The sequence below is a fragment of the Acinetobacter sp. ANC 3832 genome (assembly GCF_002135415.1).
Classification (GTDB): domain Bacteria; phylum Pseudomonadota; class Gammaproteobacteria; order Pseudomonadales; family Moraxellaceae; genus Acinetobacter.
In genome coordinates this window covers 230687-346029 of sequence record NZ_NEGJ01000003.1, presented here as the reverse complement: position 1 = coordinate 346029, position 115343 = coordinate 230687, and the positions used below count along the sequence as shown (strand labels likewise).

At 36.7% G+C, this 115343-nt stretch carries 105 protein-coding genes, 2 tRNA genes and 5 pseudogenes (1 of these 112 cut by a window edge); 65 read left to right on the top strand and 47 right to left on the bottom strand.

Translation table 11 applies throughout. From position 1 onward, the window contains the following. From B9T35_RS06030 to B9T35_RS18550, 3 genes are all read left to right on the top strand, one after another. Window positions 1-492, top strand: partial view of a hypothetical protein gene (locus B9T35_RS06030; protein ID WP_086190206.1) — the 3' portion only. 189 nt of this gene lie to the left of the window's left edge; 492 of the gene's 681 nt are visible here — the last part of the coding sequence; the start codon falls outside the window, past its left edge; it ends in the stop codon at window positions 490-492. A 101-nt stretch (window positions 493-593) separates the two neighbouring features. After that, entirely contained in the window at window positions 594-968 is a 375-nt protein-coding gene (locus B9T35_RS06025) for a winged helix-turn-helix transcriptional regulator (RefSeq protein ID WP_086190205.1), read from the top strand. Between the two features lie 140 nt (window positions 969-1108). Next, window positions 1109-1594 (top strand): hypothetical protein, encoded by a 486-nt coding sequence (locus B9T35_RS18550; RefSeq protein WP_213033354.1) that lies wholly within the window; start codon window positions 1109-1111, stop codon window positions 1592-1594. Between the two features lie 185 nt (window positions 1595-1779). Here the strand turns inward: B9T35_RS18550 and prfH are convergent, their stop codons facing one another. Next, entirely contained in the window at window positions 1780-2268 is a 489-nt protein-coding gene (gene prfH, locus B9T35_RS06015; RefSeq protein WP_228147094.1) for a peptide chain release factor H, read from the bottom strand. Window positions 2269-2687: 419 nt separating this feature from the next. Here prfH and cgtA point away from each other — a divergent pair, with 419 nt between their 5' ends. Both cgtA and proB read left to right on the top strand, forming a co-directional pair. Further along, window positions 2688-3905 carry an Obg family GTPase CgtA gene (cgtA, locus tag B9T35_RS06010; RefSeq protein WP_086190204.1) on the top strand — a complete coding sequence of 406 codons (1218 nt, stop codon included), beginning with the start codon at window positions 2688-2690 and terminating at the stop codon, window positions 3903-3905. 27 nt (window positions 3906-3932) lie between these two features. Continuing rightward, window positions 3933-5066 carry a glutamate 5-kinase gene (gene proB, locus B9T35_RS06005; RefSeq protein ID WP_086190203.1) on the top strand — a complete coding sequence of 378 codons (1134 nt, stop codon included), beginning with the start codon at window positions 3933-3935 and terminating at the stop codon, window positions 5064-5066. A 75-nt stretch (window positions 5067-5141) separates the two neighbouring features. On the opposite strand, the gene B9T35_RS06000 is transcribed toward proB, so the two are convergent. Then, window positions 5142-5795, bottom strand: a complete 654-nt coding sequence (locus B9T35_RS06000) for an HAD-IB family hydrolase (RefSeq protein ID WP_086190202.1) — start codon at window positions 5793-5795, stop codon at window positions 5142-5144. Then, window positions 5762-6970, bottom strand: coding sequence for a DUF1615 domain-containing protein (locus B9T35_RS05995; protein ID WP_086190201.1), 1209 nt, complete (start codon window positions 6968-6970; stop codon window positions 5762-5764). Before B9T35_RS05995 ends, B9T35_RS06000 begins: the two co-directional genes overlap by 34 nt. An 83-nt stretch (window positions 6971-7053) precedes the next feature. On the opposite strand from B9T35_RS05995, the gene dusB reads away from it, so the two are divergent. Both dusB and B9T35_RS05985 read left to right on the top strand, forming a co-directional pair. Then, window positions 7054-8079: a tRNA dihydrouridine synthase DusB gene (gene dusB / locus B9T35_RS05990; RefSeq protein WP_086190200.1), complete on the top strand. Its 1026-nt coding sequence runs from the start codon at window positions 7054-7056 to the stop codon at window positions 8077-8079. A 33-nt stretch (window positions 8080-8112) separates the two neighbouring features. Beyond that, entirely contained in the window at window positions 8113-8637 is a 525-nt protein-coding gene (locus tag B9T35_RS05985) for a DinB family protein (RefSeq protein ID WP_086190199.1), read from the top strand. A 122-nt stretch (window positions 8638-8759) separates the two neighbouring features. On the opposite strand, the gene B9T35_RS05980 is transcribed toward B9T35_RS05985, so the two are convergent. The 8 genes from B9T35_RS05980 to B9T35_RS05945 form a co-directional block, all read right to left on the bottom strand. Next, window positions 8760-9797 carry an NAD(P)H-dependent flavin oxidoreductase gene (locus tag B9T35_RS05980; RefSeq protein ID WP_086190198.1) on the bottom strand — a complete coding sequence of 346 codons (1038 nt, stop codon included), beginning with the start codon at window positions 9795-9797 and terminating at the stop codon, window positions 8760-8762. Between the two features lie 155 nt (window positions 9798-9952). Continuing rightward, window positions 9953-11164, bottom strand: coding sequence for a YeeE/YedE family protein (locus B9T35_RS05975; protein WP_086190197.1), 1212 nt, complete (start codon window positions 11162-11164; stop codon window positions 9953-9955). A 225-nt stretch (window positions 11165-11389) separates the two neighbouring features. After that, window positions 11390-12091: a VIT1/CCC1 transporter family protein gene (locus tag B9T35_RS05970; RefSeq protein WP_086190196.1), complete on the bottom strand. Its 702-nt coding sequence runs from the start codon at window positions 12089-12091 to the stop codon at window positions 11390-11392. 160 nt (window positions 12092-12251) lie between these two features. Next, window positions 12252-12899 (bottom strand): DUF2238 domain-containing protein, encoded by a 648-nt coding sequence (locus B9T35_RS05965; protein WP_086190195.1) that lies wholly within the window; start codon window positions 12897-12899, stop codon window positions 12252-12254. Between the two features lie 142 nt (window positions 12900-13041). After that, window positions 13042-14430: an adenylosuccinate lyase gene (gene purB, locus B9T35_RS05960; protein WP_086190194.1), complete on the bottom strand. Its 1389-nt coding sequence runs from the start codon at window positions 14428-14430 to the stop codon at window positions 13042-13044. Between the two features lie 54 nt (window positions 14431-14484). After that, window positions 14485-15216: a high frequency lysogenization protein HflD gene (gene hflD / locus B9T35_RS05955; protein ID WP_086190193.1), complete on the bottom strand. Its 732-nt coding sequence runs from the start codon at window positions 15214-15216 to the stop codon at window positions 14485-14487. Between the two features lie 45 nt (window positions 15217-15261). Further along, a complete protein-coding gene (gene mnmA, locus B9T35_RS05950; RefSeq protein ID WP_086190326.1) occupies window positions 15262-16398 on the bottom strand; it encodes a tRNA 2-thiouridine(34) synthase MnmA in 1137 nt (378 codons plus the stop codon). 4 nt (window positions 16399-16402) lie between these two features. Further along, entirely contained in the window at window positions 16403-16888 is a 486-nt protein-coding gene (locus B9T35_RS05945; RefSeq protein ID WP_086190192.1) for an NUDIX hydrolase, read from the bottom strand. A gap of 414 nt (window positions 16889-17302) precedes the next feature. On the opposite strand from B9T35_RS05945, the gene B9T35_RS18625 reads away from it, so the two are divergent. Continuing rightward, entirely contained in the window at window positions 17303-17587 is a 285-nt protein-coding gene (locus B9T35_RS18625; RefSeq protein ID WP_228147087.1) for a hypothetical protein, read from the top strand. A 54-nt stretch (window positions 17588-17641) separates the two neighbouring features. On the opposite strand, the gene B9T35_RS05935 is transcribed toward B9T35_RS18625, so the two are convergent. From B9T35_RS05935 to B9T35_RS05920, 4 genes are all read right to left on the bottom strand, one after another. Continuing rightward, entirely contained in the window at window positions 17642-18181 is a 540-nt protein-coding gene (locus tag B9T35_RS05935; RefSeq protein ID WP_086190191.1) for a gamma carbonic anhydrase family protein, read from the bottom strand. Window positions 18182-18284: 103 nt separating this feature from the next. Beyond that, window positions 18285-19433 (bottom strand): D-alanyl-D-alanine carboxypeptidase PBP5/6, encoded by a 1149-nt coding sequence (gene dacC, locus B9T35_RS05930; protein WP_086190190.1) that lies wholly within the window; start codon window positions 19431-19433, stop codon window positions 18285-18287. A gap of 123 nt (window positions 19434-19556) precedes the next feature. Then, window positions 19557-19949, bottom strand: a complete 393-nt coding sequence (locus tag B9T35_RS05925; RefSeq protein WP_086190189.1) for an MCR_0457 family protein — start codon at window positions 19947-19949, stop codon at window positions 19557-19559. Between the two features lie 168 nt (window positions 19950-20117). Next, window positions 20118-20489 (bottom strand): MCR_0457 family protein, encoded by a 372-nt coding sequence (locus tag B9T35_RS05920; RefSeq protein ID WP_086190188.1) that lies wholly within the window; start codon window positions 20487-20489, stop codon window positions 20118-20120. Window positions 20490-20596: 107 nt separating this feature from the next. Between B9T35_RS05920 and surE the strand changes: the two genes are divergently transcribed. The 3 genes from surE to B9T35_RS05905 all read left to right on the top strand — a co-directional run bounded on the left by surE (window position 20597) and on the right by B9T35_RS05905 (window position 23350). Next, the gene (gene surE / locus B9T35_RS05915; RefSeq protein WP_086190187.1) at window positions 20597-21376 is read left to right on the top strand and encodes a 5'/3'-nucleotidase SurE; all 780 of its coding nucleotides are present in this window, start codon (window positions 20597-20599) and stop codon (window positions 21374-21376) included. A gap of 117 nt (window positions 21377-21493) precedes the next feature. Beyond that, window positions 21494-22321, top strand: a complete 828-nt coding sequence (locus tag B9T35_RS05910; RefSeq protein WP_086190186.1) for a peptidoglycan DD-metalloendopeptidase family protein — start codon at window positions 21494-21496, stop codon at window positions 22319-22321. A gap of 96 nt (window positions 22322-22417) precedes the next feature. Next, window positions 22418-23350, top strand: coding sequence for a LysR family transcriptional regulator (locus tag B9T35_RS05905; RefSeq protein WP_086190185.1), 933 nt, complete (start codon window positions 22418-22420; stop codon window positions 23348-23350). A gap of 67 nt (window positions 23351-23417) precedes the next feature. On the opposite strand, the gene B9T35_RS05900 is transcribed toward B9T35_RS05905, so the two are convergent. Next, complete coding sequence (locus B9T35_RS05900; protein ID WP_086190184.1) at window positions 23418-24629, bottom strand: aspartate aminotransferase family protein; 1212 nt, start codon at window positions 24627-24629, stop codon at window positions 23418-23420. A 160-nt stretch (window positions 24630-24789) separates the two neighbouring features. Between B9T35_RS05900 and grxD the strand changes: the two genes are divergently transcribed. Further along, a complete protein-coding gene (gene grxD, locus B9T35_RS05895) occupies window positions 24790-25131 on the top strand; it encodes a Grx4 family monothiol glutaredoxin (protein ID WP_086190183.1) in 342 nt (113 codons plus the stop codon). Between the two features lie 185 nt (window positions 25132-25316). Here the strand turns inward: grxD and B9T35_RS05890 are convergent, their stop codons facing one another. Then, window positions 25317-27965 carry a Lon protease family protein gene (locus B9T35_RS05890; protein ID WP_086190182.1) on the bottom strand — a complete coding sequence of 883 codons (2649 nt, stop codon included), beginning with the start codon at window positions 27963-27965 and terminating at the stop codon, window positions 25317-25319. Window positions 27966-28148: 183 nt separating this feature from the next. Between B9T35_RS05890 and B9T35_RS05885 the strand changes: the two genes are divergently transcribed. The 4 genes from B9T35_RS05885 to rpmE all read left to right on the top strand — a co-directional run bounded on the left by B9T35_RS05885 (window position 28149) and on the right by rpmE (window position 32385). Further along, window positions 28149-30326: an AmpG family muropeptide MFS transporter gene (locus tag B9T35_RS05885; RefSeq protein ID WP_086190181.1), complete on the top strand. Its 2178-nt coding sequence runs from the start codon at window positions 28149-28151 to the stop codon at window positions 30324-30326. A gap of 1 nt (window position 30327) precedes the next feature. After that, a complete protein-coding gene (gloA, locus tag B9T35_RS05880; RefSeq protein WP_086190180.1) occupies window positions 30328-30729 on the top strand; it encodes a lactoylglutathione lyase in 402 nt (133 codons plus the stop codon). Between the two features lie 203 nt (window positions 30730-30932). Then, window positions 30933-31934, top strand: coding sequence for a bile acid:sodium symporter family protein (locus B9T35_RS05875; RefSeq protein ID WP_086190179.1), 1002 nt, complete (start codon window positions 30933-30935; stop codon window positions 31932-31934). Window positions 31935-32157: 223 nt separating this feature from the next. Then, window positions 32158-32385, top strand: a complete 228-nt coding sequence (gene rpmE, locus B9T35_RS05870; protein WP_086190178.1) for a 50S ribosomal protein L31 — start codon at window positions 32158-32160, stop codon at window positions 32383-32385. A 77-nt stretch (window positions 32386-32462) separates the two neighbouring features. Here the strand turns inward: rpmE and B9T35_RS05865 are convergent, their stop codons facing one another. The 3 genes from B9T35_RS05865 to epmB are packed head-to-tail and all read right to left on the bottom strand — an operon-like array spanning window position 32463 to window position 37412. Beyond that, a complete protein-coding gene (locus tag B9T35_RS05865) occupies window positions 32463-34637 on the bottom strand; it encodes an EAL domain-containing protein (protein WP_086190177.1) in 2175 nt (724 codons plus the stop codon). Next, window positions 34619-36370: a GTPase gene (locus B9T35_RS05860; RefSeq protein WP_086190176.1), complete on the bottom strand. Its 1752-nt coding sequence runs from the start codon at window positions 36368-36370 to the stop codon at window positions 34619-34621. The genes B9T35_RS05865 and B9T35_RS05860 overlap by 19 nt, the downstream gene beginning before the upstream one ends. Window positions 36371-36395: 25 nt before the next feature. Beyond that, on the bottom strand, window positions 36396-37412 hold the full coding sequence (epmB, locus tag B9T35_RS05855; RefSeq protein ID WP_086190325.1) for an EF-P beta-lysylation protein EpmB: 1017 nt from the start codon (window positions 37410-37412) through the stop codon (window positions 36396-36398). Window positions 37413-37794: 382 nt separating this feature from the next. Between epmB and efp the strand changes: the two genes are divergently transcribed. From efp to B9T35_RS05815, 8 genes and pseudogenes are all read left to right on the top strand, one after another. Further along, window positions 37795-38364, top strand: a complete 570-nt coding sequence (gene efp / locus B9T35_RS05850; RefSeq protein ID WP_086190175.1) for an elongation factor P — start codon at window positions 37795-37797, stop codon at window positions 38362-38364. 326 nt (window positions 38365-38690) lie between these two features. Further along, entirely contained in the window at window positions 38691-40784 is a 2094-nt protein-coding gene (locus B9T35_RS05845; RefSeq protein ID WP_086190174.1) for a carbon starvation CstA family protein, read from the top strand. After that, window positions 40781-41083: a YbdD/YjiX family protein gene (locus tag B9T35_RS05840; protein WP_086190173.1), complete on the top strand. Its 303-nt coding sequence runs from the start codon at window positions 40781-40783 to the stop codon at window positions 41081-41083. Before B9T35_RS05845 ends, B9T35_RS05840 begins: the two co-directional genes overlap by 4 nt. 340 nt (window positions 41084-41423) lie before the next feature. Further along, complete coding sequence (locus B9T35_RS05835) at window positions 41424-42353, top strand: AAA family ATPase (protein ID WP_416202423.1); 930 nt, start codon at window positions 41424-41426, stop codon at window positions 42351-42353. Window positions 42354-42365: 12 nt separating this feature from the next. Then, a complete protein-coding gene (locus B9T35_RS05830) occupies window positions 42366-43274 on the top strand; it encodes a DUF58 domain-containing protein (protein WP_086190171.1) in 909 nt (302 codons plus the stop codon). A gap of 4 nt (window positions 43275-43278) precedes the next feature. Further along, window positions 43279-45306, top strand: coding sequence for a transglutaminaseTgpA domain-containing protein (locus B9T35_RS05825; protein WP_086190324.1), 2028 nt, complete (start codon window positions 43279-43281; stop codon window positions 45304-45306). A gap of 21 nt (window positions 45307-45327) precedes the next feature. Further along, window positions 45328-45404: transfer RNA gene (locus tag B9T35_RS05820), tRNA-Val, on the top strand. 130 nt (window positions 45405-45534) lie between these two features. Beyond that, window positions 45535-46487 (top strand): annotated as a pseudogene (locus tag B9T35_RS05815) (IS5 family transposase). 248 nt (window positions 46488-46735) lie between these two features. On the opposite strand, the gene B9T35_RS05810 reads toward B9T35_RS05815, so the two are convergent. From B9T35_RS05810 to B9T35_RS05800, 3 genes are all read right to left on the bottom strand, one after another. Continuing rightward, window positions 46736-47383, bottom strand: coding sequence for a 3-oxoacid CoA-transferase subunit B (locus B9T35_RS05810; protein WP_086190170.1), 648 nt, complete (start codon window positions 47381-47383; stop codon window positions 46736-46738). A gap of 3 nt (window positions 47384-47386) precedes the next feature. Further along, window positions 47387-48091, bottom strand: coding sequence for a CoA transferase subunit A (locus tag B9T35_RS05805; protein ID WP_086190169.1), 705 nt, complete (start codon window positions 48089-48091; stop codon window positions 47387-47389). A gap of 207 nt (window positions 48092-48298) precedes the next feature. Beyond that, on the bottom strand, window positions 48299-49198 hold the full coding sequence (locus tag B9T35_RS05800) for a LysR family transcriptional regulator (protein WP_086190168.1): 900 nt from the start codon (window positions 49196-49198) through the stop codon (window positions 48299-48301). A gap of 615 nt (window positions 49199-49813) precedes the next feature. On the opposite strand from B9T35_RS05800, the gene B9T35_RS05795 reads away from it, so the two are divergent. The 6 genes from B9T35_RS05795 (at window position 49814) to B9T35_RS18620 (ending at window position 56400) form a co-directional block, all read left to right on the top strand. After that, window positions 49814-51238 carry a GntP family permease gene (locus B9T35_RS05795; RefSeq protein WP_086190167.1) on the top strand — a complete coding sequence of 475 codons (1425 nt, stop codon included), beginning with the start codon at window positions 49814-49816 and terminating at the stop codon, window positions 51236-51238. Between the two features lie 40 nt (window positions 51239-51278). Next, on the top strand, window positions 51279-52064 hold the full coding sequence (locus B9T35_RS05790; protein WP_086190166.1) for a 3-hydroxybutyrate dehydrogenase: 786 nt from the start codon (window positions 51279-51281) through the stop codon (window positions 52062-52064). A gap of 295 nt (window positions 52065-52359) precedes the next feature. Then, the gene (locus tag B9T35_RS05785; RefSeq protein ID WP_086190165.1) at window positions 52360-53316 is read left to right on the top strand and encodes a 3-hydroxyacyl-CoA dehydrogenase NAD-binding domain-containing protein; all 957 of its coding nucleotides are present in this window, start codon (window positions 52360-52362) and stop codon (window positions 53314-53316) included. A gap of 352 nt (window positions 53317-53668) precedes the next feature. Beyond that, window positions 53669-54988, top strand: coding sequence for an NCS2 family permease (locus B9T35_RS05780; protein ID WP_086190164.1), 1320 nt, complete (start codon window positions 53669-53671; stop codon window positions 54986-54988). A 90-nt stretch (window positions 54989-55078) separates the two neighbouring features. After that, on the top strand, window positions 55079-56080 hold the full coding sequence (locus B9T35_RS05775; RefSeq protein WP_086190163.1) for an adenosine deaminase: 1002 nt from the start codon (window positions 55079-55081) through the stop codon (window positions 56078-56080). Between the two features lie 119 nt (window positions 56081-56199). Beyond that, entirely contained in the window at window positions 56200-56400 is a 201-nt protein-coding gene (locus B9T35_RS18620; RefSeq protein ID WP_228147086.1) for a hypothetical protein, read from the top strand. A gap of 206 nt (window positions 56401-56606) precedes the next feature. Here the strand turns inward: B9T35_RS18620 and B9T35_RS05765 are convergent, their stop codons facing one another. Next, window positions 56607-57167: a cytochrome b gene (locus tag B9T35_RS05765; protein WP_086190162.1), complete on the bottom strand. Its 561-nt coding sequence runs from the start codon at window positions 57165-57167 to the stop codon at window positions 56607-56609. A gap of 234 nt (window positions 57168-57401) precedes the next feature. On the opposite strand from B9T35_RS05765, the gene B9T35_RS05760 reads away from it, so the two are divergent. Beyond that, window positions 57402-57785, top strand: a complete 384-nt coding sequence (locus B9T35_RS05760) for a hypothetical protein (RefSeq protein ID WP_086190161.1) — start codon at window positions 57402-57404, stop codon at window positions 57783-57785. Between the two features lie 75 nt (window positions 57786-57860). Further along, window positions 57861-58430: a ribonuclease HII gene (rnhB, locus tag B9T35_RS05755; RefSeq protein WP_086190160.1), complete on the top strand. Its 570-nt coding sequence runs from the start codon at window positions 57861-57863 to the stop codon at window positions 58428-58430. 107 nt (window positions 58431-58537) lie between these two features. Here rnhB and csrA read toward each other — a convergent pair whose 3' ends face one another. The 6 genes and pseudogenes from csrA to B9T35_RS05725 all read right to left on the bottom strand — a co-directional run bounded on the left by csrA (window position 58538) and on the right by B9T35_RS05725 (window position 64589). Beyond that, the gene (csrA, locus tag B9T35_RS05750) at window positions 58538-58792 is read right to left on the bottom strand and encodes a carbon storage regulator CsrA (RefSeq protein ID WP_086190159.1); all 255 of its coding nucleotides are present in this window, start codon (window positions 58790-58792) and stop codon (window positions 58538-58540) included. Window positions 58793-59034: 242 nt separating this feature from the next. Next, on the bottom strand, window positions 59035-60315 hold the full coding sequence (locus B9T35_RS05745) for an aspartate kinase (protein WP_086190158.1): 1281 nt from the start codon (window positions 60313-60315) through the stop codon (window positions 59035-59037). A 494-nt stretch (window positions 60316-60809) separates the two neighbouring features. Continuing rightward, window positions 60810-63503: an alanine--tRNA ligase gene (gene alaS, locus B9T35_RS05740; protein WP_171264225.1), complete on the bottom strand. Its 2694-nt coding sequence runs from the start codon at window positions 63501-63503 to the stop codon at window positions 60810-60812. 393 nt (window positions 63504-63896) lie between these two features. After that, window positions 63897-64055 (bottom strand): annotated as a pseudogene (locus B9T35_RS18820) (transposase); the annotation flags it as partial. A gap of 29 nt (window positions 64056-64084) precedes the next feature. Beyond that, entirely contained in the window at window positions 64085-64327 is a 243-nt protein-coding gene (locus tag B9T35_RS18815) for a transposase (RefSeq protein ID WP_086190155.1), read from the bottom strand. Continuing rightward, complete coding sequence (locus B9T35_RS05725; RefSeq protein ID WP_228147093.1) at window positions 64275-64589, bottom strand: transposase family protein; 315 nt, start codon at window positions 64587-64589, stop codon at window positions 64275-64277. Before B9T35_RS05725 ends, B9T35_RS18815 begins: the two co-directional genes overlap by 53 nt. 332 nt (window positions 64590-64921) lie before the next feature. On the opposite strand from B9T35_RS05725, the gene mdcA reads away from it, so the two are divergent. From mdcA to madM, 9 genes are read left to right on the top strand one after another with little or no spacing between them, the layout of a single operon-like run. Then, window positions 64922-66601 carry a malonate decarboxylase subunit alpha gene (gene mdcA, locus B9T35_RS05720; RefSeq protein ID WP_086190153.1) on the top strand — a complete coding sequence of 560 codons (1680 nt, stop codon included), beginning with the start codon at window positions 64922-64924 and terminating at the stop codon, window positions 66599-66601. After that, window positions 66601-67476: a triphosphoribosyl-dephospho-CoA synthase gene (locus B9T35_RS05715; RefSeq protein ID WP_086190152.1), complete on the top strand. Its 876-nt coding sequence runs from the start codon at window positions 66601-66603 to the stop codon at window positions 67474-67476. The genes mdcA and B9T35_RS05715 overlap by 1 nt, the downstream gene beginning before the upstream one ends. 11 nt (window positions 67477-67487) lie before the next feature. After that, a complete protein-coding gene (locus B9T35_RS05710; protein ID WP_086190151.1) occupies window positions 67488-67787 on the top strand; it encodes a malonate decarboxylase subunit delta in 300 nt (99 codons plus the stop codon). Continuing rightward, window positions 67780-68631: a biotin-independent malonate decarboxylase subunit beta gene (locus tag B9T35_RS05705; RefSeq protein WP_086190150.1), complete on the top strand. Its 852-nt coding sequence runs from the start codon at window positions 67780-67782 to the stop codon at window positions 68629-68631. The genes B9T35_RS05710 and B9T35_RS05705 overlap by 8 nt, the downstream gene beginning before the upstream one ends. Then, window positions 68628-69455, top strand: coding sequence for a biotin-independent malonate decarboxylase subunit gamma (gene mdcE / locus B9T35_RS05700; protein ID WP_086190149.1), 828 nt, complete (start codon window positions 68628-68630; stop codon window positions 69453-69455). The genes B9T35_RS05705 and mdcE overlap by 4 nt, the downstream gene beginning before the upstream one ends. Further along, the gene (locus tag B9T35_RS05695) at window positions 69455-70057 is read left to right on the top strand and encodes a malonate decarboxylase holo-ACP synthase (RefSeq protein ID WP_086190323.1); all 603 of its coding nucleotides are present in this window, start codon (window positions 69455-69457) and stop codon (window positions 70055-70057) included. The genes mdcE and B9T35_RS05695 overlap by 1 nt, the downstream gene beginning before the upstream one ends. Before the next feature lie 12 nt (window positions 70058-70069). Further along, on the top strand, window positions 70070-71008 hold the full coding sequence (mdcH, locus tag B9T35_RS05690) for a malonate decarboxylase subunit epsilon (protein WP_086190148.1): 939 nt from the start codon (window positions 70070-70072) through the stop codon (window positions 71006-71008). 45 nt (window positions 71009-71053) lie between these two features. Continuing rightward, window positions 71054-71461, top strand: coding sequence for a malonate transporter subunit MadL (madL, locus tag B9T35_RS05685; RefSeq protein ID WP_086190147.1), 408 nt, complete (start codon window positions 71054-71056; stop codon window positions 71459-71461). A 46-nt stretch (window positions 71462-71507) separates the two neighbouring features. After that, the gene (gene madM / locus B9T35_RS05680; RefSeq protein ID WP_086190146.1) at window positions 71508-72269 is read left to right on the top strand and encodes a malonate transporter subunit MadM; all 762 of its coding nucleotides are present in this window, start codon (window positions 71508-71510) and stop codon (window positions 72267-72269) included. A 65-nt stretch (window positions 72270-72334) separates the two neighbouring features. Here the strand turns inward: madM and B9T35_RS05675 are convergent, their stop codons facing one another. The 3 genes from B9T35_RS05675 to cysS form a co-directional block, all read right to left on the bottom strand. Next, a complete protein-coding gene (locus B9T35_RS05675; protein ID WP_086190145.1) occupies window positions 72335-73246 on the bottom strand; it encodes a LysR family transcriptional regulator in 912 nt (303 codons plus the stop codon). A gap of 525 nt (window positions 73247-73771) precedes the next feature. Next, window positions 73772-73847: transfer RNA gene (locus B9T35_RS05670), tRNA-Gly, on the bottom strand. Window positions 73848-73911: 64 nt separating this feature from the next. Beyond that, window positions 73912-75333, bottom strand: a complete 1422-nt coding sequence (cysS, locus tag B9T35_RS05665; protein ID WP_086190144.1) for a cysteine--tRNA ligase — start codon at window positions 75331-75333, stop codon at window positions 73912-73914. 213 nt (window positions 75334-75546) lie between these two features. Here cysS and B9T35_RS05660 point away from each other — a divergent pair, with 213 nt between their 5' ends. The 5 genes from B9T35_RS05660 to lptB are packed head-to-tail and all read left to right on the top strand — an operon-like array spanning window position 75547 to window position 78958. Next, window positions 75547-76524 carry a KpsF/GutQ family sugar-phosphate isomerase gene (locus B9T35_RS05660; protein WP_086190143.1) on the top strand — a complete coding sequence of 326 codons (978 nt, stop codon included), beginning with the start codon at window positions 75547-75549 and terminating at the stop codon, window positions 76522-76524. A gap of 3 nt (window positions 76525-76527) precedes the next feature. Further along, complete coding sequence (locus B9T35_RS05655; RefSeq protein ID WP_086190142.1) at window positions 76528-77067, top strand: KdsC family phosphatase; 540 nt, start codon at window positions 76528-76530, stop codon at window positions 77065-77067. A gap of 43 nt (window positions 77068-77110) precedes the next feature. Then, entirely contained in the window at window positions 77111-77656 is a 546-nt protein-coding gene (gene lptC, locus B9T35_RS05650) for an LPS export ABC transporter periplasmic protein LptC (RefSeq protein WP_086190141.1), read from the top strand. A gap of 25 nt (window positions 77657-77681) precedes the next feature. Next, window positions 77682-78209, top strand: coding sequence for a lipopolysaccharide transport periplasmic protein LptA (gene lptA, locus B9T35_RS05645; RefSeq protein ID WP_416202418.1), 528 nt, complete (start codon window positions 77682-77684; stop codon window positions 78207-78209). Then, complete coding sequence (gene lptB, locus B9T35_RS05640) at window positions 78209-78958, top strand: LPS export ABC transporter ATP-binding protein (protein WP_086190139.1); 750 nt, start codon at window positions 78209-78211, stop codon at window positions 78956-78958. Before lptA ends, lptB begins: the two co-directional genes overlap by 1 nt. A 157-nt stretch (window positions 78959-79115) precedes the next feature. Here lptB and B9T35_RS05635 read toward each other — a convergent pair. The 3 genes and pseudogenes from B9T35_RS05635 to B9T35_RS05625 form a co-directional block, all read right to left on the bottom strand. Continuing rightward, window positions 79116-79505, bottom strand: a pseudogene (locus B9T35_RS05635) (transposase); the annotation flags it as partial. Between the two features lie 11 nt (window positions 79506-79516). Next, window positions 79517-79891, bottom strand: coding sequence for a transposase family protein (locus B9T35_RS05630; protein WP_171264224.1), 375 nt, complete (start codon window positions 79889-79891; stop codon window positions 79517-79519). A 125-nt stretch (window positions 79892-80016) separates the two neighbouring features. Next, window positions 80017-81180 (bottom strand): annotated as a pseudogene (locus B9T35_RS05625) (IS3 family transposase). A gap of 208 nt (window positions 81181-81388) precedes the next feature. Between B9T35_RS05625 and B9T35_RS05620 the strand changes: the two are divergent. Continuing rightward, window positions 81389-81652, top strand: coding sequence for a response regulator transcription factor (locus B9T35_RS05620; protein WP_171264223.1), 264 nt, complete (start codon window positions 81389-81391; stop codon window positions 81650-81652). A gap of 16 nt (window positions 81653-81668) precedes the next feature. Here B9T35_RS05620 and fabR read toward each other — a convergent pair whose 3' ends face one another. Beyond that, on the bottom strand, window positions 81669-82289 hold the full coding sequence (gene fabR / locus B9T35_RS05615) for an HTH-type transcriptional repressor FabR (RefSeq protein WP_322853541.1): 621 nt from the start codon (window positions 82287-82289) through the stop codon (window positions 81669-81671). A gap of 216 nt (window positions 82290-82505) precedes the next feature. On the opposite strand from fabR, the gene B9T35_RS05610 reads away from it, so the two are divergent. The 5 genes and pseudogenes from B9T35_RS05610 to B9T35_RS05595 all read left to right on the top strand — a co-directional run bounded on the left by B9T35_RS05610 (window position 82506) and on the right by B9T35_RS05595 (window position 85908). Continuing rightward, window positions 82506-83573: a ferredoxin reductase gene (locus tag B9T35_RS05610; RefSeq protein WP_086190136.1), complete on the top strand. Its 1068-nt coding sequence runs from the start codon at window positions 82506-82508 to the stop codon at window positions 83571-83573. 12 nt (window positions 83574-83585) lie between these two features. Then, window positions 83586-84680 (top strand): fatty acid desaturase family protein, encoded by a 1095-nt coding sequence (locus tag B9T35_RS05605; RefSeq protein ID WP_086190135.1) that lies wholly within the window; start codon window positions 83586-83588, stop codon window positions 84678-84680. Between the two features lie 108 nt (window positions 84681-84788). Then, on the top strand, window positions 84789-84929 hold the full coding sequence (locus B9T35_RS18615) for a hypothetical protein (RefSeq protein ID WP_228147079.1): 141 nt from the start codon (window positions 84789-84791) through the stop codon (window positions 84927-84929). A 12-nt stretch (window positions 84930-84941) separates the two neighbouring features. Continuing rightward, window positions 84942-85421: pseudogene (locus B9T35_RS05600) on the top strand (SMI1/KNR4 family protein); the annotation flags it as partial. Window positions 85422-85626: 205 nt separating this feature from the next. After that, window positions 85627-85908, top strand: coding sequence for a hypothetical protein (locus B9T35_RS05595; protein WP_086190134.1), 282 nt, complete (start codon window positions 85627-85629; stop codon window positions 85906-85908). A 50-nt stretch (window positions 85909-85958) separates the two neighbouring features. On the opposite strand, the gene B9T35_RS05590 is transcribed toward B9T35_RS05595, so the two are convergent. From B9T35_RS05590 to B9T35_RS05580, 3 genes are all read right to left on the bottom strand, one after another. Next, window positions 85959-86732 (bottom strand): sulfite exporter TauE/SafE family protein, encoded by a 774-nt coding sequence (locus B9T35_RS05590; RefSeq protein ID WP_086190133.1) that lies wholly within the window; start codon window positions 86730-86732, stop codon window positions 85959-85961. Window positions 86733-86855: 123 nt separating this feature from the next. After that, a complete protein-coding gene (locus tag B9T35_RS05585) occupies window positions 86856-89075 on the bottom strand; it encodes a TonB-dependent receptor family protein (protein WP_086190132.1) in 2220 nt (739 codons plus the stop codon). 317 nt (window positions 89076-89392) lie between these two features. Then, entirely contained in the window at window positions 89393-90097 is a 705-nt protein-coding gene (locus B9T35_RS05580; RefSeq protein ID WP_086190131.1) for an SIMPL domain-containing protein, read from the bottom strand. Window positions 90098-90567: 470 nt separating this feature from the next. Between B9T35_RS05580 and B9T35_RS05575 the strand changes: the two genes are divergently transcribed. After that, a complete protein-coding gene (locus B9T35_RS05575) occupies window positions 90568-91941 on the top strand; it encodes a diaminobutyrate--2-oxoglutarate transaminase (RefSeq protein ID WP_086190130.1) in 1374 nt (457 codons plus the stop codon). Continuing rightward, window positions 91941-93473 (top strand): pyridoxal phosphate-dependent decarboxylase family protein, encoded by a 1533-nt coding sequence (locus B9T35_RS05570; protein WP_086190129.1) that lies wholly within the window; start codon window positions 91941-91943, stop codon window positions 93471-93473. The genes B9T35_RS05575 and B9T35_RS05570 overlap by 1 nt, the downstream gene beginning before the upstream one ends. Before the next feature lie 112 nt (window positions 93474-93585). Here B9T35_RS05570 and iaaH read toward each other — a convergent pair whose 3' ends face one another. Together iaaH and B9T35_RS05560 are read right to left on the bottom strand one after the other, a co-directional pair. Next, window positions 93586-95043, bottom strand: a complete 1458-nt coding sequence (gene iaaH / locus B9T35_RS05565) for an indoleacetamide hydrolase (RefSeq protein ID WP_086190128.1) — start codon at window positions 95041-95043, stop codon at window positions 93586-93588. Between the two features lie 68 nt (window positions 95044-95111). Continuing rightward, the gene (locus B9T35_RS05560; protein ID WP_086190127.1) at window positions 95112-95843 is read right to left on the bottom strand and encodes a response regulator transcription factor; all 732 of its coding nucleotides are present in this window, start codon (window positions 95841-95843) and stop codon (window positions 95112-95114) included. 1010 nt (window positions 95844-96853) lie between these two features. On the opposite strand from B9T35_RS05560, the gene B9T35_RS05550 reads away from it, so the two are divergent. The 5 genes from B9T35_RS05550 to sohB all read left to right on the top strand — a co-directional run bounded on the left by B9T35_RS05550 (window position 96854) and on the right by sohB (window position 102979). Continuing rightward, on the top strand, window positions 96854-97879 hold the full coding sequence (locus B9T35_RS05550; protein ID WP_086190125.1) for a substrate-binding domain-containing protein: 1026 nt from the start codon (window positions 96854-96856) through the stop codon (window positions 97877-97879). Between the two features lie 102 nt (window positions 97880-97981). After that, the gene (gene pstC / locus B9T35_RS05545) at window positions 97982-99361 is read left to right on the top strand and encodes a phosphate ABC transporter permease subunit PstC (RefSeq protein ID WP_086190124.1); all 1380 of its coding nucleotides are present in this window, start codon (window positions 97982-97984) and stop codon (window positions 99359-99361) included. Further along, window positions 99358-100752 (top strand): phosphate ABC transporter permease PstA, encoded by a 1395-nt coding sequence (pstA, locus tag B9T35_RS05540; protein ID WP_086190123.1) that lies wholly within the window; start codon window positions 99358-99360, stop codon window positions 100750-100752. The genes pstC and pstA overlap by 4 nt, the downstream gene beginning before the upstream one ends. A 13-nt stretch (window positions 100753-100765) precedes the next feature. Continuing rightward, entirely contained in the window at window positions 100766-101680 is a 915-nt protein-coding gene (pstB, locus tag B9T35_RS05535; protein WP_086190122.1) for a phosphate ABC transporter ATP-binding protein PstB, read from the top strand. Window positions 101681-102016: 336 nt separating this feature from the next. After that, complete coding sequence (sohB, locus tag B9T35_RS05530; RefSeq protein WP_086190121.1) at window positions 102017-102979, top strand: protease SohB; 963 nt, start codon at window positions 102017-102019, stop codon at window positions 102977-102979. A gap of 176 nt (window positions 102980-103155) precedes the next feature. Here sohB and B9T35_RS05525 read toward each other — a convergent pair whose 3' ends face one another. The 3 genes from B9T35_RS05525 to ahpF form a co-directional block, all read right to left on the bottom strand. Further along, entirely contained in the window at window positions 103156-103590 is a 435-nt protein-coding gene (locus tag B9T35_RS05525) for an Sbal_3080 family lipoprotein (protein WP_086190120.1), read from the bottom strand. Window positions 103591-104018: 428 nt separating this feature from the next. Next, window positions 104019-104363, bottom strand: a complete 345-nt coding sequence (locus B9T35_RS05520) for a hypothetical protein (protein WP_086190119.1) — start codon at window positions 104361-104363, stop codon at window positions 104019-104021. 184 nt (window positions 104364-104547) lie between these two features. Further along, complete coding sequence (gene ahpF, locus B9T35_RS05515) at window positions 104548-106113, bottom strand: alkyl hydroperoxide reductase subunit F (protein ID WP_086190118.1); 1566 nt, start codon at window positions 106111-106113, stop codon at window positions 104548-104550. Window positions 106114-106437: 324 nt separating this feature from the next. Between ahpF and B9T35_RS05510 the strand changes: the two genes are divergently transcribed. From B9T35_RS05510 to B9T35_RS05495, 4 genes are all read left to right on the top strand, one after another. Continuing rightward, window positions 106438-106845 (top strand): roadblock/LC7 domain-containing protein, encoded by a 408-nt coding sequence (locus B9T35_RS05510; protein ID WP_086190117.1) that lies wholly within the window; start codon window positions 106438-106440, stop codon window positions 106843-106845. Between the two features lie 420 nt (window positions 106846-107265). Then, window positions 107266-107622, top strand: a complete 357-nt coding sequence (locus B9T35_RS05505) for a hypothetical protein (protein ID WP_086190116.1) — start codon at window positions 107266-107268, stop codon at window positions 107620-107622. 115 nt (window positions 107623-107737) lie between these two features. Beyond that, on the top strand, window positions 107738-107956 hold the full coding sequence (locus B9T35_RS05500) for a DUF1653 domain-containing protein (RefSeq protein WP_086190115.1): 219 nt from the start codon (window positions 107738-107740) through the stop codon (window positions 107954-107956). A 159-nt stretch (window positions 107957-108115) separates the two neighbouring features. Then, window positions 108116-108709 (top strand): O-methyltransferase, encoded by a 594-nt coding sequence (locus B9T35_RS05495; RefSeq protein ID WP_086190114.1) that lies wholly within the window; start codon window positions 108116-108118, stop codon window positions 108707-108709. A 153-nt stretch (window positions 108710-108862) separates the two neighbouring features. Here B9T35_RS05495 and B9T35_RS05490 read toward each other — a convergent pair whose 3' ends face one another. Then, entirely contained in the window at window positions 108863-109069 is a 207-nt protein-coding gene (locus B9T35_RS05490; protein ID WP_086190113.1) for a KTSC domain-containing protein, read from the bottom strand. 401 nt (window positions 109070-109470) lie between these two features. On the opposite strand from B9T35_RS05490, the gene B9T35_RS05485 reads away from it, so the two are divergent. Then, entirely contained in the window at window positions 109471-110244 is a 774-nt protein-coding gene (locus B9T35_RS05485; protein ID WP_086190112.1) for a glucose 1-dehydrogenase, read from the top strand. Window positions 110245-110423: 179 nt separating this feature from the next. Here the strand turns inward: B9T35_RS05485 and ahpC are convergent, their stop codons facing one another. Continuing rightward, window positions 110424-110987 (bottom strand): alkyl hydroperoxide reductase subunit C, encoded by a 564-nt coding sequence (gene ahpC / locus B9T35_RS05480; RefSeq protein WP_010117510.1) that lies wholly within the window; start codon window positions 110985-110987, stop codon window positions 110424-110426. A 406-nt stretch (window positions 110988-111393) separates the two neighbouring features. Here ahpC and B9T35_RS05475 point away from each other — a divergent pair, with 406 nt between their 5' ends. Then, window positions 111394-115320, top strand: a complete 3927-nt coding sequence (locus B9T35_RS05475) for a DUF3418 domain-containing protein (RefSeq protein WP_416202422.1) — start codon at window positions 111394-111396, stop codon at window positions 115318-115320. Window positions 115321-115343 lie beyond the last annotated feature (23 nt).

Here is a 115343-nt window from a genome sequence, read left to right as displayed (position 1 = left end):
GCAAAAGGTGCATTATCGACTGAAATTGCAATTGATCGTGAGCTTAATTTACCGCTAAAAGGCAAGTATCTTGCAGATTTAAGTTTTGTAGTCACAACGCCCATCACGGTTCATATTGATTATTCAACGTACATTAATATCGATACAATCATGCCTTTAGAGACAACAACAGATTTGGTTTACCAAAATAAATTATTACCGAAATTCCCCTTAAAATTGAATATCCCAATTCATTTAAGTGTGCCTTTTCAATTAAAAAGAACCTATGAGCTTCCAATCAAAATTAACTTCAGTGGGCCAGTAGAACTAGGTTTCGATGAGCAAGTTCATTTGCCTCTTAAACATACTTTAAAACCGACTTTGAATATTAATGACCCGATGACAATGCGTAAAATTGCAACTTTTGATGCCACCATGTATAACCAAGAACGACAATCTTTAGCGGATTTAGAAATGAAAATTGATTTACCTGTACGAAATATTCGTCCTTAACCTGATTGATTTATGTACTGTTTTAAATGATTGTGCTATTTTAACTTACTTAATGTAAGTACATACCTGAAAGTAAGCGGATAGTGCTTTGGAGAAGATGAATGAGTACCTATGCAAGCAGTACATTACTCGGGCAGGTTTTATCTAGCGAATGTCCATCACGTGAAATATTGGAACACTTGACCAGTAAATGGTCGGTATTGGTTCTGCGTTGTTTAAGTGATGGTGTGCAGCGTTTTAGCGAGCTGAGAAGTCGCATTGATGGTGTGAGTGAAAAAATGCTTGCTCAAACGCTGAAGGTTTTGGAAAAAGATGGCTTTATTTTGCGGACAGTTTATCCACAAGTGCCACCAAAAGTGGAGTATCAGTTAACAATTTTAGGTGCTCAAGCCGCTGAAAAATTAAATTATTTAATTGGTTGGATTGAGCGAAGCTTACCTGAAATTATTGAAAATAAAGAAAGGGTGAGAAAGTAAATGGATTAACATATAAAGAATATGCGACTAGATTTAAAGTTTTTTAAATTAAGTAATTATATTTATTAATTGGATAATAATAAGCTTAAGAAAGTCTGAGAGTGAAATAGATCAAAGTATAAATTTTAAAAGGATAGTAGATGGGTAGTAGTGATCTAATAGGGGTTTTAGGTACTTTGATAGGAGCTTTTGTAGCTCTGCATATATTTAATCAGTGGAAAAAGCAAAAAGGTAGTGAAGTAATATCTATAGAATCTCGTGAGATATTCAACTTAATAGAAAAAATACCATCGAAATTAAATATAGTTTTAGAAGATATGATGGCAATGTCTATAGAGAATAAAGTGCCTAATGATTTTGATAAAGAACGATTTATTAACTTCCGAGAATTAAATATGGATATAGTTAAGAGGTTACAACTTATAAAATTTAAGAATAAACATAAAGATACTCTAGAAATGATACAAAATTTTCATGATTCATATATAAGCTTTGGAAGCTACTATCATCAATCTCACTCCATAAATTTAGATGAACTATTTAGTAGTAAGGGAAAGTACGAGAAAAATTTCAATAATCTAAAAAATGATATGTATGAATATTCTCTGTATAAAAGGACTCTCTAAAAAAGGATAAAGCAGAATGCTCTTATAATCCTTGTATGTGAAAGATAAAAATAATTTTTTGGTTCACTGAAGTTTTAATAAGTATGTATATTTATTAAGTAGTAAAATCAATAGCTAATTAAATAAAGTAAGCTGATGATTAATATTAGCTTACTTGTTGGTTGATTGAAGTAATGTGATTAATATTACTTCCTAAAACTTCGTACAGCATTTCCTCTTTCAACTAAAGCATGTTGCTGATGTTGTGACTGACGATTGTTAGCAGATTGACTATCTAATTGTTGCTGTAATTTTAAGGCAATTAATTCTTTTGCTAATCTTTTATTTGCATGTTGGCTACGTTCGGACATGACTTTGACGCTAATGCCAGAAGCAACATGTGTTGCGTGTACAGCAGAATCGGTTGTATTGACATGTTGACCACCTGCACCTGATGCACGGCAAGCTTGAAAGATAATTGTGCCATCATTGGGAAATTGCTTGGGTAGATCAAATTTGGTGATTCCAACAAACCAGTTTTTACGTTTATGATTCGGTCGAATTGGACTTTGAAATGTCCATTGAATAGTTCCAAGCCATGAACTGAGCCAAATTTCAGCATCATCTGAAATATTCAGTAAGAGTGATGAATAACCATATTGAGTTGCAAAAGCTTCAATCATTTCAAGTTCAATTTTTTTTTGATTTTGCTTCTTTTTGCATTTCTTGAAGCGTGTATTTAACAGCGAGTTCACATTCTGCGGGTCCAAGCGCAGCACTAATTTGGACGATAGACAATAGGATGTTCCTTTTTATTTAATTTAAAAATTATATGATATGTTGATAGAGAATGATTTAACCAAATATATCTAATGATAAAAAATTGTCTAAGTATTATTTTTCACCATATTGTTAAAATAATAACCTGAATGTTTAATAAAGAATAGCCTAAAAATAACTAAGCCTCATCCATAAAATACGTTTATAGGTCTGCGTTACTCATTAAAATCCAGTCAAAATAGGAAAATTCATGTATTGCTGAATAATACTATTCGAGAAATTTTTCAAAATATGGCAGAATATGCGGTTTTAAAGTATTTAGAGGATTGGCAGCATGCGCTTTGTTGATGAAGCAGTCATTACCGTAGAGGCTGGCGACGGTGGCAATGGCGTAGCCAGTTTTCGCCGTGAAAAATTCGTACCATTTGGTGGTCCAGATGGTGGTGACGGTGGTCGTGGTGGTATGGTTTATGTTCAAGCAGACGACGACACCAGTACACTTGTAGATTATCGTTATACCCGTAAGTTCCGCGCAGAACGCGGTAAAAATGGTCGTGGCGCAAACTGTGCAGGCCGTGGTGGTGAATCAATCATCTTAAAAGTTCCTGTAGGAACGACCATTGTAGATATTGAATCAGGTGACATTATTGGTGACTTGGTTGAAGATGGTCAAAAAATAATGGTTGCCTTGGGTGGCGATGGTGGTTTAGGGAATACCCACTTTAAAACATCAACAAATCGTTCACCGCGTAAATGTACACATGGTATTAAAGGTGAATATCGTGAAGTTCGTTTAGAGCTTAAAGTTCTTGCGGATGTTGGTTTGTTGGGTATGCCGAATGCAGGTAAATCGACCTTTATTCGTGCAGTATCAGCAGCAAAACCAAAAGTTGCAGATTATCCATTTACAACAATGGTTCCAAACCTTGGTGTTGTAGATGCGGATCGTCATCGTTCATTCGTGATGGCTGATATTCCAGGATTAATCGAAGGTGCATCTGAAGGTGCGGGTCTTGGTATTCGCTTCTTAAAACACTTGGCACGTACGCGTATTCTCTTACATATTGTTGATGTACAGCCGATTGATGGTTCAGATCCTGCATATAACGCGAAAGCAATTATGGAAGAATTGAAAAAATTCTCTCCAACATTGGCTCAACTACCAATCGTTCTTGTATTGAACAAACTTGATCAGTTGGATGATGATACTCAAGAAGAATGGTGTAATCATATTCTTCAAGAAATGCAATGGGATGGTCCTGTATTTAAAACTTCAGGTTTGCTTGAAGAAGGAACAAAACCAGTTGTGTATTATCTAATGGATCAAATTGAACAGCAACGTGAACTCGAAGCTGAAGATCCTGAATATGCAGCGAAAATGAAAGCATTCCGTGATCAGCTTGAAGCTGAAACACGTGAACAAACGCTTGCAGCGAAAGATGCTTATCGTGAATTACGTCGTCAACAACGTCTCGCAGGCTTGCTTGCTGAAGATGATGATGAAGAGGACGGTGAAGATGATGGCGAAATGGAAGTACATTACGTTCGATAAGACGTAAAAAATGGAACTGAGGACAAGATGATAGAAGTGGTAGATGGGCAACGTCAGCTCAAAGCTTGCAAAAGAATCGTTGTTAAAATCGGATCATCTTTACTCACAGCAAACGGGCAAGGTTTAGATATAGAGGCAATTTCGCATTGGGCGAAACAAATTGCTGATCTACACAATGCAGGACATGAGATTATTCTTGTGTCTTCGGGTGCTGTGGCTGAAGGTATGGTTCGAATGAAGCTTGATAGCCGACCCACCGATCTACCTAGTCTTCAGGCTTGTGCTGCCATTGGTCAAATGGGTTTAATTCATACATGGTCAAGTGTTTTAGAAAACCACAGCATTCAAACAGCTCAGGTTCTATTAACACATGACGATTTGGCGGATCGTCGTCGTTATCTTAATTCTTGTGATGCTTTGCAGAATTTGATTGATTGGAAAGTGATTCCAGTCATTAATGAAAATGACACGGTTTCAACAGATGAAATCCGTTTTGGTGATAACGATACACTTGCAGCGATGGTTGCGGGTCAAGTTCATGCTGATTTGTTGATTATTTTGACAGATCAGCAGGGCATGTTTGATTCTGATCCTCGTTCTAATCCGAATGCTAAACTATTCTCAACTGTGCGTGCTTTAGATGAAAGTCTATTTGATATGGCAGGTGGTGGTGGTAAGTTTGGTCGGGGTGGTATGTTGACCAAGGTGCGCGCTGCACGTTTAGCAGCTAAATCGGGTTGTCCTACACTCATTGCCAGTGGTGAAAGTGATCATGTTCTTGCACGTTTAATGCGTGGTGAGATGTTGGGAACGTTATTCATTACAGACAATGATCGGATTACAGCACATCAACAATGGTTAGCGGCTCATTTGCAAACAGCAGGACGTTTGGTTTTGGATGATGGTGCGGTAAAAGCCATTAAAGAAAATCATCGTAGTTTATTACCTGTTGGCGTGAAAGCTGTTGAAGGGCATTTTGAACGGGGTGATGTCGTTGAGTGTGTTGATCAGAGCGGTGGACGTATTGCAGTAGGGCGTGTTAATTTTAGCTCGCGTTCAGCTGAAATCGTAAAGGGTCTATCTTCTGATAAAGTTCATCAAGTTTTAGGTGAAGCACGTTCTTTAGAAATGATTCATCGCAATCATATGGCAATTTATTAATTCTCTTAATGCTTAAAACCTCGCTATGGCGAGGTTTTTTATTGCTTATTTCTTTGGAGTAATTGCTTTTAGCTTTTACTGTTCAGCAAATTTTTCCTCTTTTTCTAAAGACGGTAAAGTCTTACTTTCACCCACCATATAGCTGTAATTGGCAAGGCTGAGCATCTCTAAATCCTCTACACTGTTCCCATAAGCATAAATATTATGATATTGATGAATATCATAACTTTCTAAAATTCTTAGTCGCTTCTGCTCACTGCTGCAATCCGCTGTAGAATAACGCCCTGTAAAAAAACCGTCTTTTATTTCTGTTTCAGTACAAATTAAATTGACACCCAATAATTCACACACTTGTTCTAAATATAAATCAACAGAAGCGGAAACAATGACAATATCATCCCCGTTATGCTTATGTTTTAAAAATTGTTGATAAAGTGAGTGGTCTAATTGAGATAAAAGTCTAGGTGCATATTCTGCTGCCAATTCTAAAATTTCGTCTGCATTGGCATTAGCAAACATTGCATTGAATAGTTTTGGACGCATCGCATGAGCAGGGTAGATATTTAAATAATATGCTTGTATCCACGGCAAAATTTTAATGCTTTGTTTAACAATATGCCGTTTTGAAAGTGCATAAAAGATAAACCCTGTAAAACTGTCTTTTTTACATAAGGTTCCATCAAAATCAAATAAGGCTAGATTCGTATTCTTTTGGCACGTTGCATACATGTTTCATATCTTCCATTTACCCGACTAGCATACCAATTTGTGTTGTAATCACGACTGAGTTTAGGACCTGAAATAACAACTTCAGGCATAATTGCATAGAGTGGCTCTTTGCCTGTTTTGTTTTTATATAATTTGGTTACCGCAATATAGGTTTGGGTCTTTTCAAAATCTTTATCTTTTTCTTTCTTTAAATCACTGCGTAGTTGTCTAGGCGTGACCAAAATACCGTTACGTGTGAAAAGCGAAATCAAGGTTTTTTCTGTATCAGTAATGGCCGTTTTAGGATCACCATTCTTATCATAAGAAAGTAGATCACCATCTAGTGCTAAGTTTACATCACTTAATTTATCAACCATTTTTTGAAATGCAGCGTTACGACTGGAATAGATGCCAGAGTTAAAATCTGCAAAACGATAAATGGCTTTATCATAATCAGCAGGATACATCATTAAACGGTGAATACCATAATATAAACCACCAAATTGCGTATATAAATTATCACGTAATTCATTGGTACTCATGCTATTGCGTTTATGGTCTTTGGCATAGTTGATATGCACTTGCATTGAACCCAATGTTGTAATTGGATTCATCTTTTCGCCAATGTCTTGTCCAACCAGTTTGGCTGCACCAGTTAATGCACTGACATGATAGTGTTTTGACATATAGTCAAAAATTTCACGGTATAAAACATCTAAGTCTTTTTCCGTTCTGACCTTACGCATTTGTTTTAAATAGTTATCTTCAGGCGTCGGTTGATTTTTTAAAACTTGTTCAAAATATGATGCAATAGGTCCACCAATGGTGGTGCCTAATTTATCTTCGAACTTTTCATTTAAGCGCGTTGTGACTTCTTTAACTGCTTTTTCACCTAAACCTGGAACGACAGGATTTGCAACAAAGTTAGATTCTTGATCGACCACGGCAATAATCGTACAGATATTATCTTTGGTGGTTGGGATTTTTAACTCTTCTGAAATTGAATAAATATCTTTTGCCCAAGAGTCACGATCATTGACTCGGCTTGGAATCAATTTTCTGATTTGTTCATCCTTTAATTGAGGTTCATCATCCTGAGAAAACCAAGACCCATTCCCGCAGGCAACTAAGTTGAGTGATATTGCTAGCACACTGAGGGATTTAAGAAGGAAGCGATGTTGACTAGATTCTTTCATATCGATGAAAACAAACTCAGAAAAAGGTGAGCCGATTTGGCTGATGCAGTATACTATGTCGGTCGAAAAATGTATGAATATATATGTATATTGGTCCGTACCAACTGTCAAATAATTTAATCGTTGCTCCTATGGCGGGAGTCACTGATCGTCCATTTAGAACACTGTGCAAGTACTTTGGTGCGGGGCATGCAGTGAGTGAAATGATGACGTCAGATCAAACTTTAAGAATGAGTAAAAAAAGTTTGTATCGGGCAAATTTTGATGGTGAATTGGCACCCATTTCGGCACAAATTGCAGGCTCTGAACCCAGTGAACTTGCTGAGGCTGCGCGTTATCAAGTTGCAAATGGCGCACAGATTGTAGACATTAATATGGGATGTCCTGCAAAAAAAGTTTGTAATAAATTGGCAGGTTCAGCATTATTAAAAGATGAAGATTTAGTTGCCCGTATTTTAGATGCTGTAGTTAAAGCGGTTGATGTCCCTGTGACACTTAAAACCCGTTTAGGTTTTATGAATGGTCATGAAAATATTATGCGAGTCGCAAAGCGTGCAGAAGAGGCAGGGATTGCTGCTTTAGCATTGCATGGTCGTACACGTGAAGATATGTATTTAAATACCGCACGTTATAGTTTAATTAAAGAAGTAAAGCAGACCTTATCAATCCCTGTGATTGCCAATGGTGATATCGACAGTCCTGAAAAAGCAAAATATGTACTGGATTATACAGGTGCCGATGCGGTCATGATTGGTCGTGCAGCACAAGGCAGACCATGGATTTTTCGTGAAATTGCACATTATTTGGAAACAGGTGAGCATTTAATTGCACCCGATATTCAGGAAGTGAAAGATGTTTTACTTGGGCATTTGTCTGAGTTGTATCAATTTTATGGTGAATATTCAGGTTGTCGTATTGCGCGCAAGCATATTGCTTGGTATACCAAAGGTTTACGTTTTAGTAATGAATTTCGTCAAAGTATGTATAAAGTTGAAAGTACACTTGAACAAGCAAAAGTGGTAGAAGATTATTTTAATCATTTGCTTGATCAGGGTAGTGTAATGAGTGATGTGCAGGTTGAAGTTGTGAATTTATTGGAAACGAAATAAAGTAGATTTTAATAAAAAGAGGAGTTTGTGGGGATGACTAAAGAAAACTTACTGCTTCTCGCACATTATAATATTTGGGCAACAGATCGTCTGATTCAGCATTTAACAAATGTTTCAGATGATGATTTTCATAAAGATATAAGTCTATTTTTTAAAAGCATTTCAGGCACTTTAAATCATCTTTTACTGGGCGAGCATTATTTATGGTACTCACGTTTTAATGATGGGATATCACCTAGTATTGCATTAGATACAATCGTTCATCATGATAAAACTCAACTGTTAAATGAGCTTCAATCTAAGTCAAAACATTGGATTAATTTTATTCAAGATCTAGATGAATCTCGCTTAGTTAGTGATTTGAGTTATCAGCGTTCAAATGGTGAAGCATTGTGTTTACCTTTTACAGCAACACTGATGCATGTTTTTAATCATGGTACACATCATCGTGGGCAGATTACTGCAGCTTTAACTGCACTGGGATATGATTGTCCTGAATTAGATTTAGTCTATATGTTGGCAGAGCAAAATAGATTAAATAAGAAAAATGAATCATAAAAATATCTGATTTTTAAGTTAAAGATTTTGTAATAGTCATGATTAGACAGCTTGTATTGGTATTCATAACCTCTTTATTGAGTTGCTTAAGGCACAATAAAGAGGGATTATACATTGTTCAATCAATCCATTTCTAAAATTAATTGATTGATTAAATCACCTGCTTCTAATTCTCTGATCTGAGCAACATTACTGCCTGCCCAAAATGCGCCATAATCAATATGATCATGCTTAATGGCAAGGGTATTGAGCCGTTTTGCAAGGTCATAAGCATAAGGATAGGGAGCAGCTTGCGGACGATTAGGTCGATCTATTTCAGCTTGCCAATGATTGATTAAACCACGTGCGGGGCGTCCTGAAATGCTAGCAGTAATTTGAGTAAAGGGTTGAGCGAATAAAGCTTTACGATATACTGCATTGGCACTGGAACTTTTACATTGTATAAAAGCAGTTCCAAGCTGAACGGCATCTGCACCTAAGTCCAGCATTTTTTTTGCTTGCTGACCATTCATAATACCACCTGCAGCAATCACAGGCACTGAGCAATGTTTTTTAATCAGTTGAACCAAATCAGAAGTATTTAATGCTCCATCCAATAAAGGATTAAAGATTCCACGGTGTCCACCTGCTTCTATGCCTTGCGCAATAAGAATATCAATGCCTGCCTCTTCAATCATCTTAGCTTCAGCTAAATTGGTCGCAGAAACAAGCGTCATAATACCTACATCTTTAAGTTTTTGAATTTGATGAGCATGCGGAATGCCAAAGTGAAAGCTGACGGCTTTTGGTTTTGTCTCTAAAACCAAATTCAAAAAATCATCATTATCCAAAAAACTCGGATAAATACATTTTAGTTCTGTAGGAGGGCTTGTCCCAAATTTTTCGAATTCTGGTCGTAAGTGCTCAATCCAAGTTTGGTTTGTTTTAACATCCACTTCTGTAGATTGATGGCAAAAGAAATTGACTTGAAAGGGATGCGGTGTAAGGGCTTGAGTTTCTAGTATTTGTTTTCTTGCGACCGCAACTGAATTTGCGCCTAATCCTAAAGAACCTAAACCCCCATGATTAGACACTTCGGCTGCAAGTTGAGGTGTGGAAACCCCTGCCATGGGTGCTAATAAAATAGGATGCTTGATATTTAAACGTTCTAATAAAGTCATGTTTAGGCTCCTGAGTTTATTCTAAAGTAGCTAAGCATCTGGAAGATGGCAAATAATATTCAGTATTTAGTCTAGAAATATTGAGAGGGGATAAAGAAACTTTAAAGATAAAAAAGCCCATCATATGATGAGCTTTAAAAGTAAGTGTATCGCTATTAACAACTGGTGAGTTTTTCAGGTTGTGCTTTCTCATTAGGGAAAAAGTATGGACGTAATTTTACGCCAAAGCTATTACCAATAAATGCAAAAATAAGCCATAACCAACCATGTAAACTTCCAGATGCAATACCACTAAAATATGCACCAATGTTACAACCATATGCTAAACGCGCACCGTAGCCTAAAAGTAAGCCACCAAGCACCGCTGCAATAATAGAACGTTTAGGAATTTTAAAATTGGGTGCAAATTTTCCAGCCATGCTTGCCGCCAATAAAGCACCAATCATAATACCGAAATTCATCATTGATGTAATATCAAACCAAAGCGGTTGTGTTAACGCTGTTGCATTGGCAGGTTGTTGCCAATAGTCCCAACTTGCGACATTAAAACCCACCATATCTACAAATTTTGCAGCCCAAACCGCAAGTGCAGAAGTGACACCCCAAGGACGACCTGCAAGTGCTAAAGTTGCGAAATTCAGTAAAGTAAGGGCAATTCCACCCCAAACGAGAGGCCAAGGACCTCGTATAAAACGTTTCCAACCTTGAGTTTCAGCTTGAGGTTCTACTTCAAGTGAACCATGGCGTTTCTTTTCTAAAATAACAGTAACTATAGCAATGATCGTAAATAGAATGAAATTGACAATAATTGCAGGGACAACGCCTAATTGTTCAACTACGGAAATGGGTGCTAAATGCGGTAGGTTAAACCACCAGTCTAAATGTGAGGTTGCAATGAGTGAACCAAGGCAGAAGAAAATAAGCGTCACGATCATACGTGCACTTCCGCCACCCACTGTATAGAGTGTTCCTGATGCACAACCACCACCTAATTGCATACCGACACCAAAAATCAGTGCACCAATAGCAACAGATAGAGATACAGGTGAAACAAAACCAGTAACAGGCTGACCAAAGAGTTGACCTGCACCTAAGGCTGGAAAGAACAGAAGAACAGCAAGTCCTAACATGATCATTTGGGCACGTAAACCACGCCCACGACGTTCTTTAATAAAGACACGCCAGCTTGAAGTAAAGCCAAAGGATGCGTGGTAAAGGGTTAAGCCCAATGCACCACCAATAATAAATAATAAAGCTTGGTTTAGACCAACAACTTGATATGAACCAATCGTGCCAATAAGCAACAATAGAACAGCAATCCAAATCGAGGGATTAGATCGATTGGATTTTTCAGCTAAAACAGGCATAGGAGAGTTTTAAGAATATAGGAGATCAATCACGCTATTTTAGTCTATTATGCATGCGTAAATATGATTGGACTTTGCAGATTCTATTGAATATGACTGAGAATAATTGATACGCTATATCAATAAATGTTATATAAACTATAGCTAGCTTCGCTCACTATTCAGAAACGGATTATTTTTATCCTCTAGCAATAAATAAAAGGATTTATGCAAGATATCTTATATTTATAATGGACCAACTTGAAAGAGTGAACCAATCCAAGTCGAAAAAGCCATTGCTAAAACCCCCCAAACCGTGACACGTAAGCTCCCTTTAATTAAAGATGTCCCTGCATAATAACTGGATAAAGCACCGAGTAAGCTTAAAGAGATAATTCCCACAATTAAGACGGTTATTTCCAAGTATTTTTCAGGGCTGACCATAATAGAGAGCATTGGGCAGAGTGCACCCAATGAAAAAGAGAGTGCAGAAGAAAAAGCCGCTTGTAATGGTTTTGCTGAGGTCACCTCATTAATTCCAATCTCATCTCGAGCATGGGCTTCTAAAGCATCTTTCTCTGTAAGTTGTACAGCAACTTCATGTGCTAATTCAGGTGTCAGTCCGCGATCAATGTAAATTTGTGTGAGTTCTTTAAGTTCTAAATGCGGATTTTTTTCTAATTCACGGGCTTCAAATTTTAAATCTGCTTCTTCAATATCAGCTTGAGACTTTACAGAGATATATTCACCTGCCGCCATCGAGGTTGCACCTGAAATTAATCCAGCAATACAGGTAATTAATAAAGTATGTGTAGAAGCACCACTGGCTGCCATTCCCATCACTAAACTGGTAACAGAGATAATCCCATCATTTGCACCAAGCACAGAAGCACGTAACCATCCAGTCCGATGAATATAATGTTGTTCAGCATGATGAGAATGTGACATAGACTTAAATCATTTTATTATTTCAATTTAAGCATAATTGAATTGAGTGATATTGTCATGACTGATTCATTTATAAATGAAATCAGTCACTCAAATATAACAACTTAAAAACTAGATGAGTTGTAAAGGCTCTATACAAAATATCTTCTATTTAAGCTTATTAAACAGTTGATCGATTCATGGTTTCAGGTGTTCGTATAAGCAGAATGAGCCCTGTAATAATGCTCCCGATTGTTGCTAAAAACATATCTTTGTGTGCATCCCAAAGATCGCCTTGTTGACCATTATAGTTTTCTGCTTCTTCTGGTGATAGTCCAATAGCAATCCACCATTCGATCCACTCATAAAATAGACTGCTTGCCATGACAAATTGAATCACCAATATAAATAAAGTTTTTGGTTTTAAACTCGGTAACCAAACTTGAAATAAGCGATAGAAAAAAGGATAAAGAAATAAGCCATAAACAAAATGTACAAGGCGATCATACATATTACGTGACCAGCCCATACTTTGATTTAAATCAAAATGAAAGATGGATTTAATCCAGTCGTTATAGGGCACATAAGAATACAGATAGTGCGCTCCAATCACATGAATGACTAAAAATAGAATATAAAGTAGAAAAGTCGGGTAGCTGAGTCCAATTTTTTTTTGACAGATGAAAAGGGCAACCAGCATCAGTACGGTTCCAATCTGATGCAACAGATAAGATGGAAATTCTAAAGGATGAATGCTGGCAATAAGAATCGCGAATCCAAGTGCAGCTAAAGTAAGCCAATGTTTTATTGTCAGGTTGTGATAAATCATTTTTTATTTTCTGTGTTAATCGTCACACTATTGTAACGTGAATCCATGTAATAAAAAACGAAGCCGAAGCTTCGTTTTTAAGAAATATTGTTTTTAATCAAGAATAGGTAGTTTATATAAAAGCCTATCTTGAAAAATAGTTTTAGATTTTAGAAATTAAATCTTTCACTTGTTTTGCTTGTTCAGCAGCATTACCTGTATAGGTTGCAGGTGTCATTGTCGCGAGACGAGCACGATCTTCAGCAGGAACCTGTACAAGTTCATTACCATTGACAAAATCAACCATCATTTCACGTGTCATTGCTTGACCACGAGTCAGTGCTTTTAATTTTTCGTATGGTTTTTCAACGTTATAGCGACGCATAACCGTTTGAATCGGTTCAGCCAATACTTCTTGAGCGTGGTCTAAATCTTCAAGAATACGTGCAGCATTAAGCTCAAGTTTACCAATACCTTTTGAACACGCTTCAAAAGCAATTAAGCTTTGTGCAAAACCAACACCCATGTTGCGTAGAACAGTTGAGTCAGTTAAGTCACGCTGCCAGCGTGAGATTGGTAATTTTTCGCCTAGATGTGCCAATACAGCATTAGCAAGACCTAAGTTACCTTCAGAGTTTTCGAAGTCAATTGGGTTGACTTTATGTGGCATGGTTGAAGAACCAACTTCACCATCTTTTAAGCGTTGTTTGAAGAAACCTAAAGAGATATAGCCCCAAACATCACGGTTAAAGTCGATCAAAATCGTGTTAAAACGACGCAATGCATCAAAAAGTTCCGCCATATAATCATGTGGTTCAATTTGTGTGGTGTACGGATTGAAATCTAAACCTAAAGACTCTACAAATGCTTGAGAATGTGCAGGCCAATTAATATCTGGATAAGCAGAATAATGTGCGTTGTAGTTGCCGACGGCACCATTGATTTTACCCAACAATTCAACCTGTTTGAATTGTTTAATTTGACGCGCTAAACGGTACGCAACATTCGCCATTTCTTTACCCAAAGTTGTTGGGCTAGCCGTTTGACCGTGAGTACGAGACAACATTGGTTGTTCTGCATGTGTTTCTGCAAGAGCCACAATTGAATCAATAATCTGTTGCATTGATGTGATTAAAACATCACGGCCATTTTTCAACATTAAAGCATGCGACAAGTTGTTGATGTCTTCAGAAGTACAAGCAAAATGAATGAATTCGCCTGCATCTTTTAATTCAGCAATCGGTGCAATTTTCTCTTTAAGAAAATATTCAACGGCTTTTACATCATGATTGGTGGTACGTTCAATTTCTTTAATACGATTCGCATCATCTTCAGAGAAGTTAGACACAATTGCATCTAAAGCAGCATTGGTTTCTGTACTGAACGGAGGAACTTCCTTGATTTCAGGACGATTCGCAAGCGCTTGTAACCAACGTACTTCAACAGTCACCCGAGCATGGATTAAACCAAACTCAGAGAGGAAAGGGCGTAGAGCATCACATTTGCTCGCATAACGTCCATCTAATGGAGAAAGTGCGGTTAAAGCGTTCATAGAGATTCCTTAAATTTTGGAATTAAACCGAAATGGAACTCAATACACATCAGGTTAAACCACCTGATACTGTAAACGAGCGAGATCTTGAATATCTTGAAGTAGTTTGCGCTTGCTGAAAATCATATTCCATGAGCTACCGCCCAATTGACGCCATAAGTGAGCCAACTGTAAGCCTGTAAATAAGCAAGCGCGAATTCGATTGGTATGTGAAGCATCTTTAAAAGCTTCAGCATTGCCTCGAACGAGAATACGTGGATTGATTTGTCCTGCAGTTTCTACATAGGTTTGCGCTAAATTGGCAATAATACTGGGATGTAGATAGTTATTATCAAAGAAAGAAAGTTGTTTTAGAATTTTTTGTTGAGACTTTTCAATAATTTCAACACATTTAGGATCGCCGTACACTTTCTTTTCTAATGCCAATAAAGACATGGCATAAGACATAGGAAGTTTCGCATTTGCCAATTTGGGAATACGAGATTTAGGTGAGGTACTAAATGGTTGAGTGATACTGCTTTCGAGTGTTTTTAAACCCAAAGAAATATCAGCAAGTTGCGTAAAAAAATCTAAAGTTTGACTTGCTGTATTGGCAACAGGGCGGATATTTAAACTGGCTTTAATCAATTGTTCTAGATAAAAGTTACCACTTTCACCAATACTCTGTCTTCCAGACATGGCGGTCATATTGGTCAGCTGTGTTGCTTGGAACACAGCTGCTAACGCCAAGGCACGATTTTGACGTTGATTCAAAGTACGAGGCTGTTGAAAGGGTAACTCAACCATGCCTAAATTCCTTTAAACTATTTTCAAATGAAAAATAATCAGACTTTAAACGATAAAGTCTGGTTTTGGTGCATTGGTATGGTGAATAACACCACCACCTAAACACGTTTCATCCACATAGAACACTACACTTTGACCCGGTGTAACTGCACGTTGCGGTTCATCAAATTCTACACGTACACCATTAGGTAACGCTTCATCTTTAAAAATTGTACACGCTTGATCGGGTTGGCGATATCGAGTTTTTGCCGTGCATCGGAAACCTGATTCAGGAATCTCTTGCTCACCAGCCACCCAGTCAATCATCTCACTCCATAATGTCGTACTGAGCATTAAAGGATGTTCATGTCCTTGACCGACAACTAAGCGATTGCCTTCAATATCTTTATGTAAAACAAACCATGCGCCTTCGGCAACATCTTTAATTCCACCCAGACCAATACCACCACGCTGACCGAGCGTATAGTACATTAAGCCGTGATGTTCACCAACCACTTTGCCATTATCTAAGACAATTTTTCCCGGTTGAGCAGGTAAATATTGTTTAAGAAAGTCATTAAAACGGCGTTCACCAATAAAACAGATACCCGTCGAGTCTTTTTTCTTTGCAGTGGCTAAGCCTAACTCTTCTGCAATACGACGGACTTCAGGCTTTTCAATTTCACCCACAGGGAAGAGGGTTTTATTAATTTCACGACCATGTACGGCATGTAAGAAATAGGTTTGATCTTTATTTTGGTCTACACCGCGTAGTAAAGGCGCATATTCATCACCTTTAGAATTGGTCATGGTTTCACCACGACGGCAATAATGTCCAGTCGCAATAAAATCTGCACCTAAGTTCACAGCATGATCTAAAAAGGCACGGAATTTAATTTCTTTATTACATAAGATGTCAGGATTTGGCGTACGACCTGCAGCATATTCCGCTAAGAAATGCTCAAATACGCGATCCCAATATTCCATCGCAAAATTGGCGGTATGTAATTTAATACCAATTTTATCGCAGACCGCTTGAGCATCGGCAAGGTCATCCATCGCCGTGCAATATTCCGTGCCGTCATCTTCTTCCCAATTCTTCATGAAAAGTCCTTCAACTTGATATCCTTGTTGAAGAAGAAGTGCGGCAGAAACAGAAGAATCTACACCACCAGACATACCGACGATGACACGTTGTTGCATAGGATTAAGCATCCAAATTTGAATTTAAAGGAGAGTTTTGGTGCTCATAAACGAGCGATAAAGGGTATTTCTGTCCAGAAAGGGCATCTTGCACCGCTTTAATGACTAAAGGGCTACGCGCACTTGCAGTTTCAATTAATTCATCCAATGTCATCCACGCAGGACCGACAATGTCTGTATCTAACTGAGCTTCTGCAAAGTATTCAAGTACATGTGCTAAAAAGCAAAATCTATAATAAGTGCGATCTGGAAACATCGGTGGCGTATAGGTATAGATACCCAATAGTGAATCTACTTCTACCGCATGACCTGTTTCTTCCATCGTTTCACGAATGGCTGCTTGAATGATGGTTTCACCCGCTTCGACATGTCCCGCAGGTTGATTAAATACCGTATGCGTTACACCTTCTGTGTGTTCTTCTACAAACAGAAATTTACCATCTTTTTCAACAACCGTTGCGACAGTAACATGAGGAGTCCAAGAGGTCATTCAACAACACCGTGGGAGTAAAACCGTATTCTACAAAATTTAGAGGTCGGTGGCTATGTTGAAGGCATTTTTCTTTGAGGGTTTGGATGAAAGCTTACTAATTTGATGACTTGTTATCATTGTTTAGATCGCAACATAGACACAATGTTCGTGAATAATTTATTTTTATGTATCTATTCATCAATGGTAGGGCTTTTGCTTCATATGATAAATTATAGAAAAACTGATTAACTAGTACCGACATGGGAATGAGATTATTTGCCACATCTGTAACAGGGGGTAGCTCCTTATTTTGAAAAAATTCATAAAATCAATTGTTACTTTGATGATCAAAATAAAAAAGCTCTTTATCATAAGCAATATGGCATAAATTTAATTTTATCAATTTTAAAAGTCATAAGTATCTATGAAGAAGTGGATGTAAATCAAACTCGGTTTAATCAAGCTAAAAATTTAGAGCGAACAAGAGATCATAATAGGAATATAGAAATAACCTTTATTTTTAAAAGTTTAATTAACCCATTAGATATAGAGAGACTTCCTATCAATGAATTGAGGGATCTTTATTGTTCTTTATTTATTGAACGTATCAATAATCCATTGTTTAGGATTCCTAAAAGTGTAGATTATGATCGTTTGAAATCTGATTTATTGGTGCTAGTTGAAGACCTTGAAAATATAGATTTTGAAATTATTTAAGTTTTATTTGAATAAGGATAATCGCTTATTCAGAAGTTATCTTTCGTAGCAAGCTTAGGCCTGCTCTAAATAATTATTTGCAACCTTCACATAATGTCTTGCCGAATAGGGTAAAAATTCCTTTTCTTTATTGGTTAAAGGACGGACTTTTTGTACAGGACTGCCCACATATAAATAACCACTTTCTAAACGCTTACGTGGCGGAACTAAAGAGCCTGCACCAATCATTACATCATCTTCAATAATCACATCATCTAAAATAATGGTGCTAATTCCAATTAAAACTCGATTACCAATGGTGCAACCATGCAAAGTTACATGATGTCCGACTGTAACATCTTCACCAATAATCAAAGGTGAACCATTTGGTTTTGCATCATTTTTATGACTAACATGCAACATACAATGATCTTGTACATTACTATTCTTACCAATATGAATATGATTAACATCGCCACGAATCACAGCAAAAGGCCAAACTGAAGCATTTTCTGCTAAATGGACATCACCAATAATTACAGAAAGATCATCGATATAACAGGTTGAGTCAATTTTAGGGTGATGTTCTAAGTACGGGCGAATATTCTTTTTCATTGACGAAATCCATGTTTAAAGATTTAAATTAAAATGATTATAAAAGAAAAAGCACCCAAATCTAAGAGATGGATGCTTTGGTCTAATGCTTAGAACGTACTAATTAAAATAAGTTGCTAAAGAACATTTTAATATGATCAATCATACGAGAGAAGAAACCTGCTTCTTCAACTGCTTTTAAAGCAACAAGTGGTTTGTCTGCAATGACTTTACCATTTAAAGTTGCAGTAAGTTTACCCACCACTTGACCTTGTTGTAATGGTGCATTCAAATTCGGTTGAACTGTAATTTGCGTTTTAATGGCATCCGCTTGACCTTTTGGCATTGTGACATTAAAGGCTTCAGGTAAACCAATTTGCACTTCATTGTCTTTACCAAAATACACTTTTGCTTTAGCAATGACTTGTTTCGCAGGTTGAACATTTACAGTTTCAAAGTTTGAATAACCCCAAGCCAAAAGTGAACGTGTTTGATTTGCACGTTCATTCATCGATGGTGCACCAAAAATCACAGAGATTAAGCGCATTGGGCCACGTTTTGCAGAAGTAGTTAAGCAAAAACCAGCTTCATCTGTGTGACCTGTTTTTAAACCATCTACACTTGGATCTGTATAAAGTAACGCATTACGGTTACCTTGTTTAATCCCATTAAATGTAAATTCTTTTTCAGAATAGATTGGATAATATTTTGAACTGTCATGAATGATATGTTTAGCAAGTGTCGCCATATCTTTTGCAGTTGAATAATGACCTTCAGCAGGCATCCCCGTAGCATTGATAAAATGGGTATTTGCCATACCAATTTTTTTAGCTTCTTGGTTCATCGCATAAGCAAAAGAGCCTTCATTTCCAGAAATATGCTCAGCCATTGCTTTAGAAGCATCATTTCCAGATTGAATGATAATACCACGAAGCATTTCAAGAACAGTTGCAGTACCATTTAAAGGTACATACATACATGATTCTGAACTACTACCACGACACCACGCAGACTCATTCATGCGAACTTTTTCACCTTCCGTGAGTTCACCTTTTAAGAGTTTTTGTTCAATGATGAAGCTAGTCATCATTTTAGTCATAGAAGCGGGTGCTAGTTTTTCATTTTCATTTTTAGATGCAAGGATTTGCCCCGTCTCATAATCCATCAAGACATAAGATTTATTATTTAATTCTGGCGGAGTAGATAAGACTGTTGCTGCATAAGAAAATGATGGTAATAGTAACAATGCAGCAATGGCGCTTTTTCGGGTCATTCTAGGTAGTTCCAATCTTATATATATGATGAGCACAAAAAGAGTTTAACATTTTAGGGTAAAGCAAAGCCGACTTCTATGGGGGAAGACGGCTAATTTCTTACTTATTGTAACTAATTCATTTTATGAATGGTAATTGCTCACATCTTGACACACACCTAAGTTACCTTTGTCGCCGGCTTTCTTGGCATCTTGACGAGCTTCTTTTAATGCAGCTTTAAAACTACTTTGTTTGCTTAACGTTTTGATTGCAGTAGCAGGGTTATTTTCACCTGGTAAATAGTCTTTTAATAAACGAGCATAGCCTTGATCAAATTTTTTATCTTCTTTGATTAAAGAAGGACAAACTTCAGAAAGAACATAAATCGCTGCTAATTCTTCTTTGGTCACTTGGGTTTGCGTCACTTCAATATTTTCATCATGACTCGTTTCTTTAGCAGCAAAAGTGTGAGATGTAAACACCATTGAAGATGCTAAAAGACCGAAAGCGCATAATTTACTAAATGTTGCAGACATAATGATCCTAAAAATTTTAACTTTATGATTTGTATAGGGTAAACAATTTTGATGTGAATAAAGTAGAGAAAGTGTATTGATGATGTAGATTTTTAAATTTTTATTTGCCCTACATGTTTTCTAAACGAGATAAATGCAGATAGGGCAAAATGAAATGTGCTAAACAGATTAACTCTCTATATTTAAGACATCTTCACATACAGATTTTTGTTCTTCTTTTTCAACTTCTTTGGCATCTAATTTTGCAGATTTTAAAATAGCTTGATATTCAGCATCTTGAGCAAGCTGTTCTAGGTTTTTTGCTGAACCTTTTAAATCTTTCAGTAAAGTTTGAGTATGATTTTGTATTTTGCTATCGAATGCTGGATTTTTTCCAATTAAAGTCGGGCATACTTCAGCCAAGACTTGCGCCGCAGCAATGTCTTCTTTCGCTAAAGTGTCTGATTCTGCAACTGTTAAGGCGTCAGAAGCAATAACAGTTTGAGTGCATAATGTGAAAAGGCTTAAACAAAGCAAGCGATTAAGTGAACGATTGAACATCATTTCCCCGCAAATTTAATATTAAAATAGGTGGCTAACTATATATAATTATTGAATAACTTAAAATGAAATAATCTCATTAGTCATTTTTTAGATCGAGAACTGTAGTGAATATTTTAATTGCCAATGATGATGGTGTATTTGCACCCGGTATTCAAGCCTTAGCCAAAGCATTAAGACCTTTAGGTCGTGTTGTGATTGTTGCTCCTGAGAGTGAACGTAGTGGCTATTCCAGTGCATTAACTTTAGATCGACCATTAAGACCCATTCAGCTTTCACCTGATGTTTGGGCAGTCAATGGAACACCTGCAGACTGCGTGTATTTATCCACCAATGGTTTATTCGATTTTGAATTTGATCTAGTGGTCAGTGGTATTAATAGCGGTGCGAATTTGGGTGATGACGTACTGTATTCAGGTACTGTGGGTGCAGCATTTGAAGGTCGCTTAATGAAACAGGCTGCAATTGCTGTGTCATTAGCAGGTAGTAATGTTCGTTCTTATGAACATGCTGATGATTATGCTCAAGCCGCTCAATGGGTACATGATTTTATTGCTCAAGGTATTCCACAACTTCCACCACGACATATTCTAAATATTAATATTCCAGATGTCGTGGAAATTCAAGGTGCACAAATGACCTATCAAGGTCGTAGAGTACAATCGAAACCGATCAGTAGCCATGTAGATCCACGTGGGCGTCAAGTCTATTGGATTGGACTTGCAGGTGAAGCAGTAACAGATCCGAAAAAGAACATGATGAATATCCAATCTGACTTTTTTGCTATTGCAAATGGATATGTGAGCATCACGCCAATTCAAATGGATGCCACCAATTATGAAATTTTAGATGCCTTGCAATTACAGCTTGAGCAAAGTTATACCTAAGTCTGAGTTGAATGTTATAAGTTTGTGAAAAAGCAATGATAAACAGTAAAACTGTATTCTTTTTTGCTAATCTTAGGACAACGGATATTTTAATGTTTAGATGTAGAGAGAGAAATAATGCTTTTGGTAAGATCACAGCACGTTTTAAAGATGCCTAAGGTATGGACCAAGACAGTTTTGTTGTCTGTCGCTATGACTTCAACTTTGGTGATTACGGGTTGTGCATCAAAACCACAAATCAGTAGCAATATGACTCGTCATACCAATGCACCTGAATTTTATACAGTTCGTTCAGGTGATACCCTTAGTGGAATTGCAGGAAGATACGGCTTAAGCTATATTGGAGTTGCTGAGATGAATGATATTTCAGCGCCGTATCGAATTTATGTGAATCAATCACTCAGATTGAAAAAATCGGGGAATACCAATAATTATCGCTCAACAACGAAAGCTTTAGCGACAAGCGAAGCTCCAATCCAGCGACAAACCATTAACTTACCAACAAACCAACCAAGTACAACTGTGAAAGCGCCTGTTGTTGTCGCAACAACGCCAGTTACAGCAGTTAAATCAACCAGTTTGAGATGGGTGAAACCTTCAAATGGTTCAATCATTGAAAATTATAATTTAGCAAACAATGTCAAAGGAACACGTTTTGGTGGTAATTTAGGGGATCCGATTTTTGCTGCAGCAGATGGTCAAGTGGTTTATGCAGCAGACGGCTTAAAAGAATATGGAAATTTAGTTTTAATTAAACATATAGATGGATATATCACTGCTTATGCACATAGTAGTAAAATGCTGGTGAAAAGCGGAGATAATGTTACAGCAGGGCAAAAAATTGCGGAGTTTGGCTCTACAGGAACAAATCGTACGATGTTGGAATTCCAAGTACGTTTAGATGGTAAGCCAATTAATCCGATAAATATTTTACCTACTAATTAAATATATTTAATGCAAAATGTAAATTTCTTCGTATAATACAATGAGTTGCTTTTATCAAAAAAATGTGAAGTGTCTCATAATTTCAGAGGGAAATTTATGTTAGATCAACTACGAGCGATGGGTGTTTTTGCTTGCGTTGTTGAAAAGAGCTCATTTAGTGGTGCCGCTCGTAATTTAGGTATTACTACAAGTGCTGTGAGTCAACAAGTTCGTTCTTTAGAAAATGAAATGGAAGTTACACTTCTACACCGTTCTACTCGAAAGTTAAGTTTGACGGAAGCAGGACAAGCTTTTTTCCATAGCTGTCAAGAAATGCTTGCGGCAGCGGAACGCGGTAAAATCCGAATTAATGAGTTGAGAGATGACTTAGTCGGTGATTTACGTATTGCAACTACACCTGAGTTAGGAGCAACCCATATTGTTCCTGCGTTATCACACTGGATGTCGGCACATCGTGGGTTGATGGTTCATTTTGAAGCAGATAATCAATTCATTGATTTAATTCAAGAACGTATTGATATTGCAATCCGTATGTGCTCAAAAACTGATGAGTCTGCAAATTTGATGAGTGTTGCTTTGGCAAGAGTTGATCAAGTTTTGGTTGCATCACCGAGCTATTTAAATCAGACAGCGCCACTTTCACGTCCTGAAGATTTAATGCATCACGAGTTGATTCCTGTAAATATCATGAAGAATTATCAACATTTTTCATTTCAACATGGTGCTACAGGTGAAGTGGTTAATTTAGAAATGAAACATCGTGTGCAAACCAACAATGTTTTTGTGGCTAAATCACTCTGCCAAAATGGACATGGTATTGCGCGAATTCTTTATTTAGATGTACAAAAAGAATTGATGAATGGGACTTTAGTTGAAGTATTGCCTGAATGGAAGTTGCCAACATTTACGTTGAATGCAATGACTTTAAAGCGTGAACAACAACCTATGAAAATCCATCGTTGTGTGGATGCTTTGAAACAATATTTTAGTCAGTTACCTGGTGGCAGAATATATCAAGAAGCTTCATAAGAAATACTCATTAAAAAAGCCGCTGAATCAGCGGCTTTTTTATTTTTTAACTTAAATTTATATTTATTTAAGCAAGAAACTTCTTAATCACGGGGATAAGACGTTTCAGTAAATCATCCGCTTGTTCATGATTCATGTTTAAAGCAGGTAGTAAGCGTACAACATTGCCTGAAGTCACATTAATAATTAAATGTTGCTCATCACGCGCCATTTCAACCAATTCAGCGCACGGTTTTGGTAGCTCAATACCAATCATCATACCAAAACCACGGACAACCACATTTTGATCTGCCAGTTGGCTACGCAATTCATCCACTAAATACGTTCCAATTTCCGCAGCATTGGCAACAATATTTTCCTTTTGAATCAAATCAATTACGGTATAAACAACACGAGAGCCTAAAGGTGTACCGCTATAGGTTGAACCGTGATTTCCTGCTGTTAAAACGCCAACACCACGACCTTGAGTCATAACTGCACCAATAGGGAAACCATTTCCTAAGCCTTTCGCTGTCGTCAAAACATCAGGAACAATATTGGTATGTTGATATGCAAAGAACTGACCCGTACGACCATTTCCTGTTTGAACCTCATCCAACATCATCAACCAATTGTGTTGATTACAAATATGGCGAATTTCTTCTAAATAGCTAAAACCTTGAGGTGCTGTATTTACACCGCCTTCACCTTGAATAGGTTCAACCAAAATAGCAACAATATCTGGGTAATGAATTGCAGCTTCTTCAATGGCTTGGATGTCGCCAAATGGCACACGAATAAAGCCTTCTACGAGTGGGCCAAAACCTTCTTGTACTTTTTTATTACCCGTTGCTGAAAGTGTTGCCATAGTACGACCATGGAATGAATGATCTGCAACAATAATTTTTGGGCTCGAAATACCTTGCATATGACCAAATTTACGTGCAATTTTAATCGCACCTTCATTGGATTCAGCACCACTATTTGAGAAGAAAATTTCTTCCATACCTGCAACTTCTGCAAGCTTTTGCGCAGCGGCGGTTTGCCAAGGCACTTCATAAATATTACTGGTATGAATTAACGTCGCAGCTTGTTCAGCAATCGCTTCTGCAATTACTGGGTGAGCATGACCTAAACCACACACAGCAATACCTGTAAGTGCATCTAAATATTCAGTTCCATCTTCAGTATATAAATAAGAGCCTCGACCTCGGACAAAACTGATCTGTTGACGCCCAAAAACAGGCATCAAGTGTGAAGGTTGATCAGTTTGTATTGGAGCGAGAGTAATGTTGTTCATGACTAACTCTTATCTATGTGATGGAAAGTAAAAGTTTATATAAACAAAAACGGCCACAGATTAAAAGCCTAAATTCAAATTAAATTGGATTTAATGGCCAAGTCATACTCTTTATTGCGGATTTAGGTATAATGCAGGCAGATGAGTTGAGGATTTACCAATGACTGAACAAGTGCGTGATACAGAAGCGTTAATTCGTGATCAAATTGCTAAACATGCTGTACTTCTTTATATGAAAGGTACACCACAATTTCCACAATGTGGTTTCTCTGCACGTGCAGTAGAAGCGCTTAGTCAAATTGGTCGTCCATTTGCTTATGTAAATATTTTGGAAAATCAAGATATTCGTGCGATTTTGCCACAAATTGCAAATTGGCCTACATTTCCACAATTGTGGATTAATGGTGAATTGATTGGTGGTAGCGACATTATGTCGGAAATGTTCCAAAATGGTGAATTAAGATCATTGGTTGAACAATATAGTGCTGCTCCAGAAGCTTAATAAGCTGATGATGTTAAAAAGCACCTGATCGAGGTGCTTTTTTTATGGCTAAAATTTAACTCTAATACGCATGATGGAAAGCTTTAGTTGATGTCATTACGCTTATTTTATAGAGTCATACATGTAATATAGCCCTTCAATTGAAGGGCTATATTTGTAGAATTAGAAATTTAAAAGTCTATGACTTACTTCGTAGTAAGCTCTATAGTTATAACTTCTTTTTCAGCCTTATCCTCAGAAACTGGCTTTTCTTTATCCTTGATCACTTTAGATGATTCAGTCTTGTCCGCCTTTTTTTCTTTCTTCTTCTTTTTTTTCTTTTTCTTCGGCTCTTCTACAATGCCATCTTCAATTGCTTGCCAATATTCAAGCTGTTCCATCACGGCTGCATAGATTGAACCTTTGGTATAGCGACCTTTTTTATTTAAAGCACCAACAGGGCGAGCCATTAAAATTTCTAAAGCTTGATCGATGGTATCAATGGCATGGATATGGAATTGTCCATTCGCCACAGCATCTATAACATCCTGACGAAGCATTAAATGCTGCATATTTTGACGAGGAATAATACAACCTTGTCTGCTTGTTAAACCTTGTAATTTACAAGCATCAAAGAAGCCCTCAATTTTGGCATTTACACCGCCAATCGGTTGCACTTGACCCAATTGGTTCATTGAACCTGTAATTGCCCAAGATTGATCAATTGGAAGTTGGCAAATTGCTGAAATAAGTGCAGAAAGCTCAGCAACAGTGGCACTGTCACCATCGACTTGACCATAACTTTGCTCAAAAGCAAGTGCAGCAGAGAAGTGTAGTATTTGTTCACGTCCAAAGTGTGCTTTTAAGAAGCTAGACATTAATAACACGCCTTTCGCATGTAATGATCCACCCAGTTCGACACTACGTTCGATATCTAGAATATCACCACCACCTTGATAAACAGAGGCAGTTAAGCGCGAAGGTAAGCCAAATTCAACATCAGCGTATTGAATGACAGATAGCGCATTGATTTGTCCTAAACGGTGACCACGGGTCTCTATAAGTTGTGTACCACGTGATAAATCTTGCCAATAAAGTTCACGTAAATAGCCTAAGCGATATTGGCGATGTTTCAGTGCCGTATTGATGTGATGCGCTGTGACCATTTTATCATCTGCTTGTGCAGCATGATGGTGTGATTCACGAATCAAATCACCCAATGTCAGTGCATGCAATGACAATGAACTTTGATCTTCAGCTTGACGACTCGAGTCAGTCAGGAGTGCAGAAAGGGCAGAGCGATCAAAAGGTAAAAGCTTATCTTGCTGTACATAATCAGCAATTAATTGCATATAGGCTTGTTCATTTTCGTCATTACGTTGTAATGTATCAGTGAAATCGGCACGAATTTTAAAGACGCTACCGAGTTCAGGCTCTACTTCTAAAATTTCATAATAAATTTCAGGTTCTGCTAACAGTACTACTTTTAAATTCAATGGAATAGATGCAGGTTCAATAGAAATACTGCCTGTTAAAGTCAGCATGTGTTCCAATGAAGATAGCTTCAGTTGACCTGATTTTAGCGCACGTTTTAAACCTTGCCATGCATAAGGTTGCTCAAGCAATTGTTCAGCTTCTAAAATAAGAAAGCCACCATTGGCTTGATGGAGTGCACCTGGGCGAATTAAAGTAAAATCTGTGGTAATGGTACCATTTTGAGTCAATTGTTCAACATGACCCAATAAATTGTAATGAGTTGGGAAATCTTCAAAAATAACAGGTGCACCACTATTTGGCTTGTTACTCATCACGACATTGGCTTGATAACGCGATGGCACTTGATTAAATAAAGCAGGTGAAAACTCATCACCTTCCTGATCTAAAATAGTTTCAACATTATTGATAATATCTTCAGCATAAAGTTTTAAGTATTGTTCAAGTCCTTGTACGGTTTCAAATTTACCTAAAATTATATCAAAACGTGGAATAACTACCTGTTTTGCAATATCTCGGTTCAGTTCAGAAACTTGATCACGTGCATCATCTTCAAGATCGCCGAGTTGAAGCCCTAGGCGTTCTAGTTTTTTATCCATATAACGCAAATTAGCGATAATTTCTGAACGGCTTTTGCTATCTAAAGTCTTCAGTTCTTCTTGAGATATTTCTTGTATTTTATTGTCTTTTAAGTGTACAGGAATAAAGCGATGTTCATCATTTCGAGTAATTAATTTAAGGTCAAGATCTTCACCTTCTTTGGTGAGTTCAACCAAAGCTAGTTGCTGTTCATCTCCTGTTACTTGGCGAATTCTTTCAATGCGATTGTGATAGGTTTCCGCACTAAAACGGCGTTCTAACTGTTTCAGAATGGTTTGCCAAGTTTGATGTAACAACCCCTCAAATTTATTGCCTTGTCCCGCAGGGAAGCATAAAACGATGGGTTGGCGTGCATTGGTAAAATTATTGACATAGACCCAATCATTTGGCGTAGGCATGGTTTTGGCGTGCTGTTGTAGTAAACGCTTGATCATCGTGCGTTTACCTAAACCTGCTGTACCTACAGCAAAGATATTGTAGCCAGAGTAGGGAAGTGCGATACCGGCTTCAACGGAAGCTTTGGCACGATCTTGCCCTAAAAAATTATTCAGGGGCTTAATCCGTTTAGTCGAACTCGGAATTGTAGATGTATTTGGAATATGAGTCAGTTGTTCTGGTTTTAGTATGGTTTGCGTCAAAGTACTTTGAATTTCCGTCTGGTCAAATACTGAAGGAAAAGATTTTACAATTTTTTCTATATTGGTTGTCGTCGTTGTGTTTGATAAGGTGTTTGAGCTAATTTGATCGTGTCTTTGGGTCACAGGTGAAATCCAAAACTAAAAGTGCAGTTGAAAAGTTAAAGGTATACAGGTTTACGTGAAAATATCAAGTTCAGTTGTAGGAAATATCTGCAAAACTATAAACTAGTTTCATAATAAACATTGAAACTGCTTGCATTAAGCGGTTGAATAGCACTATTTAATTTTGTTGAAAATAATAAAGCAATGACAACGCAAACTTCTGGACAATCATCAGGATGGAAATCTGCTTTTCAAGCATTTCTCGATCGTCGTGCATTGATTATGTTATTTCTGGGTTTTTCCGCAGGGATTCCCATTCTTCTTATCTTCTCAAGTCTATCTTTATGGTTGGGCGAAGCGGGAATTGATAAAAGTGCTGTCACTTTTTTTAGTTGGGCAGCTTTAGGTTATTCCTTTAAATTTGTTTGGGCGCCCCTTATCGATGAATTGCCTGTTCCAATTTTAACTAAAATTTTAGGGCGACGCCGTGCTTGGCTGTTGATTGCACAATGTTTGATTGTCTGTGCAATTTGTATCATGGCATTTTCAGATCCTGCATTAGGCCAAGCTTATCTGTATCAAATGGCTGTGGGCGCAGTGTTGCTAGGTTTTTCGGCAGCCACTCAGGATATTGTGATTGATGCCTATCGTATTGAGCTTGCTGAAACAGAAATGCAAACAGTTTTAGCATCTACCTATAATGCGGGTTACCGTATAGGGATGATTGTTGCAGGTGCAGGGGCTTTATTCCTCGCTGCATCTTTTGGAACGGCAAAAGGAAACTATATTTATGACGCTTGGAAATATACGTATTTAACGATGGCTGCTGTAATGCTAGTGGGTATTATCACAACACTATGTATCCGTGAGCCACAGGTTAATCGAGTCAATAAAAATTATAAAAATACAGATTACTACCGCTTAGTTTTTGTATTCCTGATCGCTGTTGCAAGTTTTGTTGTTTTCTATATTTATTCAGATGGGCTTATTCAGTACATTCAAAAAGCATGGCATATTGAAGATGGTTTTCTGAAGTTTTTAACTGAGGCTACACGATTTTTAGGATCAGGTGCTGGCGCGATTGCCATTGCGACCTTGCTGATTAAAATAGGCGTAGTCAATAAGCAAATGGCCTATGAAACTTGGGTGAATCCGATTGCGGATTTTTTCAGGAGATATGGGGTCAAACTTGCTTTGGTTCTGTTGTTATTAATCGGTTTTTATCGAATTTCAGACATCATTGCAGGCGTGATTTCAAATGTTTTCTACCAAGATTTAAACTTTACCAAAGAACAAATTGCTGAAGCCGTGAAAATTTATGGTGTAATTTTTAGTTTGGTTGGTGGCTTTTTAGGTGGTTTACTTGCACAACGCATGAATATTATGAAACTCATGTTCGTCGGTGCTGTATTAGCAAGCTCTACCAATTTGATTTTCATTGGTCTGGTGAAATCAGGTATACCTTTAAGCTCAGTTGAAGTGAAAGTGGGTGAACATACTTATCAGTCTAAAACAGATGAAGTGGGTTATTGGAAGGTACAAATACCCAGTGCAGATTTTGAAAAATCGCATGAAATTGTTGTATCGACTCAGTCTTCAACTAAGTTAGTTGAGCAACAGCCGTTTTTAGTACAACAAAATTATCCGCAATTGTTACTTTTGCCAATTTCTCAAGATAATCAATTATTCACCGCCGAATTAAAGCAAAGTGTTGTATTGAAAGGTCAGTTGAGTGGTGTGGATATTCAAAAACTAGATAAAGAAAAATCTTTGAATTATGTGCTTGATGGAAAAGCTTATCCGATCAAAATTGATGAGCATGGTTCTTTTAGTGGTGTAATTGATGGTAAGGCGCTTGCTGCTGCAAAAGTAAAATCAATTGTAATGCAATCAATTGATCCAACGCTTAGTTCGATTGCATCTAAAACACATTTGAATTATCAACTTGGAAATACAAACGCTAATCAGGCTGAAAAATTATCAATTGATATAGAGCCAATTGCCGTGATCAATCCGCATTCAAATGAAATGGTTGAAGTGAAAGGCAAGGTGATTAAGGAATATAGCTCAACGTGGTTATATTTTGCGATTATTGTGGATAATTTGGCTTCTGGTCTTGCAGGTGCTGCCTTTATTGCATTTTTATCGAGCTTAACCAGTGTTTCATTTACAGCAGTACAATATGCAATTTTTAGCTCTTTAATGACTTTAACCCCTAAAATTTTGGGGGGTTATTCGGGTACAATTGTCACTAATATTGGTTATCCAAAATTCTTTTTGATGACAACTTTTATTGGAATTCCAATTCTAATCTTAGTAGTTTGGGTGGCAAAGCTGCTCAAAGAACATCAAAATTCGATTCAAGTTGAGAAAGGTGAATAATATGCGCATGCTACATACTATGCTACGAGTAGGCAATTTAGAACAATCTTTAGCGTTCTATACTGAAGTACTTGGTATGACTTTACTTCGCAAACGTGATTATGAAGAAGGTCGCTTTACCTTAGCTTTTGTTGGTTATGGTGATGAAGAAAACAATACAGTTTTAGAACTAACGCATAATTGGGATACTTCAAGTTATGAATTAGGCAATGCTTATGGTCATATTGCGATTGGTGTAGCTGATGCGTATCAAGCGTGTGAAGAGATTAAAGCACGCGGTGGCAATGTTGTTCGTGAAGCAGGTCCAATGAAGGGTGGGGTCACTGTCATTGCATTTGTTGAAGACCCAGATGGTTATAAGATTGAGTTGATTCAGCAGGATCATGATGCACGTAACAATTAAGTACATAGTGTTTGAATAAATATTTTAAAAATAAAACACTTAAACAAAAGTTTAAGTGTTTTAAATAAATAGTGAATATTTTGTTCAAAAACTAGCTTAATTAATCAGGCTTAGTAAGATGAATATTTACCCGACGGTAAATTCATCTCGCTGAGCTTTTTTATGGGCTCTACATAAATAAAAAGACAGATAGGATGTTAATTATGAATATGTTGAAACTATTAGCACTTGATCGATTTACAATACTTTTAATTGTGATGGTGATATTAGCGACTTTCCTTCCTGTACATGGACAAGCCGCCAGTATTTTTGGGGTCATCACGAATATTGCGATTGCAATCTTGTTTTTTTTACATGGTGCTAAATTATCACGTGAAGCGATTGTGCAGGGGATTCTACATTGGCGATTACATGGGGTTGTTTTTGCCTTTACCTTTACTGTTTTTCCGATTCTCGGGCTTTTAGCAAAACCTATTTTAGAGCCTTTGCTTGGACAGCAGTTGTATTGGGGCTTCCTGTTTATGTGCTTTTTGCCATCAACAGTGCAGTCTTCCATTGCATTTACTTCTGTGGCAAAAGGAAATGTTGCAGCAGCAGTATGTAGTGCTTCATTCTCCAATTTGATTGGTATGTTTATCACACCTATTTTGGTCAGTGTATTTATTTTTGGTCAAAGCAAACATGAATATGATGCGACATCATCCATTATAGAAATTACGTTACTTTTGTTGGTTCCGTTTGTATCTGGGCAATTACTTCGTCCCTATGTTTTTCCTTTGATGCAAAAGATTCCAGGGATTGTGAAAGAATTTGACCAAGGTACGATTTTATTGGTGGTCTATGGTGCATTTAGTGGCGCAGTGACAACAGGTTTATGGCAGCAAGTCAGTTGGACAACTTTGTTTATTTTGACTGTGGTTTGTTCAGTATTTTTAACCATTATTATGTTACTTGCTTACTATATTCCTAAATGGCTTGGTTTTAATCGTGCAGATCAGATTGCCGTATTTTTCTGTGGTTCGAAAAAAACCTTAGCCAGTGGTGTACCGATGGCACAAATTTTATTTATCGGGCAACCGATTGGCATGATTGTTTTACCGATTATGATTTTTCATCAAATTCAGCTCATGGTCTGCGGAATTATTGCGAATTATTGGTCGAAACAAAATGATGTTGAATTAGATAAAGATGCGGTCTTAGATTAATTCACATTATCCAATTTTTCATGTATAATTAGGTCCACTTGTTGTGCTTAGCTCTGGCGGAATCCGTCTCGGTGGGCCAAGAGAAATGGTCTGTTGTGGTGTTGATCTGCTTTATTTTTATGATTTTTTTATAAATTTCATAAAGTTTAGCTTTTTCCTCAATCTTTTGAGAGTGATCAATTGCGATGACAGCAAAACCTTTCTTTACTTAGGAGAATCGACCATGCGCGCCGATATTCACCCAAAATATGAAAAATTAGTTGCTACTTGTTCATGTGGTAACGTTATTGAAACTCGTTCTGCAATTGGTAAAGAAACTATTTACCTAGACGTATGTTCAGCTTGCCATCCATTCTATACTGGTAAACAAAAGAATGTGGACACTGGCGGTCGTATCGACAAGTTCAAACAACGCTTTTCTGGTATGTCACGTACAATCAAACGCGACTAATCTTGCAAAAGATAAAAAACGGGCAATTGCCCGTTTTTTTACATCTATTGTTTTGTGGTATGGAAAAGTACAAGACCTTATTGGTCTTGTACATCTGTTAGATGATCAAGTTTCTTTTGGAAATATTCACCTTGTAGATATCGTACATCCACATTCCAAGCATTCGCGAAAGAGTTCATATCATTCAGATTTTTTAATAAAATTTCAACGGGGCGAATGGCATGATAGCTTTCAATCAACTGCTGAAGGGTTTGCATTGAGGCATCATTATTCAGCATCAATGTGTATTTTTCATCGAGTGTTAGATGAGCAACATCACTTTGTTTTAGAATGGCTTCGCTTGAAATCGTCGAACCAAAATTACGTAAAGAAATGTCTGCACCATGCTCCCGTAACACTGCAATCTGCTTTTGAGATTCGACCAGATTTTTTGCAATATCTTCTTCATCAAATTGTAGAATCAATGGGTGAGATAAGCGGCTACCAACAATCGTAATCAATTTAGAAACTAATTCAGGGAATTGTTTATCTTTAAATAAGATATGACGATTCAAATTAACAATTAATTTTGCTTCAGGATATTGAGTAATAAAATTATGTAGTTGCTTGCAGGCTTCAACAAGAATCCAGCGATCTAGCTTAATCGACAGTTCAATATCATCATCAAGTTCGATTAAATTATTGGTTTTTTTCCATTGATTTTCATAAATAAAACCACTGGTTACTTCATAAGTATAAAGATTACTATCTTGTTTATCATAAAGCTGTTGATACTTGAGATGAATTTCACTTTTTTCGAGTTTCTCCTGAATTTGGGCAAGAAGAGGTGATTCTTTAACAATGGGCTGGACATTCAAAATAGGTTCAGAAGAAAATTGTAAAGGTTCAATGTTCAATGTCGGTTCATTTGCAATCAGTTCAATCTTGGTTTCTTGTAACGTTGCTTCAAGTTGTAAATCAGAAGCTGTATCTCGTTTAGGTAATGGTTGGTTATAAGCTTGTGCCAAAACAGACTCAAAATTCGCTTCAGTGAATGAGTTTAAATCCAGTTCGCTAAAACCGAGTTTTAATTGTAGTGGAAAGGTTTGATTATGAATGTTCAGCAATTGAGGTTTTTCTAAAGCACTTAAACCAGAAATGCGAGATTCAAGAATCTGTTGAGATTCGGCTTGTAATAGTGTGGCATAAAGTGCGGTATCTAATCTAAATACAGTCTGATTAGTTTGCTCTTTAACGAATTTTTTTAAGTGTTGGAAATATTCTTTGGTGGTTTTCCAGTCTAAATGCAATATTTCATCTGGACAATTGGCTAGGCTAAATAGCACCAATGCATTGGCTTTAGCAGGTTGATGGATTAAAGTACGCTGAATTTTTTGGAAAGCTGATTCATTATCATGACTCACATTGCTCGTGATTGAACTTTGTAAGGCAGGGTTTGAATGAGTGATTGTATTTAGTGTTTCAATGGTAATTTGAACAGCATCATCTTCAGTGGAAGGAAGAAATTCAATTTTGAGTGGGTTTTGACTTTTTGCATTTTTATTTAATGTGTCAATTTCAAAACGTGCAAGTTCAAACTGGCCTTGGCTGATCCTTTTAAATCGATTTTTAAAATCATTTAAATTTTTAGGCTGTAAAATATCAAGAAGCGGTAAACCAATAATGTCATCTTCACTCGATAAACCAAATAGTTTTAGATACTCTTCATTGGCATGCGTGTGAATACCTTCTTGAATTGTAGCCACTGCTTTATGTTGTTCTTGAACCAATGCTTGTGCCTGATTCTTGGCATTATCAAGTTCGTTGAGTAAAAGGCGTTGTGTTTGTAATGTTCGGCTAAAAGACAATGCACGAACCAGACCAATATAGAAACGTTCAGGAAATTCAAGATTAACAACATCATAGATTCCTTTATGAATATAATTTTGATATTGCTCAGTTTTATAATCTTGAGGTTTTAGTAATAGAACGGGAATATTAATTTGTGAAGAAGCTTGAATTAAAGTAAGCGCTTGCTCAATTTTTAAATCATAAGCTTGACCGAAGATAATTACATCCCAAGTGGTATTGAGTTGCTTTTCAAAGCTATTCAGATCATCCAATAAAGTGGCTTGCACAAGGTGATTTTTGCTTTGAAAGAGATCTATAATTGTATTATATCGAATTTGATTGTCATCAATGATGAGCAACTTGGTTTCAGATAGTTTCAATTTTTTAGATAACAGTAAATTTCTCACTTCAAGGCTTCCCATACATCTTGATTATTTAAATCAGTGGCTTGTTGATGAATATATTGATCAATTAAGGTCTGTTGTTCATCATTTAATAACTCATAATCAAATTGAACAAAACTTTGTGTAATCAAAAGCGTTTTAATTAAATAGATTTTTACTTCTTGATCTGCCAAGCGAAGATAAATCGCTTGCTGTTCTTTAAAGAACGGTAAATTTGGTAAAATTAATGAAGTACTGGTGGTGTCTAAATTTTGATTTTGTACCAGTAAACATGGATGATAATTTACATTTGAACGATCTGTAGAGACTTTCACTGCACATGGATAAATATCTTGAGCCAGTATTTCAACGCCAAGCTCATAGGTTTTGTTTACAGACTGTTTAATCCAACGAACAATTGCACCTTTCCATTTATTCTGTAAATTCTCATTAACGAGAATAAACTCTCCAGTACGTAAGCTCTTCGGTGCTTCATTCGCCCAGCGAATGCGATAACCTGTAATGGAAATATCCAACACTTGGGCTTGGTAAATATGCTTTGCTTCTCGATCAAGGGTTTTTATATGCTTTGGTGCATTGGAATCGTTATTGTTTGCAATACTGGACTGTACATTGGACTCAGATTGAAAGCCAAAATTATTCTTAAGTTGTAATGTTTCATGAAAGTTTTTTGCTTTCGATAAATAGAAATGTGCGGTCAATAAGCTAAAGCAAATTTGTAACTGAGCAGAATATTCATAACGTTCATGTTGTCGTTCACTATTGGTGCCCAATACATTTTGTACATGAAATTTTAATGCGCCAGATAAATAGGCTTGTTCATTTTTAGAAAGATAGTCAGCATCTTTTTGAATGGTTGTGTTGATATGTTCTAATAAACTTTGAGTCGAAATATAAAGATTCGGATGAAAACTTTCATGCTGTTTACGATTATAAACAGGAGGGTGATCTTTACTACTATCGACAATATAGCGTGATAACGTCGTTTCTCGTGGAAGAACCTGAATCATTTTTGCCCAATCAAAACTACATTGATACAAGGCTTGAATTTCAGATGGGCGAATTTGGTGTGTATTAAAAATATCCAATAAAAGAACTTGTGAATAGGCTTGCTGAATATTTTGAATGGTGTGGTGCGTACCTTGCAATTGATTGATATTGATCAGCTGATCTTGATTGCTGACAGCCAAATCATACAAGTTATGCGTTCTATACCATTGGTTGGATAAAGCACTGCTATAAAGCATTTGCTGTTGGACTAATAAAAGTCCCAATTGTTCTAATGCATAATATGTTGCGAGTGTACGCGCTGTTTTTAAATTTTTGGTTTGAGAAATTTTAAAAAAAGAAAATTTTTGACTAGAAAGTTGCTGATGACTGCGATGTGCGATATCGACATAGATATTGGTAAAATAAGTTCTAAGTCGTGTCGTGAGTAAAATAATATGCTCATTTCGATCAGATAAAAACAATCCTTGATTGATGAAATGTTTTTCTAAACCAGTCAAAACATTCTCAATAGAAGGGTGTAAAACTTGGACAAGATCGAATCTCAGTGTTTCACTACATTGTAATTCTGAAAGCTCATGAATCGCTTGTAATACAGACTCGGAAGTATCTCCAAGTTGCATCATCGATAAATTGGATGCCCAAGCACTCATGGCTTGGACAGTCGGTTCGGTAAAGCTTAACCGTTCCCTTTTTAGAACAGTAGAAGAATGGAAAATTTCCGAAATTTCTTTATTTATCATTTCTTATTTAACTCTATATTCCACTTTAAAAGGTTAATGCTCCAAACAGCGGTGTTTTATTTTGTTCTCCCGCGACCTCTCGGACTAATTTTGGCACCAAATAACCCGGTAAGCTGGCTAAAACATCTGTATAGATTTGATCAATTTTATCTGTTTGCAAATCAAAGTGATGTGCACCTTTTACTTTATCTAAAACATGTAAGTAATAAGGCATGACTTGTGCTTCAAAAAGTCGATGACTTAAATCCACAAGAACTTGAGCTGAATCATTGACCCCTTTTAATAAAACAGCCTGATTTAAAACCAAAATATTCTGCTGTGCAAGGTGTAATAATTGAGTACAAGTAAAATCATCAAGCTCAGCAGCGTGGTTCGAGTGTACCACTAGAATGACACGTAGCCTACTGTTTTTCAATAAGGAAACCAGTTCTTCATCAATTCTATTGGGGATGACAATCGGAACACGTGAATGAATTCTCAAGATTTTTATTTGTTTGAGAGATTCTAGACGTTCTATCCATAATGCTAATTTACGATTTGATAAAGTGAGTGGATCCCCACCACTTAAAATCACTTCATTAATTTGTGGTTGGCTTTCCAAATAGGCTTTGATGTTTAGCCAATCTTCATTTTTCGGTAGATTTTCTTGGTAGGGAAAGTGACGACGGAAACAGTATCGGCAATGAACTGCGCAAGCACCCGTTAAAGTCAGTAGAAAACGTGATTTATATTTATGCAATACACCCGGAAGTTGATTGGCTGCTTCTTCTCCGAGTGGATCTGTGACAAAACCAGCATGTTCTTCTAATTCTAAATGATGCGGAAGCACTTGCAACAGTAAGGGATCTAAAACATTCCCTTTTTGCATTTTTTCAACAAAGGCACGTGGAACACGCAATTTAAATTGTTCAGTTGCTAAAAGTGCGCCAGATAATAAATTATCTGGAGAGATTTGTAGGGTTTCTAACAGTTCTAAAGGGTCAGTAATGAGTTGACTCAGTTGAGATTGCCAGTTTTGCTCTTGATATAAATAGTTTATCATGCCACGTGTAAAATATGAGTGGTTGGATGTCTGAGACACCGAATGATTCTATAGCGTGTATTTTTGCAATACTCGCTATAGAGGCTTGAAATCCGACAAGTATAAAATTTGTCAAAGTTTTATTGCTGAATTAAGAATCATTGTACCTGTATCTTTCTCAGGGATAAACCAAACATTATTGAGTCTGTATATGCTGTGATCAGCTAATATGTGAACATTGTTGAAAATATTTACATTGCTTCAATGTGTCTTGCTCATTTAGAATATTGTCAAATGAAAATGTGAGCTTTAATTTGCATGTAAATATTCAGTATGAATGTTTCAATGTCAAAATCGAGCCATGTAAATAGATTAAGTTAGTAAGTTTGGAGTGAGCCTTTCCATGGCCAATTATTCTACAAGTGATTTTAAAGCAGGCCTTAAGGTTATGCTGGATGGTAACCCATGTTCAATCATGGAAAACGAATACGTTAAACCAGGTAAAGGTCAAGCGTTTAACCGTGTTAAGTTACGTAACCTTAAATCAGGTAAAGTGTTAGAAAAAACGTTTAAATCAAATGAAACACTTGAAGGTGCGGATATCGTTGATGTAGAGATGGAATATCTTTATAACGATGGTGAAATGTGGAACTTCATGGATCCAGTCACTTTTGAACAAATTACTGCAGATAAAGTTGCCATGGGCGATGCTGCAAAATGGTTGAAAGATGATTCAAATGAAAAATGTACAATCATGTTGTTTAACGGTGTTCCATTAAGCGTGAGCCCGCCAAACTTTGTTGTATTGAAAATTGTTGAAACTGATCCAGGTGTACGTGGTGATACTTCAGGTGGTGGTGGTAAACCCGCTAAACTTGAAACAGGTGCGGTAGTACGTGTTCCATTATTTGTACAGCAAGAAGAAAGCGTTCGTGTAGATACTCGTACAGGTGATTATTTAGAACGCGCGTAATTGTATAGCCATATACAATGACCAAAAGGGATGCTTTCGAAGCATCCCTTTTTTAATGCTAAAGTCTTAGATGAAATACTTGTAATTGGGTGTAAATTCAAAGAGAAGTATATTGACTCAATGATATATATAAATCATTAGAATAAAAAAGATTTGATATGGAAAGCTGAATGTAATCATGTAGATTAAAACTAAAATCTATGCCAAAGTCGTAAACGAAAACAAAAAAATAGGGAGCATAATTCATCAGGGAAATGTCATACGAAATGCATTGCGGTAAATAAAAACAATGGAACTGCTTTTAGTAATCAAGATGTGAGGTATTAATGGAAAATATTCAGAAAAAGCCAACAGCGCTATCAAAAATGATTTGGGTTGTGGTTGCCATTTTAGGCGCAGTATCTTTTGGAATACTCGCTGTCAGTAAGGGTGAACATGTCAATGCTGTTTGGTTAGTCTTAGCAGCAATCTGTGTATATAGCATTGCTTATCGATTCTACAGCTTATTTATAGCAACGAAAGTTTTTGAGCTTAATTCAAGACGATTAACACCTGCACATCGTTTAGCAGATGGTTTGGATTATGTGCCAACCAATAAATATGTGCTATTTGGACATCACTTTGCCGCAATTGCTGGTGCAGGACCATTAGTGGGTCCTATTCTCGCTGCACAAATGGGTTATCTACCAGGAACCATTTGGTTACTTGTCGGGGTGGTCATTGCAGGGGCAGTACAGGATTTCCTTGTCTTGTTTATTTCGACACGACGTAATGGTAAATCTCTCGGTGAAATGGCAAAAGATGAACTGGGTTCATTTGCTGGTGTCATCGTTATGCTCGGTGCTTTGGGGGTGATGATTATCATCCTTGCCGTTTTGGCATTGGTAGTAGTGAAAGCATTAACCAACAGCCCGTGGGGTGTATTTAGTATCGCAGCAACGATTCCAATTGCTTTGTTCATGGGAATCTATATGCGATTCCTACGTCCGGGTAAAATTGCAGAAGTATCTATTATCGGTTTTGTATTGATGATGGCTGCGATTATCTTTGGTGGTGATATTGCACAACATCCATATTGGGGACCGTTCTTTACATTGACGGGTACACAATTAACATGGTGTTTAATCATTTATGGTTTTGTCGCTTCAGTCCTACCTGTTTGGTTGTTATTGGCGCCACGTGATTATCTTTCTACATTCTTAAAAATTGGGGTAATTGCAGGTTTAGCGATTGGTATTATGGTTGCAATGCCAATGTTGAAAATGCCGTCAATGACTAAGTTTGTGGATGGTACAGGACCTGTATTTGCAGGATCAATGTTCCCATTTTTATTCATTACCATTGCCTGTGGTGCAATCTCAGGATTCCATGCTTTGGTTTCTTCAGGCACTACACCTAAGCTAATTGATAACGAAGCTGATATTCGTGTAATTGGTTATGGCGGTATGTTGATGGAATCATTTGTCGCAATTATGGCCATGATTTGTGCAACAGTACTTGAACCAGGAATCTATTTTGCAATTAATTCACCAGCAGCCGTATTGGGTACAACTGTTGAAAGTGCTGCTGAAGCTGTACGTAATTTAGGGTTTGTGGTTACACCAGAAACATTGACCTTGCTTGCAAAAGAAGTGGGTGAAACAACCATTCTGTCTAGAACAGGTGGTGCTCCAACCTTTGCGATTGGGATGGCACATATTATTACGGAAATTTTTAACAACCGTTCAATGATGGCATTTTGGTATCACTTTGCAATTCTATTCGAAGCATTATTCATTTTAACAGCGGTAGATGCGGGTACGCGTGCTTGTCGTTTTATGGTGCAAGATACAGTTGGTATTGTTATTCCTGCGTTAAAAAATTCACGTAATTTTATGGGTAATTTGATCGGTACTGCAATTGCCGTTTCAGGTTGGGGTTTCTTCGTTTATCAAGGGGTTGTTGATCCTCTCGGCGGTATTAACAGCTTATGGCCACTGTTTGGTATTGGTAACCAAATGCTTGCTGCGATGGCGTTAATTCTCGGTACAGTTATTCTGTTCAAAATGAAGAAAGAGAAATATGTTTGGGTCACGATTGTCCCAACAATTTTCTTATTCATTACTTGTATGACGGCTGGATGGCAAAAGATTTTCCATGAAAATCCTAAAATTGGTTTCCTTGCTCAAGCGAATAAATTCTCTGATGCGATTGCAAAAGGTGAAATTCTTAAACCTGCTAAAACCATTGAAGAAATGCAAACCATTGTATTCTCAAATCAAGTGAATGCAGGATTATGTGCATTCTTTATGATTGTTGCGGTGATCATGATTATTGCTGCAGTTGGTGCAATTCGCCGTGCATTGGCAAGTCCAACACCTACAGTGAATGAAGCTGAAGCGATTTATACTGATGAGGTTCCAGTAGGAGAATTGAAATGAGTCTAAAAGAACAAATTCGTCAGAAGTTGGCTTTAGGTAAAATTATTAAATTTACGGTCTTGGCACAGCCAAAGAAATTTTTAATGTTGAATGGAATTAAAACAATTCAACTGATTTGGCAACGTTTGCAACAAAGCTTCCGTTTAATGGTCGGTGTTCCAGATTATGAAACGTATTTGGAACATATGAAAAAAAACCATCCTGACCTAGAAGCAATGGATGCTAAAACTTTTTATCGTTATTGCGTGGATGCACGTTATCCATCTGCCAGTGGTGGCTTAAAGAAATGTCCTTGTTGATATAACGGGTGAGTGAAAAACGGCATGTAAATGCCGTTTTTTATGACTTTAATTTATCTAGGAATGTATTGTTAAAACTATCAAAAAAATCAGTCAGATTTTTAGCTTATTCTAGCTTAGAGGAGAGTTAGTGACGTCTACGATGTCAATGTAGCACTCTAGCCGAATAACAGAAATATTCTAGTATTAAAAATAAGGTTGATTATAGCTATATTGCTTAAATTATTAGAATTAAAGATTTGATCTTTTGGGGAAAAATAAAAAACAGTGTATGTTAATCATCTATCTGTTTTTTATTGGGGAATAAAAGGTGATTTGGGGCGCGACGAAAACAAAAAGTGTGGAATCTATTGAAGTCATTACTGAAAATGAATTATCGCCTTTTTATCCTAAAATTGATGAATTCCTAAATCAAATCAATCAAATTATCTTAGATAAAAATCAACAAACTAAATTGGCTTTATGTAGCTTATTGGCAGGTGGACATCTCCTTTTTGAAGATTTGCCCGGCTTAGGTAAAACCACTTTAGCCAGTAGTTTATCGCACCTTACAGGATTAGATTTTCAACGGATTCAATTTACCAATGACATGCTTGCAAGTGATGTGATTGGCATCAATATGTTTAATCAAAAAGAACATCAATTTGAATTTAAACAAGGACCGATTTTTACCCAAATTTTATTGGCAGATGAAATTAACCGTTGCAGTCCGAAAACTCAAAGTGCATTGCTTGAAGCAATGGAAGAGGGTAATGTCACAATAGATGGTACACGTTATGAGTTGCCAAAACCATTTTGGGTGATTGCAACACAGAATCCACTCTTTCAAAGTGGAACTTATGCATTACCTGAATCGCAACTTGATCGATTTCTTATGCGTTTATCCTTAGGATATCCATCTCGTTCTGCTGAAAAATTACTATTACAGCAGAATTCACGGCATACATTAATCGCCAGTTTATCTTCAGTCTTTCTCCAATATGAAATTTTGCAATTACAGCAATGGGTGAATCAAGTTTCAATGAGTGACATTGTTTTTGAGTACCTTTTAGATTTAGCTGAAGAAACACGTAAAGGACATCATGGTTTATCTACACGTGGTCTTTTAGCCTTAAAGAAAGCAGCACAAGCGTATGCATTAATTGAAAAACGTAATTTTGTCATCGTAGATGATGTTCAAGCTATTTTTGTTGCAGTGGCTTCACATCGCATTGGATTGGGTGAAATTGAGACTTTGCACCTCATGAAAAATGTAGCAGTAAAAGGCTAGGGCGATGTGGTTATGCAGAAGACACGATTTCAGAAATGGTTACATCAACGTTTTCAATATCAAGGTATTCGGACGTTAAAACAAAATAATGTCTTTGTTTTTATCTACCAACAAGGTTTTTTATATTTAGTTTTGATTCTTATTACTTTTATTGCAGGCATTAATTATGCAAATAATTTAATTCTCGGTTTTTGTTTTTTGATTAGTGCCATTCTCTGTATTAGTTTTTATTTAACTTTTAAGCAATTACATGCCTTGACGATAGAAGTACTTGTACCTGAAATAGGGCGAGTGAATGATGTATTGACTGTAAAAATTATTTTAAAACAGCAAACTAAAAGCCCCAAATATTTAAACTTTAAAGTCGATGATCAGATTTCGCCTATTTTATTTGAAGAACTTCAACAAAGTTTCGAATTGAATTTTATTCCCTTAGCACGTGGGGCATATCAAATTCCTGTCATTCAAATATTTTCGACTTATCCTTTGGGGATTGTTAGATCTTGGACGTATCTTTATTTAGCCCATGAAATTTGGATAGCCCCATTTCCATATCAATCTTCAAAGGTACAACAGTCATCAGCCAATAATGGTTTACCTGATTTAGATGAATTTCGAGAATTACGCTCATTTAAAGAAGGTGATTCTTTGCAATCCATTTCATGGAAACAGGCTGCGCGAGGGCAAGGTCTCTATGTGAAACAATTTGAAGATCAAACGGATGCATATTCAATTCGTATTGATTATGCAAAAATGCCGAGTATAGAACATGAAGAAAAACTCAGTTTAATGATGGGCTTGGTTGATGGATGTGAACAACTTCAAATGCGTTATGCATTGATTTTGCCTAAAGCACAAACTGATTTTGGGGTAGGTGAATTACATTATCACGTCGCCAAAAAATTATTGGCACAGGCTTAAAATGATGAATCGTTCTATACAAATTTCAATTCTACTCATGCTAAGTCTGATTTGGCTTGCTCAAATTGCATTTATTCCCGTTTTCTTAAGCATTCTATTTTTTATACAAATAGTCGCTTTATTTTGGTTTTATCAAAAACAAGTTCAGAAAAAAAAGACAGATTTTCCTAAACTAGCGAAAATATTATTCGTATTAGTGGCTTTAGCCATTATATACATCAGCTATAAAAGCTTTTTAGGGGTTGAAGCGGGAACAGCTGTACTGGCAACTTTTTTATATGCAAAAGCATTAGAAACACAGAAAAAAAGAGATTTGATTATTCTTTTTAATTTTGCACTTTTTGTCAGTGCAAGTTTATTTTTATACAGCCAATCTTTTTGGATGGCATTGATTGTTTTAGCCTGCTTAATCAGCTGTTTGGTTGGATTATATCGAATTCAAACCAGTCAATATCAACATGTTGTAACAACAGTTCAGTCTTTAAAAACTGATATAAAGCATATTCTAAAATTCATTGGTTTAGCGCTTCCGTTCTTTATTTTACTTTTTTTATTTTTCCCAAGATTACCGCCACTTTGGCAAATACCGATTTCGAGTAATAAAGCAGTCACTGGGGTAAGTGATCGAATGTCACCAGGCGATATTGCAGAGTTATCTCAATCTTCTGCTTTAGCATTTCGAATTCTTGGAAATATGAAACAATTACCACCTCGTCAAGATTTATATTGGCGAGCGATGGTGTTAGATCAGTATGATGGAACAACATGGACAAGCAGTGATTTTAATAAACAAGTAAAACAGATTGAGCGTTCAAATCAAGAAAAGTCAATATTTGAGTATCAATATTTAGCTGCAGATTATCGAACGCAATGGGTGATGGGTTTAGAAAAATCCGTCCCTTTAGACCCTCAGTTTCAATTACATCAAGATTGGTCGATTACACCAAATCGAGCAGTACAAAGGACTCAACCCATTCGCTTGAAATGGGTAACCAATAAAATTGCTTCTGAAAAAGATGCTCATTATTTAGAGTTTGAGCAAAAATATAATCAGCAATATATACAGCGCGTAGATACAAAATCCCAAGAATTAGCACAACAATTATTTAAAGCGAGCGATCAAAACCCTGGGAAATATATATCTAATGTATTGCAATGGTATAAAAATAATCATTTTATTTATACTTTAAGTCCTGGGCGTTTAGGACAAAATAGAGTTGATGATTTTCTATTTCAGTCCCGACAAGGCTTTTGTGAACATTATGCATCTAGTTTTGTCATGTTGATGCGTTATGTGGGAATTCCTGCACGTGTTGTAGTGGGGTATCAAGGTGGAGCACTTGCACCTGATGGTCAAAGTTGGGAGGTAAGACAACTTGATGCTCATGCATGGACGGAGGTATATGTAAATGATCAGTGGCAGAGAGTAGATCCTACTTTTATTGTTGCTCCGCAACGTATTGATCAAGGTATGCAAGATTATATTGCAAATGATCAGCAAATTTTTGGCAATACAGAGGAGTCAAATTGGCATTATCAACAGTATTCAATGTTAAAAGAGTTAAGAATTTGGAGTGATTACGCCAGTTATCAATGGCAAAGTAAGATTATTGGTTATGACGCAGAAAAACAGAATAATTGGCTTAAAAAGTTAGGTCTAGATACTGGCTATGGTTTTGGAATTATTTTGATTTTAGGTTTATTGTTTCTTAGCTTTGTATATGTTGTTGTATATAAGTGGAAACAGTATAAGCAACGTTCTGCTTTGGATTGTGTACTAGATGTATTTTCTAAACAATTATTACTTGAGCATAAAAAAGCAGATTATGAAACTTTCCAACAATGGATGAAACGATTATCGAAGGATTCTAATCGAGCAGATTTATTTGACCAAGCTAATCTTTTATTTCAAAAAATTATGTATTTAGAACAGAAAGATAGTAAAGTTTTATCAAATTTAAAAAACTTGCTCAAAGAATGTTCTACCGAACTAAAAAAAGCTAAAAAGCCTTGTCTTGATTCTGAAAAATGAATATCATGCTTTCCATATATTAGGTGTATAGCTCAGTTGGTTAGAGCGCTACGTTGACATCGTAGAGGTCAGCAGTTCGAGTCTGCTTATACCTACCAATATTCAAAGGCTTACAAGTATAACTTGTAAGCCTTTTTTAATGTCTCTTGATTGTTAAACCTGTTGCATTTAATAGGATTTGTTACACGAAGCTATTATCAAATGTTTATTCAGCAATATAGTTTCCAGATGAATAAGCCAATACCTAAAACCTACCGTACAATGAATTGGTCCTCATACAATCGAGCCTTAATCAACCGAGGTAATATTTCTATTTGGTTTGATCCTAACACTCAGTGGTATGCTTAGCCAAAAGGTAAACACTGTCGAAATCAAATCTATTCCGATACAGCTATTCAATGCTGTTTGATGATCAAATATCTCTTTAGACTTTCTTTACGTATGGTCACAGGCTTTGTCCAAAGTTTTATTAAACTTTCTGGGCTAGACAGCCCCGAATATCAGTGATATTCGTACTCTACACTTTGCAGAAGACAAAAGTACATTGATATTGCGTTAGCTATCAAAAAAGTAGTGATCCTCTTCCTTGCACAATATACTGCTCATCGTAGATTTTACTGGCTTGAAGTTTTTAGGTTAAGGTGAATGGAAACGAAAAAATATGCACCTGAATATCGTCGCCAATGGCGTAAACTTCATATCGGCATATATGCTAAAACCCTGCAAATACGTACTGTTCAGCTCACTACGAACGATGTCAGTGACTCAAAAGTACTAGAAAACTTACTCGCTCAAATTCTATTGGATGAGAAGATTGACTCTGTTTATAGCGATGAAGCTTATGACACTAAATGCTGCCGACAGCTCATTTCAGATCATCAAGCATATGCAGTCAGTCCACCAAGAAAGAATGCAGAGCCTTGGAAAGATAAACAAGTAAGGTCCATTGAGCGGAATGAATTATTGAAAACAGTCAAACAGCTAGGAAAAACCATTTGGAAAAAGTGGTCTGGATACCATCGTCGAAGTTTGGTGGAAATCGAGATGCATTGCGTCAAATTATTAGGAGATAAATTAACGGCAAGGAGCTTTCCTGGTCAGGTGAATGAGATTCATGTACGCGTAGCGATCTTGAATAAATTCAAAAATTAGGTCGTCCTCACACCCAAATTGCATCTTAAATTTGAGTAATCTAGGTAGCTTTATCTTTAAAATATTTATGCAACAAAGCCTATGCGAGTTGTCTATTGTAATAACTTATTATTGATTTAATTGGAATTTAGGTTAGAAAAGTTATTTAATGAAGGTGAAACCATTCTAATAAAAGCCTTAATTATTCGATGTTTGGGGCTTTTCAATTCTTAAGAAAAAATTAGAGCAGTCTAGACTGCTCTAAAATATATTTATTGATACAGAAGACTAAATACGATTAGGCAACATTTAAATCTTTATTCAGGAATTCTATTCCTGTTGCAGCTTTAATTTGTTCTAAACTGACATCTTTAGCAAGCTCAATGAGTTGAACACCATTTGCTGTAATATCCATAACGCCTAAGTCAGTGATGATACGATTAACCACGGCCTGTCCTGTGAGTGGAAGGCTGCATTGTTTCACAATTTTAGGACTGCCATCTTTCGCATTGTGTTCCATCAGTACCACAACTTTTTGAACGCCTGCAACTAAATCCATTGCACCGCCCATGCCTTTTACTTTTTTACCTGGAATCATCCAATTGGCTAAATCACCAGTTTTGGATACTTCCATTGCACCTAAAATGGCGATGTTGACATGACCACCACGGATCATGGCAAAAGATTCTGAACTAGAAAAAAATGATGCGCCTTTTCGAGCAGTTACTGTTTGTTTACCTGCATTAATTAAATCAGCATCGACGGTTTCAGCAGTCGGGAATTCATCAATACCCAATAAACCATTTTCTGACTGTAGCCAAACATTAATGTCTTCTGGAATATAGTTGGCAACAAGTGTTGGAAGACCAATCCCTAAGTTGACATAAAAACCATCTTCAAGTTCAAGTGCTGCGCGTTGTGCCATTTCATTGCGTGTCCAAGCCATGATTTAAGCCTCCACTGCTTTTAAGGTCAATTGTTCAATGCGCTTTTCAGGTGCTGCATTGAGTATAATTCGGTTGATATAAATGCCTGATAAATGAATTTCATCAGGATCAATTTCACCAATTTCTACAATGTGTTCCACTTCAACAATTGTAAATTTCCCAGCAACAGCACATTCTGGGTTAAAGTTACGTGCTGTTTTACGGAACACTAAATTGCCGGCTTTATCTGCTTTATAAGCTTTGACTAAAGCAACGTCAGCAGTCAGAGATCGTTCTAAAATATATTTTTTGCCATCAAATTCACGGACTTCTTTGCCATCAGCAATGAGTGTACCAACACCTGTTTGAGTGAAGAATGCAGGAATACCAGCACCACCTGAGCGTAATTTTTCAGCCAATGTACCCTGAGGTGTAAGTTCTACTTCAAGTTCGCCATTTAAATATTGACGTTCAAACTCTTTGTTTTCACCGACATAGGATGAAATCATTTTTTTAATTTGCTTAGTTTGTAAAAGTTTGCCTAAGCCAAAATCATCAACACCTGCATTATTGGAAATACAGGTTAAATTTTTGACACCCGTTTCTTTTAATGCATCAATCAGTGCTTCTGGAATTCCGCAAAGACCAAAACCACCAACAGCTAAAACTTGATGATCTGCTACGATATCTTGAAGTGCGGCATGAGCATTCGCTACAACCTTATTCATCATTATAACTCTATATCCATTAGTGGATTTATTATTAGCAGGACATATTCATCTATAGAAGTTAATTATTTAAAAGGGTTAATGAGAAAAACTCATTAATCTTTTTTTAGTACATTTTTATTTTAATAGGTTGATGGAGTACTAAGCTATTTAAAAGTATTTTATATTCACTCTTTAATCGAAATTAAAATTTATGTAGGATATTTATTATTTGATGTGATTTATATTTGAATAATATTCGCAAAGTGCATTTTTAAATTGAGCTGAGATATTTGACATCGGAAAATCTTTTTTATAAACAAGACCTACAGGCATATCAACATCCCCATCTTCTATTTCAATTAACACATTATGTTCTTTATCTATGAAATTTTGAAAATGACGAGGAATAGCACTTACACCCATCCCATAAGCAACGAAATGTGAAAGGGAACTAATTTGATGACATTCTACTTTTAGGTCTAAAACTAAATCATTTTTATAGCATTTTTGTTCAATAATATGCCGAATGATAGATGGATTTTGCAGTGTGATAAAAGGGTTTGAACACAATTCTTTCCATGTCACAGAAGTACGTTCAGCTAAGGCATGATCATTTGGGACTAAAGCAAGGAAATCCTCATGAAATAAAGGTTTAAATTCCAGTTGATCATTTAAGATTGGTTCAAAACAAATACCAAGTTCAAAAATTCCTTCTTGAATATTTTCAATAATTTTTTCATTGGGAATATCATGAATTGAAAAGCTGATATTGGGGTGATCTTTAAGAAAACGATGAATAGCTTCAGGTAAAATTGCATGAGTGGTGAAGGGCATAGATGCAATATTCAATATCCCACGGTTTAGTTTAAAGCGTTGTTTGACATCTTTCTCCATGTCTTCCCAATTTGCGAGTAATTTTTTAGCAAAAGGAATCAGGGATTCACCTTCTAAAGTCATTTCTACTCGGCGGGTATTACGCTTAAATAATTTACCTCCAAGTTCTTCTTCTAAGCTTTTGATACTTAAACTTAAAGCAGATTGGCTAATACATAAATCATTGGATGCATTTGCATAATTTAGTGTACGTGCCAAGATTAAAAATGCTTTTAATTGTTTCAGTGTCATGAGTAAACCTAATCTTTTATGATCTTTATTTCAAAAAATATTGCTTAAAGATAAAGCAATACCTTCAATCATTATAAGCTAAATAAAGGCTGAACACATTCGCTTAATTTAAAGCCAAGTAACTAGAATTTAAATATAAATTAATTTTCTAAAATATACTTTTAAGTTTTTAATTTTAAGTCTGTTGTACATTTATTTTAGATTGATGAATTTTTTATATTAATCAATTAAAAAATTCAATATATAACATGAGTTATTTGTTTTATATTTTGATCTACGGAATTTTTCATTTAAATAATCATTGCATATTGGATTTTTTGTATGGAACTTTTTATTTCACCTTAGGTAAAAGGAAAATAAAAGGAAGGATATAAGAAGTCTAAAAAAGAAGATTTTCATCTGTATGTAAGAAATTTATTGTTTAAATGAAGCTGATTAAATTAGACATTTTCTCTCAGTACGGTCTTATAGTATTTTTCTTCTATCAAGAAAAATTGAAAGGTCTTATGTAAGGTGTCTATTTATTTTTATATTATGGTTAGGAAGACCTCTTTGTATTTTAAAAATATTTAGGTTGAGCCTGCTATATATTCTTTTTAAATGGAGTAAAAGAATATGTGGGATTTATGCGTTATTTTACTATCTCTCGGGCTGTTAATGTTCACAGCTTATCGTGGCTTTTCAGTGATTCTGATGGCACCGATCTGTGCCTTATTGGCCGTTTTTTTAATTAATCCTGAAAATGTTCTACCATTTTATTCTGGCGTTTTTATGCCGAAAATGGTGGGCTTTATTAAAGATTATTTCCTTGTTTTTTTACTGGGTGCAATCTTTGGTAAAGTCGTTGAAATGTCTGGTATTGCAGAATCAATTGCGAAAACGATTGTTAAATTGATTGGTTCAAAAAATGCAATGCTGACTGTTGTACTTTTAGGTGCAATTTTAACCTATAGCGGTGTAAGTTTATTTGTTGTTGTATTTGCAGTTTATCCATTTGCAAACCAGTTGTTTAGACAAGCTAATATTCCTAAGCGTTTAATTCCAGGAACAATCGCTTTAGGTGCATTTTCATTTACGATGGATGCATTACCAGGTACACCCCAGATTCAAAATGTTATTCCAACCACATTTTTTGGAACTGATATTTATGCAGCACCGTTCTTAGGAATTATTGGCGCAATATTTGTTTTGGGAACTGGTTTAAGCTATTTAGAATGGCGCCGTCGAGTAGCGGCAAGAAATGGAGATGGTTTTGCGACTGGGATAACGCTTTCAGAAGCAGAGTTAAAGCAGTTAGATACAAGTGTTGATAATACTTCAAATGGTTCAGGTTTCCGTCAATTTTTAGCATTTGTGCCTTTAATTCTAGTTGCTGTGATGAATAAGTATTTATCAACGGCAATTAAAGAATGGTATCCAAATGGCTTTGATTTTAATGCCATTGGTTTAGCTGCATATAGTGTTGATGTTGCGAAAACCTCAGCCATTTGGGCTGTTGGTTTGGCGTTGATCGTTGGGATTGTTACAGCATTATTATTTGATTTTCGTCGTGTTTATAGTGGTTTTAAAGATGGGGTAAATGCCAGTATTAGTGGCTCTTTACTTGCTGTGATGAATACAGCATCAGAGTACGGTTTTGGCGCAATCATTGCAGCACTTCCAGGCTTCGCTTTAATCAGTCATGCACTGGGTCATACATTCACGAATCCACTCGTAAATGGTGCTGTGACAACTACTGTCTTGGCAGGTGTAACGGGTTCTGCATCAGGCGGAATGAGTATTGCCTTAAGTGCAATGGCAGATCAATATAATGCTGCAATTGTTGCGATGGGTATTCCTGCGGAAGTGATGCATCGTATCGTTGCTATGGCTTCAGGAGGTATGGACACATTACCGCATAATGGTGCTGTTATTACATTACTTGCAGTGACAGGACTTACACATAAACAATCATATAAAGATATTTTTGCGATTACAGTGATTAAAACGATTGCGGTATTTGTTGCGATTGCAGCATTTACATGGTTCGGTATTGTTTAAATATATTGGTATTTTATCTAAATAAAATGGAGAGCACAGAATGAGTCAACTTCTTAAAGATAAAGTTGCATTTATCACAGGTTCAGCAAGTGGTATTGGTCTTGAAATTGCGAAAAAATTTGCTCATGAAGGTGCGAAAGTTGTTATTTCAGATATGAATGCTGAGCAATGTACAAAAACTGTAGAAGCATTGACTAAAGATGGTTTTGAAGCTTTATCTGCACCTTGTGATGTCAGTGATGAACAAGCTTATCAAGGTGCGATTGCATTGGCTCATCAAACTTTTGGTCGTTTTGATATTTTAATTAATAACGCGGGTTTTCAGCATGTTGCAGCCATTGAAGACTTTCCAACAGAGATTTTTCAAAAACTTTTGAATGTGATGTTGGTCGGTTCTTTTATCGGTATAAAACATGCTTTACCAATTATGAAAGCGCAAAAGTTTGGTCGTGTGATCAATATGGCTTCAATTAATGGTTTGATTGGCTTTGCAGGTAAAGCAGGCTACAACAGTGCTAAACATGGTGTGATTGGTTTAACCAAAGTTGCAGCCTTGGAGGCAGCACGTGATGGTATTACGGTGAATGCTTTATGCCCAGGCTATGTTGATACACCATTGGTTCGTGGGCAAATTGCAGACTTAGCAAAAAATAGAAATGTCAGTGAACAAAGTGCATTGGAAGATGTGATTTTAGCTATGGTTCCGCAAAAGCGTTTACTAAGTGTTGAAGAAATTGCAGATTACGCAATTTTCTTGGCCAGTGATAAAGCAGGTGGCGTAACAGGTCAAGCTGTTGTGATGGATGGCGGTTATACTGCTCAATAAGGTAAGTATGTATGATGTAGATATGAAATTTATATCTTCTATTGTTTAGTTAGACATTTTATTCAAAACCTCGCATTTGTTTAAAAAGCGCTTTTTTTCTAGAGCAGAAAAGAAAGCGCTATTTAGCATAGATTTATTGTATAGCTACATACATTCAAACGACCTATTCAATATTTAAAAGCATATACAAACATCAAATTATTTTTCAACATCGTGAATATAAATATCAAATTGAAGTGTTGGTCGTAGACTTCGACCATCATTTCAATCTTGTTTGATCAAAGGGATTTATTCAATGAAGCAAGTGAACACAGTTGCTATTATTGGCACAGGTGTAATCGGTGCCAGTTGGGCAGCATTTTTTTTAAATAAAGGATTTCAGGTACATGCTTTTGACCCTGCACCTGATGCAGAAGTGAATTTAAAAAATCGGGTAGAGACTTATTTACTCGATTTAATTGAACTGAATAAAGCAGACGATGAAATATTGGTGAACAATGTTTCTGAAGTTTTAGACAATCTCACTTTTTTTAAAGATTTAGCGAGTGCTGTTAAAAATGCAGATTTTATTCAAGAAAATGGTCCTGAAAGAGTTGATTTAAAACAAGACTTATATGTACAAATTACCCATTATTGCCCTGAAGATACGATCATCGCTTCCAGTTCTTCTGGTTTGAAAATATCAGACATTCAAAATAATTGCCTTCATCCAGAAAGAATTGTACTTGGGCATCCATTTAATCCACCCCATTTACTGCCACTGGTTGAAATTATTGGTGGAAAAAAGACTGAGCAAGGCTATATTCAAGATGCATTTGATTTTTATCAGTCTTTAGGTAAAAAGTCTATTTTGATTCATAAAGAAATTAAAGGTCATGTAGCGAATCGTTTGCAGTCAGCGATTTGGAGAGAAGCTTTTTATCTTGTCTCTGAAGGGGTGTGTAGCGCAGAAGATATTGATGTTGCCATTAGCAATGGGCCAGGATTACGTTGGGCTATTTTTGGTCCATATTTAAATATGCAGTTGGCTAATCAGCAAGGTTTTAAAGCAGCAATGCATCATTTGGGTGAGCCAATGTCTGAATGGTGGGCAGATATGAAACCATACACTTTATCTGAAGAAAAAATTGATGTATTAAATGAAGAAACGCAAAAGTTTTTAACTAAACTGGGAGATAAAAATCTTCAGTCACTGCGTGATACTGCTTTATTGGATATATTAAAGATGCGAAAGAAATTAGATTTACCTTAGTGTTTGAGTAACTTTAAATTTGATTTTTTTGAACTTATGATTCCATCCTTCATATTCGCTTAATCAAAAACTATGAACTAATCAGTGCTCATTTTTCGTCATTGATAAAAAATTTTAAACAGTATGTTATAATTTGTAATATCTAATCCGATAAAGAATATGCATAGTCCTAACGCTATAGCGTATTGAAAAAAAGCTGCTTTGTTGCAGCTTTTTTAATTCGAACTTTTACTTTATCGGAATGTCATTTTGGTACGTTTATTGAATGCTTGATTCGAGCTACATTTGCCAATGTATCAAGCCAAACGGCTAAATCACTTAACCCATAGCTCAAACTTAACAGGGGCTCACAATGACAAATCCAAATTCTTCAGCGGGTTTGCTTGAACGCTTATTTAAACTTAGCGAAAACAAGACAACATTTAGAACCGAAGTGCTCGCAGGTGTAACGACATTTTTAACGATGTGTTACATCATCATTGTCAATCCATTGATTCTTTCAGAAACAGGAATGGATCATGGCGCAGTGTTTGTTGCGACCTGTTTAGCCGCAGCGATTGGTTGTATGGTCATGGGGTTAGTTGCAAACTATCCGATTGCACTTGCTCCAGGTATGGGCTTAAACGCTTATTTTACCTATTCAGTATGCATGGGGATGGGTGTGCCTTGGCAGACGGCTTTAGCAGCTGTCTTTGTGTCAGGTTTGGTTTTTATTGCCATTAGCATGTTTAAAATTCGTGAAGCAATTGTGAATGCGATTCCAATGTCGTTGAAGTTTGCGATTGGTGGTGGTATTGGTTTATTCCTTGCATTGGTAGCTTTGAAAAACTCAGGAATTATTGTTGCTAATCAAGCAACTTTAGTGGGTTTAGGTGATTTAAAACAGCCAACAGTATTATTAACATTGTTTGGTTTTTTACTGATTATCATCATGCATCACTTCAAAATTCGTGGTGCAATTATCATCAGTATCTTGGTGGTTACTGGAATTGCAACAGCACTGGGTTTGAATGAATTTAAGGGTGTTGTTGGAACAATTCCATCTATTGCCCCAACTTTCTTACAAATGGATTTTCAAGGTCTATTTACAGCAAGTTTAATCGGTGTAATTTTTGTTTTCTTTTTGGTCGATTTATTTGATTCAACAGGAACTTTGGTCGGTGTATCTCATCGAGCAGGTTTGTTGAAAGATGGTAAATTACCCCGTTTGAAAAAAGCATTATTTGCGGATTCAACCGCAATTGTTGCAGGCGCAGCATTAGGTACATCATCAACCACACCATTTATTGAATCATCAGCAGGTGTTGCTGCGGGTGGTCGTACTGGTTTAACCGCTGTTGTTGTTGGTTTATTATTTATTGCGTGTTTATTTTTAGCACCACTTGCTGCATCAGTTCCAGGTTTTGCCACAGCTCCCGCTTTATTATTTGTTGGTGTATTGATGATTCAAGGGATCACCAATATTGAATGGGATGATATTACTGAAGCAGTTCCAGCTTTCTTAACCATTGTATTTATGCCATTTACCTATTCAATTGCAGATGGTATTGCAATGGGCTTTATTAGCTACGCTTTAGTGAAATTGTTTACAGGTAAAGCAACAACTGTTCCTTATATGGTCTGGATCATTGCAGTACTTTGGGTGATTAAATTTATCGCATTTGGTGGTTAATTCATCGCATTATTTTTAGGGTGTAAACTCAGTTTACACCCTTTTTTATTTAAAGTTATTTAGAACATTGATATAGATTGAGGATACAACATGAATCGTAATGAGCTCATTCGTGCTTTACCAAAAGCAGAATTACATGTGCATATAGAAGGGACGTTTGAGCCAGAACTCATGTTTGCTATTGCACAACGTAACAACATCGACATCCCGTATAAATCTGTAGATGAAGTGAAACAAGCCTATAATTTTCATAACTTACAGTCATTTTTAGATATTTATTACGCGGGTGCAAATGTTTTGGTGCATGAACAAGACTTTTATGATCTTGCATGGGCATATTTTGAAAAATGTGCTGAAGATAAAGTCGTGCATACTGAAATGTTCTTTGATCCACAAACACATACAGATCGAGGCGTTGCATTTGCAACAGTGATTAACGGTTTACAACGTGCTTGTGATGATGCAAAAACTAAACTTGGGATTAGTTCACAATTGATCATGTGTTTTTTACGTCATTTAAGTGAAGAAGCCGCTTTTGTAACATTAGAACAGGCTTTACCGTATAAAGACCAAATTATTGCAGTGGGATTAGATTCAAGTGAATTGGATCACCCACCATCAAAATTTGAACGTGTCTTTGCTCAAGCACGTGAAGCAGGTTTTCTCATTGTTGCACATGCAGGAGAAGAAGGGCCTGCTGAGTATGTCTGGGAAGCTTTAGACTTACTGAAAGTAAATCGTATTGATCATGGCGTACGTTCAGAAGAAGATGCAAAACTTTTAGAACGTTTGATCGCTGAGAAAATGCCACTGACGGTTTGCCCGCTGAGTAATTTAAAGCTGTGTGTTGTTGATGATATGGCTGAACATAATATTCAGCGCTTACTTCAAAAAGGTGTACATGTGACTGTAAATTCAGATGACCCATCATATTTTGGGGGTTATATGAATGATAATTTCTTTGCAATTGCTGAATCATTGGATTTGTCGAACGATGAATTGAAGCAGTTAGCGAAAAATTCATTTGAAGCATCATTTATTTCTGATTCAGAAAAGCAAAAATGGATTCGTCAAATTGATGCTTTAGCGTAATTTTTATTTAAGATAGTCATAAAAAGCAGTGAGTGATTTCACTGCTTTTTTTAATGGGCTTCTTTTATAAAGTTTCTCTTATGCAAGAAGATCAATGATTGTTATTCAAGGTTAGTGATGTGAAAAAGTTAAATTGGGTTATTTTGTTGATTGGTGCGTTAAGTTGTACACTTGTTTTTGCTGCAACGAATCAGGGTGAAAAGGGTACAACATTAACCCAGAAAATGTTAAAGCCTTTGATAGAATTACAATGTCAGTCGGAATTACAACAATCTAAATTATGGAAAGCTTCTTCATTATTTATGTCAGAGGCTAAATAGAACCATCTACAAAATAGTGTGTGTGGTTGTGTTAGTGATCATGCATTAGATAATCTATCGACAAAAGAGCTTGTAATGGCAAGTGTCAATGCATCTGCAAAAGATAAGTTGATTCGACAAGCTGTTATGAACAGCTTATCGGGTTGTGCTCAACAGGCTTTAAAGTAGAGAGTCAGCAATAGAAGTATATTGCTAAACATCTATTTTCACCTTTTATTTTTTCTGCCAATCATACTTCTTAAGACATTATCTTTATCAATAAAGTGATGTTTTAACGCCATTAGTAAATGTCCAAGTACAACAAATCCTGCAAACCATGATAGATAAATATGGATTGGTTTCACAATGGCTAAAAGTTCAGGATTATCTTGAACCAAACGTGGGATTTCAAATAAATACAACACAGGTGCAGGATGCCCAGCACTCCAGCTAAATAAACAGCCTGTAATTGGTAGAGCAAGTAATAATAAATATAAAACCAAATGTCCTAAATGTGCCATGGTTTTCATTGTCGGAGACATTGCATCAGGTAGCTTTGGTACTGGGTGTGTATAGCGCCAAAAAATGCGGATAATGACCAAAAATATAATCACAGTCGCAATGTTTTTATGTAAGGTAATCACACTACCTTTAAAGCTCCCATCAACATCGTAGCTTAAAAAATTCCCACTATAGAAACCAATCAACCATGCGCTAATAAAAATGATTGCCATGATCCAATGTAGCCATTGCGCTGTTTTTGTGTAGTAAGGTGAAGCGCTTTGCATGAAGTTATTCTCATAAATGGATGATCAATTTAGCTTTAAGCATAAGGATGTTTATTGCAAAAATCAGTGTTATAAATTCAACGAATCGTTTTAAAATTGCAACACTGCTCGCAAAGTGTTGAGAGTTTAGTCGATAGTGTAGCAATTATATAAATTCAGAACAGATTGGGTTTTATCTATTTCGAAGATTAGGCACAATACGCACACTTATTTTTTAGAAAAAAAGGAAAAATCGTGAAAAAATTAGTTGCTCTACTTGCACCATTGGCTCTTGTATTAACAGCGTGTGCAACAACTGATTCAACAGGGACTGGTGCGACAGCGGGTACAATGACTCAACAATTGGGTGGGGTTGCACTTAAAATTGCGATTAATGCCAAATGTACGACTGAATTGAATAATTTACCTGCTTGGAAAACTGCAACGACATTGATGACCGCAGATCAAAAAACGGATGTACAAGGTCAAATTTGCGGTTGTGTCAGTGAAAAAGCGCCACAAAGCGTGACAGCAGTAGACTTGGCAACAGCAGCACTTGATCCAAATGCACGTGCAACAATTGTTTCAAATGCTGTGACTAAAACAATTAATGCATGCGTTGCTGAAGCGGTAAGATAATTTAAAAGTCAGATCCGTGTTAAAATTAAAGAGGTTGATTTATTCAGCCTCTTTTTTATATTGATAGGTACATACATGTTAATTGCTGGTGTAGATGAAGCAGGGCGTGGTCCATTGGTTGGATCGGTAGTTGCAGCTGCTGTAATTTTAGATCCGAATAATCCAATTGAAGGGTTAAATGATTCAAAAAAATTAACAGAAAAAAAACGTGAAAAATTATTTAAAGAAATACAAGAAAAAGCACTGGCATGGTCTATCGCTGAAGCTTCACATATAGAAATTGATGATATTAATATTTTACAGGCATCCTTACTTGCCATGCGCCGTGCGGTAGAAGGGTTAAATATTCCACCTGAGCATGTTTTAGTTGATGGTAATAAAGTGCCACAAGGTTTGGTGGTGAGTTGTGATGCTATCGTTGGTGGAGATGCTTTACATGCTGAAATTTCGGCTGCCAGTATTTTGGCTAAAGTGACACGTGATCATCAAATGCATGAACTTGATCAGGAATATCCACAATATGGATTTGCTAAGCATAAGGGTTATCCAACCAAAGCACATTTTGAAGCCATTGCTGCACATGGTGTGATTGATTTACATCGTCGCAGTTATGCCCCAGTGAAAAGAGCTTTGGGCATTGCTTAACTTTTTATTTTTAAGTCTTAATGTTTTTGATATTTACATTAATCAAATGGCAGACAAATTTAAAGCGGCCTCGTGAGCCGCTTTATTTTTCAAAACATTCTAAAACCTTAGCGGTTAAAGTTGTTTTGCGTTGTATTGTCTTCTTCAAATGAAGGCTGATAATCTTGATCCAGATGCTGGAGATGTTCGTGCATCGCACGTTCATGTTGAATTCTTTGATAGATTTCCTCACGATGAACAGATACTTCTTTTGGTGCATTTACACCAATACGCACTTGATTACCTTTGACACCAAGTACAGTTACACTGACTTGATCCCCAATCATTAATGTTTCTCCGACACGACGAGTCAGAATCAGCATGTTTATCTCCTTGCTTAAACGCTAAACCTGCGATAGTTTTTTCAAAAAATGAAAGCAACAACCTCGGTATCTGATGGATTTTAACAGATAATTGTGACGAATTATGCAGTTCTTGCAACACAGTTGCAATTTCCCCCAAAACCTACAGAGCTAATATAACAGAGCCACTATAAGAAAAACTATAGTGGCTCACATTTTTTATTACTTGATATAACTATTGTATTGTTATAAATCAGTAATGATTAAGCACGCACACTTGATTCACCATGTTCACGGTCTAAACCGAAAGCAGTGTGTAATGAGCGAACAGCAAGTTCTAAATAATTTTCTTCAATAATCACTGAAATTTTAATTTCAGATGTTGAAATCATAAGAATGTTGATGCCTTCACTTGCTAAAGCAGTGAACATTTTGCTTGCAACACCTGCATGAGAGCGCATACCTACACCGACAATAGAGACTTTAACAATATCATCACGGGTCGCAACTTCACGTGCACCAATTTTTTGTGCAGTATCTTCAAGAATAGCTTTGGCTTTTTTTAATTCACTACGATTTACAGTAAATGTGAAGTCGGTTGTGCCATCTTCTTCAACATTTTGGATAATCATATCCACTTCGATGTTTGCATCGCCGATAGGGCATAAAATTTTAGATGCAATACCTGGTTCATCAGGTACACCTAAAATAGTCAATTTAGCTTCGTCACGATTGAACGCAATACCCGAAATAATAGGATTTTCCATATTGTCTTCCGCTTCAGTAGTGATTAGTGTTCCGACATTTTGTTTAAAATCTTCGTCGAATGCGCCATCATCGTCATTATCAAAACTTGATAATACGCGTAAAGGCACTTGGTATTTGCCTGCAAATTCAACAGAACGAATTTGTAAAACTTTAGAGCCAAGTGAAGCCATTTCAAGCATTTCTTCAAATGAAATGCGATCCACTTTTTTTGCTTTTGGAGCAACACGTGGGTCAGTGGTATATACACCATCCACATCTGTATAAATCTGACATTCATTTGCTTTTAAAGCAGCGGCAAGTGCGACACCAGAAGTATCTGATCCACCACGACCTAATGTTGTTGTATTTCCTTCGGTGTCAAAACCTTGGAAACCTGCAACAACAATCACACGACCTGCGTCTAAGTGATGAGTCATTACATCAGTATCAATAGATTCAATACGTGCTTTGGTAAATGCACTGTCGGTTTTAATGCCGACTTGACGTCCTGTGAGTGACTTAGCTTCAACGCCAATTGAATTGAGCGCCATAGCTAACATTGAAATCGTTACCTGTTCACCCGTAGAGACCATTTGGTCTAATTCACGTGGGTCAGGGGTTTCGGTAATGGCTTTCGCTAAAGCCAACAAGCGGTTGGTTTCACCACTCATTGCAGATACAACAACCACAACTTTGTGACCGTGATCATGCCAACGCTTTACACGACGAGCAACATTTAAAATGCGCTCGGGAGTACCCATAGAGGTACCGCCATATTTTTGAACGATTAATGCCATAACTATCCTTACCAAGTAAATAAGTCTAAAGACTTAAAGCACTTACACATATTTAAATGCCTGACAAAGCAGGGCATTCAAAATACCACGTAGCTCGTAACAGTTTCCCTTTTTCAAAGGAAAAGTTTGTACCGATACTTTGCATCAGAGAGATGAGTTGAATCAACTGATCTCTCTGGGCTCCATAATTGTAATTCAGCCATTGGTTTTTATCTTGACGATAAAATTTAACCTTTTTCGCTTTTTACATTTATTTGATTGTTCATTTTTATTTTGACAATATTTCGTCAACATAACAAAAGATAGATATTCACAAGAAGATCATGGTGAACTCAGAATTATCTATTCGACATCTTACATAAATATTAACAAGCTCTTTGCATTTCTCCTATAAGGGAGGGGGAATGCAAAAGGCGTTATGCAAGATGTCTATTGATCAAACAAAGCTCAATCAAAAAAACTAAGTCACCTTAGATCTTATTTGTGTTCGATCCTTATTTTGCCGCAAGCCAAGCTGTTAAATCAGCCATCACTTGATCAAACTTATCATTCAGTGGCGCGCCACCTTGTGCTAAATCAGGTTTACCACCACCTTTACCACCTAACTCATTTGCTAGGTGTTTAATGATGTCGCCAGCTTTAATATTTGCAGTGAAATCTTTTGCTACAGATGCGATTAGGCTGACTTTATCGCCCTCAATACCTGCAAGAATGATGACTGAATGATCTAATTTAGATTTTACACTATCATGTAAGTTACGAAGTGACTTCGCATCTTGACCTTGAATAGTGGTAATTAAAGTTGAGCGATTTGCAATGGTTTGAACTTGATTTAAAAGCTCAACAGATTGAAGGTTTGCAATTTTTTGATTCAACTGTTCAATTTGCTTTTGCAATTGATGTGCTGTTTCAACGGTTGCTTCAACTTTTTCAACAGTTTGATGGTTCTGTGCTTTTAATAAACCATTGATATATTGAATGTCAGCATCAATTTTTTGAACGGTTTCAAGTGCTTTGGTACCAGTCACTGCTTCAATTCGACGTACGCCAGCAGCAACACCACTTTCTGAAGTAATTTTGAATAAACCAATATCACCCGTACGTTTTACGTGAATACCACCACATAATTCGATAGAGAAATTTTTATCTTCAGAAATTGAACCCATCGAAAGTACACGAACTTCATCGCCATACTTCTCACCAAACAACATCATTGCGCCTTTATTTTTGGCAGCTTCAATGTCTAAAAGTTCAGTTGATACAGCCGTATTGGCAATCACTTCGTGGTTCACAATACGTTCAACGTGTTGTAATTGCTCAAACGTTACAGGTTGATCATTGGCAAAGTCAAAACGTAAAATATCAGATGCAACCAATGAACCTTTTTGCTGTACATGTTCACCTAAAATTTGGCGAAGGGCAGCATGTAAAAGGTGAGTTGCAGAGTGATTGCGAGCAGTTGCTTCACGAATATCTGCTTTTACAATTGCTTCAACAGATTGAGTCGCTTTTAAGCTACCCATGGTCACGATACCTTGATGGACAAAAGCACCACCAGATTTTTTAGTATCTTGAACTTCGAAAATACCAGTATCGTTTTTGAAGAGTCCTGTATCACCGATTTGACCACCACTTTCTGCATAGAAAGGAGTTTGATTCAATACGATTAGTGCTTCATCACCTTCAGTGACTTCTTCAACTTGTTCGCCATCTTTATAGATTGCGATAATTTGACCTTGACCTTGAGTTGCATCGTAGCCATCAAATTGAGTTTCTCCATCCACTTTAACAACACTGTTATAGTCAATATTGAATTTACCTGCATCACGTGCACGTTGACGTTGAGCAGCCATTTCAACTTCAAAGCCAGCTTCATCAATTTCTAAATTACGTTCACGGGCAATGTCTGCTGTTAAATCAGCAGGGAAGCCATATGTGTCATAAAGTTTGAAAACTGTTTCGCCTGGAATAGTTTTACCTTTCAGGTTGGCTAATTCGCCTTCCAGTAATTTCAAACCTTGTTCAAGTGTTTTAGCAAACAATTCTTCTTCGCGAGTTAAAGCTGCTTCAATCACACTACGACGTGCGATTAATTCAGGATAAGCATCACCCATCACATCAATCAATGGTTGCAACATTTTGTAGAAGAATGTACCTGTAGCGCCCATTTTATTGCCATGACGAACGGCACGACGAATAATGCGACGTAATACATAGCCACGACCTTCATTTGAAGGATTTACGCCATCTGCAATCAAGAAGCAGCATGAACGCGCATGATCTGCAACGACTTTGAGTGAAGCTGGGTATTCAACGGGTTTATTGTTTGCTTGAGCAGTCGCCACGGCTTCAGAGGTATCAACACCAATAATTTCAGCAGCAGACTTTAATAAGTTTTGGAAAAGGTCAATTTCATAGTTTGAATTAACATGCTGTAAAACAGCAGAAATACGTTCAAGTCCCATCCCTGTATCTACAGAAGGTGCAGGAAGGTTATGCAATACGCCATCAGCAGTACGATTAAACTGCATGAATACGTTGTTCCAAATTTCAATGAAACGGTCGCCATCTTCTTCAGGTGTCCCTGGTAAGCCACCCCAAATGTGATCACCATGGTCAAAGAAAATTTCAGAACACGGGCCACAAGGACCTGTGTCACCCATTGCCCAGAAGTTATCAGAAGCGTATTTTTCGCCTTTGTTGTCACCGATACGAATAATACGATCAGCAGCTAAGCCAATGTCCTTATTCCAAATATCAAATGCTTCATCATCTGTGTGATAAACAGTGGCATAAAGTTTATCATTCGGTAGAGCAAGCCATTCTTCGCCCGTTAAAAAATCCCAAGCAAAGCGAATCGCATCTTGTTTGAAATAATCACCGAAAGAGAAGTTACCCAACATTTCAAAGAAAGTATGGTGACGTGCTGTATAACCAACATTATCTAAGTCGTTATGTTTACCACCTGCACGTACACATTTTTGTGATGACGTTGCACGTACATAATCACGCTTTTCTAAACCGAGGAAGCAGTCTTTAAACTGGTTCATCCCTGCATTGGTAAAAAGCAAAGTAGGGTCGTTGGCAGGTACTAGTGAACTCGACGCGACACGTGTATGCCCTTGCGATTCAAAGTAACGCAAAAATGCTTCACGTATTTCAGCAGTTGTCATTAAACGAGTACTCACAACCAAGTCACTCCTTAGTTTTGTATTGGCTAAAAGCACGCTGGTTGAGTCTTATATTCATTGCTCGATCAGCATGCGGGGGCTTAATTTTTAAAAACGCCAAATTATAACGGAAAAAGCCTGATCCACCAATGATTTTAAGGTGAATTGATGACAAATGTATGGATTCAGTATTGAATTAAATTGATATGTTTGCTCTAGATACCATCAGTTTCTAATAATTTCGATTCATTAAAAATATAACTTTGGCCGTCAAACTTCATAATATGCTGACGTTTTAATTTATGATCTTGAGTTTTACAATTTCGAGGATCTGCTAAATGTTGTATTTTTACGCCTGTAATCAGAATGTCTTGTAAACCGTATGATGTTTTATTGGATCTCTTGCATAACTCACTTTTCATTCAATTTCATGTTGTAAATTCCAGCAATCAAATTGAATCTTAAACCCAGTCTTTTACCTCTATTTCTATAACACTCCGAAAGTATTCTAAAGGTCTTTAATACACCGAATACATGCTCTACACCTATTCTTCTTTTATTGATTTCTCGATTGTGTTTTTTTTAATTCTGAATCTAACTTAAATATCATAGATCCCTTGATAGCCTTTATCTGCCAATACAAAGGAATCTTTAGGGATTAAATGCAGGTTTCTTTTGAACAATTCAAAATCATGAACTGCTCCTTTACTCATACATAAACTGAGAATTTGCTGTGTTTTATAATGAATAATGGCTTGTACTTTAAACGTATGGGTCTTTTTCTTACCACTATAGCTTTTTTTCTGTTTTTTTAGGGCGTTGTACGGGTATTTTCGTTGCATCTACGATCACAACATTCCAATCTAAAGCACCACCATTTGGTATTTTCTTCGGTAAATTGAACTGTTTAGATTTGATTAAGTGATCTTCGGTATCGCGAACAATTCTTGAAGCTGTTGATTTTGAAACAGCATAGGTCATTCCAACATGGAAGAAAGTTCGATACTCACGCCAATAACTGAGACAAAGCAATAACTGGTCTTCTTTAGTCAGTGTTGGAGGTCGACCTGTTGATGCAGAATGAGCATTTAGAATTTCAACCATCAATTTATAGGTAGACCAAGAGACGCCTGAGGGTCTTTTAAACTGAGCATCTGTCAGCTTATGTATATCGATATATTTTCATGCATAAATTATGCATGAAATATTGAAAAGTTAGAGCTCAAAAATACAACAAATAAACGTACGTTTTATGAGTTATGCAAGTTGTTTAATAGTTAAAATTAATTGAGAAAGTAATACAAATTATAAATAAGGTATAAATAAACCACATTTATTAACTTAAAGTTAATGAATGTGGTTTGAGGTTGATTGATCAAAATCTAAGAACAGGCTTTTATAGGTTCAGATCAAAATACAGAATTAGGGCAAATAACATGGATAGTTCAGTTCCGAACATAGAACGTAAATGGAATACACGTCGCAATGCGAAACAGTTAAAAGTAGAAATGGTCAGCAAATACGCTGATGGTGTGGTTATTCCAACGCAAGATATTGTCAAAGTTTTAGAGACATTAATTAGTGTGGGTGATCGGGTTGTTTTAGAAGGAAACAATCAAAAACAAGCTGATTTTCTTTCTCGTTCTTTGGCACAGACCAATCCTGATATTTTACATGATTTACATCTGATTATGCCGAGTGTAGGACGTCCTGAACATCTCGATTTATTTGAAAAAGGTATCGCTCGTAAACTTGATTTCTCTTTTGCAGGTACACAAAGTTTGCGCATTAGCCAACTGGTTGAAGATGGCTTACTCGAAATTGGTGCCATTCACACCTACATTGAACTGTATTCACGCTTATTGGTCGATTTAATTCCAAATGTCGTACTTTCAGCAGGGTTTATGGCCGATCGTGAGGGGAATATTTATACTGGTGCAAGTACAGAGGATACTCCAGCACTGATTGAGCCTGCGGCGTTTAGCGATGGTATTGTGATTGTGCAAGTGAATGAGTTGGTGGATGACGTTAAGGATTTACCGCGAGTCGATATTCCTGCTTCTTGGGTTGACTTTGTCGTTGTAGCAGATAAGCCTTTCTATATTGAACCATTATTTACTCGCGATCCCAAACATATCAAGCCTGTCCATATATTAATGGCCATGATGGCAATTCGAGGAATTTATGAACGTCATAATGTGCAATCACTTAATCATGGTATTGGTTTTAATACCGCTGCAATTGAACTGATTTTACCGACGTATGGTGAATCTTTAGGTTTGAAAGGAAAAATTTGTACAAATTGGACACTTAATCCACATCCGACTTTAATTCCTGCGATTGAAACGGGATGGGTGAAAAGTGTGCATTGTTTTGGTACAGAATTGGGTATGGAAAAATATGTAGCTGCAAGACCAGATATATTTTTTACAGGTCGTGATGGATCACTACGCTCTAACCGAATGATGTGTCAGCTTGCGGGTCAGTATGCAGTCGACTTATTTATCGGTGCCACCTTACAGGTCGACGGCAGTGGCCACTCATCAACGGTGACTAAAGGACGTTTAGCGGGCTTTGGTGGTGCACCGAATATGGGGCATGATCCGCGTGGCCGACGTCATGCTACACCTGCTTGGCTGGATATGCGCCCCGAAGGTGCAACTGAAACGGATACTTATCTGGCACGTGGTAAAAAGTTAGTTGTGCAAATGGTGGAAACTTTTCAGGAAGGTGGAAAGCCAACTTTTGTACACACACTTGATGCCGTAGAGGTTGCAAAAAAGGCGGGTATGCCACTCGCACCGATTATGATTTATGGTGATGATGTTACACATCTTTTAACCGAAGAAGGTATTGCGTATTTGTATAAAGCCAGAAGTTTAGAAGAACGTCAGGCAATGATTGCTGCGGTTGCAGGTGTGACCGAAATTGGCTTAAACCATGATCCTAAAACCACAGAGCGTTTACGTCGCGAAGGATTAGTGGTTTTCCCAGAAGACCTCGGAATTCGTCGTACAGATGCAACACGTGAATTACTGGCGGCAAAAAATATTTCAGATCTTGTGACATGGTCAGATGGGCTGTATCAGCCGCCTGCGAAATTTAGGAGCTGGTAATGAATGCTTATGTTCAACCTGACTTCACTCAACAGTGTGTGGTGCTTGCAGACTTTGCAGTAGATGCTTTGATTGTAGAAGTGAATCTAACACCCAAGCCTGCATTGGTAGATCAGCGTGGGAGTGGCGCACATGATGATTTAACACTGGCGTTAATGCAGCGTTCTGCACACAGTTTGAAGCCTATGTTTTTAAAAATGGCGCAAGCCGCTTTTCAACATCGAACGTGTTCATTGGCTTTGCGTGAAGCGATAGGTGAAATTGGTCGTGCAGGCGAAACGGTTATGCTCGAAACGACAGGGGGTGTGAATACCCATCGTGGTGCAATTTGGGCACTAGGTTTGATGGTTACAGCTGCCGCGTTGAAGAGTTTGACTGCGAAATCAGTGAGTGCAATTGAACTGTGTAAATTAGCGGGGGAAATAGCGCAACTTGAAGATCGATTTATTCCTCAGCAGGCTTTGAGCCACGGACAATATGTACAGAAAAAACTCGGAATAAACGGTGCAAAATTTCAGGCTCAGCAAGGTTTTCCAGCCATTACTCATTTTGGTTTGCCGACGTTGCATAAAAGCCGAAAGATACAGGGCAATGAAACAAACGCGCGAATAGATGCTTTGCTCGCAATGATGACGACTTTAGATGATACCTGTGTTCTATATCGTTCAGGAGAGGCAGGTTTAGCTCGAATGCAACAAGGTGCTCAAGCTGTATTAGACCTTGGTGGTTATTCAACAGTGGCTGGAAATCTTTACTTTCATGTCTTTGAAAAAGACCTTTTAGAACGAAGAGCATCGCCGGGTGGAGTCGCAGATTTACTCGCAGCAACATTATTTATCGATAGTGTTGAGCAGTTTTATTTTAAGAATAAATAGGAAATAAGGTAATGGAAATACTGAATTTTGAATTTTCGGCTGGAAGCAGCCCCACAAAAAATGCATTGGTTGGTTGTGTCGGTTCTGGTGATTTAGAAATTTTGATGCAGCCTAGCCAGACAGGAAAAATGTCGATTCAAGTGGTGACCTCTGTGAATGGCAGCTCACAACGCTGGGAAAAATTATTTGAGCGTATGTTTGCAGAACAAACACCGCCTGCGGTTCATATTGATATACATGACTTTGGTGCAACGCCGGGCGTCGTTCGCCTACGTCTAGAGCAAGCATTTGAGGAGGTGAACTGTGGCTAATATCCAAGCGTTACTTAAGAAACAAAGCTTTATTGAGTTGAACGCCAGAGAGCGTGTCAAAGCATTATTAGATGATACCACCTTTCGTGAGCTTTTAGATCCATTTGCTCTAATCATGTCACCTTGGTTGCCAAAGCAAAATATTGTGCCCCAAGCAGATGATGGTGTGGTGATTGCCAAAGGAACAATTCAGCACAAACCAGTGGTTATTATTTCGATTGAAGGCCTTTTCCAAGGGGGAAGTCTCGGTGAAGTGGGCGGTGCAAAAATTGCAGGAGCTCTAGAATTAGCTGCTGAAGATAACCGTCAGGGAATTCCAACAGCAGCAATTTTACTGCTTGAAACAGGTGGTGTTCGTTTACAAGAAGCAAATTTGGGATTGGCAGCTATTGCAGAAATACAATCAGCAATTGTTGATTTGAGACAATATCAGCCAGTGGTTGCTGTGATTGCTGGCAGTGTTGGATGTTTTGGTGGCATGTCGATTGCCGCAGCTTTATGTAGTTATTTAATCATGACCCAAGAAGGCCGTTTAGGTCTCAATGGTCCGCAAGTGATTGAACAAGAGGCTGGTGTCCAAGAATATGATTCAAAGGATCGACCGTTTATTTGGAGTATTACCGGAGGACAGCAACGTGCTGCAAGCGGCTTGGTCGATGCCTATGTTGAAGATGATCGTCAGCACATTAAACAGCAAGTTTTGCAATATTTAAACCAAGGTGTGCCAACTTTGCATCGCAGTTCAAATTATGATTTTTACTTGAATCATTTAAAAGCGGTGAACACTACAGAACAAGCAACGCCGCTACAAGTGAGCGCTTTATATCAAGGAGAACAAGCATGAATATGGATATACCAGCAGAGAATGAAGTTTCAATGCGCGGTCAACATTGGTTTAAAGCACTCACGACTGATTTTAACCAAATAGGCGAATATACGGAATCCGTTTGGGTTGCGGATGGTCAGGTATCACAACAATCTGTGCGTATTATTGCTGTTGTTCCGCATCCACATAATCTTTATCCACGTGCTCAAAATGGCGAAGTAGGCTTGTTAGAAGGTTGGGCACTGGCCAAAGCAGTAGATGATGTGATTCAAGCAGATCAGAACAGTAATCAAAAACGCGCAATTTTATGCATTGTTGATGTACCTAGTCAGGCTTATGGTCGTCGTGAAGAATTGTTTGGTATTCATCAAGCACTTGCAGGTGCAGTCGATAGTTATGCTCGAGCACGTTTAGCGGGTCATCCTATTATTAGTTTATTGGTTGGTAAGTCGATGTCAGGCGCATTCTTGGCTCATGGCTATCAGGCAAATCGAATTTTTGCGCTGAACGATGATGGCGTTATGGTGCATGCGATGGGCAAAGAATCAGCAGCTCGTGTGACATTACGGACGGTAGATGAATTAGAAAAACTGGCGGCAAGTATTCCCCCAATGGCCTACGACATAGAAAGCTATGCCACATTAGGTTTGTTATCTGGAATTTTAGATGTCAGTAATCCCGAACAGCCGACTGCCGAAGATATCACTGTGATTCAGGACGTATTTTTAAATGCAGTGAAAGATATACAAACACTAGGATCAACTGGACTTGAACATCGCTTAAATGGTGAAAACCGAAAAGCATCAAAGCAAGTACGTGAACTTTTGCGTGATCAATGGTAATGCACATGTATCTTCAAGCACATGATTTGTTATGGGGCATGACGCTTGATTTTTTAACAAAAGATGCACCTGACTGGGTTAAGAATACAGTCAGACAAGGACATCCTGTAGTTGTACGACGGGCATTAACAAACGCAACCGAGGTTGCCATCGGCATACGAGGTTTGGCAAGAAATGAACGTTATGCGGCGCACATGCCTATCGCATCAATTACGAAACAGTTAAAACCAGAGGCATTAACAGATGTGAATTTACAAGATTTCCCTCATTTGATGACGCAACTACAGGCGATTCAAAAGATTTTAAATCAGGAAAATTGGATCTGGGGTTATACAGGCAGTGTTGGATTTGAGTTGGCTACACATCTTAAAACGGTAACTAAAAACAGTGATATTGATCTTTTAATACGAACAGATGAATTTTTGCAGAAGGATAAGGCTCAGCGACTTATGCAGCAGCTTGAAAAAACGCAATTAAAACTGGATGTGCAACTGCAAACACCTAATGGTGGAGTCGCACTTAAGGAATGGGCAAGGATGACAGGCAAGGTTTTACTAAAACGAAATGATGGTGCCGTTTTAGTGAATAATCCTTGGCAGTAAAGGATTGACAGCATGAGTTCAATTTGGGTTTATCCAGGACAGGGCGCGCAAAAGGTCAATATGCTGCATGACTTACCGCAAACGGTATTGGTGCAGCAATATCTCGAACAGGCAGCGGATATCCTTAGGCAAGATGTAGGGTTACTGGATCAACCAGAGGCGCTGAAATCGACCTATGCAGTACAACTTTGTTTGTTTATTTCAGGCGTGGTGAGCTCTTCGTTAATGTCTGAACAAGGCGTTCAACCCGATTACGTGACTGGATTATCAATAGGGGCTTGGGCTGCGGCGACCGTAGCAGGAGTACTGAGTTTTGAAGATGGACTCAAACTTGTGGCGATTCGCGGTCGTTTAATGCAAGAAGCCTATCCATCAGGGTATGGCATGACGGCTTTAATCGGCACGCATCAATCTGAGTTAGAAGCTTGGGTTGAGCCAATTTATCAGCAAAATCAAGATATTTTTATTGCCAATCTCAATTCGGCAAGTCAGATCGTCATCTCAGGATCAAATGAATCAATGAAACTTGTTGCTAAAAAAGCGCAAGCGAATGGCGTTATGGCCAAACGTCTAGACGTGAGTGTGCCATCACATTGTGCATTGCTTGATGTTCAAGCTCGACAATTGGCTGAACACATAAAAGGAGTCAAGCAACATCAACCGAAAATACGTTATTTAAGTGGGACATCCGCTCGGTTACTCATGAAGAAAGAGCAAATTATTGAAGATATCAGTTTCAATATGTGCCGCATGATTGATTGGGAAAGTACGGTTCAATCCGCTTGGGAGCGAGGTGTTCGATTACAGATTGAGAATTTACCAGGGACAGTGTTAACAGGCTTAGCACGCCAGACATTTAAAGAAGGAACGGTGCTGTCTTTTCAAGGAACACGTATAGACAGTCTTATCGCTGCTATGCATAAAGAAAAAGCCAGATCACTCAATGCATAAATACATTTCAAGACAGTCATTATCCAAGGATATGAGGGATTAACAATGATTATATATGGAACAGCGCTCTTAGCTATTTGCCATTTATTGGGAGATTATTTCGGTAATACGCTAGGTATGTTACTCGGTGTTAAAGCCAATGTAGGTGGCGTGGCTATCTCAATGATCTTACTGATTTTATCAAAAGAGCTACTGGCAAAAAAAGGATATTTACCGAAAAGTACTCAATTTGGTGTGTTGTATTGGTCAGGAATGTACATTCCAATTGTTGTTGCTATGTCTGCTGGACAGAATGTCGTCGCAGCACTATCAGGCGGAATGCTAGGTTTGATTGTTTCAGTTGCTTCATTAATTGGTACCGTTTTAGTGATTCGTTATTTGAATAAAATGAATGGTGATTATGAAGTCTATGAGTGGCCATCTGAAGTGGAAGTTAAAGAAAATAAAGCTTAATTTTCGTTATGAAAACACGAATTCAATGATTAAAAGGAATTAAATAATGGATGCTTTAATTGCAGTATTAACTAAAAATGCGCTAGTCACTGCGCTGGCAGTTACTGGTCTTATGATGTTGGTCTCTCATTTACTTTCAAAGTATTTGACGGGAGGTAAGCTTCAAAGTTCTGCAATTGCAATTACATTGGGCTTAGTAGTCGCTTATTTTGCTGGGGTATATACACAAGGTACAAAGGGTATTTCAGATATTGCTATTTTCTCTGGATTTGCTTTACTTGGCGGAGCAATGATTCGTGACCTTGCAATTGCATCGACTGCATTTGAAGTAGATGTTAAAGAAGTCAAAAAGGCCGGTAAAGTTGGCCTTATTGCATTGACACTAGGTTGTATAGTTCCTTTTGGGATTGGTGCAATGACGGCATGGCTAATGGGATATAAAGATCCTGTTTCAATGACTACCATTGGTGCAGGGGCAATGACTTATATTGTTGGTCCAATTACAGGTACAGCGATAGGTGCTTCATCTGATGTTATTGCACTCTCGATTGCAATTGGACTGATTAAGTCTGTGTTCTTTATGGTTGGAACACCGTTACTGGCGAAGTTTATGTATTTGAAAAGCCCACAATCAGCAATGGTATTCGGTGGTTTAGCTGGCACGACCAGTGGAACTGCTGCAGGTTTAGCAGGAACAGATGTCCGTTTAGTTCCTTATGGCGCATTGGTTGCAACATTCTATACTGGCTTAGGATGTTTATTAGGCCCGTCAGTATTTTTTCTTACTGTAAATGCTATTTTTGGTTAAGGATGAATAGGTTTCACCGTGTTTGGGCAATTTGTTAAGATCTAATAAAAGGCCCAAATTTAATGTTAAATATTTCTTGAAAACATGCGACATTCAGCAATAAATGCCAATAAATTAGGATCACGTTCTTTACTTTTTAAGAAGACTAAGCCAATTTCTTGCTTAATTTGATATTGAGGTTCAAGTCGAACTAATTTTACTGAGTTTTCATAAATTGTTGAAATTCGACCAGGTAGTAATGCAAACCCAACACCTGAACTTACCATACTAATTAATGTAAAAATATCACTCACCTCTAAGAAAACTTTTGGATTAACTCCAGCTTTATCAAAGACAATATCACTGTCATTACGTGTAGCAAATCCTTTTGCGAGTGTTAAAAAAGTTTCATCTTTTAGTTTGCTTAAATTAATTTCATTAAACTTTGCATACTTTGAGTTTTTATTGACAGCTAAAAAAATGTCGTCTTGGAACATCGGTAAGCTCTCAAACACTTGATCGTGAGTGGTTTCATTAAGTGCAACAATAATGGCATCTAATTCTGTTGCTTTTAATTTTTTGACCAAATCAATATTTGAACTTAAGGAAAGTTGTATATCTAAATCACCTCGTCTGAGTTTTAGACCGCTAATAACACTCGGAATAGTATTCACTGTTAACGAATACAAAGAACCTAAATGAAATATTTTTGACGCAAATCCAGCAGCTTCACGAGTTTTATTTACAGTCGCTACAATATCTTGAACAATTTTTTTTGAATGATCTTCAAGCACATAAGCACTTTTTAAAGGGATTAAATTTCGACCTTCATTTTTGAACAAAGGGCAACGTAATGAGTTTTCAAGAGAATGCAAAGCTTTATGTACACTGACATTACTGATTTGCATTTCAGTTGCAGTTTTTGACAGATTACCGCAACGCATAAAGGCCAAAAAAATTTGAATTTTTTTAAGCGTCAGTTCTTCATCTATTTGCAATGAGGTTATCCATAACATCAAATTAATAATGGTGAATATAGCATGCTAATTTTTAGAAAACTTTAATTTATAAATATTTATGCAATAAAGTAATTAAATTTCAATAGTTTAAGTTGATTTTTAAGTGTTTGTACAGCGGAACACTTCTCTAAAGATAATTTTAGAGAAGTAAAGAGCGCAGCCTTATCCATTATTTTGTTAGGATTAATTTGTTTTAATAGGACCTGAAAGTAATGCAATTAAACCTAAGCTAAAAAAGGAGAGTGCAAATAATAAAGCAAATAAATTAATAAGAGATGGAGAAGCATTCGCAAAGAGAACAATAAAAATAGATGATCCTAAAACCCTACTTTTACAAACCACTAAATCTCCACTTTCGTTAGAAAAGTGGGCAGATATTTGCTTAAAATAATTGGAGAAAATGGATGAACTCTGTGAATAAAATGTAAGATATTAATTAATCATTGTGTGATAAAAACTCGAGCAAAAAAAAGCCCTTATCAATGATAAGGGCTTTTTATATTTTGGAGCGGGAAAAGAGACTCGAACTCTCGACCCCAACCTTGGCAAGGTTATGCTCTACCAACTGAGCTATTCCCGCTTTATGGTTTGCATTATAGAGAATTTCATTAAACTGTCAACACTCTATGTTTTTAACTGGCGAATTAATCAGCACGACGCCAAATGGTTCCCTGGCGAGTATCTTCTAATACAATGCCTTGATCTAATAAAGACTGACGAATTTCATCAGCCTTTGCAAACTCTTTGGCTTTTTTCGCATCAACACGTTGCTGAATGAAATCTGCAATTTGCTCTTCAGATAAATCTAAAGCATCTTGACCAATATCAGATTTTAAGAAATCTTCAACATTGTGCTGAACCAAACCTAAAATATGGGTGAGGTGGCGTAAAGTAGAATAGTACGCAACAGCCTGTTCAGCATTCTCTTCTTTTACTGCACGATTCAACTCTTTATTTACTTCAAATAAAACAGCAATGGCTTCAGACGTATTAAAGTCATCACGCATCGCTGTGTTAAAGCGTTCAACTAAAGTTGTTTCCAATGCGTCAGTAGTTTTCTCACCATAGACTTGTTGGTAGGCTTTAAAAGAATGGTAAAAACGGCTAAGTGCATTTTTTGCTTCTTTTAAAGCAAAGTCTGAAAAGTTCACGGGGCTTCTATAGTGAGATGAAACGATAAAGTAGCGAATCACTTCAGGATGGAATTTTTCCATCACATCACGAATGGTAAAGAAGTTGCCTAAAGACTTAGACATTTTTTCGCCATCAGAATTAATAAAACCAACATGCATCCAATAATTCACATATTGTTCATCAGTGGACGCTTCACTTTGCGCAATTTCATTTTCATGGTGCGGGAACATTAAGTCTGAACCGCCACCATGAATATCAAAATGATTGCCTAAGCAGCAGGTCGACATCGCAGAACATTCAATATGCCAACCTGGACGACCATTGCCCCAAGGCGAAGCCCATGAAGGTTCATTTTCTTTGGCATGTTTCCACAACACAAAGTCAAACGGGTGTTTCTTTTCAACGGCAACATCGACGCGTTCAGATGCACCTGCTTGCATATCTTCAAGTTTACGACCTGACAGGCGACCGTATTTTGCAAATTTTTCAACTTCAAAATAAACATCGCCATTATTTGAAGGATATGCGGTACCTTTGTTGACTAAATTGCCAATCATGCTTTGCATTTGGTCGATATAATCTGTTGCACGGGGTGCTTCATCAGGCGCAGCACAACCCAAATTTGCAGCATCTTCATTCATGGCTTGAATAAAACGATCGGTGAGTGCAGTAATAGTTTCACCATTCTCATTCGCTCGTGTGATGATTTTGTCATCAATATCCGTGATATTACGAACATATTTTACGCTCCAACCTTGGCTACGTAAAAAACGAATAATATAGTCAAATGCAACCATGACTCGAGCATGTCCAATATGACAGTAATCGTATACAGTCATACCACATACATACATGTCGATATGTCCTTCTTTACGTGGAACAAATTCAACTTTTTTACGTTGCTCTGAGTTGTATAGAACAAATGGTTGCATAGCGCTTCAAAATAGGTCAATTAAATGGTGCTTCATCTTAACCTAAGCGACTTTTTTCATAAAGTTTTATGCGTTATTTTTAATAACTAAGTGAAAACATATACATTTAGAAACGTGCTAATTGTATTGATATGCTAAAATAGTCAAAAATATTTAGCTTGAAATCAAAAACTCTTTTAGAGTTAAGGTCAGTCCATCTTGAATCCACCCAATATGCCAAATCAGATTGATTTTCAAAAAGTCGCACTTGAAACATTATCTATTGAACAACATGCAATAGAAGTACTTGCGACCCAAATTGATCAGCGTTTTACCCAAGCTTGTGAAATTATTTTGCAGTGTAAAGGCCGTTTAGTCATTACTGGAATGGGTAAATCAGGTCATATCGGTCGCAAAATGGCAGCCACATTTGCCTCAACAGGCACGCCATCATTTTTCATGCATCCTGGAGAAGCAGGACATGGCGATTTAGGGATGTTGGTTCGTGGTGATGTACTCATTGCAATTTCAAACTCAGGTAAGAGTGATGAAATTATGATGCTGATCCCATTGATTAAACATCTGCAAGTACCTTTAATTACTATTAGTGGTGATGACAAAGGTCCAATGCCACAAAATGCAGATGTGGCTTTAACACTGGGCGATATTCAAGAGGCTTGTCCTTTAGGTTTAGCGCCAACTTCAAGTACCACAGCAACTTTGGTTTTAGGCGATGCGCTTGCTGTTGCACTTTTAGATGCACGTGGATTTACTGCTGATGATTTTGCGATGTCACATCCTGCAGGTGCATTGGGTAAGCGTTTACTTTTACATGTAAAACACTTAATGCATACAGGTGATGCACTACCAAAAGTCGCTTTAGATACACCAATGAACAAAGTACTTTACGAAATATCCAATAAACGCCTTGGTTTAACCACAATTGTGGATGAAAATGATCATCTATTGGGTATTTTTACAGATGGAGATCTGCGTCGTTTAATTGATAAACAACAAGGTTTTGATGTGAATTTACCAGTGTCTGAAGTAATGGTAAAAAATCCATCGACGATTTCTAAAGAAGCACGAGCTGTAGAAGCTTTAGAGAAAATGAATGAAAAGAAAATTAACCAATTTATTGTGGTTGATGATGCCAATAAAGTCATTGGTGTAATTAGTATGCATGACCTAATTCAAGCTGGGGTAAATTAATCAATGGCTTCTTATGTTTTACTGGAACAAGCGCGTCATATTGAAGCATTGGTTTTAGATGTAGATGGTATTTTAAGTGATGGTTTTGTCACCTTAACCAATAGTGGTGATGAGATAAAGTCATTTGATATTCGTGATGGTTTAGGCATGAAGCTTGTGCAACAGGCGGGTGTCAAAGTAATTATCATCACGGGGCGAAAAAGTAATATTGTTGAAAAACGCATGTCTGATTTAGGTGTGGATTTGGTTTTTCAAGGTCGTGAAGATAAGGGTGTTGCATTAAAAGAAGCCTGTGCGCAGTTTAATCTTGATCCACAAGATTGTTTATACATGGGTGATGATTGGCCTGATCTTTCAGCATTTGCCATTGCAGGCATGAAAGTGACTGTGCCGAATGGACACGTCGAGGTTCGTCGTCGTGCAGATCTTGTGACACAAGCGACGGGTGGACGTGGAGCTGTACGTGAAGTGTGTGATATGTTGCTTATGTCTAAAGGTGTTTATAATGAACTCCTTGAAAAATATACGGCTATCCCTCATTAATTTTATAATTTTGCACTTGCATAGAGTTTGTTGATGATCATTTATGGATACTAAAGCTTTATATGTTACCGCAGTTGTGATTGCAGCGATAAGCGGTGGATATTACTATTACAGCGGGAAAGGCAAAAAGTTAGATGCAGATTCTGCACATAACATGACGTATTCTGCTGAAGGTATTCATTTACTTCAAACCAATGAGCATGGGCATTTATATGTTCGTGCCCAAGTTGATCACTTAGAACAAGATTTACAACAAAAGAGTTCTAAGCTTGTTAATTTCCATGCTTCGATGTATAGCAATGATCAGGTGAGTTCTACTTTTTTTGCGAAAGAAGCACATGGTTTTAATGACAATGAAAAAGTTATTTTAAAGGGTCAGGTTCAAGCGACTCAATTTGGTGAGCAAGGTAACCTAATTTTTAATACAGATGAATTGACGGGTTATCCTAAAACACGATTGTTAGAAACCTCTCATCAAGTTCTAGTGAATGCACCCAATGGTCAATTTACCAGCCAAGGTTTAAAAGCTAATTTAAATGAAGGTCAATACGAATTCTTTAATATTCGAGGAAAGTATGCACCAAAATAAACAATTCTCCCTAAGATTTTATTCTATGAAAAAAGCATTGATTGTTGCAGGCCTATTATGTGCTTCAGCAACAACTTTTGCTTTGCCTTCAGATCGTAATCAGGCGATTTCATTGCTTGCAGATCATGCGACATTTAATGATAAAACAGGCGTTACAACATATACGGGTAATGTTGTAATTGAACAGGGAACAATGAAGTTACAAGCGGCTTCCATTGTTGCTCAATTAAATTCAAATAAGCAAATTAGTACGATTACGGCAACAGGCTCACCTGCAAAATTTCAACAACAAGTGGACACCCAAAAAGGGATGTCTCGTGGTGAGGCTCAAAAAATTGTGTACAACGCAGAAACGGGCATTCTTAATCTGATTGGTAACGCATATCTATATCAAAATGGTGCAAGTATTCGTAGTAATACATTGAAATATAGTATGAATAAAGGGGATATTGAAGCCTCTGGTAGTTCGAATGCGACGGGTTCATCAAAAGGTCGTGTACAGATTATTATTCCACCATCAAGTACGAAAACGTTCCCAGGAGCGCGTGATTAATGCAACATACACCAGATCAATCACAACAAGTTTTATGTATTCGACATTTAGCCAAAAACTATAATAAACGTTGGGTCGTTAAAGATGTGTCATTTACCATGAAAAGTGGTCAAATTGTAGGTTTGCTTGGACCCAATGGGGCAGGTAAAACCACAAGTTTCTACATGGTGGTTGGTTTGGTTCGAATGGATAAAGGTGAAATCCATTTAGATGCTTTAGATATTTCTGATTTAGCCATGCATGAACGAGCACGCAAAGGCATTGGATATTTACCACAAGAAGCATCAATTTTTAGAAAATTAACAATTGCTGAAAATATTATGGCAATTCTTGAAACACGTAAGGATTTAAATAAAGAACAACGCAAACAGCGCTTAAAAGAGCTCTTGGAAGATTTTAAAATTTCCCATATTAAAGATTCCTTGGGTATGAGTGTTTCAGGTGGTGAACGTCGTCGTGCTGAAATCGCGCGTGCTTTGGCTGCTGATCCTAAGTTTATGTTACTTGATGAGCCTTTTGCAGGTGTAGATCCGATCTCGGTTGGCGACATTAAAGATATTATTCGTCAGCTAAAAGACCGTGGTATTGGTGTCCTTATTACAGATCATAATGTGCGTGAAACACTGGCGATTTGTGAGCATGCCTATATTGTGAGTGAAGGTGCTGTTATTGCTGAAGGCACTCCTGAAGAAGTTTTAGCAGATGAAACAGTGCGTGAAGTGTATTTAGGTGATGATTTTACGGTTTAATATAGTTATGCTTTAAAAATATAGACCTTTTGATTATTATAATTAAAAGGTCTTTTTTATTAAGTTAATTTAATTTTGGTAGCACGTCAGATTTGAGCACTACCTTTTAAATAAAGTTAATACGACATTGGACGAGTCAATCAAGAACCATCAACTTTTATTCTAATCTTAAACCCAGTCTTTTACCTCTATTTCTATAACGCTCTGAAAGTATTCTAAAGGTCTTCAATACATCAAATACATGCTCCACACCTATTCTTCTTTTATTGATTTCTCGATTGTATTTTTTTAATTCTGGATCTAACTTACAGCCTCGTTTTGCTTTAATCGGAATTAAACTTCTTTCATAAATATCATAGATCCCTTGATAGCCTTTATCTGCGAATACAAAGGAATCTTTAGGGATTAAATGTAAATTTCTTTTGAACAATTCAAAATCATGAACTGCTCCTTTACTCATACATAAACTGAGAATTTGTTGTGTTTTATAATGAATAATGGCTTGTACTTTAAACGTATGGGTCTTTTTCTTACCACTATAGCTTTTTTTCTGTTTTTTTAGGGCGTTGTACGGCTATCTCCGCTGCATCTACGATCACAACATCCCAATCTAAAGCACCGCCATTCGGTGTTTTTTTTCGGTAAATTGAATTGTTTAGATTTGATTAAGTGATCTTCGGTATCAAAAACAATTCTTGAGGCTGTTGATTCTGAAACACCATAGGTCGTTCCAACATGGAATAAAGTTCGATACTCACGCCAATAACTGAGACAAAGCAATAACTGGTCTTCTTTAGTCAGTGTAGGAGGTCGACCTGTTGATGCAGAATGAGCATTTAGAATTTCAACCATCAATTTATAGGTAGACCAAGAGATGCCTGTGAGTCTTTTAAACTGAGCATCTGTCAGCTTATGTATATCGATATATTTCATGCATAAATTATGCATGAAATATTGAAAAGTTAGAGTTCAAAAATACAACAAATAACCGTACGTTTTGTGAGCTATGCAAGTTATCTACTATAGAAATATTATTTGAGTGAATAGCCGCCAAAATTCTAGACACACATAACCCTCTTTTGATGGGCCTTTTCATAATCTAATGGAGAATGCTGACCATTGGAACCATGTCTGCGTTTTGAATTGTAGAACATCTCAATATATTCAAAGATATCTGACCTTGCTTCAGTTCTAGTTATATAGATTTTCTTCTTGATCCTCTCTCGCTTTAACAGCTGAAAGAAGCTCTCAGCAACAGCATTATCATGGCATGAGCAGTGTACTGCGCAAGTGGCGACTCATACTACTTTCAAGATTATAGTGCTTGAGAAATGTCTGCCATTCATAGCTAGTGTATTGGCTACCTTGGTCAGAATGAATCAACACCTTGTTCTTTGGTTTTCTTCGCCATAAAGCCATCAATAACGCATCTAAAACTAGATCTGTTGTGATTCTAGATTTCATGGACCAGCCAATAACAAGACGTGAAAACAAGTCAATTACAACTGCAAGATACAACCATCCCTCGTGAGTACGAATATAAGTAATATCAGTCACCCACAGTTGGTTGGGATGAATTGGGTTGAACTCGCGATTTAAAGTATTTGCAGCAACAATCGATGGAGTACCGGTATGAGCTCTAGGTTTGCGATAGCCACACTGTGACTTAAGACCATTAGTTTTCATAAGCCGATATACTCGGTTGATCCCGCAACTTTCACCTATATCTTTCAAATCACAGTGAATCTTGCGATAGCCGTAGACTCCACCAGATTCTAGCCAGAACTGTTTAATCAATCCTGAAAGCTGTTGCCGTTTCTTTGCAGTTTTACTAGTAGGTTACTTTAGCCAAGCGTAATAACCACTGTGATGAACATCTAGAGTTGAACATAATCGACGGACAGGCCATATGTGCTGATTGTCCTGAATAAAGGCGTACCTCATTTGGACTGGCTTGCGAAATACACCGCGGCCTTTTTTAATATGTCCCTTTCTTCAGTGACTCGTTGTAGTTCTTTTTTTAACTTTGCCAATTCTGCAAGTGGATCATCAGATTCTGTGATTTTAGGCTGTTTAGGATCATAGCGTTTAATCCAGGCATACAGATTATGCGTAGTTGTACCTAAACGTGTAGCAACTTCAGCCACGCTATGACCTTTTTCAGTAACTTGCTTTACTGCTTCAATTTTAAATTCTTCAGGATATCTTTTACTACTGCTCATAAAAGGTATTAGATTTTCTACTTTTAAACTCAATTATTTGCGGAGAGTATTAACTTCTTTATATATAGTTTTAAAAGTTGATTTGTTGATATTGATATGAGTTTGGATTCTAATGGTTATTTTGCAAGCTGTTTAAAAGATTTCTGTGATTCATTAAGAAGAATTTTGAGAGGGGAAGCAAATTGATCCTGTAATTGCATTAGAAATTTTGAAAAAGTCATCTCTTGAAACAAGTCACGAAGCTGAAAAAACAAGTGAATCTATTATTCAAAATGAAGAGTGTGGAATTAAACTTTCAGCACGAGAAATAGAAACGTTAGTATTGGTTTCTAAAGGTAATAGTAGCCGTCAAATTGCAGAGTTATTGCATATTTCTAAGTTTACAGTAGATGTCCACATCAAGAAGATTTATCAAAAGTTATCTGTAAATTCAAAAACAAAAGCCATTAATGCAACAAAGAGTTCGGTATAATCAGTTAATCTTTATCTTAATGAATAAGCACATCATCCATCGCTCGTGCACCTTCTAAAAGCATACGAATCATAATCATGGTTTGTTCAGCAACCTCTTTGCGTTCAATCATCGGTAAATCTATAACCTTTGCACCCATATTAAAAACCAATTGGGTAATCGCTTTTGCAACAAGTTCTGGATGGACTAATTTACTGTGATTTAAACGTTCTAAGCGAATTAAATCTTCTTGTAATTCTTGTTGGAAATAATTTAGTTGGCTCTCTACAGCATCCTTATAAGAAATTGAGCCTGTATAACCTTCACGTAATAATAAACTTAAGTTACCTTCATCAGCATCCAATTGTTCAATAAAGACTTCTACGGAGGTACGAATGATGCTGTTTTGTTTCGATGCTTTTAAACGGGCTTTATGTAAAATTTGACGCAATACAATGCCGGAACGGTCAATGAGCTCAATGGCTAACTCATCAATATCTTTAAAATGTCTATAAAAACTATTTGGTGCAATGCCTGCTTCTCTTGCAACTTCTCTTAAACTTAATGATGAAATACTCTTTTGTGGGCCAATTAGATTAAGCGCTGCTTGGAAAAGCTCATCTTTGGTAATGGTTGCTTTTCTTCCTACTGTGCGCATAGGTGCTTGCTCTTGAGCGAAGTCATTTTCAAGTGCAGTGGCATCAATTTGAGCGTGAGTAGGCATATGATTCATATATTCAATAGATTAAGTGTATTTAAGCATTATAGCGGTTGTGATTACAGTTGTGAAATGAATAGATACAATACAAGTGTATATACAAATATATATACATATGTATAATAATTCAAAATTCACTTGTGTGGTCATTTCTTTATGCATGCTTTAGAAAAGAGAAACTCTCCAATCAATACATTTGTAGACAGTGTTTTTGATAAAAATGCAGCAGATTTCTGGCTTCAAAAAGTCAATCCTCTTTGGTCTGTACACCAGTCATTGGGGAAAATTGTACAAAAGGAAAGTACCGCTGCGGATACTGTAAGTCTTACGATTCAATGTAATCGACATTTTAAAATGGGACAGGCAGGGCAACATCATCCCGTAATTGTTGAATGCCAAGGACGCCGTTATGAGCGTACTTATAGCTTAACGCAACTGGATACACGACATGTTTTATTGACTGTCAAAAAAGTTGTTCAAGGGGTCGTGAGTTCATGGCTTGTTGAACAGTCTAAAGTTGGCGACAAGATTGAATTTGGTCAACCTTATGGTGATATGACTTTAGCTAAAACGTCATCTGCAATGGTGCTATTGGCTGCTGGAAGCGGTATTACACCGATGTATAGCCTCATTCAAGCCATGAATCAGCCACAGATTAACTCTCAGCAATCTGTAACATTGCTATATTGGGTTAAAAAACAAGGTGATGAAGCCTTTAAAGAATACTTCGAGCAACTCGCAGTTAAAAATTCAAATTTTAAAGTTCAAATATTTTATACACAGGAAAGTCATCCAGATGCACGTTTAAATGATGAGCATTTAGTACAACTGAATGATCTTGCACAAAGTATGGTTTATGCATGTGGTCCATCGGGTTTTGTATCGACTGCTGAAGCTTTATTTGAAAATGTACAAAATTTTAAAAGTGAAGCATTTAGCTTAACCCCAGTCATTTCTAATGACATTGGTTTTGTAAATATTACATTAACTCAATCCAATAAAACGCTTGCGATTCCGAAAGGTCAATCGATTCTTGTTGCTTTAGAGCAGCAAAATATTAAACCTAAGCATGGTTGTCGTATGGGGATTTGTAATAAATGCGCATGTAATAAAGCACAAGGTGCGACTAAAAATTTAGTCAATGGCGCTGAAAATAAAGAACCTGGCAATTTATTACGTATATGTGTCAGTTCAGCCCAAACAGATTTAGTCCTTGATATTTAAGCGAGCTCTATAATGAATATGCCAGTTAAACTCCAATATTTTAAAAATCCAAAAAATCGTGAATTAACCCAGTCAGAATTAGATGCTTTAGCACGTGAGTTAGATGCGATTAAGCAAGAAGTTCTAGATGATATTGGTGAGAAAGATGCCAAATATATTAAGAAAGTTTATGCAGCGATTCGTTATAGCAGCATTTTAGGGCGTGCTTGTCTATTTGCAGGATGGTTTCCACCTGCATGGTTATTAGGAACAGGCTTGCTTGGTTTTTCTAAAATCATGGAAAATATGGAGCTTGGTCATAATGTCATGCATGGTCAGTATGATTGGATGAATGATCCAAGGTTTGATGGTCCAAATTATGAGTGGGATATTGTTGGTACATCGGATAACTGGCGTCAAACACATAATTATAAGCACCATACTTATACCAATATCAAAGGAATGGATGATGATATTGGTTATGGTTTATTAAGACTATTCCCAGAACAACGTTGGAAACCTGGGTTTTTATTACAACCTTTATATGCCATTCCTTTTTGCTTATTGTTCCAATGGGGAGTGGCAATTCAAAATTTAGAAATTGGTAAATTATTATATAAGCGTAAAACTTTTGCTGAATTTAAGGAAGAGTGGAAGCCAACCCAGAAAAAAATTGGCAAACAATTTTTGAAGGATTATCTATTTTTCCCTCTCATTGCAGGACCTGCGGCACTTCCTGTTTTTACGGGAAACTTAGTTGCTAATGGTCTCCGTAATATTTGGACATTCAGCATTATTTTTTGTGGTCATTTTACAAAAGATGTAGAAGTCTTTCCAAAATCTGTTTTACAAAATGAAAGCCGTGGACACTGGTATATGCGCCAAATTCGTGGTTCTTCAAACTTAACGGGTTCAGAAGCTTTCCATATTCTAACTGGTCATTTAAGTCATCAAATTGAACATCATTTATTCCCTGAAGTTCCTGCGCGTCGTTATCGTAAAATGGCACCTAAAGTTCAAGCTGTATGTGAAAAGTATGGAATCAACTATAACAACGCAAGCCTGTTTAAACAGTATGGACAAGTATTGGGTCGTATCGTGAAATACGCATTTCCATTTAAAAAATAACGATTGAAATGATTTGTGAAAAAGCTACTTTCGGGTGGCTTTTTTATTTAAATTTATGACGAATATCTCTATATTTAGAAAAGTATAAACTCAATTGAGAACAATAAAATGCAATATCAATTAGAAAAAATAGAGCACTGGTTACAAATAAATGCAGCAAAAATTACAGAGTTTTCATTACAGCAGGCTGCTTCTGAACAACAACTGCAACAATTTGATATGACGATTCAAAAGAATATTCCACAATAATTTAAGACTTTATATCTTTGGCATAATGGTATGAATGAAGATGAAAACTTAGGGAATCTATTTTATGGTATGGCATTTTTATCTTTAGAAGAAATTAAGAGTAAGTGTTCCGAGTTTGAAAATTTAGAAGATGAATTATTTACCTTAAAACATGCAGATCCACGAATTGATTCTACAAATATTCAGAATTCTGATTGGATTATATTTGCTCATAATGATGGTCGAACAGGCCTGTATTTAGATTTGGCGCCAACAACACTAGGGAAAGTAGGTCAGATTATTTTTATCGATATGGAATATGAAGTCGGCATTTTAGTGGCTGATTCCATGGCACAGTTGATTAAAAATTTTCTATCTGATTTAGAACATGGTTTATATCGGTTGAATGAGGAAGCGCTCGAAGGCGGCAATGCGTTTTTAGAGTGTGATGAATCGATTGATCTGATTAATTGGTCAGGTAGTGTGAGATGGAAACGTTTTTATTTTGACTGAGTTGAGTTATATACTCGTTATTCTTGAATTTTAAAAAGCTAGACTATTTAAGTGATTTTTTCACTGAAATTCATTAAAAAGTATTATATATCAAATTTTTATTTAATCTGATTTAAAGCATGAAAATACCTGATTTTGGGGGTATAAGAGAAAATAATAAAATGTATTAATAGAATTTCATTATTAATTATATTAGGGGTAAGAAATGGACTTAAAATTCGGTGCTTGGAGTGAAAGAAAAGTACCATTACTTGGTGATCCAGCTTGGGACGTATTCAAGAGTGTTTTTTCAAAATTAATAGGATGTGAATACGAACTTACTGCATACTATACACAAGTCGTATCAGGAACTAACTATTGTTTCGAAATGAATGTAACACCTATTGTACCAAATGCTCAAAAGGCACAAAAATGGTCTTTGGTATATAAACCAAATGATGGCGAAGCAGTTTTAAAAGGTTTCTTTGATACTTTACCTATCAAATAAGTAAACTGTTATAAGTATTTTAAAAGCAAGTTTTACGATAAAACTTGCTTTTAAAAATTCCAAAACAAATCGAAACCCATTCGGCCAATTAAAAAGACCAGTAAAATTAAAAAGAATATTCTGATGAAACTGCTTCCAAATTTAAAAGCTAATTTTGTTCCTATAAATGCACCAATCATACTACTGATAATCATATAAAAAGCAGTTGACCACAGAACATGACCTGCAGGAATAAAAAATAATAGAGCGGCTGTAAATGTTGCAATATTCACTAATTTTGCAGAAGCAACTGCATGAATAAAGTCAAATGCAAAAACTTTAATGAATAGAAACAGCAGAAAGCTGCCTGAGCCTGGACCAAAGACACCATCATAGAAGCCAATGAGTCCCCCAAATAAAATACCTTGTATGATTTCCTTTTGACCAAATTGAATTTGGGTATGAATTTGACCTAAATCTTTTTTGATAAACGTATAAATTGCCATAAAAATGAGCAAGAAAAATACACAATATTGCATCAACTGTTTGGGAATAAAGGCAACGGATAAAGCACCAAAATATGCAAAGATAAAGGCGGAAAGCATTGTAGGAAGAAGTAAATTCCATGAAATTTTTACACGACTTAAATAAGCAAAAGCCGAAGAGGAAGCACCTGCTAATGCTGTAATTTTATTGGTTCCAAAAATGGTGGCTAAATTTTGAGAAGGATACGCGTACATGAGTGCAGGCACTAAAATTAAACCACCACCGCCTACAGTTGCATCAATTAGTCCACCACAAAAGGCAAAGAAAAGCAGTGAAAAATTGATAGATTCAAAGAGCATTCTTATCGTTCTGTAATTTGTGTTTTTATAACATTATCATGAATAATCACCAGATGATAATGTAAAAAAGCCAAGAGATATCTTGGCTTTTATTCTCAAATTTTAATTTAATCTGAATTTAAATTAAAAATCAAAAGAAGTCTGAATGTAGAAAGTACGTGGCTGACCTACATATTTACCGCCTGTAGAGTCTGATGAGCGAGTAAAATATTGCTTATCAAATACATTTTTTATACCCCCTGCAACTTTTAAGCCTTTTAATACAGAGTCAAAATTGTAGGCTGTGCGTAAGGCGTAAGTTGAATACCCTGGAATATTACCAATACGACCATCAGCAGTTTCAATTGTTTGATATACATCAGTAGAACCGGGTGCATACTGCTTAGACTGAGCATACATATCTACATTCATTGACCATTGATCCATTTGATAACTTGCACCAACATTTCCAACATGACGTGAATAATAAGGCAAATCTTTGCCTTCAAACTTACCTGCTTCAGAGACTGCTTTGGTAAACGTATAATTACTATATACTTTTAGACCTTCCAGTGAATCCATAAAATGACCAAAGTCATAGCTAATACCTGTTTCTAGACCTTTGTGACTGGTTGCACCTAAGTTTGTCCAAATACCTGTACCAATATTGTCAGGGCGTTCGAGTAAAAGCTCTTTGTCAAAATCTAAATAGAACGCAGTTAACTCGGCATTAAGACCATTTCCCAGATATTTTGTACCTATTTCATAGTTTTTAGATTTTTCAGGATGTAAGCCATCAAGTGTTGTATCTGCTGTATTTGTACCATTTACAGTTTTAGTGGTAACAAGTTGGTTGTACTGTTGTGGACCAAAAGATACACCTGCATTGGCAAAGACATTCCATTGTTCATTGAAATCATATTTCACAGCAATGTTGGGTAAAAATTCTTCAGATTTTATTTCTGGATGAACGGTATTGGTTGGATTACCATTTTGGTAAGCGGTAAAATCATTATGTGTCTCAATAGATTCGAAACGAACCCCTGGAGTAATGGTTAAAGCACCAAGACCGAAACGATTGTCGATATAAACGGCATGGGCTTTGGTACCACCATCACTTATGGTATTTGCAATTCGATCTCCAGGAGTACCCGTTACTGTGTTATATGTTGCCGTACGCCCAGAAAACTCAGAACTATCTTCTTCTAAATAACGATAACCAACGGTGACTTCATTATTCATTTTACCAAGTGTATAGGCACGTGAATAGCGTGGCTCTATACCAAAATATTTATAATCACGTGGTGAATTACTAATTCGACTATTTGCAGTACCAGCAACAGTAGATTCCAGATCACTGGTACGGAAAGAGTCGACATAATAGCCTAGGATTTCAAAATTATTCAGCTCATCCTTATGACTATATTTAACAGAAACATCTGAACGACGACCAGAAAAATAGTTACGTGATTGATTAGATTGATATGGATTCTCTGCATATTGGGCTGTGGTTAGACCTTCAGGCATTTCACCACGACCCTCATAATGATGAAGATTTAACGCAATAGCATCTTGATCATTCAATTGATATGAGGTTTTTAACATAACGTCATCAATATCAATTTTGTTATTGTCTTCGCGATATCCATTACCCTTGGTACCTGAATAAAGCAGAGCGATCCCAAGACCGTTATCCATTGTACCGCCAATAAAGAGGTTCGGACTGTATTTTAGCTGATCCGTACCTGTTGCAAATTCAGTGGTTAGCCCTACAGAGCCTGATAATTTTTCAGGAATGGCACGAGTGACAAAGTTAATGATTCCACCAACATTTTGTGGCCCAAAACGTACAGAACCTGCACCACGTACTACGTCAATGGATTCGATATTACCCATAGAAACAGGCGCTAAAGATAATTGCGGTTGACCATAGGGTGCGAAAGACAATGGTACGCCATCCATAAGGACGGTTGAGCGTGGTGAAAGACGAGAAGTTAAACCACGAACGCCTAAGTTGAGAGATACATCACTACCACCTGTACCATTATTATCTTGTACTTGCACGCCTGGGATTTGTTTTAAAGCTTCACGAATAGATGTTGTGCCTGTTGCATCTAATTGCTTTCGATCAATAATAGTTCGAGCACCTGCATGATGATGTACTGTTTCAGCATTTGCATCTTCAAGCCAGTTTCCTTGAGCTTGTAATACAAGTGTGGGTAATGCTTTAACAGGGTCTTCACTTTCGGCTTCTGTTGCATAAGTGATATGGCTTAAACCAGAAATTGAAAGACCAATTGCTAAACTGAGAGAAGATTTGCTAAAAAAAATCTGATGTGAATTATTGAGCTTAGTATGTTTCATTGTCGTGTTTTATCGAGAGAAATTTTGCGTATGTTAATACTTTGTACAATAGATATAAATGATAGCAATTATCATTTTTAACTATAATAAGGTGCTAATTTATAGTTTTTAAATATGAAGCCATTAAAGACAAGGAAGATGATTTTGAAATGTTATAAAAAAACCGTTCAATTTGAACGGTTTTTAAAATTTAAATTAATTTCTGATATAAAACTATTAATCCTAGATTTTTAATTTTCATTGAAATAAAAGAGATATTTCTCTTTTGCTTATAAAAAATAAAAAAGCTTTGTTCAATTTACTTCAGGACTAGACAATTATTTAAACTGAATACTACCATTTGCACTGACTGTAATTTTAGATTCACCCGCAGCCATATCTTGAGGGGGTGCCATATCGGCAGATGCAAATTTAGCAGAATTGGCACGCATCATCATCGGTTGTGGATAAGAACTGTTGGTGTTGATATTCACATTTACTAAATCATAAGAAGATTTATTCCATGCTTGACTGAGCATTTGCGCACGTTGTTGGAAGTTTTTAGATACCTCAACAATCAACTCATTCTCTACTTTTTTGCGCTGATCATCAGAAACAGTGAAGTTGATTGATTGAGTTTGGAATGTTTGTTGTAGCTCACTAATCAATTGGCTTGCTGATTTAAAATCTTTACTTTCGATTTGTACTTCAGCACGACCACGCCATTCTTTAAGCTTCTGGTTATCATTGTCATAAACAGGATAAGTACTTTGAGATCCTGTTTCTACTTTCACTTGTGGATATTTTTTTCCAAGCGCAATGGCTTGATTCATGAGTTGCGTAATTTGAGTAGAGAGTTCCGTAGGTTGTTTATTGCTTTTTTCTATATAAAGGACAGCATGCATTTCATCATTTGAAACTTGACGTGTTGCTTCCGCTTGGACATTTGCAATATTGTAGTTGAGCGGTTCATTTGAGTTTGCAAAAGTCATTGTACTCACCGCCGTACCGATAAGAAGAGAAGAAAGAGCTAATAAACGCATGTCCTGATCCTTAAAACTTGAATAAAATTCGAATATTGAATAATTTTAATGCTAAACAATTGCAATGTGGATGAGATGAAAATTTTGTGGTGTCTTTGTAGTAATTACATAATTTTTTGCAATCATTTTATAAAACTAATCTATTAAATATCAGCTATATATGCATGTGAATTATCTGGGATATGGTGAGTTTTACTAAAAAAAAACGATTTAGATAAAAAGAAGGTTTTCTTTATGTTGTCACATAGTATGATGATAATTCAAAAATATAGAGAGGTGAGTGTTTTTTTCGATAAACAGATGATCGATAAGTACATAAAAGATATTTATTTTCTGCGAAAAAACTGTATCATCGCGCTCCTAGTTTATTCAAGATATTTATCTAACTAGATTCTATAAAGCACCGAGTCAAAGGACCGCAAGTCACCCGACTTATTTCTTTCAACCCATATCAGAGATGGTAATTCGATATGAGCGTTTCTTCTGTAAATCCTGCCCCTAATTCTACTAACGAATACTACCTGACTCGCCAAAGTCAGATGGAATCTAATGTTCGTAGCTATCCACGTAAATTACCGTTGGCAATAGCAAAAGCTTCAGGGTGTTGGGTTACTGATGTTGAAGGTACAGAGTACCTCGATTGTTTGGCTGGGGCAGGAACATTGGCTTTAGGCCATAATCATCCTGCGGTAATTCAAAGTATTCAGGACACTTTAGCGAGTGGACTGCCATTACATACTTTAGACTTAACAACGCCTTTAAAAGATGCGTTTACTGAAGCATTACTTGAACAATTGCCGGGCGGCAAGGAAGAGTATTGCTTACAGTTCTGTGGTCCATCTGGTGCAGATGGTACAGAGGCAGCAATTAAATTGGCAAAAACCTATACTGGTCGTAGCACAGTCATCAGTTTTTCTGGTGGTTATCATGGGATGACTCATGGTGCATTGGCAATGACGGGTAACTTATCTGCTAAAAATGCGGTAAATGGCTTAATGCCAGGCGTACAATTTATGCCATATCCGCATGAATACCGTTGCCCATTGGGTCTTGGCGGTGAAGCAGGTATTGATGCTTTAACTTACTACTTTGAAAATTTAATCGAAGATGTAGAAAGCGGTGTAACTAAACCAGCTGCTGTAATTCTTGAAGCAATTCAAGGTGAAGGTGGTGTAGTGACTGCGCCAGTGAAATGGTTGAAAAAAATCCGTGAAGTGACTGAACGTCATAACATTGTTTTGATTCTTGATGAAGTTCAAGCTGGTTTTGCACGTTCAGGTAAAATGTTTGCCTTTGAACATGCAGGTATTGAGCCTGATGTTGTGGTGATGTCTAAAGCTGTTGGCGGAAGCTTACCTTTAGCTGTTCTTGCGATTAAACGTAAGTTTGATGCATGGCAACCTGCAGGTCACACGGGGACTTTCCGTGGTAACCAACTTGCAATGGGGACGGGTCTTGCAACGATTAGAACCATTAAAGAACAAAACTTGGCGCAAAATGCACAAGAACGTGGTGATTTCCTACAGGCTGAATTTAGAAAATTAGCAGTAGAATTTCCATGTATCGGTAATGTGCGTGGTCGTGGTTTGATGTTAGGTGTTGAGATTGTTGACGAGCGCCAAGCTGCAGATCACATGGGCTCATTGCCAGGCGATTCTCAGTTGGCAGCTGCGATTCAAACTGCATGTTTTAACAACAAGTTGTTGTTAGAAAAAGGTGGCCGTGGTGGCACAGTGATTCGTTTCCTTTGCCCGTTGATCATTACGCATGAAGAATGTGTTGAAGCTGTTGCTCGCTTTAAGAAGGCACTTGCTGAAGCACTTGTTGCTACTCGAGGCGCATAATGGTTGATTTTGCAGAACATCGTAAGGCGTTACTCTGCAATGATGCTCAATCCATTGCTGACTATGAGTCAGCAATGGGTGAGGCGACTAAAGCAGTCGCAGCATGGTTGCAAAATGACAAAATGTACACTGGCGGCAGCATTAAAGATTTACGTAGTGCGATTGCTTTTAATCCTTCAAAAGAAGGCTTAGGTGTACAAAAGTCACTTGAACGTATGGTTGATCTATTTTTAAACAAAAGTTTAAAAGTACATCATCCACATTCTTTAGCACATTTGCATTGTCCAACAATGGTCACGAGTCAAATTGCTGAAGTATTGATTAATGCGACAAACCAATCTATGGACTCATGGGATCAAAGCCCCGCAGGTTCTTTGATGGAAGTTCAGTTGATTGACTGGCTTCGTCAAAAAGTAGGTTATGGTGCAGGTCAAGCTGGTGTGTTTACATCTGGTGGTACTCAATCTAATTTGATGGGTGTATTGCTTGCACGTGATGCATGTATTTCTAAACACTGGAAAGATGAAAACGGCAAGCCGTGGTCTGTTCAGCGTGATGGGATTCCTGCTGATGCCATGCGTAATGTCAAAGTGATTTGTTCTGAAAATGCACATTTCTCTGTGCAAAAGAACATGGCAATGATGGGTATGGGCTTCCAGTCTGTTGTTACCGTTCCTGTGAATGAAAATGCACAGATGGATACAGAGGCTTTGGAAAAAACCATGGCACACCTTCAAGCTGAAGGTAAAATTGTGGCATGTGTGGTTGCGACTGCGGGTACAACCGATGCAGGTGCAATTGATCCATTGAAGAAGATCCGTGACATTACCAACCAGTATGGTACATGGATGCATATTGATGCAGCATGGGGTGGCGCACTGATTTTATCGAATGATTTCCGTTCTATGTTGGACGGAATTGAGTTGTCAGATTCAATCACACTCGATTTCCATAAGCATTATTTCCAAACGATTTCTTGTGGTGCATTCTTGTTGAAAGACGAAGCGAACTATCGTTTTATGCATTATGAAGCAGAGTATTTAAACTCAGCTTATGATGAAGAGCATGGTGTGCCAAATCTTGTGTCGAAGTCATTACAAACAACACGTCGTTTTGATGCGTTGAAATTGTGGATGACGGTTGAATCATTGGGCGAAGAGCTTTATGGTTCAATGATTGATCATGGCGTGGTTCTAACACGTCAAGTTGCAGATTACATCAAAGCGACTGATGGTTTAGAAATGTTGGTTGATCCACAATTTGCTTCTGTATTGTTCCGCGTAATTCCTGCGGGCTATCCTGCTGAATTATTGGATACATTGAACCAGAACGTTGCAGATGAATTATTTGCACGTGGTGAAGCCAATATTGGTGTAACGAAAGTAGGTCAAGTTCAATCATTGAAAATGACCACTTTAAGTCCTGTTGCAACTTTAGAAAACGTGAAAAATCTGCTTGATCTTGTATTAGCAGAAGCTGATCGTATTAAAGGCCCAATTCAACAAGGTACTTATACCACTGCTCTTGATTAACACTCGATTTTTGTTATAAAAAGAGGTCTATATAGACCTCTTTTTTTTGTATATTATAATTTTATTATTCAATGAGTTAGTTTTTAAACTTCAACTGCTAATCTAAAAAAGGTTATTTTTGTAAACCCTGAAATAAAACCTCTAATGTTGCTCCAATAGCAAGTAACTCACTGTCGGTATGCGGTAAACCATCTATTTCAAGTGCGATAGGTAAATTTGATTTAAATGAATTTCCGATGGGTAGACTCAATCCTGGAAGTCCAATATTGCTACCTGGATCTGTGTTGCGAACTAGTGTTTGAAAATTTTCGATTGAACTGGCTTGTTCATTTGCAAGTGGAGCAACAATGGGTGAAGTAGGAAAGATCAAAGCATTTAAATGATGTTCTTTAAATGCTTTTTCATAAATAGAAAGTAACTGTGATCTCATTTCTGTGATTGCTTTTTCGTACAATGGTAAAACGGGTACAAGATGCCCAGACGGATCGGTAATTAATTCTGGAAGAATATTCTGCTGAAATAAACTGCGAACATCAGGACTTGAAATTTGATCAACTACAGCTTCAATCTGAAGATCTGTATAGGTTTTTAAATACTGAATCAGATCATATTTACCTTCATGTATGACAATTGGGAATGAAATACTGTGATTAAGCTGTTCAAGTTCAGGCAGTTCTACAGGAATTATGTCAATTCCAGCTGCTTTTAAATAGTCTAGGGCAATATGTGCCTGATGATGAACTTCTTCATCTAAATGATCCCAAAAATACGAATCTATACCGAGTCTGATTTGCTGTGCGGGGATTGGTTTGTGTATATCTTGCTGTGTAATTAAATGATCAATCAATACAATATCAGCGACTGTATGTGCCATAGGCCCAGCAGTATCACGTGTATGTGAGATAGGCGTGATGCCGACTTGAGAATAGCGTCCTGTTGTTGGACGGAACCCGACACATCCATTTAAAGCACAAGGTAATCTAACCGAAGCACCTGTATCTGTTCCAATCGCGATAGGAACCATTCCTGCTACAACGGCAACGGCACTTCCAGAGGATGAGCCACCTGCAATATGAAGTGGGTTTTTAGCATTTCGTGTACCAACAACGCCATTAATATGCATTGCTGAATTATAGCCTGTTACTCCAAATGCCAATTCATGCATATGAGCCTTACCGACAATAATTGCGCCATGGTCAATCAGCTTTTGAATAATAGGCGCGGAAGTCTTGGGTTTAAACTGAGCCAATGCAGGTGTTCCGGCACTATTTGGAAAGCCTGCAACATGAATGTTATCTTTCACAGCAATAAAAACACCCAGCAAAGCAGGACAGGCTTGGTCTTCAAAAATATGTTGGTCCCAATATTGTGCTTGCTCTAGTGCTGAGTTTTTATCAATGTTGATAAAAGCATTTAAGGATTGCTGTTGCTCTATATTTGAGAAATATAGATGAACCAATTGTTCACAGGTTATTTTTCTTTCTCGAACCAAGTGTGTGATTTCATGTGCCGATAAGTTGAATAAATCGCGTGATTGAATCAAATTTGTTGTTTTATCAAGGATTGACATGGTGACTTAAAATCCGTTTAAGTTGTTATTTCAACAATTTAGTACAGTTGTAAAGCAGAGATATATCCTCAAAATTGAGGATTGAATGAATGCTGAATAAGTAAAGCCATTTCAGTTCGATTGTTACAATGAATCTTTTTCATTGCATTTTTGAGATGTGTTCTTACGGTGGTAAAACTGATATCGAGTAAATTGGATACATCTTTATCGCTTAATCCTTTACATACTAAGATAACCACTTCTTGTTCGCGTGGCGTTAAACAATAGCGGGTAGAAAGGTCGAAAGGCAGAGCTTTACTGAGATAAGGTTCAAGCAGATTCAAGATTCGTTTTTCGCGTTCACTGAATATGACAGAATCTTTGGAGCGCCAAATACGAAAATCACCCACATCAACGCCATGACGAACAAAATAGACATTCAACCCATGATATAAGCCATGCGGTTTCAGAAATTCATTGTAATACACAGTTTTTTTAAGGTTGGAAAAAGAAATAATTTCATGAACAAAGGTTGGTTTTTGCCGTTTACGAAGTGCGAATGTAATGGGGTCATCATATTGCCAAATGTGCTCATATTCTTGAAGCGCTTTTTGGTCAATTTTCCACATAATACCTTGTTTAGATAAATGATGCTTTGAATCCCAAATATAGGAAGCGGCGAAATCAGCTCGAAGTAAAGTTGTAATATCTGCAATGATATTTTCACGTAAATAAGGTTGACCATTTTCAGAGCCAAGTTTCCATAATATTTCAGCGAAAAGTCTAAGCTCAGAAGAGGTTAAATCATGTTCTAAAGACACAGCTATAATCTACATATAAACAGATGAGATAATTTAGAAACATACATGGTTAGGGCAAGAAAAACACAGGATTTTATAAACATTTTAAGACTTTTTCGTCTTAATTGTTGTGTCTACTTTAATCTTATTAATGTATGTAAAATCGCATTGTATGCTTTTTATGTAGCCTCAATAAAAGGTTACCAGAAGAATGGTTTATGAATAGATTCAAGATAGACCTCTTTTTTATATCTCAAAATTTTGTTATTCAACGCTTTAACTAAGTAGAGCTTAGTATGACTATTTAACTGTAATAATCATGAAGCATTTTGCTAAAGGTTAAAGTGAATGACGTTAAAATGATTAAAGCCATCGAAAAGCTACAGCAAAAGAAAATAATTTTTTGATAATTCTGCTGACAGCTCTCCATCAAAGGGAGATGATAAACGTGATACATCGATCGTAAAGATTGTAGTATTAAAATACTCAGTGAAATAAAACTGAAACTAATCAATAGATTTTGTAAGATAAAATAACGTGAAATTTGCTGCATCAAAATATAAATAATAAAGCTACTCATGCAAATAAGTAGGGTGATCGTACTGCTTGCACCAACCATTTTTAAAAAAGTTTCATGCCATTCTTTACGTTGAAGAATCATATTTTTTATCTTTCGTTGTGTTTTATTTTGTGTTTATTTTAACAGTTTCTTTGCCATTTTTAAAAAAGTAGCGACATGAAACGTCGTTGGTTTTGCATTTAAAAAGTGATTTACGATGACAAAAAAATGAAATTTTACAAATTAAATAAGAGTTGTTGAATTAAGCAATATTATTTTACAGTTGATTACATATTGAATTTTGTGCAATTTTAATTAAATCAAATGCAAACTATCAATTATCATAAAAGCGTCATAAAGCTGTAACTTCTTTGTCATATTTTAAAATCAAAATGCAGATATCCGAAAGGTACTACACAGAACTAAAAAGTGGCGTACTTCAAAATTGAATGCTGATTATAGAGAGAAAAGAATGCGCTTAAATCATATCGCACTTGCATTGGTAGTTTCAGGGGCAGCTGTAGCAACGACTGCAAATGCAGCGCGTGAAACAATTCAAATCGCGGGTTCTTCTACAGTACTGCCTTATGCAAGTATTGTTGCAGAAGAATTTGGTAATAATTTCCCACAATTTAAAGCACCAGTTGTCGGTTCTGGTGGTAGTTCTGCAGGTTTAAAACAATTTTGTACAGGTGTAGGTGATAATACCATCGACATCGCGAATGCTTCTCGTAAAATTAAAGATACTGAAATTGCTGCATGTAAAAAAGCAGGCGTGAATCAAATTTTAGAAATTAAAATTGGTTATGACGGTATTGTATTTGCATCAAACTCGACCAAAGCAGCCTATAAATTACGTCCACAACACGTATTTGCAGCTTTAGCAGCAGAGTTACCTTCAAATGGTAAATTGGTTCCAAACCCATATACACGTTGGAATCAAATTGATAAATCATTACCAAATGAACCTATTACTTTGGTAATTCCTGCATCGAATCATGGTACACGTGAAGTGTTCCAAGAAAAAATGGTAGACGCGGGCTGTGAATCTTATGATTATTTCAAGAAGTTAGATAAAGATGCTCAGAAAAAAGCATGTTCTAGCTTCCGTAAAGACGGTAAAGTGATTGAAATTGCAGGTGACTACACAGAAACATTGGCTCGCTTAAAAACGGCTCCAAGTGCTGTAGGTGTATTTGGTCTAGGTTTCTATGATCAAAATCGTGACAAATTACGTGTAGCAACAGTGAATAATGTTGCCCCATCTGAGCAAACTGTTCTTAACGGTACATACCCTGTATCTCGTCCTTTATTCTTCTATGTAAAAGGCGAGCACTTAAAATCAATCAAAGGTTTATCTGAATATACTGAATACTTCTTAAGTAAAAAAGTATCAGGTAAAGGTTCTAAGCTGGATAAAGCAGGTCTTATTTCAATGTCTGATGCAGAACGCGCGAAAGTACTTGCAGCGTTCAAATCGGGTAAAGGCGTGAAATAAGATACAAAAATGAGAGGCTGATGGTAGGGGGACTACCATCGGCTTTTTTTGCTCAGTCAAGTTTTTTCAAAGAATGAACATTGAAAGAACAGTGGAGAATAAATGAATCTGCTCCTCATAGGCGTGTTGTTAGCCCTTGTGGCCATTGCATATCAAATTGGGCTACGTAAAAGCCGAAGCCTGGCAGGTAAGGGAAAAAACTCTGCGATATTACATTCACGCCCAGGCTATTACGGTGCCTTAGTGGCATTGTGGTGTGGTATCCCTGCTTTTTTAATTTTGATTGTTTGGAACCTTGTAGAACCGAATATATTAAAGCATTTAATTTTAAGTAATGTTCCAGCAACGGTGGCTTCATCATTAGATCAAGCGGGCATTCAGGTTTTAGTTGAACGAATTAAAGCGATTGCATCTGGTTTTGGGGTCAGTGATCAGGCACAGGCATATGAAGTTGCAGCTGCAGCTGAATTGAAGAAATTTCAAACCATTGGTTCTTTTGCTAAGTTTGCAGTGGTGATTTGTGCCGCATTGCTTGGGTTGGTCTGGGCTAAAAAACATGTAGCGCAACAATATCGTGCACGTAACCAAGTTGAAAAAGCAATTAATGTCGCTTTGATTCTTTGTTCAGGCGTTGCGATTTTGACGACAATCGGCATTGTGATGTCAATGTTCAGTGAAGCCATGCGCTTTTTTGACTTTGTTAGCCCAATGGATTTCTTCTTTGGTACAGAATGGAACCCAGGTTTTAGTACTTCAGGCAGTGCAGAAGGAAGTTATGGTTTATTACCATTACTTTGGGGCACGCTCATGGTCAGTATCATTGCCTTGTTGGTTGCTGTTCCAATTGGTTTAATGATTGCGATTTATTTGGCTGAATATGCATCACCACGTTTAAGGTCATGGGCTAAACCTGCCATTGAAATTCTTGCTGGTATTCCAACGATTGTTTACGGTGTATTTGCACTGATGGTCATTGGTCCCTTCTTTAAGATGGCTGGTGATACCATTGGTTTGAATATTAATGCGACCAGTGCACTAACTGCAGGTTTTGTAATGGGGATTATGATTATCCCATTTGTATCCTCACTTTCAGATGACATTATTACGCAAGTACCACGTTCACTTCGTGATGGTTCACTTGGTTTGGGTGCGACAAAATCAGAAACAATTCGCCGTGTAGTGATGCCAGCTGCATTACCTGGGGTGATTGGTGCATTTTTACTGGCCGCATCTCGTGCAATTGGTGAAACCATGATTGTGGTTCTTGCTGCGGGTAATAGCCCTTTATTGCATGTGAATCCGCTTGAAGCAGTTTCTACAGTAACAGTCACTATTGTAAACCAATTAACAGGTGATACTGATTTTGCGAGCCCTCAAGCTTTGGTGGCGTTTGCACTAGGGTTAACACTGTTTGTGATTACTTTGGGCTTGAACATTGTTGCACTATATATTGTGCGTAAATATCGTGAGCAATACGAATGAGTACATCAAATACATCTCCAGTGGATCAAAATGTATTTGATCCTCAAGCTGCGGCAGAGTTGCGTGAAAAACGCAAAGCGCGAATTCAAAAGACTTTGGCAAAACGGCATCGTACAGAAAACTCATTCCGAATCTTTGGTTTTAGTGCGGTTGTCATTGGTTTAGCATTTGTTGCCTTATTATTTGGCAGTATTTTATATAAAGGCTTACCTGCATTTTGGCAAGCCAGTATTAAAGTTCCTGTTTATTTTGATCCTAAAGTGATTGATGCAGGTCCAAAACCTGTACAAAGTGCAGGAGAATCTCCAGCCCATTATCAAGAGCGTTATATCGCTTGGCAAACCAAAATGGGGATGGTGGATTGGGATTCATTGATTGTGAATGCCATGATTGCAAAAGATCCTACATTGGTTTCAAAACGTGATGATTTAGGAAGTTTATATACCAGCTCAGAAGCTTATCGTCTGCGTGATATGGTATTTAAAGATCCATCTTTGATTGGTCAAAAAGAAGAGATTAAATTTCTTGCAGATGCCAATATTGATGTATGGCTTGCTGGAAATATTGATCATACCTTACCTGATGAACAGCAACAGTTAAGTCCAGAAGTTCGTAAGCTGACAGATCAATTAAGTGCCAGTGGTTTAATAGAACGTACATTTAATTTGCAATTGTTTACCAATCCCGATTCACGTAGTTCACCTGCGACAGCTGGACTGGCAGGGGCATTCATGGGGTCATTATTTATGATGATCATCGTGATCTTTATTTCAATTCCGATTGGCGTGGCAAGTGCTGTTTATTTGGAAGAGTTTGCAAAACAAAATTGGCTCACAGATGTTATTGAAGTCAATATTAATAACTTGGCTGCTGTCCCATCGATTGTGTTTGGTTTATTGGGCGCATCAATCTTTATCGGTTGGATGCATATGCCGATTTCAGCACCTTTAGTGGGGGGGCTAGTTTTAAGTTTAATGACTTTGCCAACGGTTATTATTACGACACGTGCTTCACTAAAAGCCGTACCTCCTTCAATTCGTCAGGCAGCTTTAGGTTTAGGTGCTTCACGTGTACAGACCATTTTCCATCACGTACTGCCTTTGGCTTTACCGGGTATTTTGACAGGTGCCATCATTGGTGTTGCTCAGGCTCTAGGTGAAACTGCACCATTGCTTCTCATTGGGATGAGTGCTTTTGTTGCCAATATTCCAAGTACACCTTTAGATCAATCCACCGCTTTACCAGTACAAGTTTTCTTATGGCAAGGTAATGAACTACGTAACTTCTTTGAAGGTCGTACCGCTGCTGCAATTATCGTGCTTTTGGCGATGATGATTGGATTAAATAGTTTAGCCATTTGGTTACGTAAAAAATTCGAAGTACGTTGGTAGTTGAGGATAAGATATGAATACTATTGAAATGACAAATTCCTTAGAAAAGGATAAAACAGTGAATCAAGATCACACACAATTTACTTCTACAGATACTGAGCGTAAGCGTCAGGGCACATCATTTGTTTCACAGTTTGATTCAAGCTCTTCTCCTAAAAAAGAAAAAACCAATACTGTGAAGATTAGTGCTGAAGATGTGCATGTTTATTATGGTGATGCAGAAGCAATTAAAGGTATTGATCTTCAAGTTTATGAAAATGAAGTGATTGCATTTATTGGGCCATCAGGTTGTGGTAAATCCACTTTCTTACGGACTTTAAACCGTATGAATGACACAATTGATAGTTGCCGAGTGACAGGTAAAGTCACACTCGATAATCAAGATATTTATGATCCAAATCTAGATGTTGTGTTACTTCGTGCTCAGGTCGGCATGGTTTTCCAAAAACCAAATCCATTTCCAAAATCAATTTTTGATAATGTTGCTTATGGTCCTAAACTGCATGGTTTGGCACGTGATAAGTACGATATGGAAGAAATTGTTGAAAACAGCTTGCGTAAAGCAGGTCTGTGGGATGAAGTTAAAGATCGCTTAAACCAACCGGGAACAGGGCTTTCAGGTGGTCAGCAACAACGCCTATGTATCGCACGTACGATTGCAGTCAGCCCAGAAGTGATTTTGATGGATGAACCTTGTTCAGCACTCGATCCTATTGCAACGGCTAAAGTTGAAGAGTTAATTTCTGAATTATCCAATCAATATACCATCGCCATTGTGACGCACTCAATGCAACAAGCAGCACGTGTATCTGACCGTACAGCTTATTTCCATTTGGGCGATTTAATTGAAGTAAACTCGACTGAAAAAGTCTTTACTCAACCAGATCATCAATTAACAGAAGCGTATATTACTGGTCGTTTTGGTTAATTCTAGAAAAGTAGTTTTCTTGCATAAAGTTTTGTCGTTTTTCTTTATGGAGAAATGAAGAAGATTTTAATCGTTATGTAAGATACCTAGTAAAATAATGAACCGCAAATATTGATTTGCGGTTTTTTTTGTCTGATTAAAAAGTGAAAATAAGTGAAATTTTTAATCTTGAAGAAAATATTCAACCAAAGACTTTGATTTCAAACTAAGGTGAATAGCATCAATAAATTGAATTGACTTGAATGCAAATATTAATTTCAAAATGTATATTGAATTTTGTCATAGTAGACCGCATCTTAGAATCAGAAGTATTTATTCAATGAGATTAAAAAATTTATGTTATTTCATTTACCCAAACTACCTGCTGAACTTCGTGTTAGTCATTTGAATGCACGTATTAATGAGCAAAGAAAAAGAATCGCACAAACGACGGCTTCAAAATTTGAACTTTTACAACTTTCACAGCAAATTGCTAAAGAAGGACGGATACGTAGAAAGAATAATCAAAAAGTTTATATACTTGACTTTAAAGGTGATGTGCAAGCATCTGCGGTCGAAAATATTCGTGAAGAAATTACGCTCATTTTAGCAACGGCTAAAGCAGGACGTGACCGTGTTGTTGTACGTTTAGAAAGCCCCGGTGGTATGGTACATGGCTATGGTTTGGCAGCTGCTCAATTAGTACGTCTACGTGATGCAGGATTCCATCTCACAATTTGTGTAGATAAGGTTGCTGCTAGCGGTGGCTACATGATGGCATGTATTGCGAGTGAAATTATTTCAGCACCATTTGCAATTTTGGGTTCAATTGGTGTGGTTGCTCAAGTCCCAAACTTTAACCGTTTATTGAAGCAACATAATGTTGATTTTGAATTATATACGGCTGGTGAGTTTAAACGTACGGTGACGATGTTTGGTGAAAATACACCAGAAGGCAAAGCCAAGTTTGAAGAAGAGTTGCAACAAACGCATGTGTTGTTTAAACATTTTGTCGAAAAATATCGTCCTCAACTGAATGTAGAAAAAGTGGCAACAGGTGAACATTGGTATGGGCAAGATGCTATCGATTTAAATTTAGTCGATCAGCTTAAAACATCAGATGAATATCTCTTGAGTTTATTGCCTCAACATGATGTTTATGTCATCGAAACACGCCGTAAACCAACGCTTGGTGAAAAACTTGGACTACAAGCAGCGCAGATGGCAGATGCTTTTATTCCAGCTGTTGTAAATAAATTGGTTAGTGAAGTTGTAAAGTTAAACTCAGCAACGCCACTTTTTAAAGACAGTCGTTTTTAATTTAGGTAGATATTTTACTGAATGGATGAAGTGGTTTTATATAGCCACTTCATCCAGTGATAGATCAATTTTATATGAGTTGGATGGCTTGAATGAAGCGATTTAAAATTCAATATAAAGAGCGAATCTAGAGCTTTTATAAAAAGCCAATACGAAAAATATCGTATTGGCTTTTTTTATTTCTGAATAATATCATCCACTAATTTTTCCAATTTGCTTTTAGCACCAGACCATTTGTCCAACTCAAATGTACTATTCACTTTAAAGCGAGTTGTATGAACCTGCAAACCATCATCAAATAAATATAAATCGGCTTGAGAAATAAAAGGCGTTACATCCCATTTTTGCTGAATATTATAAGTTAAAGAATATTTACACTGCTTCGGTTTTTGCTGTTGATAAATTTCAGTTTTAATTCCATTTTCAATAAAACGATTATTGATAATATTTAAGTATTCTTTTGAAGGGTCAACTTGATCATTTTGCTGAATACAAATTTGACTGAATTTAGGGACTTGCTTGCTATTTACAACGGCATTTTTCGTTTGATAATGAACACAAGCGGTGAGCGGCAGTAATAAACACAGACTTGTTAGGATCTTCTTATTCATGATATTTGCTTTGATTTAAGGAATTATTATGTGATTTATTCTACAGAAAATATTTGGATTCACAATAAAAAATTAATAAAAACATTTTGTTATATCATTGGTAGTGTTTCTTTTTATTAAGTATTATTTAATAATTTTATTTTTTGTCTAATTGTAAAGTGGAAACGCAATTTAGAAAATCTGAGCATATAGATTCAATTGATCTATATTTAAATATTAATTAATTACATGATATATATTAATTTAATTTTAAAGTTAGGGTGGTTTAGTTCTGATGGAATTTTATTTTCATCTATAATTACTTAGGTTTTTAAATATAATACAAGAAAAACTGTGAAATATATTTTAATAAAATTAAGAGTTGAGCATTAAAAAAGCTGAACAAGGATGTGTTCAGCTTCTTATTTTTACAATGATGAAGTCTTAGCTTATTTATTTGCTGCTTCTTTTACATTTGCAGCGCCTTTCTCAACAGCACCTGCCGTCGCAGCCGTTGCATCTTTAGCAGCAGTAACTGTTGCATCAGCAGCATGATCTACAGCAGTTGCAGTTGCATCAGCAGCATTGGTTGTTGCTGTCGCAGCATGGTCAGCAGCAGTTGCAGTAGCGGTTGCGGCATCTTGAGCTGCATTTTTCATATCATGTCCTGCTTGATTCGCAGCATTTTCAATATGTTCACCAGTCGTTGCACCCGTTTCAGGCGCTTTTTCTTTATTACACCCAACTAAAGCAACTGTAGCTGCAAGACCTAAAGCAACAAATAATTTATTCATTATATTTACCTTTATACCTAGTTATTCTTTATCCACACCATATGGATGCTGAAAATATAAACATAATAATTCAAAAATTTATATTTAAAATTGTAAAGAAATATAGATTAAATAAAAAACCTCCCAATGATTAATCAATGGGAGGTTTTAAAAAAAGCTTTTAGAATGTGATCTTTTAGGAAGATCAGCTTTCTGATCGCATCATATAATCGAAAGCAGACAAAGAAGCTTTAGCACCTTCACCAGCAGCAATAATAATTTGCTTGTATGGCACAGTGGTACAGTCACCTGCAGCAAATACACCTTTTACATTGGTTTCATTACGATCGTTCACCAAAATCTCATTGCGGTTTGAAAGTTCAACAGCAGTGCCTTTTAAGAAATCTGTATTTGGCAATAAACCAATTTGTACAAAGATCCCCGCAAGCTCAACAGTATGCTCTACATCAGTCGTACGGTCTTTATATTTCAATGCAGTTACTTGTGAACCATCACCCATAACTTCAGTTGAAAGTGCATTTAGAATCACGGTGGTGTTTGGCAAGCTGTTTAATTTATTTTGCAAGACTTGGTCTGCACGTAACTTGGTATCGAACTCGATTAAAGTCACATGTTCCACAATCCCAGCAAGATCAATCGCAGCTTCTACACCTGAGTTACCCCCACCAATCACCGCAACACGTTTACCTTTGAACAATGGACCATCACAGTGTGGGCAATAAGCCACACCACGGGTTTTGTATTCTTTCTCACCCGGTACATTCATTTCTCTCCAACGTGCACCTGTAGACAGAATCACTGTTTTTGATTCAAGTTTTGCACCATTCTCAAGTTCAATTTGTACCAAACCATTGGCAGTTTGATCTGCACCGACTAAACCTTTGACTTTCTGTAAGTTCATAATATCAACATCGTACTCACGTACATGTGCTTCCATGTCTGAACCAAATTTAGGACCTTGAGTCTTTTGTACAGAAATAAAGTTTTCGATGTCCATGGTATCCATCACCTGACCACCAAAACGTTCAGAAACGATACCTGTACGAATGCCTTTACGTGATGCATACATCGCAGCCGTAGCACCTGCTGGACCACCACCAATCACCAAGACATCAAACGCTTGTTTAGCATTTAATTTCTCTGCTTCTTTGGCTGCAGAACCTGTATCTAATTTCGCAACGATTTCTTCTAAAGTCATTCGACCTTGACCAATATGCTCACCATCTTGGAACAGCATAGGCACAGCCATAATTTTTCGTTCTTCAACTTCATCTTGGAAGAATGAACCATCAATCATGGTTGCTGTACTATTTGGATTATTAATCGCAATGAGATTTAAAGCTTGCACTACATCTGGGCAGTTATGACAGCTTAAAGAGACAAATACATCAAAGTTTGCTTTTAAGTTTAAGCCTTTAATTTGTGCCAAGATTTCATCAGATACTTTCGGTGCATAGCCTGATACTTGTAATAAAGCCAAAATCAATGAAGTGAATTCATGTCCCATCGGTAAACCAGCAAAGAATACACGCGGTTGTTCACCATTTTTTGCAATACCGAAACTTGGACGACGTGCGTTATCACCATCAAAACGAGCAGTGACTTTGTCAGAAAGTTCAGCAATTTCAGAAACCAATTCTTTGATTTTTTCAGCTTTGTCAGAGTGATCTAATGCTGCGACCAATTCAATTGGACTTTCTAAACGTTCTAAGTAAGCTTTGAGTTGTGCTTTAATATTTTGATCTAACATTGCTAAGCTCCAAAGGCGTTAAATTTCATTCATTAACGCTATACTAAGCTATTTTTATAAATAGATAAAACAGTTTGTTTTTATTAATATGATCGGTTATGTAGATTATTTGAAAATAGATTAGTACACATTTAAGCAGAGTAAAGTACAGCTAAATATTGGAAAATATATATTTAATTAAAAAATAGTATCCGATATATAGGTCTGATATGATATTAACTGTGATTAAATTCATGTTTTTAATCTTAAAAAACAAAAGCTAATACTTTACAAGTCGTGAAGACAGCGCAATAAGTGCAAGTTAAATTGTAAATAGGTTCATATATGTTAGATTTAAATCTATCAAGAAAATTACCAGATGATTTCGTATCATTTAGTGAAAAACAAATCCAGCAATTATTACAAGCAGTTTCAGGGATCGAGTTTGTAATGCTTTGTTCTTCAGATGGATTTGAAATTGCATTGGCCAATAAAAAACAAGTGAATAATTCTGGAAAAATCGCGGCTGTGAGTAGCTCTATTTTAGCGATGGTTTCTGCATTTATTTCAGAAATTAATTTAAACGGATGTCAAACCATTACCCTTGATGCTGAAAATGGTAAGGCTCTTTTAACGGCTGTCGCACATCCGAAATATCCATTGGTTATGGTTGCTGTTACAGCAAAAGATATTTTATTGGGGCAGATGTTATATGAAACTAAAGCAACTGCTGAAACATTAGCAAAGTATTAATTTAGTTTTTCTACATAAACACATTTACTATGTTAGTTTATTTTAATTATCTTAAAGTATTTTAGATTTCGTTGTTAAAATACTTGAAAATTGATTTTTAATGTGTAGAATTTGATAAAATTGCAAAACAATTCACGTAAATACTAATAAGTGTTTTGTGGTTAAATTAAAATAAAAAATTAATTTAACCCTGTACTTGAATATATGAGCTTGTTCGTGTTAATTAATATTAATACAGCAAAAAGATAAATTAAAAATTGAGTATTATAATTTTTTAAAACCAATTTTTAGATTTGAAATTTTTAAATAATATAATAAAGTTTATTTTATTATTTAAATAGTAAGAGGTTCTGGCTAAGTAATTATATTGCATAACCAGAATTAAAATAATCGTTAAGCATAAAAATAGTGGGGAACTTCATGGCTCGTATTACACTTGATCAACTAACAGATATTGACGGTTTTGTTTGTGCTGCATTGGTAGATAGCGAAAGCGGTTTATCTTTGGCAACTGCAGGTGCTGGTTTAGACTTAGAGCTTGCAGCAGCTGGTAACACAGAAGTTATCCGTGCTAAACGTAAAGTTGCAAAAGCATTGAAACTTGATGACCAAATTGAAGATATTCTAATTACTTTGGGTAAACAATATCATTTGATTCGTCCACTTGAAACAAATGAAAACCTATTCCTTTATTTAGTATTAGATCGTTCTAAATCGAATCTAGCTATGGCTCGCCATGAGTTAAAAGGTTTTGAAAAAGAATTAGATTTTTCTTGAGTTAAAAAATAAAAAAACTCGCTTTCGAGCGAGTTTTTTTATGCCTATTGATTCTCTTTTATCTCTTCTTACTTTAAGATTAAATCTGAATTTAAGAAAGTGATTTAAATTGAATATGATACAGCGTGGGATATATCAACATTATAAAGGACAGTTATATCAAGTTTTTAATGTTGCAACACATAGCGAATCTAGAGAAAAATTGGTTGTTTATCAATGTCTATATGCAGAGTATTCGATGTGGGTAAGACCTTTGGAAATGTTTTTAGAAACTGTTCGATTGGAAAGTGGTGAGGTTGTTCCACGGTTTAAACTGATACAAAAAACTGAATAAATTGTGATTTGTCACTAAAATGACCTCATTGTTGAGCACAATTGGTATTAACATAAAGTCTTTACAAGTACTTGAATTTTCTCTATTGCAGAGAAATATAATGCTTTATGTAAGTAGAAAGTGTAATGAATGTATAAATGATGGAACGGAAGCATATATATGAGCCTAAGCCCTGAATTTCAACAACGTATTCATAATTTATATCAAAAGTTTATTAAATATGATGCGACTCAATTAGACCGATTGAATCGTTATCGAAATATTGAACCTGAGTCTGCCCAATTTTTAGCAATGCTGATTCGTATACAACAGTCTAAAAGAATATTGGAAATTGGAACTTCAACAGGCTATTCGACTTTATGGCTTGCAGATGCTGCGCAAGTGACTCAAGCTCGAGTGACGACTATAGAAATTGATGCTGAGCGTACAAGACAAGCTCAAGGCTATGCAAAAGAACTTGAGCTTGATCATGTGATTGATTTTAAAGTTTTAGATGCTCAAATTTTCTTAAATGAATCTACTGAACAATATGACTTTATTTTGTTAGATGCCGAACGTGATGCATACTTAAGTTATTGGAATATTTTACGCAATATGATTAACCATAGTGGAGCAGTGCTGATTGTGGATAATGTCATTTCACATGCAGCAGAAGTAAAAAGCTTTATTTGTGAAGTTAAAAAAGATTCCAGATTTATGACTACAACCTTAGCTTTGGGTGCGGGATTATTTATGGTTTCATTTAAAGATTAGGCTTTTTACATTACGATTAATAATTTTTTATTTCTCTCCTGATAAGGAAAAATAAAGAGCTTAATGTAAGAAGCTAAATGTGGCTATTTATAACCTCATTAATAAAAAATCAGGAAAGATCAAATTTCCTGATTTTTTATTTGGCTTAATTTTTTATTGTATGGAAAGGCGAGTAAAATGTAAGTCGTATTCTAAGTATTTATGCACAAAGGCAGTTTTATCTGTACATCTTAATAAATTATTATAAATAAATTCAGGCACGGGATGATAAAGCTCTCCAGAGCCATTATTATAAAAAATTTTTAAATAGCGTGATGTGGAATTATACTTCCAAGAAGTTACGGTCAGCATTGTTCCCATAAGCAACCCCTTCATTTTATATTATATTTTGCAGAAAACTTTATTATTCTGCTTAATTTGAAATTAATCCAAATTTGAAAAATGATGTATAGCAGATTTGTAAAATATATTTTGAATAGACTTCTTCTGTATTTTTACCCTTAAAAATTGCAACTTAAAAAGGGATCTATAAAATTTAGATCTGAATAAAATAGCTCAGCCAAAGTATAAATTATTCCAGATTATGTGCTGAAATGAGTCTTGGTTCACGCTTTAAAATTTTTGGCTATTATTTGTGAGCATAACGTGTAATTTATAGATGTTAATTTGTTATTTACGCCAAATAAATCATTATAAAAACATATGATTATTAAAAATTTCCGCGCAATTTAAAGCCTCATAAACTTATAAAAGGTGATGATATGAAAATTAATGAATTATTTGATTTAAAGAATAAAGTTGCGATTGTAACAGGCGGAGCCGATGGAATCGGTAAAGCGACAGCACTACTTTTGGCTGAGGCAGGTGCTCATATTGTCATTGCAGATTTAAATGTAGAAAAAGCGCAAAAACTTGTTGAAGAGCTTGAAAAAAAGGGAACCAAATCATTGGCTGTTCAATGCAATATTTTAGAAGATCAGAGCTTAGTTGAGTTGGTTGATTTAACCGTAAAAACTTTTGGAACAATCAATATTCTGATTAATAATGCAGGCGGTGGAGGTGGCGGGCGTGAAAATCCATTCAAAATCAGCATTGATGATATTAAACGAGATTATGAGTTAAATGTATTTAGTGGTTGGCGCCTGAGTCAATTGTGTGCACCTCATATGAAAAAATCGGGCTATGGTTCCATTGTATTTACATCTTCAATGTCGAGTAGAAATGCTTCTCCGAACATGAGTGGTTATGGTGGGTCAAAAGCATCTGTTAATCATATGGTTGCTAATTTAGCATTCGATTTTGGACCAGAAATAAGAATAAATGCGGTAGGACCCGGTGCAACGCGTACCGTGGCTTTAGCAAGTGTATTAACACCTGAAATTGAAGAAAAAATGTTAGAACATACGCCAATTAAAAGATTAGGAACGGCAGAAGATATCGCAGGTGCAATGTTATATTTAGCTTCACCGATTTCATCATGGGTTAGTGGACAAACGATTTTTGTAAATGGTGGCGGTGTTCAAACGTTAGATTAAGTTTATTGAACTTTAAATTTATTTTTTATAGATAGATAAAACAGATAAATAAGCTTTCTAATTTTCTCTTCGAATGAAAAATAAAAAGTGTTAGGCAATAAGCCTAATTTCTTAAAACTATTTACATAAAAAACCACGCTATAAAGCGTGGTTTTTTTATTCGTCTAATCTAATGAAGCTTAGATTTTACCAACTAAGTCGATTGAAGGAGCAAGAGTTGCATCGCCTTCTTTCCATTTAGCAGGGCAAACTTCACCTGGGTGAGCGTGAACGTATTGAGCCGCTTTAACTTTACGAAGAAGTTCAGAAGCATCACGACCAATACCACCCGCATTGATTTCGATGATTTGGATTTTACCTTCTGGATCAATCACGAAAGTACCACGATCAGCAAGACCAGCAGCTTCGATTAATACTTCGAAGTTTTTAGAAAGCGTCCAAGTTGGGTCGCCAACCATTACGTATTCGATTTTTTTGATTTCTTCAGAAGAATCGTGCCAAGCTTTGTGTGTGAAATGAGTGTCAGTAGAAACTGAATAGATTTCAACGCCTAATTTTTTGAATTCAGCATAGTTATCTGCAAGATCACCAAGTTCAGTTGGGCAAACGAAAGTGAAGTCAGCAGGATAAAAGAATACAACAGACCATTTGCCTTTAAGATCAGCTTCAGTCACTTCAATAAATTGACCGTTTTGGAATGCTTGTGCTTTAAATGGTTTAACTTCAGTATTAATTAAGCTCATCATTATCTCCATGATATTGAGGTGTGTTTCTAATATGAAACTAGAATAAAGAATTTTTTGTTATTGGTAAAATAGTATTTTTTCATCACAAGAATCGGAAAATTGGATTCTAAATAATAATACTTACTATTTCATCAATCTAGACTGTTTTGTGCATTGGATATTTTTCACTTCATTAATGCATGAAAAATATGATACTTAAATGACAAAACTATCCTTTATCGAACTTGCTATTCAACATGAAGACTTTGTGTTTATATTTCAAGGGTAAATTTGAAAAAAATAAAAATATATAAAAAGCAGTTCTCTTTTTCTTCATGTCATTACAGCGTAAAATAGTCTGTTCAAAATTTTGTTTTAGGATTAATTATCTGTGTTAGGTCATTTAAATGTCGATCAATTGGTCATGGTTCGCGATCGTCACCGTTTAAATCGTCTTCGCAAAGGCAAAGATGCCAATCCTGAGCAATATCAAGAATTATTTGAAAAATCCAATCGTAAAGTGCGTGAACGCTTTTCCCGCTTACCCAATATCAAGCTGAATCAAGATTTACCTGTGACTCAATATGCAGATAAATTAATTGCAGCCATCCAAAAGCATCAAATCATAATTGTTGCGGGTGAGACGGGCTCAGGTAAAACCACACAGTTACCACAAATTGCGATGCTCGCAGGGCGTGGCTTAACAGGTATGATTGGTCATACGCAACCTCGACGTTTGGCTGCACGTAGCGTATCGCAACGTATAGCGGAAGAAGTTGGTGAAAAACTCGGTGAATCCATCGGTTTTAAAATTCGTTTTAATGAACAAGGATCACAAGATTCGATTGTTCGTTTAATGACGGATGGTATTCTGTTAGCAGAATTAACCAACGATCGTTATTTAAATAAATACGACACGATTATTATTGATGAAGCCCATGAGCGTTCACTGAATATTGACTTCATCATGGGCTATTTAAAACAGCTTGTAAAAAAGCGTCCAGATTTAAAAATTATCATTACTTCTGCGACTTTAGATGTTAATCGTTTCAGTCAGTATTTTTATGATGCACCTATTTTTGAAGTAGAAGGACGTAGTTTTCCTGTTGAATTACGTTATCGTCCGATTTCAGAAATGACCATTGGTGGAAGTGATGATGATGACTTTGATGATTTTGAAGAAAACCTTCCGCGTGCAGTGGTTCAAGCAGTCGAAGAATGTTTTAAAGATGCTGAACAGAAAGGGCATCCTGAACATGCCGATATTCTGATTTTTTCAAGCACCGAACAAGAAATTCGAGAGTTGCAAGAAACCTTGCAAAAGTTTGGCCCTAAACATACCCAAATTTTACCTTTATATGCACGTTTAGCATTATCAGAACAACAAATGATCTTTAACCCCAGTGGTGGTGGGCGACGGATTATTATTGCGACCAACGTTGCAGAAACGGCGCTGACTGTTCCCAATATTCGGTATGTGATTGATAGTGGTTTTGCACGATTATCACGCTATAACTATCGTTCACGTGTACAGCGTTTACCGATTGAAGCCATTTCACAAGCAGCGGCAAATCAGCGAAAAGGTCGCTGTGGTCGTATTGCTCCCGGTGTTTGTATTCGTTTATTTAGTGAGGATGATTTTCAAGGTCGTCCTGAATTTACTGAGCCTGAAATTAAACGAACCAATTTGGCGTCAGTAATCTTACAGATGCAAAGCTTAGGTTTAGGTTCAGTTGAATCCTTTGATTTTATTGAGCCACCAGATCATCGTTTGGTAAATGATGGTCGTAAACTTCTGATTGAATTGGGTGCGATTGCGGATGACACGATTAATCCTCCTAAATCGACTTCCGAAACAGAAGAACTTAAACCTCAACCTTCACTAGAAAAAAAAGTTAATCATGATGCTTCGCAACGGAAAAATACTGCAAAAAATGAATTGACTAAAATCGGTCAACAAATGGCAAAAATGCCGATTGACCCACGTCTGGCACGAATGATTTTAGGCGGTGCACATTTTGGCGTATTAAATGAAGTTTTGATTATTGTGGCTGCACTTGCTGTTCAAGACCCACGAGAGCGCCCAGCAGATAAACAAATGCAAGCCGATCAGAAGCATGCATTGTTTAAAGAAGCTGATTCCGACTTTTTGTTTTATACAAAATTATGGGATACCTTACAAAATAATCGTGAAAACTTAAGTGAAAATAAACGTCGTAGTTTTGCCAAACAGCATTTTTTAAGTTGGTTACGTTTACGTGAATGGAAAAAAACCCATGAACAATTGCTTGATTTAGCACAAGGTTTAAAGCTGTCGTTTAATACGAAGCCTGCCAATTACGAAAATCTGCATCGTGCTTTGCTCACGGGATTATTGTCTTTTATTGCCAATAAAACTGATGAGCGAAATATATTTATGGCAGTGCGTCAGCAAAAGGCACGTATTTTTCCTGCTTCGACTTTACATAAAACCAATACGCCTTGGGTAATGGCTTTTGAGATGGTTGAAACATCTCAAGTTTATTTAAGAACATTGGCAAAAATTGAATCAGAATGGATTTTACTGGCTGCACCAAACTTATTGAAACACCATTATTTTGAACCACATTGGGCGAAAAAACCGGGTGTGGTCAATGCTTATGATCAAATTTCATTGTTTGGCTTGATCATTGAGCCGAAGCGACCGACCAATTATGAAAAGGTCGACCAAGCTGCTGCGCATGAAATTTTCTTACGTGATGCTTTAACCACAGGTAATTTAGGCATTACTCCGCCATTTTTAAAACATAACCTACTTAAATTAGAAGAAGTAGAACGTGTTGAAGATAAATTACGTCGTCGTGATTTGGTGGTTGATGAAGAAACGATTTATCAATTTTATGCATCAAAAGTCCCGACAGAGATTGCCAGTCGTCGTAGTTTTGAAGATTGGCGTGCAACGGTAGAAACGAAACAACCACGTTATTTATTTGTGGATGATGATGCGTTGTGGATGAATGATCGTCCAACAACACAACAATTTCCAGACTATTTACATAATGGTCAGCTCCGCCTTGCGGCAAGTTATCGTTTTGATCCAAGTCATGATGAAGATGGTGCGACAGTGACTATTCCTGTGCAAGCTTTGCCACAAGTGGATGAAAATATTTGGTCATGGGGGATTCCGGGTTGGCGAAAAGATTTAATTGAAGCTTTACTTAAATCTTTACCGAAAGATAAGCGACGTAATTTGGTTCCAATACCAGATACCGCACGTAAGTTGATGGCAAGAATTGATGCTGTACATTTAAATGAACATATTTTAAAATTTTTAGCTTTTCAGTTACGTGGTGAGCAGATCACAGAGAAAGACTTTTCTTTTGAGCGAATTGATCAGTATTTGATTCCCTTCATCAAAGTGATTGATGAAAAAGGACGGGTGATTGAAAAAGGGCGTCATTTAGATGAGTTAAAGGCACGTTGTCGTACTGAAACACATAGCCCTGTGAAACAATTAAAAGGTGAATATACGACGTTCCCTAAAGAGTTTGTATTTGAAGCCTCGCAAAAAGTCACGGGTGTTGTAGTCAAGCAATATCAAGCTTTAGTTCCTAGTAAAGAATTTGCAAAATTAGAGGCTAAGGATGAATCAGGCGTTGTGATTCAAACCTTTAATGATCAAAATGAGGCGATTAAGCAGCATCGTGAAGGTATTATTCGTCTCATTCATATGCAATTGGGCGATTTGATCCGTCAATTGAAAAAGCAAATTTCTAAACCCTTGGCATTGGCATATTCTCCATTGGGTGATAAAGCCAAACTTGAACAAATGTTGGTCTATGCAAGTTTACAAATGGCTATTGCAGATTTGCCAATTAATGAAGATGAATATCAAAAACTATTGCTTGATGTAAAACACAAGTTTTTAAGCTACGGTCAGCAAGCTTTAAGTATTATCAGTGAAATTTTTATTCAGTGGCAAAGTGTTCGTCAACAACTTTTGGTACTCGACCAAAATGTGTTTGGTAAAAATATGGATGATGTTGAAGATCAACTTGATTTGATGAATTTATCTGATTTTGTCTACACTAAGCCAGTAGATGTTTGGCAAGAATATCCACGATATTTAAAGGCTTTGCTATTGCGTTTAGATCGCTTGCCTCATAATCTACTACGAGATAATGCAGCGATTGCAGACGTTGACCCATGGATGGATAAGCTGTTTAAGTTTAAGAATGATGCTCGTTTAAAAGAATTGTACTTCATGGTTGAAGAGTTACGTATTTCGTTATTTTCTCAACCTATGAAAACCAAGATGCCTATTTCCCCAACTCGCTTGCAAAAGGTATGGGAAAAGCTCGGAATCAGTTAGAATAGAATTAATTTGTAAGATTT

Excerpts from the sequence above, each read along its gene's own strand:
- hflD (WP_086190193.1), bottom strand. The coding sequence starts at position 15,216 with ATGGTTGAGTTACCCTTTCAACAGCCTCGTACTTTGAATCAACGTCAA.
- pstB (WP_086190122.1), top strand. The coding sequence starts at position 100,766 with ATGAATACTATTGAAATGACAAATTCCTTAGAAAAGGATAAAACAGTG.
- B9T35_RS05785 (WP_086190165.1), top strand. The coding sequence starts at position 52,360 with ATGAAGCAAGTGAACACAGTTGCTATTATTGGCACAGGTGTAATCGGT.
- B9T35_RS05795 (WP_086190167.1), top strand. The coding sequence starts at position 49,814 with ATGTGGGATTTATGCGTTATTTTACTATCTCTCGGGCTGTTAATGTTC.
- B9T35_RS05590 (WP_086190133.1), bottom strand. The coding sequence starts at position 86,732 with ATGCTCTTTGAATCTATCAATTTTTCACTGCTTTTCTTTGCCTTTTGT.
- B9T35_RS05745 (WP_086190158.1), bottom strand. The coding sequence starts at position 60,315 with ATGGCATTAATCGTTCAAAAATATGGCGGTACCTCTATGGGTACTCCC.
- B9T35_RS05490 (WP_086190113.1), bottom strand. The coding sequence starts at position 109,069 with ATGGGAACAATGCTGACCGTAACTTCTTGGAAGTATAATTCCACATCA.
- B9T35_RS05510 (WP_086190117.1), top strand. The coding sequence starts at position 106,438 with ATGTTAGATTTAAATCTATCAAGAAAATTACCAGATGATTTCGTATCA.
- mdcA (WP_086190153.1), top strand. The coding sequence starts at position 64,922 with ATGGATAGTTCAGTTCCGAACATAGAACGTAAATGGAATACACGTCGC.
- B9T35_RS05885 (WP_086190181.1), top strand. The coding sequence starts at position 28,149 with ATGACAACGCAAACTTCTGGACAATCATCAGGATGGAAATCTGCTTTT.
- B9T35_RS05605 (WP_086190135.1), top strand. The coding sequence starts at position 83,586 with ATGAATATGCCAGTTAAACTCCAATATTTTAAAAATCCAAAAAATCGT.
- B9T35_RS05610 (WP_086190136.1), top strand. The coding sequence starts at position 82,506 with ATGCATGCTTTAGAAAAGAGAAACTCTCCAATCAATACATTTGTAGAC.
- fabR (WP_322853541.1), bottom strand. The coding sequence starts at position 82,289 with ATGCGCACAGTAGGAAGAAAAGCAACCATTACCAAAGATGAGCTTTTC.
- B9T35_RS05475 (WP_416202422.1), top strand. The coding sequence starts at position 111,394 with ATGGTTCGCGATCGTCACCGTTTAAATCGTCTTCGCAAAGGCAAAGAT.
- efp (WP_086190175.1), top strand. The coding sequence starts at position 37,795 with ATGGCCAATTATTCTACAAGTGATTTTAAAGCAGGCCTTAAGGTTATG.
- epmB (WP_086190325.1), bottom strand. The coding sequence starts at position 37,412 with ATGATAAACTATTTATATCAAGAGCAAAACTGGCAATCTCAACTGAGT.
- proB (WP_086190203.1), top strand. The coding sequence starts at position 3,933 with ATGATAGAAGTGGTAGATGGGCAACGTCAGCTCAAAGCTTGCAAAAGA.
- B9T35_RS05790 (WP_086190166.1), top strand. The coding sequence starts at position 51,279 with ATGAGTCAACTTCTTAAAGATAAAGTTGCATTTATCACAGGTTCAGCA.
- B9T35_RS05830 (WP_086190171.1), top strand. The coding sequence starts at position 42,366 with ATGCAGAAGACACGATTTCAGAAATGGTTACATCAACGTTTTCAATAT.
- madL (WP_086190147.1), top strand. The coding sequence starts at position 71,054 with ATGATTATATATGGAACAGCGCTCTTAGCTATTTGCCATTTATTGGGA.
- B9T35_RS05970 (WP_086190196.1), bottom strand. The coding sequence starts at position 12,091 with ATGTCACATTCTCATCATGCTGAACAACATTATATTCATCGGACTGGA.
- B9T35_RS05810 (WP_086190170.1), bottom strand. The coding sequence starts at position 47,383 with ATGGCTTGGACACGCAATGAAATGGCACAACGCGCAGCACTTGAACTT.
- B9T35_RS05875 (WP_086190179.1), top strand. The coding sequence starts at position 30,933 with ATGAATATGTTGAAACTATTAGCACTTGATCGATTTACAATACTTTTA.
- B9T35_RS05570 (WP_086190129.1), top strand. The coding sequence starts at position 91,941 with ATGGTTGATTTTGCAGAACATCGTAAGGCGTTACTCTGCAATGATGCT.
- B9T35_RS05935 (WP_086190191.1), bottom strand. The coding sequence starts at position 18,181 with ATGAAAAAGAATATTCGCCCGTACTTAGAACATCACCCTAAAATTGAC.
- lptC (WP_086190141.1), top strand. The coding sequence starts at position 77,111 with ATGGATACTAAAGCTTTATATGTTACCGCAGTTGTGATTGCAGCGATA.
- B9T35_RS05825 (WP_086190324.1), top strand. The coding sequence starts at position 43,279 with ATGAATCGTTCTATACAAATTTCAATTCTACTCATGCTAAGTCTGATT.
- B9T35_RS05805 (WP_086190169.1), bottom strand. The coding sequence starts at position 48,091 with ATGAATAAGGTTGTAGCGAATGCTCATGCCGCACTTCAAGATATCGTA.
- gloA (WP_086190180.1), top strand. The coding sequence starts at position 30,328 with ATGCGCATGCTACATACTATGCTACGAGTAGGCAATTTAGAACAATCT.
- grxD (WP_086190183.1), top strand. The coding sequence starts at position 24,790 with ATGACTGAACAAGTGCGTGATACAGAAGCGTTAATTCGTGATCAAATT.
- mnmA (WP_086190326.1), bottom strand. The coding sequence starts at position 16,398 with ATGCAACAACGTGTCATCGTCGGTATGTCTGGTGGTGTAGATTCTTCT.
- B9T35_RS05520 (WP_086190119.1), bottom strand. The coding sequence starts at position 104,363 with ATGAATAAATTATTTGTTGCTTTAGGTCTTGCAGCTACAGTTGCTTTA.
- pstC (WP_086190124.1), top strand. The coding sequence starts at position 97,982 with ATGAATCTGCTCCTCATAGGCGTGTTGTTAGCCCTTGTGGCCATTGCA.
- cgtA (WP_086190204.1), top strand. The coding sequence starts at position 2,688 with ATGCGCTTTGTTGATGAAGCAGTCATTACCGTAGAGGCTGGCGACGGT.
- B9T35_RS05495 (WP_086190114.1), top strand. The coding sequence starts at position 108,116 with ATGAGCCTAAGCCCTGAATTTCAACAACGTATTCATAATTTATATCAA.
- lptB (WP_086190139.1), top strand. The coding sequence starts at position 78,209 with ATGCAACATACACCAGATCAATCACAACAAGTTTTATGTATTCGACAT.
- purB (WP_086190194.1), bottom strand. The coding sequence starts at position 14,430 with ATGAACGCTTTAACCGCACTTTCTCCATTAGATGGACGTTATGCGAGC.
- B9T35_RS05965 (WP_086190195.1), bottom strand. The coding sequence starts at position 12,899 with ATGATTTATCACAACCTGACAATAAAACATTGGCTTACTTTAGCTGCA.
- B9T35_RS05550 (WP_086190125.1), top strand. The coding sequence starts at position 96,854 with ATGCGCTTAAATCATATCGCACTTGCATTGGTAGTTTCAGGGGCAGCT.
- lptA (WP_416202418.1), top strand. The coding sequence starts at position 77,682 with ATGAAAAAAGCATTGATTGTTGCAGGCCTATTATGTGCTTCAGCAACA.
- B9T35_RS05715 (WP_086190152.1), top strand. The coding sequence starts at position 66,601 with ATGAATGCTTATGTTCAACCTGACTTCACTCAACAGTGTGTGGTGCTT.
- mdcH (WP_086190148.1), top strand. The coding sequence starts at position 70,070 with ATGAGTTCAATTTGGGTTTATCCAGGACAGGGCGCGCAAAAGGTCAAT.
- B9T35_RS05725 (WP_228147093.1), bottom strand. The coding sequence starts at position 64,589 with ATGGTTGAAATTCTAAATGCTCATTCTGCATCAACAGGTCGACCTCCA.
- B9T35_RS05800 (WP_086190168.1), bottom strand. The coding sequence starts at position 49,198 with ATGACACTGAAACAATTAAAAGCATTTTTAATCTTGGCACGTACACTA.
- B9T35_RS18615 (WP_228147079.1), top strand. The coding sequence starts at position 84,789 with ATGCAATATCAATTAGAAAAAATAGAGCACTGGTTACAAATAAATGCA.
- ahpF (WP_086190118.1), bottom strand. The coding sequence starts at position 106,113 with ATGTTAGATCAAAATATTAAAGCACAACTCAAAGCTTACTTAGAACGT.
- B9T35_RS05655 (WP_086190142.1), top strand. The coding sequence starts at position 76,528 with ATGGCTTCTTATGTTTTACTGGAACAAGCGCGTCATATTGAAGCATTG.
- B9T35_RS05500 (WP_086190115.1), top strand. The coding sequence starts at position 107,738 with ATGATACAGCGTGGGATATATCAACATTATAAAGGACAGTTATATCAA.
- pstA (WP_086190123.1), top strand. The coding sequence starts at position 99,358 with ATGAGTACATCAAATACATCTCCAGTGGATCAAAATGTATTTGATCCT.
- B9T35_RS05995 (WP_086190201.1), bottom strand. The coding sequence starts at position 6,970 with ATGAAAGAATCTAGTCAACATCGCTTCCTTCTTAAATCCCTCAGTGTG.
- B9T35_RS05505 (WP_086190116.1), top strand. The coding sequence starts at position 107,266 with ATGGCTCGTATTACACTTGATCAACTAACAGATATTGACGGTTTTGTT.
- B9T35_RS05845 (WP_086190174.1), top strand. The coding sequence starts at position 38,691 with ATGGAAAATATTCAGAAAAAGCCAACAGCGCTATCAAAAATGATTTGG.
- B9T35_RS05585 (WP_086190132.1), bottom strand. The coding sequence starts at position 89,075 with ATGAAACATACTAAGCTCAATAATTCACATCAGATTTTTTTTAGCAAA.
- iaaH (WP_086190128.1), bottom strand. The coding sequence starts at position 95,043 with ATGTCAATCCTTGATAAAACAACAAATTTGATTCAATCACGCGATTTA.
- B9T35_RS05920 (WP_086190188.1), bottom strand. The coding sequence starts at position 20,489 with ATGTTCAATCGTTCACTTAATCGCTTGCTTTGTTTAAGCCTTTTCACA.
- B9T35_RS05580 (WP_086190131.1), bottom strand. The coding sequence starts at position 90,097 with ATGCGTTTATTAGCTCTTTCTTCTCTTCTTATCGGTACGGCGGTGAGT.
- B9T35_RS05840 (WP_086190173.1), top strand. The coding sequence starts at position 40,781 with ATGAGTCTAAAAGAACAAATTCGTCAGAAGTTGGCTTTAGGTAAAATT.
- csrA (WP_086190159.1), bottom strand. The coding sequence starts at position 58,792 with ATGCTGATTCTGACTCGTCGTGTCGGAGAAACATTAATGATTGGGGAT.
- B9T35_RS05925 (WP_086190189.1), bottom strand. The coding sequence starts at position 19,949 with ATGTCTGCAACATTTAGTAAATTATGCGCTTTCGGTCTTTTAGCATCT.
- B9T35_RS05575 (WP_086190130.1), top strand. The coding sequence starts at position 90,568 with ATGAGCGTTTCTTCTGTAAATCCTGCCCCTAATTCTACTAACGAATAC.
- sohB (WP_086190121.1), top strand. The coding sequence starts at position 102,017 with ATGTTATTTCATTTACCCAAACTACCTGCTGAACTTCGTGTTAGTCAT.
- B9T35_RS05975 (WP_086190197.1), bottom strand. The coding sequence starts at position 11,164 with ATGCCTGTTTTAGCTGAAAAATCCAATCGATCTAATCCCTCGATTTGG.
- B9T35_RS05595 (WP_086190134.1), top strand. The coding sequence starts at position 85,627 with ATGGACTTAAAATTCGGTGCTTGGAGTGAAAGAAAAGTACCATTACTT.
- cysS (WP_086190144.1), bottom strand. The coding sequence starts at position 75,333 with ATGCAACCATTTGTTCTATACAACTCAGAGCAACGTAAAAAAGTTGAA.
- B9T35_RS05775 (WP_086190163.1), top strand. The coding sequence starts at position 55,079 with ATGAATCGTAATGAGCTCATTCGTGCTTTACCAAAAGCAGAATTACAT.
- B9T35_RS05860 (WP_086190176.1), bottom strand. The coding sequence starts at position 36,370 with ATGATAAATAAAGAAATTTCGGAAATTTTCCATTCTTCTACTGTTCTA.
- B9T35_RS05905 (WP_086190185.1), top strand. The coding sequence starts at position 22,418 with ATGTTAGATCAACTACGAGCGATGGGTGTTTTTGCTTGCGTTGTTGAA.
- B9T35_RS06000 (WP_086190202.1), bottom strand. The coding sequence starts at position 5,795 with ATGTATGCAACGTGCCAAAAGAATACGAATCTAGCCTTATTTGATTTT.
- B9T35_RS05765 (WP_086190162.1), bottom strand. The coding sequence starts at position 57,167 with ATGCAAAGCGCTTCACCTTACTACACAAAAACAGCGCAATGGCTACAT.
- B9T35_RS06025 (WP_086190205.1), top strand. The coding sequence starts at position 594 with ATGAGTACCTATGCAAGCAGTACATTACTCGGGCAGGTTTTATCTAGC.
- rpmE (WP_086190178.1), top strand. The coding sequence starts at position 32,158 with ATGCGCGCCGATATTCACCCAAAATATGAAAAATTAGTTGCTACTTGT.
- mdcE (WP_086190149.1), top strand. The coding sequence starts at position 68,628 with ATGAATATGGATATACCAGCAGAGAATGAAGTTTCAATGCGCGGTCAA.
- B9T35_RS05865 (WP_086190177.1), bottom strand. The coding sequence starts at position 34,637 with ATGGGAAGCCTTGAAGTGAGAAATTTACTGTTATCTAAAAAATTGAAA.
- B9T35_RS05710 (WP_086190151.1), top strand. The coding sequence starts at position 67,488 with ATGGAAATACTGAATTTTGAATTTTCGGCTGGAAGCAGCCCCACAAAA.
- B9T35_RS05910 (WP_086190186.1), top strand. The coding sequence starts at position 21,494 with ATGCTTTTGGTAAGATCACAGCACGTTTTAAAGATGCCTAAGGTATGG.
- B9T35_RS05780 (WP_086190164.1), top strand. The coding sequence starts at position 53,669 with ATGACAAATCCAAATTCTTCAGCGGGTTTGCTTGAACGCTTATTTAAA.
- B9T35_RS05985 (WP_086190199.1), top strand. The coding sequence starts at position 8,113 with ATGACTAAAGAAAACTTACTGCTTCTCGCACATTATAATATTTGGGCA.
- B9T35_RS05485 (WP_086190112.1), top strand. The coding sequence starts at position 109,471 with ATGAAAATTAATGAATTATTTGATTTAAAGAATAAAGTTGCGATTGTA.
- dacC (WP_086190190.1), bottom strand. The coding sequence starts at position 19,433 with ATGACCCGAAAAAGCGCCATTGCTGCATTGTTACTATTACCATCATTT.
- B9T35_RS05900 (WP_086190184.1), bottom strand. The coding sequence starts at position 24,629 with ATGAACAACATTACTCTCGCTCCAATACAAACTGATCAACCTTCACAC.
- ahpC (WP_010117510.1), bottom strand. The coding sequence starts at position 110,987 with ATGAGCTTAATTAATACTGAAGTTAAACCATTTAAAGCACAAGCATTC.
- B9T35_RS05630 (WP_171264224.1), bottom strand. The coding sequence starts at position 79,891 with ATGAAATATATCGATATACATAAGCTGACAGATGCTCAGTTTAAAAGA.
- B9T35_RS05695 (WP_086190323.1), top strand. The coding sequence starts at position 69,455 with ATGCACATGTATCTTCAAGCACATGATTTGTTATGGGGCATGACGCTT.
- B9T35_RS05525 (WP_086190120.1), bottom strand. The coding sequence starts at position 103,590 with ATGAATAAGAAGATCCTAACAAGTCTGTGTTTATTACTGCCGCTCACC.
- B9T35_RS05945 (WP_086190192.1), bottom strand. The coding sequence starts at position 16,888 with ATGACCTCTTGGACTCCTCATGTTACTGTCGCAACGGTTGTTGAAAAA.
- B9T35_RS05980 (WP_086190198.1), bottom strand. The coding sequence starts at position 9,797 with ATGACTTTATTAGAACGTTTAAATATCAAGCATCCTATTTTATTAGCA.
- rnhB (WP_086190160.1), top strand. The coding sequence starts at position 57,861 with ATGTTAATTGCTGGTGTAGATGAAGCAGGGCGTGGTCCATTGGTTGGA.
- B9T35_RS18550 (WP_213033354.1), top strand. The coding sequence starts at position 1,109 with ATGGGTAGTAGTGATCTAATAGGGGTTTTAGGTACTTTGATAGGAGCT.
- madM (WP_086190146.1), top strand. The coding sequence starts at position 71,508 with ATGGATGCTTTAATTGCAGTATTAACTAAAAATGCGCTAGTCACTGCG.
- B9T35_RS18815 (WP_086190155.1), bottom strand. The coding sequence starts at position 64,327 with ATGCAACGAAAATACCCGTACAACGCCCTAAAAAAACAGAAAAAAAGC.
- dusB (WP_086190200.1), top strand. The coding sequence starts at position 7,054 with ATGTATATTGGTCCGTACCAACTGTCAAATAATTTAATCGTTGCTCCT.
- B9T35_RS05660 (WP_086190143.1), top strand. The coding sequence starts at position 75,547 with ATGCCAAATCAGATTGATTTTCAAAAAGTCGCACTTGAAACATTATCT.